This is a genomic window from Nocardia sp. 852002-51101_SCH5132738 (genome assembly GCF_001665695.1).
In the GTDB taxonomy this organism is placed as follows: domain Bacteria; phylum Actinomycetota; class Actinomycetes; order Mycobacteriales; family Mycobacteriaceae; genus Nocardia; species Nocardia nova.
The window spans coordinates 1-115,343 of record NZ_LZML01000018.1 but is presented as its reverse complement, the minus strand read 5'-3'; the positions used below and the strand labels follow the sequence as shown (position 1 = coordinate 115,343).

General features: G+C 69.6%; 98 protein-coding genes and 1 pseudogene (1 of these 99 running past the window's edge). 49 read left to right on the top strand and 50 right to left on the bottom strand.

Going from position 1 to position 115,343, the window contains the following annotated elements:
- Positions 1–391 carry the 5' portion of a hypothetical protein gene (locus A5789_RS02300; RefSeq protein WP_064905315.1) on the bottom strand. The gene continues 272 nt to the left of window position 1, outside the view, so 391 of the gene's 663 nt are visible here — the first part of the coding sequence; the start codon lies at positions 389–391; the stop codon falls past the left edge of the window.
- 208 nt (positions 392–599) lie between these two features.
- On the opposite strand from A5789_RS02300, the gene A5789_RS02295 reads away from it, so the two are divergent.
- Both A5789_RS02295 and A5789_RS02290 read left to right on the top strand, forming a co-directional pair.
- A complete protein-coding gene (locus A5789_RS02295) occupies positions 600–2,063 on the top strand; it encodes an AAA family ATPase (protein ID WP_064905317.1) in 1,464 nt (487 codons plus the stop codon).
- Positions 2,060–2,554, top strand: a complete 495-nt coding sequence (locus A5789_RS02290; protein WP_064905319.1) for a GNAT family N-acetyltransferase — start codon at positions 2,060–2,062, stop codon at positions 2,552–2,554. Before A5789_RS02295 ends, A5789_RS02290 begins: the two co-directional genes overlap by 4 nt.
- 31 nt (positions 2,555–2,585) lie before the next feature.
- Here the strand turns inward: A5789_RS02290 and A5789_RS02285 are convergent, their stop codons facing one another.
- A complete protein-coding gene (locus A5789_RS02285; protein ID WP_063018782.1) occupies positions 2,586–3,536 on the bottom strand; it encodes a 1-phosphofructokinase family hexose kinase in 951 nt (316 codons plus the stop codon).
- 192 nt (positions 3,537–3,728) lie between these two features.
- Between A5789_RS02285 and A5789_RS02280 the strand changes: the two genes are divergently transcribed.
- The gene (locus A5789_RS02280) at positions 3,729–6,527 is read left to right on the top strand and encodes a cation-transporting P-type ATPase (protein ID WP_064905321.1); all 2,799 of its coding nucleotides are present in this window, start codon (positions 3,729–3,731) and stop codon (positions 6,525–6,527) included.
- Positions 6,528–6,541: 14 nt separating this feature from the next.
- Here the strand turns inward: A5789_RS02280 and A5789_RS02275 are convergent, their stop codons facing one another.
- A complete protein-coding gene (locus tag A5789_RS02275; RefSeq protein ID WP_064905323.1) occupies positions 6,542–7,879 on the bottom strand; it encodes a wax ester/triacylglycerol synthase family O-acyltransferase in 1,338 nt (445 codons plus the stop codon).
- A 167-nt stretch (positions 7,880–8,046) separates the two neighbouring features.
- On the bottom strand, positions 8,047–8,970 hold the full coding sequence (locus A5789_RS02270; RefSeq protein WP_064905325.1) for a universal stress protein: 924 nt from the start codon (positions 8,968–8,970) through the stop codon (positions 8,047–8,049).
- A 220-nt stretch (positions 8,971–9,190) separates the two neighbouring features.
- Here A5789_RS02270 and A5789_RS02265 point away from each other — a divergent pair, with 220 nt between their 5' ends.
- On the top strand, positions 9,191–9,826 hold the full coding sequence (locus A5789_RS02265) for an HPP family protein (RefSeq protein ID WP_063910933.1): 636 nt from the start codon (positions 9,191–9,193) through the stop codon (positions 9,824–9,826).
- Between the two features lie 407 nt (positions 9,827–10,233).
- Here the strand turns inward: A5789_RS02265 and A5789_RS02255 are convergent, their stop codons facing one another.
- The 8 genes from A5789_RS02255 to A5789_RS02220 all read right to left on the bottom strand — a co-directional run bounded on the left by A5789_RS02255 (position 10,234) and on the right by A5789_RS02220 (position 19,210).
- A complete protein-coding gene (locus A5789_RS02255) occupies positions 10,234–11,145 on the bottom strand; it encodes a ribose-phosphate pyrophosphokinase (RefSeq protein WP_082940415.1) in 912 nt (303 codons plus the stop codon).
- The gene (locus A5789_RS02250) at positions 11,142–11,417 is read right to left on the bottom strand and encodes a hypothetical protein (protein WP_063018757.1); all 276 of its coding nucleotides are present in this window, start codon (positions 11,415–11,417) and stop codon (positions 11,142–11,144) included. The genes A5789_RS02255 and A5789_RS02250 overlap by 4 nt, the downstream gene beginning before the upstream one ends.
- 4 nt (positions 11,418–11,421) lie before the next feature.
- Positions 11,422–12,930 carry a 2-oxo acid dehydrogenase subunit E2 gene (locus A5789_RS02245; protein ID WP_064905327.1) on the bottom strand — a complete coding sequence of 503 codons (1,509 nt, stop codon included), beginning with the start codon at positions 12,928–12,930 and terminating at the stop codon, positions 11,422–11,424.
- Position 12,931: 1 nt separating this feature from the next.
- Positions 12,932–13,900: an alpha-ketoacid dehydrogenase subunit beta gene (locus tag A5789_RS02240; RefSeq protein ID WP_064905329.1), complete on the bottom strand. Its 969-nt coding sequence runs from the start codon at positions 13,898–13,900 to the stop codon at positions 12,932–12,934.
- Complete coding sequence (pdhA, locus tag A5789_RS02235) at positions 13,897–14,919, bottom strand: pyruvate dehydrogenase (acetyl-transferring) E1 component subunit alpha (protein ID WP_197516533.1); 1,023 nt, start codon at positions 14,917–14,919, stop codon at positions 13,897–13,899. The genes A5789_RS02240 and pdhA overlap by 4 nt, the downstream gene beginning before the upstream one ends.
- Positions 14,916–16,730: an acetate--CoA ligase gene (acsA, locus tag A5789_RS02230; protein ID WP_064905330.1), complete on the bottom strand. Its 1,815-nt coding sequence runs from the start codon at positions 16,728–16,730 to the stop codon at positions 14,916–14,918. The genes pdhA and acsA overlap by 4 nt, the downstream gene beginning before the upstream one ends.
- Before the next feature lie 129 nt (positions 16,731–16,859).
- Entirely contained in the window at positions 16,860–18,905 is a 2,046-nt protein-coding gene (locus tag A5789_RS02225) for an NAD(+) synthase (RefSeq protein WP_064905436.1), read from the bottom strand.
- 53 nt (positions 18,906–18,958) lie between these two features.
- Positions 18,959–19,210, bottom strand: a complete 252-nt coding sequence (locus A5789_RS02220; protein WP_064905332.1) for an SHOCT domain-containing protein — start codon at positions 19,208–19,210, stop codon at positions 18,959–18,961.
- Positions 19,211–19,704: 494 nt separating this feature from the next.
- On the opposite strand from A5789_RS02220, the gene A5789_RS02215 reads away from it, so the two are divergent.
- From A5789_RS02215 to A5789_RS02200, 4 genes are all read left to right on the top strand, one after another.
- Positions 19,705–20,913, top strand: a complete 1,209-nt coding sequence (locus A5789_RS02215; RefSeq protein ID WP_082940414.1) for a site-2 protease family protein — start codon at positions 19,705–19,707, stop codon at positions 20,911–20,913.
- On the top strand, positions 20,910–22,940 hold the full coding sequence (locus A5789_RS02210) for an erythromycin esterase family protein (protein ID WP_104405836.1): 2,031 nt from the start codon (positions 20,910–20,912) through the stop codon (positions 22,938–22,940). Before A5789_RS02215 ends, A5789_RS02210 begins: the two co-directional genes overlap by 4 nt.
- A gap of 103 nt (positions 22,941–23,043) precedes the next feature.
- Positions 23,044–25,374 (top strand): phosphoenolpyruvate synthase, encoded by a 2,331-nt coding sequence (gene ppsA, locus A5789_RS02205; protein WP_064905339.1) that lies wholly within the window; start codon positions 23,044–23,046, stop codon positions 25,372–25,374.
- A gap of 82 nt (positions 25,375–25,456) precedes the next feature.
- A complete protein-coding gene (locus A5789_RS02200) occupies positions 25,457–26,446 on the top strand; it encodes a hypothetical protein (RefSeq protein ID WP_064905340.1) in 990 nt (329 codons plus the stop codon).
- A 55-nt stretch (positions 26,447–26,501) separates the two neighbouring features.
- Here the strand turns inward: A5789_RS02200 and A5789_RS02195 are convergent.
- Positions 26,502–26,960: pseudogene (locus tag A5789_RS02195) on the bottom strand (APC family permease); the annotation flags it as partial.
- A gap of 226 nt (positions 26,961–27,186) precedes the next feature.
- Here A5789_RS02195 and A5789_RS02190 point away from each other — a divergent pair.
- Both A5789_RS02190 and A5789_RS02185 read left to right on the top strand, forming a co-directional pair.
- Positions 27,187–27,888: a GAF and ANTAR domain-containing protein gene (locus tag A5789_RS02190; protein ID WP_181063915.1), complete on the top strand. Its 702-nt coding sequence runs from the start codon at positions 27,187–27,189 to the stop codon at positions 27,886–27,888.
- Between the two features lie 44 nt (positions 27,889–27,932).
- Entirely contained in the window at positions 27,933–28,667 is a 735-nt protein-coding gene (locus A5789_RS02185; RefSeq protein WP_064905342.1) for a GAF domain-containing protein, read from the top strand.
- 42 nt (positions 28,668–28,709) lie between these two features.
- On the opposite strand, the gene A5789_RS02180 is transcribed toward A5789_RS02185, so the two are convergent.
- The 4 genes from A5789_RS02180 to A5789_RS02165 all read right to left on the bottom strand — a co-directional run bounded on the left by A5789_RS02180 (position 28,710) and on the right by A5789_RS02165 (position 31,923).
- Positions 28,710–29,114 (bottom strand): DUF302 domain-containing protein, encoded by a 405-nt coding sequence (locus A5789_RS02180; RefSeq protein ID WP_064905344.1) that lies wholly within the window; start codon positions 29,112–29,114, stop codon positions 28,710–28,712.
- A gap of 39 nt (positions 29,115–29,153) precedes the next feature.
- On the bottom strand, positions 29,154–29,396 hold the full coding sequence (locus A5789_RS02175; RefSeq protein ID WP_030516395.1) for a DUF2892 domain-containing protein: 243 nt from the start codon (positions 29,394–29,396) through the stop codon (positions 29,154–29,156).
- A gap of 36 nt (positions 29,397–29,432) precedes the next feature.
- Complete coding sequence (locus tag A5789_RS02170) at positions 29,433–29,702, bottom strand: metal-sensitive transcriptional regulator (protein ID WP_030516394.1); 270 nt, start codon at positions 29,700–29,702, stop codon at positions 29,433–29,435.
- 67 nt (positions 29,703–29,769) lie between these two features.
- Positions 29,770–31,923, bottom strand: a complete 2,154-nt coding sequence (locus tag A5789_RS02165; protein WP_064905346.1) for an MMPL family transporter — start codon at positions 31,921–31,923, stop codon at positions 29,770–29,772.
- A gap of 130 nt (positions 31,924–32,053) precedes the next feature.
- Between A5789_RS02165 and A5789_RS02160 the strand changes: the two genes are divergently transcribed.
- The 6 genes from A5789_RS02160 (at position 32,054) to A5789_RS02135 (ending at position 36,513) form a co-directional block, all read left to right on the top strand.
- Positions 32,054–32,671 carry a DsbA family protein gene (locus A5789_RS02160; RefSeq protein WP_064905441.1) on the top strand — a complete coding sequence of 206 codons (618 nt, stop codon included), beginning with the start codon at positions 32,054–32,056 and terminating at the stop codon, positions 32,669–32,671.
- 92 nt (positions 32,672–32,763) lie between these two features.
- Complete coding sequence (locus A5789_RS02155; RefSeq protein ID WP_082940411.1) at positions 32,764–33,585, top strand: sigma 54 modulation/S30EA ribosomal C-terminal domain-containing protein; 822 nt, start codon at positions 32,764–32,766, stop codon at positions 33,583–33,585.
- Positions 33,586–33,688: 103 nt separating this feature from the next.
- Positions 33,689–34,198, top strand: coding sequence for a pyridoxamine 5'-phosphate oxidase family protein (locus A5789_RS02150; RefSeq protein ID WP_064905349.1), 510 nt, complete (start codon positions 33,689–33,691; stop codon positions 34,196–34,198).
- Positions 34,182–34,643, top strand: a complete 462-nt coding sequence (locus tag A5789_RS02145; protein WP_064905351.1) for a DUF2267 domain-containing protein — start codon at positions 34,182–34,184, stop codon at positions 34,641–34,643. Before A5789_RS02150 ends, A5789_RS02145 begins: the two co-directional genes overlap by 17 nt.
- A gap of 134 nt (positions 34,644–34,777) precedes the next feature.
- Complete coding sequence (locus A5789_RS02140) at positions 34,778–35,422, top strand: response regulator transcription factor (RefSeq protein ID WP_030516389.1); 645 nt, start codon at positions 34,778–34,780, stop codon at positions 35,420–35,422.
- A gap of 86 nt (positions 35,423–35,508) precedes the next feature.
- Entirely contained in the window at positions 35,509–36,513 is a 1,005-nt protein-coding gene (locus tag A5789_RS02135; RefSeq protein WP_064905353.1) for a nitroreductase family protein, read from the top strand.
- Here A5789_RS02135 and A5789_RS02130 read toward each other — a convergent pair.
- On the bottom strand, positions 36,500–39,025 hold the full coding sequence (locus A5789_RS02130; protein ID WP_064905355.1) for a cation-transporting P-type ATPase: 2,526 nt from the start codon (positions 39,023–39,025) through the stop codon (positions 36,500–36,502). The genes A5789_RS02135 and A5789_RS02130 overlap by 14 nt on opposite strands.
- A gap of 231 nt (positions 39,026–39,256) precedes the next feature.
- Between A5789_RS02130 and A5789_RS02125 the strand changes: the two genes are divergently transcribed.
- Complete coding sequence (locus A5789_RS02125) at positions 39,257–40,978, top strand: GAF domain-containing sensor histidine kinase (protein ID WP_369817550.1); 1,722 nt, start codon at positions 39,257–39,259, stop codon at positions 40,976–40,978.
- A gap of 30 nt (positions 40,979–41,008) precedes the next feature.
- On the opposite strand, the gene A5789_RS02120 is transcribed toward A5789_RS02125, so the two are convergent.
- From A5789_RS02120 to A5789_RS02105, 4 genes are read right to left on the bottom strand one after another with little or no spacing between them, the layout of a single operon-like run.
- A complete protein-coding gene (locus A5789_RS02120; RefSeq protein ID WP_064905359.1) occupies positions 41,009–41,929 on the bottom strand; it encodes a universal stress protein in 921 nt (306 codons plus the stop codon).
- A gap of 40 nt (positions 41,930–41,969) precedes the next feature.
- On the bottom strand, positions 41,970–42,572 hold the full coding sequence (locus A5789_RS02115) for a hypothetical protein (protein ID WP_064905361.1): 603 nt from the start codon (positions 42,570–42,572) through the stop codon (positions 41,970–41,972).
- Positions 42,573–42,576: 4 nt separating this feature from the next.
- Positions 42,577–43,542, bottom strand: a complete 966-nt coding sequence (locus A5789_RS02110) for a nitroreductase family protein (protein ID WP_064905363.1) — start codon at positions 43,540–43,542, stop codon at positions 42,577–42,579.
- Positions 43,543–43,544: 2 nt separating this feature from the next.
- Positions 43,545–44,303 carry an SDR family NAD(P)-dependent oxidoreductase gene (locus tag A5789_RS02105; protein WP_064905365.1) on the bottom strand — a complete coding sequence of 253 codons (759 nt, stop codon included), beginning with the start codon at positions 44,301–44,303 and terminating at the stop codon, positions 43,545–43,547.
- Positions 44,304–44,559: 256 nt separating this feature from the next.
- Between A5789_RS02105 and A5789_RS02100 the strand changes: the two genes are divergently transcribed.
- The 4 genes from A5789_RS02100 to A5789_RS02085 are packed head-to-tail and all read left to right on the top strand — an operon-like array spanning position 44,560 to position 47,209.
- Positions 44,560–44,970, top strand: a complete 411-nt coding sequence (locus A5789_RS02100) for a hypothetical protein (protein ID WP_063018419.1) — start codon at positions 44,560–44,562, stop codon at positions 44,968–44,970.
- A gap of 46 nt (positions 44,971–45,016) precedes the next feature.
- Complete coding sequence (locus A5789_RS02095) at positions 45,017–45,967, top strand: universal stress protein (protein WP_030516380.1); 951 nt, start codon at positions 45,017–45,019, stop codon at positions 45,965–45,967.
- Positions 45,954–46,637, top strand: a complete 684-nt coding sequence (locus A5789_RS02090; RefSeq protein ID WP_064905367.1) for a hypothetical protein — start codon at positions 45,954–45,956, stop codon at positions 46,635–46,637. Before A5789_RS02095 ends, A5789_RS02090 begins: the two co-directional genes overlap by 14 nt.
- Entirely contained in the window at positions 46,634–47,209 is a 576-nt protein-coding gene (locus tag A5789_RS02085) for a hypothetical protein (RefSeq protein ID WP_197516532.1), read from the top strand. Before A5789_RS02090 ends, A5789_RS02085 begins: the two co-directional genes overlap by 4 nt.
- A gap of 83 nt (positions 47,210–47,292) precedes the next feature.
- Here the strand turns inward: A5789_RS02085 and otsB are convergent, their stop codons facing one another.
- On the bottom strand, positions 47,293–51,264 hold the full coding sequence (gene otsB / locus A5789_RS02080; RefSeq protein WP_227462648.1) for a trehalose-phosphatase: 3,972 nt from the start codon (positions 51,262–51,264) through the stop codon (positions 47,293–47,295).
- A gap of 165 nt (positions 51,265–51,429) precedes the next feature.
- Here otsB and mgtA point away from each other — a divergent pair, with 165 nt between their 5' ends.
- Positions 51,430–54,162, top strand: a complete 2,733-nt coding sequence (mgtA, locus tag A5789_RS02075) for a magnesium-translocating P-type ATPase (protein WP_082940410.1) — start codon at positions 51,430–51,432, stop codon at positions 54,160–54,162.
- Positions 54,163–54,194: 32 nt separating this feature from the next.
- Here mgtA and A5789_RS02070 read toward each other — a convergent pair whose 3' ends face one another.
- Positions 54,195–55,079, bottom strand: coding sequence for a universal stress protein (locus tag A5789_RS02070; protein ID WP_064905369.1), 885 nt, complete (start codon positions 55,077–55,079; stop codon positions 54,195–54,197).
- 210 nt (positions 55,080–55,289) lie between these two features.
- Here A5789_RS02070 and A5789_RS02065 point away from each other — a divergent pair, with 210 nt between their 5' ends.
- Positions 55,290–56,171 (top strand): GyrI-like domain-containing protein, encoded by an 882-nt coding sequence (locus A5789_RS02065; protein WP_064905371.1) that lies wholly within the window; start codon positions 55,290–55,292, stop codon positions 56,169–56,171.
- Positions 56,172–56,285: 114 nt separating this feature from the next.
- Here the strand turns inward: A5789_RS02065 and A5789_RS02060 are convergent, their stop codons facing one another.
- The 3 genes from A5789_RS02060 to A5789_RS02050 form a co-directional block, all read right to left on the bottom strand.
- A complete protein-coding gene (locus A5789_RS02060; RefSeq protein ID WP_063018409.1) occupies positions 56,286–57,392 on the bottom strand; it encodes a hypothetical protein in 1,107 nt (368 codons plus the stop codon).
- A gap of 169 nt (positions 57,393–57,561) precedes the next feature.
- Positions 57,562–58,944, bottom strand: a complete 1,383-nt coding sequence (locus tag A5789_RS02055; RefSeq protein WP_064905373.1) for a serine hydrolase — start codon at positions 58,942–58,944, stop codon at positions 57,562–57,564.
- Positions 58,945–58,989: 45 nt separating this feature from the next.
- Positions 58,990–60,303, bottom strand: coding sequence for an MFS transporter (locus A5789_RS02050; protein WP_369817552.1), 1,314 nt, complete (start codon positions 60,301–60,303; stop codon positions 58,990–58,992).
- Positions 60,304–60,410: 107 nt separating this feature from the next.
- On the opposite strand from A5789_RS02050, the gene A5789_RS02045 reads away from it, so the two are divergent.
- The 3 genes from A5789_RS02045 (at position 60,411) to bfr (ending at position 62,295) form a co-directional block, all read left to right on the top strand.
- Entirely contained in the window at positions 60,411–61,406 is a 996-nt protein-coding gene (locus A5789_RS02045; protein WP_064905375.1) for a GlxA family transcriptional regulator, read from the top strand.
- A 156-nt stretch (positions 61,407–61,562) separates the two neighbouring features.
- Positions 61,563–61,754, top strand: coding sequence for a bacterioferritin-associated ferredoxin (locus tag A5789_RS35225; protein WP_063011840.1), 192 nt, complete (start codon positions 61,563–61,565; stop codon positions 61,752–61,754).
- Positions 61,755–61,812: 58 nt separating this feature from the next.
- On the top strand, positions 61,813–62,295 hold the full coding sequence (gene bfr / locus A5789_RS02035; RefSeq protein WP_030516368.1) for a bacterioferritin: 483 nt from the start codon (positions 61,813–61,815) through the stop codon (positions 62,293–62,295).
- A gap of 60 nt (positions 62,296–62,355) precedes the next feature.
- Here the strand turns inward: bfr and A5789_RS02030 are convergent, their stop codons facing one another.
- From A5789_RS02030 to A5789_RS02000, 7 genes are all read right to left on the bottom strand, one after another.
- A complete protein-coding gene (locus A5789_RS02030) occupies positions 62,356–63,504 on the bottom strand; it encodes an acyl-CoA dehydrogenase family protein (protein WP_064905380.1) in 1,149 nt (382 codons plus the stop codon).
- Positions 63,505–63,517: 13 nt separating this feature from the next.
- On the bottom strand, positions 63,518–64,663 hold the full coding sequence (locus tag A5789_RS02025) for a thiolase family protein (RefSeq protein ID WP_064905382.1): 1,146 nt from the start codon (positions 64,661–64,663) through the stop codon (positions 63,518–63,520).
- Entirely contained in the window at positions 64,656–65,498 is an 843-nt protein-coding gene (locus A5789_RS02020) for an enoyl-CoA hydratase/isomerase family protein (protein ID WP_064910580.1), read from the bottom strand. The genes A5789_RS02025 and A5789_RS02020 overlap by 8 nt, the downstream gene beginning before the upstream one ends.
- A gap of 113 nt (positions 65,499–65,611) precedes the next feature.
- Positions 65,612–66,856, bottom strand: a complete 1,245-nt coding sequence (locus A5789_RS02015) for a CaiB/BaiF CoA-transferase family protein (protein ID WP_064905453.1) — start codon at positions 66,854–66,856, stop codon at positions 65,612–65,614.
- Positions 66,856–67,620 carry an SDR family NAD(P)-dependent oxidoreductase gene (locus A5789_RS02010; protein ID WP_064905384.1) on the bottom strand — a complete coding sequence of 255 codons (765 nt, stop codon included), beginning with the start codon at positions 67,618–67,620 and terminating at the stop codon, positions 66,856–66,858. The genes A5789_RS02015 and A5789_RS02010 overlap by 1 nt, the downstream gene beginning before the upstream one ends.
- Positions 67,620–68,798, bottom strand: a complete 1,179-nt coding sequence (locus tag A5789_RS02005; protein WP_064905386.1) for an acyl-CoA dehydrogenase family protein — start codon at positions 68,796–68,798, stop codon at positions 67,620–67,622. Before A5789_RS02005 ends, A5789_RS02010 begins: the two co-directional genes overlap by 1 nt.
- Positions 68,799–68,829: 31 nt before the next feature.
- On the bottom strand, positions 68,830–69,135 hold the full coding sequence (locus A5789_RS02000; protein WP_064905387.1) for a hypothetical protein: 306 nt from the start codon (positions 69,133–69,135) through the stop codon (positions 68,830–68,832).
- A gap of 294 nt (positions 69,136–69,429) precedes the next feature.
- On the opposite strand from A5789_RS02000, the gene A5789_RS01995 reads away from it, so the two are divergent.
- The 11 genes from A5789_RS01995 (at position 69,430) to A5789_RS01945 (ending at position 80,173) form a co-directional block, all read left to right on the top strand.
- On the top strand, positions 69,430–69,960 hold the full coding sequence (locus A5789_RS01995) for a carboxymuconolactone decarboxylase family protein (RefSeq protein WP_063011773.1): 531 nt from the start codon (positions 69,430–69,432) through the stop codon (positions 69,958–69,960).
- 4 nt (positions 69,961–69,964) lie between these two features.
- Positions 69,965–71,230, top strand: a complete 1,266-nt coding sequence (locus A5789_RS01990; protein ID WP_030516359.1) for an aromatic ring-hydroxylating dioxygenase subunit alpha — start codon at positions 69,965–69,967, stop codon at positions 71,228–71,230.
- On the top strand, positions 71,217–71,558 hold the full coding sequence (locus tag A5789_RS01985; protein ID WP_063011771.1) for a hypothetical protein: 342 nt from the start codon (positions 71,217–71,219) through the stop codon (positions 71,556–71,558). The genes A5789_RS01990 and A5789_RS01985 overlap by 14 nt, the downstream gene beginning before the upstream one ends.
- Before the next feature lie 4 nt (positions 71,559–71,562).
- Complete coding sequence (locus tag A5789_RS01980; RefSeq protein ID WP_064905389.1) at positions 71,563–72,774, top strand: amidohydrolase family protein; 1,212 nt, start codon at positions 71,563–71,565, stop codon at positions 72,772–72,774.
- Positions 72,761–73,177, top strand: a complete 417-nt coding sequence (locus tag A5789_RS01975; RefSeq protein WP_064905391.1) for a nuclear transport factor 2 family protein — start codon at positions 72,761–72,763, stop codon at positions 73,175–73,177. Before A5789_RS01980 ends, A5789_RS01975 begins: the two co-directional genes overlap by 14 nt.
- A 54-nt stretch (positions 73,178–73,231) precedes the next feature.
- A complete protein-coding gene (locus A5789_RS01970) occupies positions 73,232–74,329 on the top strand; it encodes an acyl-CoA dehydrogenase family protein (RefSeq protein WP_064905393.1) in 1,098 nt (365 codons plus the stop codon).
- A gap of 135 nt (positions 74,330–74,464) precedes the next feature.
- A complete protein-coding gene (locus tag A5789_RS01965; protein ID WP_227462646.1) occupies positions 74,465–75,442 on the top strand; it encodes an acyl-CoA dehydrogenase family protein in 978 nt (325 codons plus the stop codon).
- Between the two features lie 176 nt (positions 75,443–75,618).
- The gene (locus A5789_RS01960; protein WP_064905455.1) at positions 75,619–76,422 is read left to right on the top strand and encodes an inositol monophosphatase family protein; all 804 of its coding nucleotides are present in this window, start codon (positions 75,619–75,621) and stop codon (positions 76,420–76,422) included.
- Between the two features lie 82 nt (positions 76,423–76,504).
- Complete coding sequence (locus A5789_RS01955) at positions 76,505–77,206, top strand: response regulator transcription factor (protein WP_064905395.1); 702 nt, start codon at positions 76,505–76,507, stop codon at positions 77,204–77,206.
- Between the two features lie 56 nt (positions 77,207–77,262).
- The gene (locus A5789_RS01950; RefSeq protein ID WP_197516536.1) at positions 77,263–78,285 is read left to right on the top strand and encodes an ATP-binding protein; all 1,023 of its coding nucleotides are present in this window, start codon (positions 77,263–77,265) and stop codon (positions 78,283–78,285) included.
- 514 nt (positions 78,286–78,799) lie between these two features.
- Positions 78,800–80,173 carry a DUF4153 domain-containing protein gene (locus tag A5789_RS01945; protein ID WP_227462645.1) on the top strand — a complete coding sequence of 458 codons (1,374 nt, stop codon included), beginning with the start codon at positions 78,800–78,802 and terminating at the stop codon, positions 80,171–80,173.
- Positions 80,174–80,237: 64 nt separating this feature from the next.
- Here the strand turns inward: A5789_RS01945 and A5789_RS01940 are convergent, their stop codons facing one another.
- From A5789_RS01940 to A5789_RS01920, 5 genes are all read right to left on the bottom strand, one after another.
- Positions 80,238–80,957 (bottom strand): 3'(2'),5'-bisphosphate nucleotidase CysQ, encoded by a 720-nt coding sequence (locus tag A5789_RS01940; protein WP_064922676.1) that lies wholly within the window; start codon positions 80,955–80,957, stop codon positions 80,238–80,240.
- 187 nt (positions 80,958–81,144) lie between these two features.
- The gene (locus A5789_RS01935) at positions 81,145–81,663 is read right to left on the bottom strand and encodes a hypothetical protein (protein ID WP_064905399.1); all 519 of its coding nucleotides are present in this window, start codon (positions 81,661–81,663) and stop codon (positions 81,145–81,147) included.
- 11 nt (positions 81,664–81,674) lie between these two features.
- Positions 81,675–82,463 (bottom strand): enoyl-CoA hydratase, encoded by a 789-nt coding sequence (locus A5789_RS01930; protein WP_064905401.1) that lies wholly within the window; start codon positions 82,461–82,463, stop codon positions 81,675–81,677.
- Positions 82,464–82,472: 9 nt separating this feature from the next.
- Positions 82,473–83,651, bottom strand: coding sequence for an acyl-CoA dehydrogenase family protein (locus tag A5789_RS01925; RefSeq protein ID WP_063011761.1), 1,179 nt, complete (start codon positions 83,649–83,651; stop codon positions 82,473–82,475).
- Entirely contained in the window at positions 83,635–84,633 is a 999-nt protein-coding gene (locus tag A5789_RS01920) for an acyl-CoA dehydrogenase family protein (protein ID WP_063011823.1), read from the bottom strand. The genes A5789_RS01925 and A5789_RS01920 overlap by 17 nt, the downstream gene beginning before the upstream one ends.
- A 178-nt stretch (positions 84,634–84,811) precedes the next feature.
- On the opposite strand from A5789_RS01920, the gene A5789_RS01915 reads away from it, so the two are divergent.
- From A5789_RS01915 to A5789_RS01905, 3 genes are all read left to right on the top strand, one after another.
- Positions 84,812–85,465, top strand: coding sequence for a TetR/AcrR family transcriptional regulator (locus A5789_RS01915; RefSeq protein WP_064905403.1), 654 nt, complete (start codon positions 84,812–84,814; stop codon positions 85,463–85,465).
- Positions 85,466–85,509: 44 nt separating this feature from the next.
- Complete coding sequence (locus A5789_RS01910) at positions 85,510–86,322, top strand: acyl-CoA thioesterase II (RefSeq protein ID WP_064905405.1); 813 nt, start codon at positions 85,510–85,512, stop codon at positions 86,320–86,322.
- 172 nt (positions 86,323–86,494) lie between these two features.
- The gene (locus A5789_RS01905) at positions 86,495–87,313 is read left to right on the top strand and encodes an SDR family oxidoreductase (RefSeq protein ID WP_064905408.1); all 819 of its coding nucleotides are present in this window, start codon (positions 86,495–86,497) and stop codon (positions 87,311–87,313) included.
- Between the two features lie 17 nt (positions 87,314–87,330).
- On the opposite strand, the gene A5789_RS01900 is transcribed toward A5789_RS01905, so the two are convergent.
- The 3 genes from A5789_RS01900 to A5789_RS01890 are packed head-to-tail and all read right to left on the bottom strand — an operon-like array spanning position 87,331 to position 90,813.
- Positions 87,331–88,242, bottom strand: coding sequence for an ArgK/MeaB family GTPase (locus A5789_RS01900; RefSeq protein ID WP_064905410.1), 912 nt, complete (start codon positions 88,240–88,242; stop codon positions 87,331–87,333).
- Entirely contained in the window at positions 88,239–89,384 is a 1,146-nt protein-coding gene (locus A5789_RS01895) for a thiolase family protein (protein WP_064905412.1), read from the bottom strand. Before A5789_RS01895 ends, A5789_RS01900 begins: the two co-directional genes overlap by 4 nt.
- A complete protein-coding gene (locus tag A5789_RS01890) occupies positions 89,377–90,813 on the bottom strand; it encodes a class I adenylate-forming enzyme family protein (protein ID WP_064905415.1) in 1,437 nt (478 codons plus the stop codon). The genes A5789_RS01895 and A5789_RS01890 overlap by 8 nt, the downstream gene beginning before the upstream one ends.
- A gap of 53 nt (positions 90,814–90,866) precedes the next feature.
- On the opposite strand from A5789_RS01890, the gene A5789_RS01885 reads away from it, so the two are divergent.
- Complete coding sequence (locus A5789_RS01885) at positions 90,867–91,631, top strand: SDR family NAD(P)-dependent oxidoreductase (RefSeq protein ID WP_063011747.1); 765 nt, start codon at positions 90,867–90,869, stop codon at positions 91,629–91,631.
- Entirely contained in the window at positions 91,628–92,377 is a 750-nt protein-coding gene (locus tag A5789_RS01880; protein ID WP_064905417.1) for an SDR family NAD(P)-dependent oxidoreductase, read from the top strand. The genes A5789_RS01885 and A5789_RS01880 overlap by 4 nt, the downstream gene beginning before the upstream one ends.
- Positions 92,378–92,412: 35 nt before the next feature.
- On the opposite strand, the gene A5789_RS01875 is transcribed toward A5789_RS01880, so the two are convergent.
- The 5 genes from A5789_RS01875 to A5789_RS01855 all read right to left on the bottom strand — a co-directional run bounded on the left by A5789_RS01875 (position 92,413) and on the right by A5789_RS01855 (position 97,457).
- Positions 92,413–93,225: an LLM class flavin-dependent oxidoreductase gene (locus A5789_RS01875; protein WP_064922679.1), complete on the bottom strand. Its 813-nt coding sequence runs from the start codon at positions 93,223–93,225 to the stop codon at positions 92,413–92,415.
- Between the two features lie 89 nt (positions 93,226–93,314).
- Positions 93,315–94,094, bottom strand: coding sequence for an enoyl-CoA hydratase/isomerase family protein (locus tag A5789_RS01870; protein ID WP_063011743.1), 780 nt, complete (start codon positions 94,092–94,094; stop codon positions 93,315–93,317).
- Position 94,095: 1 nt separating this feature from the next.
- A complete protein-coding gene (locus A5789_RS01865; RefSeq protein WP_063011741.1) occupies positions 94,096–95,184 on the bottom strand; it encodes an acyl-CoA dehydrogenase family protein in 1,089 nt (362 codons plus the stop codon).
- Positions 95,171–96,076 carry an acyl-CoA dehydrogenase family protein gene (locus A5789_RS01860; RefSeq protein WP_064905419.1) on the bottom strand — a complete coding sequence of 302 codons (906 nt, stop codon included), beginning with the start codon at positions 96,074–96,076 and terminating at the stop codon, positions 95,171–95,173. Before A5789_RS01860 ends, A5789_RS01865 begins: the two co-directional genes overlap by 14 nt.
- The gene (locus A5789_RS01855; protein WP_064905420.1) at positions 96,054–97,457 is read right to left on the bottom strand and encodes a class I adenylate-forming enzyme family protein; all 1,404 of its coding nucleotides are present in this window, start codon (positions 97,455–97,457) and stop codon (positions 96,054–96,056) included. Before A5789_RS01855 ends, A5789_RS01860 begins: the two co-directional genes overlap by 23 nt.
- A 73-nt stretch (positions 97,458–97,530) precedes the next feature.
- Here A5789_RS01855 and A5789_RS01850 point away from each other — a divergent pair, with 73 nt between their 5' ends.
- Positions 97,531–98,577, top strand: coding sequence for a ferredoxin--NADP reductase (locus A5789_RS01850; protein WP_064905422.1), 1,047 nt, complete (start codon positions 97,531–97,533; stop codon positions 98,575–98,577).
- Between the two features lie 108 nt (positions 98,578–98,685).
- Here A5789_RS01850 and A5789_RS01845 read toward each other — a convergent pair whose 3' ends face one another.
- Entirely contained in the window at positions 98,686–99,807 is a 1,122-nt protein-coding gene (locus tag A5789_RS01845) for a CaiB/BaiF CoA-transferase family protein (protein WP_082940407.1), read from the bottom strand.
- A complete protein-coding gene (locus A5789_RS01840; protein ID WP_064905466.1) occupies positions 99,804–100,760 on the bottom strand; it encodes a TIGR03564 family F420-dependent LLM class oxidoreductase in 957 nt (318 codons plus the stop codon). Before A5789_RS01840 ends, A5789_RS01845 begins: the two co-directional genes overlap by 4 nt.
- Before the next feature lie 399 nt (positions 100,761–101,159).
- Between A5789_RS01840 and A5789_RS01835 the strand changes: the two genes are divergently transcribed.
- The 4 genes from A5789_RS01835 to A5789_RS01815 all read left to right on the top strand — a co-directional run bounded on the left by A5789_RS01835 (position 101,160) and on the right by A5789_RS01815 (position 110,134).
- Positions 101,160–104,432 carry an arabinosyltransferase domain-containing protein gene (locus A5789_RS01835; protein WP_064905424.1) on the top strand — a complete coding sequence of 1,091 codons (3,273 nt, stop codon included), beginning with the start codon at positions 101,160–101,162 and terminating at the stop codon, positions 104,430–104,432.
- Positions 104,433–104,511: 79 nt separating this feature from the next.
- The gene (locus tag A5789_RS01830; RefSeq protein WP_063011813.1) at positions 104,512–105,270 is read left to right on the top strand and encodes a Mut7-C RNAse domain-containing protein; all 759 of its coding nucleotides are present in this window, start codon (positions 104,512–104,514) and stop codon (positions 105,268–105,270) included.
- 476 nt (positions 105,271–105,746) lie between these two features.
- Positions 105,747–108,632 (top strand): BTAD domain-containing putative transcriptional regulator, encoded by a 2,886-nt coding sequence (locus tag A5789_RS01820; protein ID WP_227462644.1) that lies wholly within the window; start codon positions 105,747–105,749, stop codon positions 108,630–108,632.
- 62 nt (positions 108,633–108,694) lie between these two features.
- A complete protein-coding gene (locus A5789_RS01815) occupies positions 108,695–110,134 on the top strand; it encodes an FAD-binding oxidoreductase (RefSeq protein ID WP_064905470.1) in 1,440 nt (479 codons plus the stop codon).
- Between the two features lie 85 nt (positions 110,135–110,219).
- On the opposite strand, the gene A5789_RS01810 is transcribed toward A5789_RS01815, so the two are convergent.
- Positions 110,220–113,108 (bottom strand): crotonase/enoyl-CoA hydratase family protein, encoded by a 2,889-nt coding sequence (locus A5789_RS01810; protein WP_227462643.1) that lies wholly within the window; start codon positions 113,106–113,108, stop codon positions 110,220–110,222.
- 174 nt (positions 113,109–113,282) lie between these two features.
- Here A5789_RS01810 and A5789_RS01805 point away from each other — a divergent pair, with 174 nt between their 5' ends.
- Complete coding sequence (locus A5789_RS01805; protein ID WP_030516325.1) at positions 113,283–113,933, top strand: TetR/AcrR family transcriptional regulator; 651 nt, start codon at positions 113,283–113,285, stop codon at positions 113,931–113,933.
- A gap of 136 nt (positions 113,934–114,069) precedes the next feature.
- Positions 114,070–115,230 (top strand): acyl-CoA dehydrogenase family protein, encoded by a 1,161-nt coding sequence (locus tag A5789_RS01800; RefSeq protein WP_063011807.1) that lies wholly within the window; start codon positions 114,070–114,072, stop codon positions 115,228–115,230.
- Positions 115,231–115,343: the final 113 nt, after the last annotated feature.

Genomic DNA, 115,343 nt, shown 5'->3' with positions numbered 1-115,343 from the left:
CCACGACCAGGCCCGCGGCCACCACCGCCGGAATCTGCACCCACAGCGGCCACCCTGCGACCTGTTCACCGAAGAGCATCGGCATCATCCCCAGCGTCCACGCCACCACCGCGGCCGCCGCCGTGACCCCGATCCAGGGCGCCGTGCGCCAGTGCGGCAGCGCGGATCGCAGCACGGAGGACTGGAACGCGCCCAGGACCGCCCCCTCCACCGCACCGGCGGTCAGCATCGCGGCGGCCGTGACACCGGCACCGGCATGCGCGGTCGCCGCGGCGGCGGTCGCCGGGGCGAGAAAGCCGAGGAATTCCCCGACCGTCACGGCCGCCACCCACCGGCGCCACAGCGCCGCGGGTCGGGAGAGCGGGCGCAGTAGCGGTTGCTCGATCGTCATGGTGGCCGCCTCACTGGTCGAAGTCCGTGATTCGATCCTGTATGGCGGCCCCGGCCGCCCGGCAGATTCGAAAGGCCTTGATGGTCTCCGGTTTCCGGCATTTCCTGCCCCGGCACCCAGCGCATCGACGCACCACGGGCCGCATGGTCCACATTCCGGTGACTTTGGTCCATCACGAATTCCCGGGCCATCGGCGACGCTGGTACCGATGGAGACGAACGATCCCTTCGCCGCACTCGCCGAAACTCATTCGGCGGTGGTCGTGCTGTACGGAGACCGCGCCTACAAGGTCAAGAAGCCGGTGCGGACCGACTTTCTCGACTTCTCCACGCGGGCCGCGCGCGAAGCCGCCTGCATGCGCGAACTCGAACTCAACCGGCGATTCGCCCCCGATGTCTACCTCGGCATCGGGCACCTGTCGGATCCGACGACCGATGCGGACGAACCCGTGCTGGTGATGCGCCGGCTCCCCGACGCCACCCGGTTGTCGCGTCGCCTCGACGACCCGGCCGTCGCGCGCGACATCCTCTCGGTTCTGGTACACGACGTGGCCGCCTGGCACGACCGGGCGTCGACCGGACCGGCGATCGATCGCGCGGCGACGGTCACGGCGGTGCGCGAGCGCTGGATGTCGTTGCTGTCCGGAATGACCCATCCCCCGATCGAACCGGCCGCGGTACGAGAGCTGACCGAACTGGCGATGCGCTACCTCGACGGGCGGAAGGCGCTGTTCGACAAGCGCATCGCCACCGGGCGCATCGTCGACGGTCACGGGGATCTGCGCGCCGACGACATCTTCGTCACCGACGACGGCGTGCGGGTCATCGACTGCCTCGACTTCGACGACGAACTCCGCCACGTCGATCGGCTCGACGACATCTGCTTCCTGGCCATGGATCTGGAACGCCTCGGGTACCCGGAGCTCGGCCGGGCCGTCGTCGAGGAGTATCTCGAAACGACCGGCGACCCGGCGCCGGACTCGCTGTACCACCACTACATCGCCTACCGGGCGGCGGTACGCGCGAAGGTCGACTGCGTGCGATTGCGGCAGGGGGAGCACCACGCGGCGGCGAGTGCGGTCCGGCACGTCGAGGTCGCCCTGCGCCACCTCGCCGCCGGCGCGGTGCGCCTGGTCCTGGTCGGCGGCCTGCCGGGCACCGGCAAATCGACGATCGCCCGCCGCCTGGCCGCGGCGACCGGCGCGATCCTGTTGTCCAGCGACCACATTCGCGCCGTGGCGCGCGCCGAGGGTGTGCTGGAGGGTGCGGCCGGCGAGTACGACCACGGCGCCTACACGCCCGCCGCCCGCGATCACGTCTACACGGTCATGTGCGCCGAGGCGCAGACTCTGCTGGCCGCCGGCCGCTCGGTCGTTCTGGACGCCAGCTGGATCGACGAGGCGCAACGACGCCGAGCGTCTCGGCTCGCGACCGACACCGCGGCGGATCTCATCGAACTCTGTTGTAGTGCACCGGCTTCCGTCGCCGCCGCACGCATCGCGGCACGCAGCGGATCCGAATCCGACGCCACACCCGCCGTCGCGGCGGCCATGGCCGCGGATCGCGACCCGTGGCCCGGTGCGGTGGTCCTGGACACCACCGCCTCCGAGGACGAGACCGTCGCAGCCGCGCTGCGCAGCTATCGGCACAGGATCGGACGGGGGGACGCGTGACCGCGGAGCCGGCCGTCGACCTCACCGACGTCACCTACCGCCGTATCGCCCCCGGCGACTGCGATGCGGTCCGGCATCTGCACGCGACGCTCGATCAGCGCGACGGCTACTACCGGTTCTTCGGCGCACGGCCGAAACATCTCGAACAACTGGCGGCCGCCATATCGCTGAACGACCCGAGGCACTGTGCCTTCGGCGCCTTCTCGGGCGGTCGGCTCATCGGGGTGGCGAACTACGTCGTGCTGCCCGACACCGACTGCGCCGAGGTGGCCATGGTGGTCGCCCATGAGGACCAGCAGTCGGGTATCGGCACTGCCCTGCTCACGCGGCTGGGCGAGGACGCACGACGGCACGGCATCGCCCGGCTCGCGGGCGACATCCTGGCCACGAATTCGAAGATGATGCAGTTGCTGATGGACATCGATTTGCCGATGTCGGCCCATCGCGACGACGAGGTCGTCCACGTCGTTTTGCGGCTCGGCCCGTCGTAGCTCGGCACATCGCTGTCGGGCGCGCCTGCGATCAGCCCATTTCGGCTACCGGCGCCGCGGCCCGCGTCTGCTCCTCGTACAGCTGCTCGATCCGCGAGCGCAGCCCGGGAGCGGTGCCCGAGGTGGTCAGGGCGGCGGTCGCCGCGGCGATACCCAATCGGATCGCGTCGTCGAGCTCGTAACCGCGCGTCAAGCCGACGGTGATGCCGCCGACCATCGCGTCCCCCGCGCCGATCCCGCTGCGCACCGGCACCGGTATCGGCGCGAACCATTGCGATCGCTCGGCCGTGACCGCCAGTACCCCCTCGGCGCCGAGCGACACGACGACGACCTCGGCGACCGAGGCGTGCACGAGTTCGCGAGCCGCGGCAGCCTGTGCCTCGCGATCGGGCAGCGCGCGCCCGACCAGCTGCGCGAGCTCCCGCACGCTCGGCTTGATCAGGAAGACGCCGCGCCGGATCGCCCGCAGCGCGGCCCCGGAGGTGTCGAGAATCATCGGAACACCTTGTGCCGCAGCCACATCGGCGAGAATCTGATAGTAGTCGGACTCGACGCCGGGCGGCAGGCTGCCGCTGGCCACGACATAATCCGCTCCGGGCGCGCAGTGCTCCACCGCCGCCAGGCAGCGGTGCTGTTCGGCCGGTGTCAGCCGCGGCCCCGGGAAGACGAATCGGTACTGCTCCCCCGTGTCGTCGGCGAACACGGCCAGATTTTCCCGGCTCGGCTCGGCGGTGGCCACGGCGTGTGAGGGGATATTCGCCGCGCGCACCAATTGCTCGAGGAAGACACCGGTGTGCCCACCGGCGGGATAGATCGCGGTGACGGGCTCACCGAGGGCCGCGACCGTGCGAGCGACGTTGATGCCGCCGCCGCCCGGGTCGAATCGCGGTGCGCTACAGCGCATCTTGTCGGTCGGAAGGACCCGCTCGGTGCGGGCGGCACTATCGATCGCGGGATTCATCGTGAGCGTGACGATCGGCATACGGTCCATCTCACGGGATCGGCGGACCACCGAGTAGGGCATTCCGGTCGGCCGCGGTGGTGACCGAAGTCCCGTGTCCGGTGCGAGCGCTGCTTCTACAGTCGAGTAGGAGCAAACGTCACCGAACCCGGCCGAGTGCCGGAGGGAGGCATCATGGTCCGCAGCACCGCACGACGGCCGGGCTGATCGACCGTGCTCGGCTCCGTCTCTCCGGATACCGACCGCGCGGCCGAGGTGCCCGCTCAGGTCGAAGCCACCGAACCGCTGGACCTGCTGCTGCGGGATCTACGCAGTTCACGCGGCGGCCTGTCCACCCGCGAGGCGCAACGCCGGCTGATTCACGCCGGGCCCAATACGCTGCGTCGCCGAGGCACCCGGCAATGGCCACGACAGCTGCTGCGCCAGTTCACCCACCCGCTCGCGCTCCTGCTGTGGGCCGCGGCGGCACTGGCGTTCTCCGTCGGCATCGAAGCGGTCGCGATCGCGATCCTGTCGGTGATCGTGCTCAACGCCGTCTTCGCCTTCGTCCAGGAGCGCCACGCCGAACATGCCGTCGAGGCGCTGGCCGCGTTCATCCCTTTGCACGCCACCGTTGTTCGCGACGGGTCGCGCCGGAGCGTGGACACCGCCGACCTGGTGCCCGGCGATGTGCTGATCGTGTCCGAAGGGGACAAGATCTCGGCCGATGCCCGCCTGCTCGACGGCGCCGTCGAGGTGGATATGTCGGCGTTGACCGGGGAGTCGGTGCCGGTCCACCGCAGCGCCGGGCCGGTCGATTCCACCGTGCCGCTGTTGCAGGCCACCGACGTGATCTTCAGCGGCACCGCGTGCACCCAGGGTGAGGCGTCGGCCGTCGTCTTCGCCACCGGGATGCGCACCGAACTGGGCCGGATCGCCTCGCTGTCGGAGCGGGTGCGCACCGAGGAGAGTCCGCTCGAACACCAGGTGCGGCGGGTGGCGTGGCTGATCGCCGCGATCTCGGTACTGCTCGGCGCGGCGTTCATCCCGCTGGCGATCTTCGGGGCCGGGCTGCCGTTCCTCGACGCGGTGATCTTCGCCGTCGGGCTGCTGGTGGGCAACGTGCCCGAGGGGCTGCTGCCGGTGATCACCCTGGCCCTGGCCATCGGGGTGCGCCAGCTGGCGGCGCGCGGCGCGGTGGTCAAACGGCTCTCGGCGGTGGAGACGCTGGGTTCCACGGACGTGATCTGCACCGACAAGACCGGAACCCTCACCGAGAACCGGATGCGGGTGATCACCATCGCCACCGCCTCCGGTGAGATCGACCCCTTCGCCGCCACCGACGTCACGGAACCGGTGCGCCGGGCGGCGCGGGCGATGACGCTCTGCAACAACGCCCATCCGGCACCGACCGGGGAGCTCGCCGGCGACGCGACCGATATCGCCGTCCTCGCCGCGGCGACAGCTCTCGATCCGGCGGGCCCGGACGGACATCGATTGCGGCAGTTCGCCTTCGACTCCGTACGCAAACGCATGTCCACCCTCGACGACGCCCGCGGCGTGCACACCGTCCATGTGAAGGGCGCGCCCGAAACCGTCGTTCCGCTGTGCACGGCCGAACTCGCCCCGGACGGAACCACCCGCCCGCTGACCGAGCGACGGCGAGCCGAAGTTCTCGCCGCCGTCGACGCGCGGGCGCACGACGGATACCGGATGCTCGCCATCGCCGACCGGCCCCTGTCCGCGGGCCGCCCGGATCCGGCGACACCCGCCGCGGCCGAGACCGATCTCACCCTGCTGGCGGTCGTCAGCATCGTCGACCCCCCACGCCGGGAGGTACCGGGCGCCGTAACCCGTTGCCGCACCGCGGGAATCCGGATCATCGTCATCACCGGCGATCACGGGGCGACTGCCGCCGCCGTCGCCCGCCAGGTCGGCATCGTGCACGGCACCCCGGCCATCGTCACGGGCCCCGAACTCGACGCCATGAGCGAAGCCCAGCTCGACGATCTTCTCGCCGGCGCCGACGAGGTGATCTTCGCTCGGTCCTCACCCGAAGCCAAACTGCGCATCGCGGACGCCCTGCGCGCCACCGGGCACGTGGTGGCCATGACCGGCGACGGCGCCAACGACGCACCCGCGCTGCGGCGCGCGGATATCGGAATCGCCATGGGCCGCAGCGGAACCGACGTCGCCCGCGAGGCGTCGACGATGGTCCTCACCGACGACGACTTCGCCACCATCGCCGCGGCGGTCGAGTCCGGACGCCGGGTCTACGACAACATCCGCAAGTTCATCTTCTACATCTTCGCCCACGCCACACCCGAGGTGCTGCCGTTCCTGGTGTTCGCGCTGTCCGGTGGCGCGGTGCCCGTTCCGCTGACGGTGCCTTTGCTGCTGACCTTCGATGTGGGCACCGAAACGCTTCCCGCCCTCGCGCTGGGCCGCGAACGCGCGGAGCCGGGCATCATGCGACGGCCGCCGCGGCCCCGCGGCGAACCGGTGATCCGGCGCCGGATGTTGTTGCGCGCCTGGCTGTTCCTGGGACTGATCTGCGCCGTCCTGGCCCTCGCCGGTTTCTTCGCCGTCCTGATCTCGGCGGGCTGGCATCCCGGCGACCCCACCGGGCCCGGATCCGCACTGCACCACGCCTACCGGCAGGCCGTGACGATGTTGTTCGTCGGCATGGTCGCGGGCCAGATCGGCACCGCCTTCGCGGCCCGCACCGAACGCGCGTCGCTGCGGTCGATCGGGGTGTTCTCGAATCCGATGCTGTTGTGGGGCATAGGTTTCGAGTTGGTGCTGACCGCCGTGGTGGTGTACGTGCCGCCGCTGCAGGACGTCCTGGGCACCGCGGCCCTCGCACCGTGGATGATCGCCTTCGTCGTCCCGTTCCCGTTCATCGTCTGGGGATGCGACGAGGTGTATCGGTGGGTGTTGCGGCACCGGGTGCCGGAGCCGTCGGCACCCGAGCCGTCGCCGGCGCCCGAGTCGTCGCCGCCCGAGCCCTCGCCGGTGTCCGAGCCGTCCTAGCGTGTGGGGCCGGTTCAGGCGGTGGCGCGGGCGCAGGCCAGCAGCGTCTCGATCTCGTCGGTGACCGCCGCCGGGATCAGCTCGATATCGGGAGTGGTGTCGTAGTCGCCGGTGATCCCGAAGGTGAACTGGCCGGCGTAGCTCAGCATCGCGACCGTGGTGCGCAGCCGCATGGCCACCGGGATTCCGGGCCAGACCTGCTCGACCTCGGCGCCCGCCATGCTCAGCCGGTGGCGCGGTCCGGGGACGTTGGTCGCGAGCGCGCTGATGCCGCGTTGCGGGAAGCGGGTGGCCAGCCGGAACGCCCACGCCGCCACGCCGGCGGGCAGCCGGCCGGCCAGCGTCAGCAGTGACGCCTCCGCCTCCGCCTCGCCCCGCGCGCGATGGCGGACGATGCGTTCGTGCACCGTCTGCAGGCGGTGTACCGGATCGGCGACATCGACCGGCAAGGCGGCGATGACGACCGAGACCCGGTTACCCATCGCGTATTTCGCGTCGGCCGAGCGCATCGACACCGGTATCACGATCCGTACCGAATCCGCCTGCGGTTCTTCGCCGCGCGCGCACAGCAGGCGTCGATACGCTCCGGCGAGCGCGGACACCGCGACGTCGTTGACCGTCGCGTCGAACGCGGCGCCGACCTCGTGCAGCTGCGACAGCGAGGTCCGCGCCACCGCATACCGGCGCCGGCGACCCAGCGGGCCGTTGAGCGAGGATGTCGGGGTCGGGACCACGGTATCGCGCAGCAGCGGCACCAGCGTGCGGGCCGTGCGGACAGCGAAACGGGAAGCGGTGTAAGGCAATCGGATCACGGTCCCCGCCGTGTCCCGCAGGCTCACAGCGGTGTCCGGCGGCCGCACCGGCAGTTCGGACGGCGTCTCCGGCTCTTCGTCGCAGAGACTTTCGAACACCGTGATGCCGGCGATCCCGTCGACCATGCTGTGGTGTGCCTTGACGATCACCGCCCACCGGTTCTCGGCGAGATTGTCCACCACCACGACCTGCCACAGCGGATGTTCGCGATCGAGGCGGCGGGCGAGCTCCTCGCCCACCAACTCGCGTAACGCCTGCTCGTCCCGGGGGCCGGGCAGCGCCGTCCATCGGACGTGGCGGGACAATCGGAAATCCGGGTCGTCCTCCCAGCTGGGCGCCGTGATGTCCAGCGGTGTGCGCCGCATCCGCTGGCGCAGGCGCTCCTTGCGGCCCAGCGCCCGGGTCACGGTCTCGTCGAACCGCTCCCGGCTGGGCGCCGGCCCGGCGACGATCGCGATCGCGGCGATGGCGATATTGACGTGGCGGTCGCTGTCCTCCAGCTCCATGAAACCCGTGTCCAGCGGTCCGAATTCGTTCATGGTGGTGGCTCGTTCCGAAACATGCCGGCGATCTGCCGAGCTGGTGGGTTCAGTCTCGTGCGCTCCGTCGTGTCACCGGCAGATGCGAAGGTCGCCGCCGCGAGTGACGAAAGGCGGCCCGAGGCGGGCAGTGCTGCTCTGGCGGGGACACCGGTGGTGCGAGCGCGTCACGGCTGCGGATGCACCACCATGACCGGGCACCAGGCGTGCTGCACCAGCGAATGGGAGGTGGAGCCGAGCAGCGCGCCGAGCACCGCGCCCCGGCCGCGGCTCCCGACCACCAGCAGTTGCGCCGATTTCGACGACTCCAGCAGCACCGCACCGGGATCGGCCAGCGACACCCGGCGCGCCACGGCGACATCCGGATACTTCTCCTGCCAGCCCGCCAGCCGTTCGGCCAGCACGGCACGTTCCCGCACCTCGACCTCGCGAGCCGAATACAGGATGTGCGGATCGTCGGCGAACTGCCCGTAGTAGACGTCGTGGCATACGTGCACGGCGACGAGTTCGGCGCCGCGTTCGGCGGCTTCCTCGAAGGCCGCGCCGATGGCTGCCTCGCTGACCGGCCCGCCGTCGATGCCGACCACGACGGGGCCCTCGGTGTGCACGCGGTTCTCCTGCGGATCGGTCCGCACCACCAGCACCGGCCCGGTCGCATGGGCGGCCACCGCCGACACCGTGGCCCCGAAATGGCCGGCCAGCCGGTTCGTGCCGTGGGCCGCGAGCACCACCGCGTAGGCGGATGCGCTGGCGTTCACCAGCGCCCTGGCGGGGTCACCGTCGAGGACCGCGGTCGAAATCCGAAGCCCCGGCAGCACCGCCCGGACTCGCTGCGCCGACCGTTCGACCAACGAGGCGCCGCGCTCGCGAGCCGCGGTCAGCATGGCGGCCGCGGGTGAATCGAGCGAGCCGATGCCGAGCTGCAGCCGGTTCAGGTCCAGCGCGTGCACGATGCGCAATTCCCGCCCGCGCTGCGCGGCCATCCCCGCGGCCCAGTCCACCGCGAGATCGGCGTGCCCGGAACCGTCGACACCCACCACGACCGCGGCCGCGGCGGAATGGCGGATGTCGGAGCTGTGTTCGGGGGTCATGGCGCCCTTCCTTCCGTGCGACGGCCCGCGAGGTGCTCGGCCGTTGTTCTCACGGTAGAGACGACGGCCGATGCCGCGATGCGGCCGAAAGTCCTCATCTCGACCGCGCGGCCCGCATCTCGCACCGCGCCCGATGCGGGACCTTCGTCCAGGGATGGGAGCCGACGGTCCCTGGTGTGTGTTCCGGGCCGGAACCAGGATCGATGCAGGAGGTTCTGCCATGTACGCTCGCGACATTCTCAGCCGTCCCGTGGTCACCGTCCACGCCGAAACCCCACTGCCCCAGGCGATTTCCCAGCTCACCGAGCGCGGCTTCGCCGCCCTTCCGGTCGTCGACGAGGACGGGCACGTCGTCGGCATGCTGTCGGAATCGGACGCGCTCTCGGCGCCTGCCTCGGACGCGACGGTCGGGGCGGCGATGACCACCCCCGCCGAGGTGATCGAGCCCGGAACCGACCTCGCCACCGTCGCCGCGCGCATGCTCACCCGGCGGTTGCGTTCGATGCCGGTGGTCGAGGCGGGGATTCTGGTCGGCATCGTGGCACGCCGGGATCTGCTGCGCACCCTGATGCGCGACGACGCCGCCGTGGAGGCGAAGGTGCGCGCCCTGCTCGACGACTACGCCGGCAGCCGCCGCCAGTGGACGATCCGGGTCGACGGCGGTCACGCCGTGATCACCGGCGGATTCGCGGATGCGGCCGAGGAGCGGACGGTGACGGCGCTGGCGCTCACCGTCGACGAGATCACCCACGCCGAAACGGTTCCCGGCCCCGGCCCCGTCGCGGATGCCACGGGCGCTCCCACGGCACCGCTGTCGGAATGGCTGCATCGCAAGGCCGACGAGACCATCGGGTGACCCACCGGGCTCGCCCGGCGGTCCACCATGCCGAACAGCGCGAAACCCAGCCTCCATCAACGTGATTCGCGGCTCACCCTCGTCCGGGAGCCGCGAATCGGTCGTTGTCCGATACTGCCGATCACCCCCGAATGATCATCCCCGACGAATCACGCCACACCGTTGTGGCCGACTCCTGCCGATGCGGCGACCTCGTCGTCGCCGGTTCCTTCGACACTTCTATTGTGGTCTGCATCACAGCCGAGGAGCAGTATCGGAAGCCATCGCGGGAAGTGGCCAATCGGGTCGCTGTCCGGGACGTCCGGCCCGGTGCGGGCCTCACCTTTCGGTGACGAGAGTCCCCGCGCGTCCGGGACTTTCGCCCCTGTCCCGGCGTGGCGCGGAACGTGCGCGGCGGCTCTCGCCGGTCACCCGCGGCGGCGGTCCTCGTGCAATCCGATGATGGCGTCGGCGAGCAGCGGCGCGATCGAGCACACCTCGATCTTCCCTGCCTCCGCATCGTGAAAGACGCTGTCGGTCACGACGATGCGGCGGAGTCCGAGTTCGTGCAGACGCGCCGCCGCCCCGTCGCTCAGCGGGCCGTGGGTGGCCGCCACGAGCGTGTCGGCGGCCTGGTACCGCACCAGGTGGGCGGCCGCCTCGATCGTCGCCCCGGTGCAGATCATGTCGTCGACGAGGGCGACGGGGCATCCGCTGACCTCGCCGAGCAGATCGAGTGCGCGCACGCTCGTATCGCTCAGCCGGTGCTTACGCACCACCGCGACGGATGCGCGCAAGGCGGCGGCGAAGTGTTCGGCGCGCTCACCGGCGCCCAGGTCGGGGGCGACGACCACACCCCGGCCGATCATGGCCGGCTCCAGTTCGCTCGCCAGCAGCGGCACCGCGGTCAGGATTTCGACCGGCACCGGGCAGATCGCCTCCAGTGCGGGCGTGTGTGGGTCGACCACGACCAGCCGGTCGGCGCCCGCGTGGGCGATGGCTTCGGCCGCCACCCTGGCGCCGATCGCCTCCCCCGCCGTACCCCGGTCCTGACGGGCATAACCGAAGTACGGAACAACCGCGGTGATCCGGCCCGCGCCGGCGCGGCGGCAGGCGTCGAGCAGCAGCAGCAACTCGACCATATGCTCGCCGACCGGTGGCGACGTCGGCTGCACGATGTACACATCGTCGCCGGAGACGTCGGCGACGACCACACGCCGTTCGCCGCCGGCCGTCGGCTGCGAATCGCAGCACTCGTGCGAATCACCGCCGATTCGCGCGACCACGGCGTCGGCCAGCGGCGGGTTGGCGCTGCCGCGGATGATGCGCAACGTGCTCATCGCGCCCCGGCACCCGTCTCGGGACTCCCGGCGAGGAAGTCGACGCAGGTGCGGATCGTGGCCAGCCGTGGATAGTCGGCCTCGGCGATCGGCTCCTCGCGCAGATTCGACAACCGTTCGACGAAGGTGAGGAAATCCAGCGAATCCAGTTCCAGGGTGGTGCGCAGCGGCTCGTCCGGTCCGAGTGCGGTGAGTTCGGCGTCGGTGGCGAATCCGCGCAGTGCGGCACGCACCGCGCTGTCGGCCGATTGCCGGGAAACAGTGGTGGACATGGCTTCACAACTCCTCGGGTTGATGCAGCAGGTCGGCGACGGTGTGCAGGAATCGGGCGCCGGTCGCGCCGTCGCTGGCGCGATGATCGGCCGACAGGGTGACGGTCACCTGCGGCCGCACACCGAGCAAACCGTCGACAGCGCACGGCCGGTCGGTGACGGCGCCCAGTCCGACGATCGCGACCTGCGGCACGGCGATCACGCCGAACACCGACTCCACGCCGAGATCGCCCAGGTTGGTGACCGTGATGGTGGCCGCGGTCGCGTCCGAGGAGCGCAGGCGGCCGGATCGGGCGCGCTGCACCACCGATCGCATCGCGGCCATCATCTCCGCGGCGCCCAAGGTGTCGGCGTCGGGAATCGTCGGCACGATGATGCCCCCGCCGCGCAGCGACACCACGACGCCGAGATGCACCGCGGACGCCGGACGGAACTCGTCGTCGATCCAATATCCGTTGAGCTGCGGCACCCGGCGGGCAGCCCCGGCCACGGCGCGAAACAACAAGGCGGCCATCACGATTCGCTCGGCGAGCGGCGCGCCGGCATTTCGCTCCCGCAGCCGGTCGGCCGCCGCCGAGACATCGACGACATCGGACAGGTAGTAGTGCGGCACGGTTCGTTTGGACCGTGCCATCGTCGCGGCGATCGCCGAGCGCATCGCCGCCGCGTCGCGCGAGCCCGGGAGCGGGGTGGCGGTGTCCGCGCGAACCGTCTCGTCCTCCGATGGCTGTGCCGCGGCGGGTGCGGGGACACCCTCGGCCGGGAGGTCGCGGGCGCGCACGGCACCGGCGGGACCGGTTCCGGACAGCCCGGACAGGTCGAGTCCCCGCGCTTCGGCGAGTCGCCGCGCCAGACCGGAGGCGCGTGCGACGTCCGGCTGCGCCCCGGACCGCGCGACAGCGTCCACCGCCTCGGGTGCGGGCGCGGGCCCGGAGGCGGACACGGGCGCCGCCTCGCGCCCAGGTGCGGGTGCGGGCGCCGCCGCAGACGCGGGCGTGGAATTATGCTGCGCGACAGCGGCTTCGATATCACCGCGCAGGACCCGACCGCCCGGCCCGGAGCCGTGCACAGTCGCCGGATCCAGTCCCGCCTCCTCGGCCAGCCGGTGGATCAGGGGTGTCATCCGAGCGGGTTCCGCGACCACCGACGGTGTCGCGACCGATTCCGCCCGGTCGCGCGATTCCGGCGGTCCGGCCGATTCCGAGGTCGCGACGGACGGCACCGGTTCGCCACGCGCCTCCGGGACGGTTTCCACCTTCCCGTTCCCACTGCTCGAGGCGCCGGCGATGATCGTCGCCAGCACGGCGCCCACCGGAACGGTCCGTCCCTCGGGCACGCGGATCTCGTCCATGACACCGTCGTCGAAGCATTCGATTTCGATCGCGGCCTTGGTGGTGTCGACCTCCGCGACGATGTCGCCGCGTTTCACCGGGTCGCCGGGGTGCACGAACCAGTGCGTCACGGTGCCCTCGGTCATGTCGGCGCCCAGCGACGGCATCCGGAATTCGGTCATGTCATCCCACCGCCTTCCGAATCGCGGCCAGCACCCCGGACGGGTCCGGCAGTGCGGCGTCCTCCAGTTGACGTGCGTACGGGATCGGCACCTCGGCGCCGCATACCCGGCCGATCGGCGCATCGAGGTCGTAGTAGGCGTATTCTGCTGCGCGAGCGGCGATCTCGGCGGCGATGCTCACACTGCGCCAGGCTTCGTCCACGATCACGAGGCGATGGGTGCGGCGTACCGAATCCAGCACCGTCGCCTCGTCCAGCGGACGCAGCGAGCGCAGATCGACGACGTCGACCGCGATACCCTCGGTTGCCGCAAGGTCGGCGGCGGCCAGGGCCACCGGCACCGTCGCTCCGTAGGCGACCAGGGTGACGTCGGTGCCGCCGCGCCGGATCGCCGCCGCGTCGATATCGACGGCACCGGCGTCCTCGGGCAGCTCGGATCCGCTGTTGTACAACGAGATCGGCTCGAAGATCACCACCGGGTCCGGATCCTGCAGCGCGGTCCACAACATGCCTCGTGCGTCGGCGACGGTGGCGGGGCACACCACCCGCAGACCGGGAATGTGGGCGTAGAACGCCTCCAGGCTGTGCGAGTGCTGGGCGGCGAGCTGGCGGCCCGGACCGGTCGCCAACCGGATGACCAGCGGCACGCCGAGCTGTCCACCGGACATGTGCCGCAGCGTGGCGGCATTGTTCAGTATCTGGTCCAGCGCGAGCAGGCTGAAGTTGACGGTCATGATCTCGACGATGGGCCGCATGCCGGCCAGGGCCGCACCGATCCCCGCGCCGACGAACGCCGATTCGCTCAGCGGCGTATCGCGAATCCGTTCGGGCCCGAATTCGTCGAGCAGTCCGCGGCTCACGCCGAAGCAGCCGCCGTAGGCGCCGACATCCTCGCCCATGAGGAAGACCCGTTCGTCGCGAAGCAGCGCCTCGCGCAACGCATCCCGCATCGCCTCCCGATAGGTGGTCATGGCCGCTCCGCGTAGACGTGCCGGGTCAGTTCGGACACCGGCTCGGCCGGTGCGGCCTCGGCGGCGGCGATGGCGGCGTCGAGTTCCTCGTCGGCCTGTGCCTCGTAGCGCCGCACGTCCTCGTCGGTCAGTTCTCCGGCGTCGCGCAGCCGTTCGGTCAGCAGCCGGAGGGGATCGCGTTCGCGCCACCGCGCGATTTCGGCCTTGTCGCGATATCGATCGGCGTCGTAGAGCGAATGCGCCCGGAACCGATAGGTGCGCAGTTCCAGGAAGCAGGGGCCGCCTCCGGCCCGGATCGAGGTGACGGCGCGCCGGGTCGCGGCGGCGACAGCGGTGGCGTCCATACCGTCGACCGGCCAGGCCGCCATGCCGTAGCCCGTCGCGCGCAGCGCGAGGTCGGTCGCGGCGTGTTCGCGGGCCAGCGCGGTGCCCATGGCGTAGCGGTTGTTCTCGCAGGCGAAGAGCACGGGCAGCCGCCACAGCGCGGCCAGGTTCATGCATTCGTGGAATTCGCCCTCGGCCATCGCGCCGTCACCGAACAGGCATACCGTGACCCGATCGCGTCCGGTCATGGCGTCGGCCAGTGCCAGGCCCACCGCGATGGGCAGTCCACCGCCGACGATCGCGTTCCCGCCGTAGAAGCGCCGCCGCGCGTCGAACAGATGCATCGAGCCGCCCCGGCCGTGGCTACAGCCGGTGGTGCGGCCGAACATCTCGGCCATGAGGTCGGTCATGGGGATGCCGCGGGCCAGCGCGTGACCGTGCTCGCGGTAGGTCGAGACCACCGCGTCGTCGGCGCCGATCTCGCTCAGCAGTCCGGCGGCCACCGCCTCCTCGCCGACGTAGAGGTGCAGGAATCCGCGGATCCGCTCGGCGCTGTAGAGCTGCACACAGCGTTCCTCGAAGCGCCGGATCCGGATCATCTGCCGCAGCAGCGCCTTTCGATCCGTTCCGGCGGCGTCGCCGGGCGTCGCCACGGCCGGCGCCGGGGCGTGGCCGTCGGTCTCGATCGTGCTCATCGCACCGTCTCCAAGGTCGATACGTCACCTTCGGGCAATCCGAGTTCGTGTGCCTTCAACAGCCGGCGCATCACCTTCCCGGAGCGGGTGTGCGGCAGCGCGTCGACGAAGTCGATACGTTTGGGAGCCACCGCGCCCAGGGCGCGGCGGCCGAACGCGGTGAGTTCGTCGCGCAGGTCGTCACTCGGCTGAAAACCCTTGCGCACCACCACGAATGCCTTGACCAGCTCCCCGGCCACCGGATCGGGGGTTCCGATGACACCGGCCTCGGCGACCGCGGGATGTGACATGAGAACGCTTTCCACCTCGAACGGCCCGACCAGATGTCCGGCGGATTTGATGACGTCGTCGGCGCGCCCGACGAACCAGAAGTAACCGTCGCCGTCGCGCCGGGCCAGATCGCCGGTGAGGTACCAGCCGCCGGCGAACGCGTCCGCATAGCGAGCGGGGTCGTTCAGGTAGCCGCGGAACATCGACGGCCAGCCCGCCCGCAGTGCCAGCTCGCCCACTTCCCCGGTATCGGCGGCGGTCACGTCGCCGTCGGTGATCGCCGCGCGCCCGCTTGCGCCGCGGCGCAGGATCGTGGCCTCCACGCCGGGCAGTGGCCGCCCCATCGAACCGGGACGAACCTGTGCCGCAGCGATATTGGCGATCATGATGGCGCCGGTTTCGGTCTGCCACCAGTTGTCGTGCACCGGGTGCCCGAGCACCCGCTGCCCCCACACCACGACTTCGGGATTGAGCGGCTCGCCGACGCTGGCCACGAAGCGCAGGCACGACAGATCCGTGCTCGGCGGCAGCTCGTCGCCACGGCGCATCAGCATCCGCAGGGCGGTGGGCGCGGTGTACCAGACGGACACCCGCTCCGCGGTGAGGATGTCGTACCAGCGTTGCGGATCGAATTCCGCCTCGTCGCTGATCACCGTGGCGCCGAGGCACAACGGCGCGATCACGCCGTAGGACATGCCGGTCACCCAGCCCGGGTCGGCGGTGCACCAGAACACGTCGCCGCCGCGCAGGTCCAGCGCGGCACGCGCGGTGGCCCGGTGCGCCACGACGGCGCCGTGCACGTGCACCGCACCCTTGGGACGGCCGGTGGTTCCGCTGGTGAAGTGCAGGAGGGCGGGGTCTTCGAATTGGGTTCGCACGATGGGGAATTCACTGTCGGCGGCGGCCATGGCCGCGGGCAGCGATACCACGCCGGGCAGGTCGGTCTCGCCGTCGACGACGATGACGTGCCGGAGTGCGGGCAGTGTGTCGCGGATCGGCGCGACCTTGCGGCGATAGTGGGCCGCGGTGGTCACCAAGGTGCTCGCCTCGGCCAGGTCCAGCCGCTGACGCACCGGTTCGGGGCCGAACGCCGAGAACAGCGGGGAGACGACACATCCGGCCTTCCACGCGCCCAGGCACGCGAGATACAACTCCGGAGTGCGTCCCAGCAGCAGGCACACCCGCTCACCCCGATACACCCCGAGGTCGCGCAGCACGTGGGCGAACTTGTTGCTCAGCCGGACCAGGTCCGCGCAGTCGAGCTCGGTCACGCCACCGGTGACCGGCAACCAGCGCAACGACGGGGCCGGCCCGATCGGCGCCTCGAGGTGCCGGTCGACGGCCTCGACGGCGATGTTGACTCCGCCGCCGGGTAGCCCGGCGAGTTCGGAGCGGGCCGCGGACCAGGAGAAGTCACGCCGCGCCCGGCCGTAGTCGGGAAGGGTCGCGGCCGCGATCTCGGCCGCCGACTTCTCGATCGGCGCCCATCGCGACGGCGTCGCGGTTTCCGCGTCGTACGGGCTCGCGTCGTTCCGGCTCATCGCGCCTCCGTCTCCCGTGCCGTCTGTCTGCTCGACTTCCAGTCAACGGCGCGGCGCCCGGTCACGGGGAGGGCGGAAAGACCCTAGCGGCGATGACATCCGTCGCGGCGACGCCACCGGGGACAACGCTCAGTCGGGAACGTTGCGCGCGAGTTCGTCCAGCCACGCCGCGGCGGGAGCGTCGCTCGGCGCGCGCCAGTCCCCGCGCGGCGACAGCGATCCGCCGGACCCGACCTTGGGCGCATTCGGCAGGGTCGATCGTTTGAACTGGCTGGTCTGCACGAAGCGGCGCAGAAATTCGGCCAGCCAGTGCTTGATCGTGGCGAGGTCGTATTCGTGACGCTGATCCTCGGGGATCAGGTCCGGCCAGCCGCCGCGGGTGCGGTCACCCCAGGCGTGTTCGGCGAGGTAGGCGATGCGGCTGGGCCGGAATCCGAACCGCAGCAGGTGATAGAGGTGGAAGTCCTGCAACTCGTACGGGCCCACGGTGGCCTCGGAACTCTGCAGCGCCGCGCCGGGAACCAGCTCCGGTGAGATCTCGGTCTCCAGGACCGAGTGCAGCACCGCACTCGCCTCCGGGCCGAGCTCACCGCGGTCGGCGGTCCAGGCGATCAGATATTTGATCAGCGTTTTGGGCACCGAGGCGTTCACGCTGTAGTGCGACATATGGTCGCCGACGCCGAAAGTGCACCAGCCCAAGGCCAATTCGCTCAGGTCCCCGGTCCCGACGACCATGCCGTGATGCATGTTCGCCAGGCGGAACAGATGCGAGGTGCGCTCCCCCGCCTGCACGTTCTCGTAGGTGATGTCGTAGACGGGCGCGCCGTCAGCTGCCGGATGACCGAGATCGCGCAGCATCTGCGTCGCCGACGGCCGGATATCGATCTCGCCGGCGCTCGCCCCGACGGCGCGCATCAGCCGGCGCGCGTTCTCCAGCGTCCGCGTGCTCGTGGCGAAGCCGGGCATGGTGTAGGCGAGCACATTCGACCGCGGCAGGCCCAGCCGGTCCATAGTCTGCGCCGCGACGATGAGCGCGAGAGTGGAATCGAGGCCACCCGACACCCCGATCACGAGGTGCTGGGATCCGGTGGCGGCCAGCCGTGTGGCGAGCCCGGCGACCTGGATGTGATGGACCTCGGCACACCGCGCGTTGCGGCTGCCGGGATCGGCCGGGACGTAGGGAAAGCGCGGGACCTCCCGACGCAGCGGTGGTGCGCCGTCCGGGATCGGCGCCTCGAATTCGAGCCGCCGGAACCGGGTGACCCGCTCGAGGAAATCGTGACCGTTGTCGGTGAAACTGTTGAGCCGCAGCCGATCCGCGGCCAGCCGCTGCAGATCGATATCCGCGGTGACCAGTTGCGGTTCGGCGGCGAAGCGCTCACTTTCGGCCAGCAGGTTGCCGTTCTCGCAGATCAGCGCCTGACCGTCCCACGCCATATCCGTGGTGGACTCGCCCTGCCCGGCCGCGGTGTACAGATAGGCCGCGATATTGCGCGCCGAGGTCGACACACACAGTTCCCTGCGGTAGTCCGCCTTGCCGACGACGATATTGCTCGCCGACAGATTGGTCAGCACCGTGGCGCCGGCCAGTGCCGCGAAGATGTTGGGCGGCAACGGAACCCACGCGTCTTGGCAGATCTCGACCGCCAGCACCAATCCGGGCAGATTCACCGCCTCGAACAGCAGGTCGGCGCCGAAGGGCACCCGCTGCCCGGCCACGGTGGTGTGGTCGTCGACGGCGTCGCGGGCCGCGGAGAACTGCCGCTTCTCGTAGAACTCCTGGAAATTCGGCAGGTAGCTCTTCGGCACGACCCCCAGGACGCGGCCGCGGTCGATGATCAACGCGCAGTTGAACAGTCGCTCCCGCACCCGCAGCGGAGCCCCGACGATCAGCACGCTGTCGATGTCCGCGCTCTCGGCGACCACGCGGTCCACGGCCGCTCGCACCGCGTCGTCGAGCGCCTCCTGGTGGAACAGGTCCTCGGCGGAGTAGCCGGAGAGGCCGAGTTCCGGAAACAGCGTGAGCACCACGGAGTCGGCGGCGGCCCGCCGCGCCAGCAGCAGTGTCTGCTCGGCGTTGTATTCGGGATCGGCGACCCGCATCGAGGGCACGGCGACGCCCACGCGCACGAATCCGTGCCGGTACAGCGATCGGAACGGCAACTCACGCGCCACGGCGGCCTCCTGCAATCCACGGCCGCCGGGCCGGCGTCCGGCGCGGGGGCCGGCTAGGGACCGAGCGTCCGCATTCGACGGGTGTATTCCTCGTCGTCTATCTCACCACGGGCGAAGCGCTCGGCGAGGATCTGTTGCGGGGACGGACCCCGGCCGTCCCGGTCGAGGGCGGCGGTATCGGACCGGCCGGCGTAGCGGAGCAGGGCCACGATCGCCACGACCACCAGCACCCAGAAGATCACCATGCCCGCGAACATCAACCCGTAACCCCAACCGCCCAGGCCGGTGCCGTACCACATCATCATCGCCGTAATTCCTCACTGCATCGACGGATCTGCGTTCTCCTCGGACCCGACCGGATCACATCGGCATCGGCATCGGGCAGATCCCCATCTGGGCCAGCCACATCATCACGGCGTGCATTGCTTGCATCATCGGCGATTGCATATCCATCTCGATCATCTCCTCCGGGCGCGGGTTCACGTCCGCGTCCGCGATCCAGCCTGATCGACGCGACCGGCCGGTGGCAGGGGCGAAAGACCTCACCGACCGGCCGTCGGTCCCCACGCCGGAACGTCGGCGCCGGCCCGGATGTGCTCGGCGTCCTCGAGGGACATTGGTCCCGGGAGGCCGGGAATCTCGCCCCTCCCCCAGGGCCCGGCACCGGCACAGACTGGCGGTAGGCGCGCCGATCGCCGGTTCGACGCATCGACGCGCCTCGGCGTGTGGCCCGGGTGGTCGCGCGACGACCGAAATGTTCCGCGGGCCGGTGTGATGACACCGGGAGCGAGGTGGCCGGATGTTGCACGAGACAATCCCTTTGGGCCGGGTGGCGGGTATCCGCATCGGCGCGCACTGGTCGGTGCTGGTCACCGTGGCGCTGTTCGTCTGGCTGCTCGGCGTGCAGCTGCGCGGCAGCGGCAGCCCGGCCTTCACCTGGTCGGTTGCGGCGCTCGCCGCGGTGACCCTGTTCGCCTCCCTGACCGCGCACGAACTGGCCCATTCGATCGTCGCCCGGCGCGACGGGGTACGGGTCGAGCGCATCGTGCTGTGGCTGCTGGGCGGGGCGTCCGAACTCGGCGACGAACCGCCCGACGCGCGCAGCGATTTCCGGATCGCGATCGCCGGTCCGGCGACGAGTCTGGTGCTCGGCGGACTGTTCGCGGCCGTCGCGGTGGCCGTGGACAGCGGGCGGCCCGACAGCGCCGTCACCGCGGCGCTCGCCTGGTTGGCGGCCACGAATATCGTTCTGGGACTGTTCAATCTGCTGCCCGGCGCGCCGCTCGACGGCGGCCGGGTGGTGCGGGCCGTCGTCTGGTGGCGGACCGGCGACCGGCTGCGCGCCACCACCGTGGCCGCGCGCGGCGGCCGGTTGCTCGGCACCGTGCTCGTCGTGCTGGGCGCCGTCGACATCATCGTGTTCCGCCAGTTCGGCGGGCTGTGGCTGATGCTGCTGGGCTGGTTCCTGCAGACCGCCGCCAACAGCGAACTCGCGGCAGCGGGGCTGCGGCACCGGCTGGGCAACACCACCGTTCGCGAGGTCATGACCGCGAATCCGATGGCGGTGCCGGGCGACTGGACGATCACCCAGCTGCTGGCCTCCAGCGCACCGCAGACCGGGCACAGCATATTTCCGGTCGTCGACGCCGTCGGCCATCCGATCGGTGTCGTCGCCTGGTCGGATCTCACGACGACCGCCGTACCGGCTCGTGACACGACCTTTCTGCGCTCGGTCGCACGTCCGTTACGCACAGCCGCGATCGTCGGACAGGACGATCTGCTCGCCGATGTCGCCACCCGGGTCGTGCTGCGCCCCAAACTCGATGCCATCACGGTGGTCGACCCGGCCGGCCGGCTGACCGGCGTCGTCACCGCCACCGATCTGGCGACCGCCTGCGACCGCTCCGCGCTCGGCCTGCCCGCCGGCAGCGCCGCCACGAGACCGGGACCCGCGCCCGCCTCCCATCCGCCGGTCACTACTACTCACTCCCGGAGGCCACAGCCATGACGGCAGCACCTGTCCTGCGTGATTCCTCGCAGCCGATCTTCCGCGACCGCCGCGAGGCCGGTCGTGTGCTGGCCGGACTGCTCGAGCACTACCGCGACCACTCCGGTGTCGTCGTCCTCGGCCTCGCGCGCGGTGGGGTACCGGTGGCCTGGGAGGTCGCCGCCGCCCTGCACGCGCCACTGGACACGCTCGTCGTCCGCAAACTCGGGGCACCGGGACATCCGGAATTCGCCATCGGCGCCCTCGCACCCGACGGCCGGATCGTCGTCAACGACGATGCGATCCGCGGACTGCACGTGACCGCCGAACAGATCCGATCCGTCGCACGAGAAGAGGCGGCGGAGCTGGCCCGGCGGGAACGCGCCTATCGCGATGACCGGCCACCGGCGCCGATCGCCGGCCGCACGGTGATCCTCGTCGACGACGGTCTGGCGACCGGAGCCACCATGTTCGCGGCGGTGGAAGCGATTCGCGCGGGGGAGCCCGACCGCATCGTGGTCGCGGTGCCGGCCGCCCCCGAATCGACCTGCCGGGAGTTCGACGCGCTGGTGGACGAGATGGTCTGTGCCACCATGCCGTCGCCGTTCCTCGCGGTCGGCGAGTCGTTCTGGGATTTCGCCCAGGTCGGTGACGACGAGGTGCGGCAACTGCTGACGACGCCGACCGTCGACGCGGCGGCCACCGGCACCGATTCGGCCACCCTCACCGATCCCGCCGCCGTGATCGATGCCGCCGCGATCGAGGCTCCCGAAGGCGTGCCGCCGCACCACGTGCTGGACGAGCTCATCGGCGATGCCCGGTTCGTCCTGATCGGCGAGAGCTCGCACGGCACCCACGAGTTCTATGCCGCCCGCGCGGCCATCACGCGCTGGCTCATCTCGGAGAAGGGGTTCACCGCGGTCGCCGCCGAGGCCGACTGGCCCGACGCCCACCTCGTCGATCGCTTCGTCCGCGGCATCGACGACTCCTCCCCCACGCTCGCGCTGCGCGGGTTCGAACGCTTCCCCACCTGGATGTGGCGCAATACCGTGGTCCGCGATTTCGTGGGCTGGTTGCGGCTGCACAACGACTATCAGCGCCGGATCGGTGCGCCGCAGGCCGGGTTCTACGGGCTCGACCTGTACAGCATGCACCGTTCGATGCGGCACGTGATCGACTATCTGCGGCAGGTCGATCCCGCCGCGGCGCAGCGCGCCGAGCACCGCTACGCCTGTTTCGATCGCACCAGCGACCACGACGGGCAGGCCTACGGATTCGGCGCCGCATTCGGTGCGGGCCATTCGTGTCAGGCCGAGGTGGTGCGGCAGCTGGTCGACCTGCAACGCAACGCCGCGGCGCATCGACAGGCCGGCGACGGCGAGGCCTCGTTCGACGCGTTGCGCAACGCGTGGACGGTCCGCAACGCCGAGGCCTACTACCGGGCGATGTTCGGCGATCGGGTGTCGTCGTGGAATCTGCGCGACGAGCATATGGCCGACACCCTCGACGCGCTGGCCGGCCACCTCGGGCGCGACGGCACTCCCGCGCGAGTGGTGGTCTGGGCGCACAATTCCCATATCGGCGACGCCCGCGCGACGGAAATGGGCGCCGAGGGCCAGCTGTCACTGGGACAGCTCGTCCGCGAACGCCACGGAAACGATTGCCGCACCATCGGTTTCACCACCAGCCACGGCACCGTGACCGCGGCGAGTGAATGGGACGGCGACGCCGAGTGCAAGGACGTCCGCCCGGCCCTGCGCAGCAGCGTCGAGGAGCTGCTGCACGACACCGGACGCGACAGCTTCCTGATCCGCACCGATACGGCCGGCGCAGCCACCGAACTGCTGCGCGACCCGCGGCTCGAACGCGCCATCGGCGTGATCTATCAGCCGACCACCGAGCGGCACAGCCACTACTTCCACTCGCGGCCGGCCGACCGCTACGACGCGATCATCCACATCGACCGGACCACCGCCCTGCGGCCGCTGGAACCGTCACACCGATGGACCGCCGCGAGCACACCGGACACCTACCCCAGCGGTCTGTGATCCGGGGCGGTGGGCGGCCGGATCGAGGACCTTCGACCATGTTCCCGGCCGCCGCGACGCGCGAGTCTGGGCATCGAGACACTTTCAGCAGATCGGAGCCGTGATGGGCGACTACGTGGCAAGTCTGAACGATATTCGGCTCAGCGATGATGGCCAAGTGGGCGGGAAGGGGGCGAATCTCGGTGAGATGGTCGCCGCGAAACTCCCGGTGCCGCCGGGATTCGTGATCCTGCGATCGACCTACGAGACCGCCGTCGCCGACGGGCCGCACGGGTCCGAGCTCGACTCGCTGCATGCCGAGGCGCTGCGCAGCGCCGTCGCCACCGACGACGCGGGCCGCGGCGAGCTCGACCGACTGTGTTCGCGCATGCGCGACCTGGTGCACGAGACCCGGATCGACGGGGCTATCGAGGAGGCGATCGTCGGCGCCTACCACCGGCTCGGCGACCGGGTGCGCGTGGCGGTCCGGTCCTCGGCGGTGGGCGAGGACAGCGCCGATTCCTCCTTCGCCGGAATGAACCTCTCGCGCACCAATATTCGCGGCGACGCCGAACTGCTCGAGGCGGTCCGGCAATGCTGGGCCTCCCTGTTCACTCCGCGCGTTCTCACCTACCGCGCCCGCCGCGGCATGGACCGGCGGCCGGAGATGGCGGTGGTCGTGCAGCAGATGGTGACCGTCCGGTGCGCCGGCGTGGCGTTCACCGCCGACCCGACCACCGGCAGGCGCGACCGCGTCGTCATCGACGCCGCGCGCGGACAGGGCGAGGTGGTGGTATCCGGTGCGGTCGAGCCCGACACCTACGTGTTCGCGGCGGACGGCCCGACGCTGACGGAATCCCGCAGGGGTGCGCAAAGTTTCGCGATCTTCGCCGGCGAGGACGGTGACCGCCGCGTCGACATCCCGGACGACGAAGCGCATCGGCCGGTACTGACCACCGACGAGGCCACCGCGGTCGCGCGCCTGGCGCTCGAGGTCCAGCAGCACTACGGCAGTCCGCAGGATGTCGAGTGGGCCTTCGACGACCAGCGGCTGTGGCTGGTGCAGTCGCGGCCGATCACCACCCTGCCCGACGAATTACCCTCGGCGACAACGGAACCGACGCCCGCCGCCGTGCTGCTGCAGGGCCTGCCGGCGGCTCCCGGACGAGCTCGCGGCGCCGTGCGCATCCTGCACTCACCCGCCGAGGGATCGGCATTGCGCGACGGCGAGGTCCTGGTCGCGCCGATGACGAACCCAGACTGGCTGCCGACCATTTCGCGGGCGGCGGCCTTGGTCACCGACAGCGGCGGCATGACCTGTCACGCCGCGATCGTGGCCCGCGAACTGGGCATCCCCTGCATCGTCGGCGCGCGGACCGCCACCACATCCCTGCACGACGGTCAGCGCATCGTCGTGGACGCCAAGGCCGGCCGGATTCGGGCGGACAGCCCGGACGAGCAGACCGCCGCGACAGCGGCCGTCGCCGCGCCCGCCGCGGCCACCACCGCGCCGGCGGCGGTTTCGGTGACCGAAACCACCGGAACGAAGATCTATGTCAATCTCGCTCTGCCCGAAATCGCCGAGCGCGTCGCCGATTCCGATGTCGACGGCGTCGGCCTGCTACGCGCTGAAACCCTCTTGACGCGCGCGCTGGGCGGCCGCCATCCCCGCGCGGTGATCGCCGCCGGCGACGAGAACGAGTTCGTCTCCACCCTGGCCGAATCCCTGCGGCGCATCGCCGTGGCCTTCGCCCCGCGGCCGGTCGTCTACCGCGCGACGGACCTGCGCAGCAACGAATTTCGCACGCTCACCGGCGGCGAAGGTTTCGAGCCGAACGAACGCAACCCGATGATCGGCTACCGCGGCTGCTATCGCTACGTCCACGAACCGGACGTGTTCCGGCTCGAACTGGCGGCGCTGGCACGCGTGCGCGAATACACCCCGAATCTGCATCTGATGATCCCGTTCGTTCGCACCCGCTGGGAGCTGGCCGCGTGCCTGGAACTGGTGGACGCCTCGCCGCTGGGCCACGACCGGAGCATGCACCGGTGGATCATGGCCGAGGTGCCGTCGGTCGTGCACTGGCTGCCCGAATACGTGCGGCTCGGGATCGACGGGGTATCGATCGGGAGCAACGATCTCACCCAGCTGATCCTCGGTGTGGACCGCGATTCCGAGGAATGCGCCGAACTGTTCGACGAATCGGATCCGGCCGTCCTGCACGCCATCCGGCGCATCGTCACCTCCGCACGCGAACTGGGCATCACGTCGTCGCTGTGCGGGCAGGCCCCGTCCACCCGGCCCGAGTTCGCCGAACATCTCGTCGCGGCGGGGATCACCTCGATTTCGGTCACCCCGGACGCGGTCCGCAACGCCCGCCGCACGGTGGCCGCCGCCGAGCGCCGGCTGCTGCTCGAACGGTGCGTGCACGATGGCGAGGGCCGGCAGCCGTGAGGTCGCCGGCGCGGACCATGGTCGCGGTACCTCGGGACCAACGGCCCCTCCGCCACGCGCGGCGCGAACCTACCGTCGACATATGAACACAGTGCCCACACGCGACGTCGTCGAGACAGCGGTCCGGATGGCCGGCCGTGCGCCGTCGCTGCACAACAGCCAGCCGTGGCGGTGGACGTTCGACGGTGCGCAACTGCGGCTGTTCAGCGTGCACGAGCGCATGTTGCCGACCACCGACAGCACCGGCCGACAGCTCGTGATCAGCTGCGGCATCGTGCTCGACCACCTGCGCGCGGCGATGGCCGCCCAGGGGTGGCGCACGATCGTGGCGACCTTCCCGAACCCCAACGACCGCACCCACCTCGCCGATGTGCGCTTCGAGCCCTCGCCGTACATCACCGACGGTGACCGCGAACGCGTCGACGCCATGGCGCGCCGGTACACCGACCGGCTCCCGTTCGACGAACCGGAGGGCTGGGAGCCGTTCGAGACCGTCCTGCGCACGGTGTTCGACCCCGAGGACGCCATCGTCGACGTCCTGCCCGACGACAGTCGCGCCGAACTGGCCCGGGCCTCGGAGCTGACCGCTTCGGTGCGCCGCTACGACGCCGACTATCACGCCGAATTGCATTGGTGGACAGGACATGTGGTGGCAGATACCGGCGTCCCCCGCGACGCGCTGGTGAGCGAGGAGGAACGCGGGCGCGTCGACGTCGGGCGGAGGTTGCCCACGGTCACCGGCGAACCACGCCGCACCGAGGTGCGCGCCGACCGGTCGAAGATCCTCGTGCTGTCGACCTACGGCGACAGCCCCGCCGAATGGCTGGCCTGCGGGCGGGTGCTGTCCACCGTCCTGCTCGAATGCACCCTCGCCGGCTACGCCACCTGTCCGCTCACCCATCTCACGGAGGTTCCGCGCAGTCGCAGCGTCGTCACGCGGCTGATCGGCCGGAACGCCTTCCCGCAGGTACTGATTCGCGTCGGGCGGGCTCCGGAGAACCAACCGCACCCGGAGCCGACGCCGCGGCTGCCGCTGCACGAGATCCTGCGCGTCACCGACGGCGCGGGCTGACCGGCGCTACCGCGCGCGAGACCGGCGCGCGAGGTAGATCACCGCACCGATCGCCCAGCGCGACGACGATCCGGGTCAGCAGCGCCGACGTCTGCACGTCCCGATAGTTCACCGCCGTCAGCGCGACCACCGACGCGACGGCCACCGCGTGCGCATGATCGGGCCAGGCGTAGGCACCGACCGTGAGCGCCATCGCCGCGCACGAGGCGGTCTTACCGACGACGAAGCCCCAGCCGGCGAGGTAACCCCAGAACTCCCCCAGGCGTTCCCGGCCGTAGACGTAGGTTCCGCCGGAGGCGGGATAGCGCGCGGCCAGCCGCGCCGAGGAGGTGGCGTTGCAGTAAGCGACGACGGCCGCGATCGCCAGGCCGATCAGCAATCCCGATCCGGCCGCGGCGGCGGCCGGGCCGAGCGCGGCGAAGATACCCGCCCCGATCATCGAACCGAGCCCGATCACCACCGCGTCGCCGAGACCGAGCCGGCGGCGCAGGTCGGCCGGCGTCTCGAGATTCATGAGCTCGAAGATAACGGACGTCACCGCCGGAGGAGAGTCCTTGGTCCCGGGCGGCCGTCGTCGACAAGGAGCCTTGGGTCACCGAAAGGGAACCGGTGCCGGAGAACGGTCGGCACCGCGGCGCCGGGTGACTAGTCTCGGGTGCACAGGCACGGTCGGCGCACCCCGAGCCCGGAAACGTCGATTCGTCAGCGCGAACAGTATGGTGGGGAGCCAGGAAGTACCGGTGGACGAGCGATCTGGGGGCCGACTGGAGGCGGCGGTGGCCGCGATCGGCCGCCCGCGCCGCGCCGACGATTGGGGATATCAAGTCTGTGTGGCATGTCGCGACGTGCTGACGGGGGTCGATTCCGTCGCGGTCGCATTGCATTCCGCCGGTGCGGTCGTCGAGGTCATCGGCTACAGCGATTCGGTCGCCGAACAGATCGAGGACGTCGAGATGGTGCTCGGGGAAGGTCCCGGTTTCACGGCGTTCACCACCGGTGACACCGTGCGGGCGCGTGCCGGGACGAGAGATTTCGAGCGGTGGCCGATGTATGCGAACGAGGTGGCGCGGCTCGGGTTGTGCGCGGTCGTCGCGTTACCTCTGCGGGTCGGCGGTATCCGGATCGGCGCCCTGGACCTGTATCGATGCGAGCCCGGCGACGTGCCGGCTCGCGCCGAGATCGATGCGACACTGCTCGCCGATCTGATCAGTTACACCCTGCTGGAGGGTCTCGTCGCGCGCGCGCCGGGAGCCGTGCCGATCGCGACCACACATCGTGACGTGAATATGGCGACAGGAGTGGTCGCCGCTCGAATGGGCATTCCTCTGGACGAGGCATTTCTGCGCCTGCGTGCGTTCGCCTTCGCTACGAACAGTCCGCTGCTCGACGTGGCGCGAAGTGTCCTGGAACGACGCGTCGATCTCGACGGAGCGAGCGAATGACCGGTGACTCCCGACCCCCGCAACAGGATCGTAAGCTTACCCCTGTGACCGAGCAGAGCGCCGTGCGGCAACGGTTGGCCCGCCCGCTGGCGCGGATCACCGCCGACCTCGTTCGCGACGCCCGGTTCGCGGACACGCTTCCGATGGTCACCCGCCTGTGCTCCGACGTGTTGAACGCGGCCGCCACGGCTGTGGTCGTCCTCGACCCTCGCGGTGTCGTACGGGTGCTCACGGCGCCCGACGAGCACCGAGATCTGGTCCGGCTGCTGGAGAATCACGCCGACGACGGCCCGTGGAGCCGCAGTATGTCGTCCCTGCGGATGGTCGGCGTCGAGAACGTCGGCGACGACGACAGGTGGCCGGCCCTGTCACAGGATGCGCCGGCCGTCGGATACCGGGCGATCTGCGCGGCGCCCATGATTTTGGGAACCCGGCCGGTCGGCAGTCTGGCGCTGTTCTACCGCGAGCCGACCGAATTCGGCGAGGACCACCGTGCCGTGGTGCAGACGGTGGCCGATCTGACGACGCTGTCGCTGTGCCAGGACAGCGACGAGGCCCGGTCGGACATGCTGGCCGGGCGCGTCCTCGCCGCCTTCGACGAACGCGTCCGGTACGAGCACGCCGTCGGCATGGCGGCCGGACGGCTGGATACCGATACCGACCGGGCCGCCGCTCTGCTCCAGGCACACGCCCGCGAGCACGGGATGGCCCTGACGACGCTGTCGCGCAGCATCACGGACGGGACCTTCGATTGGTCCGCGCTGGACCGGTCGATCTGACGCTTCGGATCCGGCCGGTCCGCGGTCGCCGGGCAGAGGCCGTCAGGCCCGGGTGAGAGCGTCGATGGCGCCGCGGAGTTTCGCGGCGGCCTCGGTCGCGATCGGTTCCAGGTCCGAATCGCCGGTGACCTGCACCATGACCTCGGGATCCATCGCCTCGACGATGACGACGCCCGCATCGTCGGGGTCGCGCCGCACGATCACATTGCAGGGCAACAGCAATCCGATGCGGCGGTCGACGCCGACCGCGCGATGCGCCAGCGGCGGGTTGCACGCTCCGAGGATGCGGTAGTCCTCCATGTCTTCGCCGAGTTTGGCCTTGAGGGTCGCGGCCATATCGATCTCGGTCAGCACTCCGAAACCCTGCTCGGCCAGTGCGGCCCGCGTCCGTTCCACGGCCTCGTCGAACCGGTCGGTGTGCAGCGTGGTGGAAATCGCCAGATTCATGATCGCCCGCTTTCCTTTCGATGGGGGTGGTGAACCGGGTCAGGTCCGCGAAACGGCGCAACCGGCCGTGGCCGGCAGGCCCAGCCGCCGTAGCAGCAGGGTCGCCGGGCACCAGCCCGCAACGCCGTACAGCAGCAGATTCGCGCCGACGAACCCGGTGAGAACGAGCCACCAGCCCGACCATGCCGCAGCCGCGACCACACTGATCAGCACGATGGTGCCGGCCAGCAGCGGGACGACGCGGGCGATGGACCAGCCTTGGTGGCGAGGTAGGTTCGGCATGCGTTCACTTCCGGATAGGTTGGGCGCCTTCGCTTTTCAGGCGAGGGCGAGAAACAGTTTCTCGAGTTCGGCTTCGCTCATCGGTTCGGCGCCGTCGGCGCTCTCGCCGGTGAGGCATTCACGCAGGCCGGTCGCGACGATCTTGAATCCGGCCCGGTCCAGGGCCCGCGACACGGCCGCGAGCTGGGTGACGACGTCCTTGCAGTCGCGTCCCTGCTCGATCATGGCGATCACACCGCCCAGTTGCCCCTGGGCGCGGCGCAACCGGTTGAGTACCTGTGCGATCGTTTCCTCGTTGCCGACCATGGCTGTCCGTCCTCTCGTCGCCTACCCCTCCAGCATACCCCTGGGGGTATGCCGGAGGGTTGTGGCGTCAGTCATGCGCGAAGCTGATCGACGGGAGCATCCGGCGCAACCACCGCGGCGATGCCCAGGCACGATGCCCGGTCAGCCGCAGCAGGACCGGCAGCAGCACCAGTCGCACCGCGACGGCGTCCAGCAACACGGCCACGCCGAGGATGATGCCCATCTCCTTGGGCGGCAGCGGATCGGCGAGCGAGAAGGTGAAGAACACCGCCACCATGACCGCCGCGGCCGCGAAGATCACCCGGCCGGAATGGGCCAGTCCGTCCACCAGGGCGTGACTCGGATCGCCGGAGCGCTCGTAATGCTCCTTCGCCGTCGCCAGCAGGAAGACCGTGTAGTCCATCGCGATGGCGAAGATCATCGCGAAGAAGAACACCGGACCCCAGCCGTCGAGGAATCCCTGCGGGGTGAAACCGAGCAGGCCGGCCCCGTGCCCGTCCTGGAAGATCAGTTTCGCCACTCCGAACGCCGCGGCCGTCGACAGCAGACTCACCACCGTGCCCAGCGCCGCGATCAGCGGAGCCTGCAATGCCACCAGCAGCAGGGCGAAGCCCAGCACCAGGATGATTCCCACGATGATCGGGAAGTAGTGGTTCAGAGCGTGCTGCAGATCCAGATTCTCCGCGGGCGCACCGCCCACCAGCGCTCCGGCCGGCAGCCGGTCTCGCAGGTGATCGAGGATCGTTGTCATCCGCCCGTCGGAGGGGTCGACGTTCGGCAGTGCCTGCATCATGGCCAGTCCGCTTCCGTCGCGGGACAGTTGCGGCGGGGTGACCATCGCGATGCCGTCGACCGCCGAGGCGGCGTTCGCCACCGCACCGGATTCCGTTGCGGGCGCGATGATCTGCAACATTCCGGGAGCGCCTTCGCCCATCTGTGCCTGCACCAGTTCGTAGCCCTGACGAACCGGCGCGTCCGAGGGCACGACCTGGATCGACGGCATCGCGACCTTCAATCCGGTCACCGGGATCGCGAGCGCGATCAGGACCAGCAGTGCGGCGATCGCGAACGGCCACGGCCGGTCGTGCAGGATCCGGCCCCAGGCCGCGAACCGCGGTGAGCGGTGATGCTGGCGGCCGATGCGAGGCAGCGACCCGGCATTGATCCGGCCACCCAGCGCGCCCAGCGCGGCCGGCAACAGGGTCAGCGTCGCCAGCAGCACGAACGCCACCGCGAACATGATCCCGACGGCCATCGTCCGCACCGCCGGAGCCGGCACGATCAGCACCGCCGACAGGCTCACCAGCACCGTCAGCCCGGACAGCACCACGGCCTTACCCGCCGTGCTCATGGTCTCGGCCACCGCCGCGCGTGGATCGGAACTCGCCGCGAGCGCGCCGCGGAAGCGGGCGACGATGAACAGGGCGTAGTCGATGCCCAGCGCCAGGGCGAACATCATCGCGAAGTTCATGGCCCACACCGAAATCGGCGTCACGTGGTTGAGCAGCACCAGCCCACCGGCCGAGGCGATCAAGCCGGCCAGAGTGAGCAGCAACGGCAGTCCGGCCGCCACCAGCGAGCCGAAGGCGACCACCATGATGGCGAGGGTCACCGGCCAGGAGAACATCTCGGCCTTCAGCATCGCATCGTGATTGGCCTTGTTGAAGTCGCTCCACAACGCCGACGCGCCGGTGGGATAGACCTCGACTCCGTTGCCCGACAACGCCGTCAGCGCGTCCTTGTGCGCATCGACCGCCTTCACCATGTCATCGGTCGAGGCCGCGGCGCCGGCGATGAGGATTCCCGTATGCCCGTCGGGGCTGATCGACATCCCCGGCTGGGGCGCCACCACCTCGCCGAATCGGGAATCACCGGCGAAGATCGCGGTCATCCGGCCGAGCACCGACTGCACTTCCGGACTCTCGACGGTCCGGGTGTCGGAGTGCACCACGACCTGCACCGCGGCCGACGAATTGCCGCCGAAGTGCTGCTGCGCCAACTCGCGCACCCGCACCGAATCCGACCCGTTGGCCTGCCAGCCGGCGCCCGCGAGGGAATTGAACACGCTCGGCGCCGCGGCTCCGAGCGCGACCAGCACGAGCAGCCAGACCCCGAACACTATCCGGGTGTGGCCGGCCATGGCGGCCCCCAACCTGCCCAGCATCCCGCCGGAGCCACGCGTGGTGGCCGCCGGCGGTGACACGACCTGCGATTCGGTCATCACGCCTCCCTTCGATACCCCAGGGGGTATATTTCGTATAGCGGACAACATACCCCAGGGGGTATACAGGACGCAAAGGTGCGCTTGCCCACAGGCGGGTACACCGGCCATGGATGCGAAAGGAGACGACATGACGGATATCGCCCTGTACGTGGACCCGGTCTGCCCGTTCAGCTGGGTGACCGCCCGCTGGCTGCAAACGGCGGCCGCGGACGCCGGCGCTCGCGTCACCCTGCGGCAGATGAGTCTCGCCGTCCTCAACGAGGGGCACGAGGTGGACGCCGATCACCGCCCGATGCTCGAGCGATCCCGCCGGATCGGGCGGGTCTTCGCCGCCGCGACGCGACTGTACGGCGTCGAGGGATTCACCCGGCTGTATCACGAGTTCGGCACCGTGGCGCACACGCGCCGGGAACCGATCAGCGACGAGACGATGCGAACCATGCTCACCCGCGCCGGGATGGACCCCGCCCTGGCCGACGACGCGGAGGATATGACTCTGGACGAGTCCGTCGCCGACGCGCACCGACACAGCCAGCAGGCGCTCGGAGACCGGAGCGGGAGCCCCATCGTCGTGATCGACGGCCGTGGCTTCTCCGGTCCGGTACTGACGGAGATTCCGGGGCCCCGGGAGGGAAAACAGCTGTTCGACGCACTCGTCATCGTGGCCTCCACGCCCGGCTTCGCCGCGATGCAGAGCCCCTATTCCGGGCCGCCGGACACCACGGAACCCGCCGTCGACGCCTGATGCGTTGCAGCACAACGCCCGGCGGCCGGTGACCTTCGGCCCTGTCCGGCAGCACCGGGAATGCGGTGGTATCGACGCGAAGGAGCGTGACCATGAACTTCGCGAGCACCGCGCCGGGCGCTCGGCGCGGCACCGTCCGCCGCGCCGAATCCGACGTCCAGGGCCCCGGGTACCACCTGCCCACCGTCGACATCCGGCTCGGTGACCGAGTCCCCAGCATGTTCGGTGAGTATGCGCGACGGCGCATCGGCGACGCCGCGCGCTGTGCACCGTCGCCGGTGGCGTCGATCCGGGTCCGCCTGGCCGACCATCGCGAGTCGGCGCTGGCGAATCCGTTCGTGGCACAGGCGGACATCGTCGCGGAGCGAGCGCTGCGAGTGCAGGTGACGGGGGCAACGGCGCGCGACGCGGTGGATCTGCTGCAGACACGGACGCGCGCCCGGCTGCGCATGCCGATCGGCGGTGGCGCGACACAGCGACAGCGGTGTGAACCACCGGCCGCCACACTGCTCTATCTCCGCCCGGTCACGCAGCGGAAGATCGTGCGCACCAAGTGTTTTCATCTGCTCGACCGCACGGCGGCGGAGGCCGCGGCCGATATGGCGCTGATGGATTACGACTTCTGGTTGTTCGCCGAGTCCGGCGCGGAGACCGAAAGCGTGCTCGCGCGCACCACCGGCGGGCACTATCGGTTGATTCGGCTCGACGAGCGCGCGGCGACCGCCGATTCGGCGAATCTGCCGCTCACCGTCGCCGATGCCCCGGCCCCGGTTCTCGACCGGGCGGAGGCCCTGGCCCGGCTGCAGTTGAGCGGTTCGCCGTTCCTCTTCTACCGCGATCGCGAACTCGACCGCGGCTGCGTGTTTTATCACCGCTACGACGGTCACTACGGATTCATCACCTCGCGGCGATGATCCGCGAAGGCCTCTCAGTGGTGGACCTTCGCCCCTACCAGCACCGCACGCGCGGTGGTGGCATGGACAGACCGGACGCTCAGCCCTCGAGAGGTACCGCATCGTGATTCCGCCCGACCGCACCGACGACGGCGCACCCAACTCCACAGTCGCCCTCGACCGCGCCGAGGCGATGCGGCTGCTGGCCGGAATCGCTTACGGCCGAGTTGTTTTCACGCGCGACGCACTACCGGCCATTCGCCCGGTCAACCATTTCGTCGAAGACGACGGGCGCGTGGTCGTGCGCACCCGGCTCACGTCCCGGCTCACCTCGGCGATCCGGGCCGATCCCGGAGTGGTCGTCGCCTACGAGGCCGACGAGATCGACCCCGGCACCCGCACCGGCTGGTCGGTCGTGGTGACCGGCCTGGCGCGGCCGGTCGCCGATCCGTACCGCGTGGCGCGATACGAGCGGCTGCTGCGACCATGGATAGCGGCGACCATGGATGCGGTCGTCGAGATCGAACCCACCATCGTGACCGGTATCCGTCTCCTCGGCGCACCGGAACCATCCGGTACGCCGGCGCCACCGACCCTCTCGTCGAAAGCCGATACTCATGACCTACCACGATGATCCGTTCGCGCCGGCCCTGAACACCGCCCACACGTGGTTGCGAACCGTCGCCGACCGGCTGGCCACCGAGGACCGCACCTTCGCGCTGCGTGCGCTGCGCGCCTGGCTGCACACCGTGCGTGATCGCCTCGACGTTCCCGTCGCCGCGCATTTCAGCGCCCAGCTGCCCGAATTGCTCCGCGGCATCTTCTACGAGGGCTGGGTGCCCGCCCATGTGCCGGTGCACCACGACGTCACGACCTTCGTCGACGCGTTCGCCCAAGAGGCGGGCGTATCCCCCGACGAGGCGGTGGCGCTGATCGGTGCGGTGACGATCGCGCTGTCCGATGTGTTCTCCCCCGGGCATCTCGACCATGTACTCGCCGTGGTGCCCGAGCCGCTGCGCGCGGTGCTGCTCGGCAGCGAGCTCAACGGGACGGCCGCGACCGTGCCCGGCGAGGCGTAGGTCGACGCTCAGGTCTCGGCAACGGCCTCGCAACGGTCTCAGCAACCAGGAAAGGGACTTTCGTCCATGCTGAGGCACTGATCAGGCGATTATGGTGAGTACATTCATCGCTACTTCGATTGGACGCACTCACCATGATCAAGGTGTTCCTGGTCGACGACCACGAAATCGTCCGTCGCGGGCTGAGTGACCTGCTCGACGGCGACCCGGAGTTGTCGGTCGTCGGCGAGGCGGGATCGGTGTCCCAGGCCCTCGCCCGCATCCCCGCGCTGCGCCCCGATGTCGCGGTGCTCGATGTCCGCCTTCCCGACGGCAACGGCATCGAACTGTGCCGGGAGCTGCTGTCCAAGGTTGACGGGCTGCGCTGCCTGATCCTCACCTCCTTCACCGACGAGCACGCCATGCTCGACGCGATTCTGGCCGGTGCCAGCGGTTATGTGGTCAAGGACATCAAGGGCATGGAACTGGCCCGCGCGGTGAAGGACGTCGGCGCCGGTAAATCGCTGCTGGACAACCGCGCCGCCGCCGCACTGATGGAGCAGCTGCGCCACGGCACCGAGCCCGACGGCCCGCTGGCGACGCTGACCGAGCAGGAACGCAAACTGCTCGATCTGCTCGGCGAGGGCCTCACCAATCGCGAGATCGCCGACCGCATGTTCCTCGCCGAGAAGACCGTCAAGAACTACGTCTCGCGGCTGTTGGCCAAACTGGGTATGCAGCGCCGCACCCAGGCAGCGGTCTACGCCACCAAACTGCATTCGAGGACTCCGGCGGAGTAGCGCGGCGCGCGCCGGTGACCATCGGCCCCACTCGGCGGGATCAACGCCCGTAGTCGGGCCGCCTCACGATTGTGAGACTGGACACCATGACCACGGCAAAGCACTCGACAATCGTCGACAGGCCCGACGACCGGACGGTCGCGGCAGTGGTCGAGCTGGCGCAGCGAGCACCCTCGGTCCACAACACGCAACCCTGGCGCTGGATATTCGACCGCCATCGGCTGCTCCTGTACACCGATCCCGATCGCGTCCTGTCCGGCGCCGACCCGCACGGCCGCGAACAGGTGATCAGCTGCGGCACGGTGCTGCACCACGCTCGCACCGCGTTCGCCGCCCGCGACTGGCATACCGATATCGTGCGGATGCCCGATCCGCAGCGGCCCGGCCTGATGGCGGTCCTGGAATTCCGGCCCTGGGGTGACCCTCCGAACGGAATCCCGCATCGCGCGGCGGCCATCACCCACCGATACACCGACCGGCTGCCGATGGACGCGCCGAGGCACTGGGAGCAAGTGGCGCCCACGCTGTCTGCTCTCGTCACGCCGCACGGGCTCGATTTCGACGAACTCGCCGGCGACGTCCGCGCCCGGGTGGCCGCGATCTCGCGCGCCGCCTCCGCGGCTCGCCGGGACGACTGGATGTATCAGGACGAATTGCTGTGGTGGGCAGGTAATTTCGAGGAAACCGAGGGGATTCCGGGTAGCGGTCTGATCTCCGCCGCCGAACTCGCGCGCGTCGACGTCGCCCGGCCGTTCCCCGCCGCCCCGCATTCGGAGCGCCGGCCCGGTCGCCTCGATCACGCCCGGCTCGTCGCGATCAGCTCTCCGGAGGATTCGCGCGAGTACTGGCTCCGCACCGGCGAGGCGCTGTCCGCGGTACTGCTCGAATGCACCGCAGCGGGGCTGGGCACCTGCCCGGTCACCCACCTCACGGAGGTGCCGGCGGGTCGTCGCGCCTTGGCCGCGCTGCTCCCGCATCACGATTACCCGCAGGTCCTGGTCCGCATCGGCAGCCCGCCGCCGGACGAGCCGACTCCGCCGTCGACCCCGCGCCGCGATATCGACGAGGTGCTGACCTTCACCGGGCGGTGAGGCCACTCCGGCTCGAACCGGCGCCGGCTTCACGCTCCGATCCCGGATGCAGAAACCGATCCATCCGGACGGCGGCGTACCCGAATACCGAGAGGCCGCTCACCACCAGCAGGTCGGTGAAGCTCAGTGCCTCGGTTTCCAGCAGCCGCTGCAGCAGCGGCAGATACACCGCGGCGACTTGCAGCGCGAACGAGACCGCAATCGCCACCGGCAGCAGCGGATTGGCCGTCGACCACGGGCGCGTGCGCGACCCCAGCGCCACGCCGAGCTGAGTGACCCCCAGGGTGAAGAACGCCATCGTCTGCCAGGGCCGGTCGGTGTGGTGCGCCCACACCGCCACCGCGAGGGTGACCACCGTGAGCACGAACGCGATGCGCGGAATCCGCTGCCACAGGCCCGCGCCGAGGATGCTCTGCGCGGGCGGGCGCGGCGAGCGCCGCATGATCGCCGGATCGGCCGGTTCACCGCCCAGCGCGACTCCGGTGAGACCGTGGGTGAGCAGGTTGACCCACAGGATCTGGGCGGCCAGCAGCGGCAGCGCGAGTCCGAACAGCGGACCGAACAGCATGACCGCGATTTCCGTCGCCCCACCGGAAAGGCCGTAGATCAGGAAACGCCGGATGTTCGCGTAGACGCGGCGGCCCTCCTCGACGGCGACCACCAGGGTGTCGAGATTGTCGTCGGCCAGCACGAGGTCCGCGGCCTGCCGTGCCACCTCGGTGCCCCGCCGCCCCATCGCCACGCCGATATCGGCGCGCCGCAGCGCCGGCCCGTCGTTGACCCCGTCCCCGGTCATGGCGACGATCTGGCCGCCGGCCTGCAAGGTGTTGATGATGTCGAGTTTGCGGTCCGGTGTCGCCCGCGCGAAAACCGCGGCGCTTCCCAGTTCGGTGTCGCTCGCGCTCCGGACGTCGACGACGGCGTCGCCGCCGGCCAGAATGCCCAGGTCGGTGGCCACGGCGGCGGCGGTGCCGGGATGATCGCCGGTGATCAGGATGGGCCGGATCCCGGCGCGGCGACAGGCCGCCACCGTCGCGGCGGCCTCCTCCCGGGGAGGATCCAGAATCGCCACCAGTCCCAGCAGGCGCAGGCCGTCCTCCGGATCCTCGCCGGGGGCCTCCGGACGATCCGCCGCGGCGACCGCCAGCACCCGGTACCCCTGGCCGGCGAAGGCGGCCGCATGTTCCAGCGCCTCGGCGCGCAGCGACATGCCTGCATCGACCAGCCCCTCACGGACAACGGCCTCGGGCGCGCCTTTGCACACGGTGCGGTAGGTCCCGTCCGGTAGCCGGTGCACGGTCGTCATACGCTTGCGGTCGCTGTCGAACGGCAGTTCCGCCACGCGCGGCAGCCGGCTCCGCAACTCCCGTTCGTCGATGCCGGCATCCATTGCGGCACGGAGCAGTGCGGCTTCGGTGGGATCGCCCAGCACCGCCGTCTCGTCCGTCTCGGAGGTGGGTGCGACGAACTGCGCGTCGTTGCACAACACGGTGGCCGCCAGCAGTTCGACGACCGCCGGATCGTCCTCCGACGACCGCTGCGCCACCGTCCAGATATCTCCGACGACCATCCGGCCCTCGGTGAGCGTTCCGGTCTTGTCGGTCGCCAGTACGGTGACCGACCCCAGCGTCTCGACCGCGGGAAGCGTGCGGACCAGAGCACGGTGGGCCGCCATGCGGCGCGCGCCCAGCGCCAGCCCGAGGGTGACCACCGCCGGCAGCGATTCCGGAACCGCCGCCACGGCGAGGCTGATCGCGGTCACCAGCATCAGTTCCAGCGGTTGATGCCGGACCATTCCCAGCGCGAACACCACCACGCAGAGCACGACCGTGACCGCGGCCAGCAGGCGCCCGATGTCGACCAGACGTCGCTGCAGCGGTGTCGGACCGGTCCGGCGGTCCAGCAGTCCGGCGATGCGGCCGGTGGCGCTGGCAGCGCCGATCGCGGTGACCACCGCGGTGCCCCGGCCCTTGACGACCACGGTGCCGGCCGACAGTTCCGCGTCGCCGTCGACCGACTTGTCGACGGGCAGCGATTCACCGGTCAACGCCGACTCGTCCAGCATCAGCGCGGCCGCCTCGACGACCCTCGCATCCGCGGCGACGATATCGCCTTCCGCGAGGACCACGACATCGCCCACGACCACGTCGGCGGCCGGGATCTGCCGCTGCTCGCGATCGCGGATCACCCGCGCGGTGGGCGCGGTCAGTTCTTCCAGCGCCGAGATGGCCTGCTGCGCGCGAATCTCCTGGCCGACGCCGACGGCCGTGTTGACTACGATGACCAGCAGGATGACGGCCATATCGGTCCAGTCCCCGGTCGCCACCGTGAGGACCACGGCGACGAGCAGCACCAGGATCAACGGGTCGCGCAACTGGCGCAGCACTCGCCGCCACCACGGCGGCGGCGGCCGTCGCGGGACGGTGTTGGCGCCGTCGCGGGCCAGCCGTCGCGCCGCTTCGGCCGACGAAAGCCCCTCCGGCAGTGTCCGAGTGGCGCTGGAACGGGTCATCGCGCGACACCTTTCCGACGGGATGTGCCGTAACAGATCCTCATAATCCGACCGTCTACCTCGGGGTCTGTCGAAGCCAGGGCCTTTCGGCGGCCTTCGAAACGACCTTCGTCGCAGCGGCATCCACCGTCCGACTTGCCGTTATCTGTCGCGGCGCACAGGAGAGCGGTAGGCTTTTCGCAAGCGTAAACGCCGATGTTTCGCGTTACTCGGACAGTGGATTACAGGACGATGACAATGCCCGATGATCAGCGAGCCGGTAGCTACTCGGTGCGCGACACCCTTTCGCAGCTACGGCTGCGCGAGCTGCTCGCCGAAGTGCGCGACCGCGTCGACGAAATCATGGACTCCCGCGACCGGATGGACGGTCTGGTCGAGGCGATGCTGTCGGTGACCGCCGGACTCGACCTGGCCGAGACGTTGCGCACCATCGTCCACGCCGCGATCAACCTGGTCGATGCCCGATACGGGGCGCTGGGCGTCCGCGGCCACGACGAACACCTGCAGCAGTTCATCTACGAGGGCATCGACGAACCGACCCGCAAACTCATCGGCGATCTGCCCGAGGGCCACGGCGTGCTGGGCATGCTCTTCACCCAACCCAAGCCGATCCGGCTCGAGAACCTGGCACACCACCCGTCGTCGGTCGGATTCCCGGCCCACCACCCGCCGATGCGCACGTTCCTCGGGGTTCCGGTGCACATCCGCAACGAGATCTTCGGCAATCTGTATCTCACCGAGAAGGCCGGCGGGCAGCAGTTCACCGAGGACGACGAGCTGATCGTGCAGGCGCTCGCCGCCGCCGCGGGCATCGCCATCGAGAATGCCCGGCTGTACGAGGCCGCCCGCAACAGGCAGGCCTGGATCGAGGCCACCCGCGATCTGACCACGGAATTCCTCGCCGCCGACGAGCCCGGCCGGGTGCTGGCACATCTGGTCGATCACGTGCGGGTCCTCACCGGATCGGAGTGGGTGTTGCTCGCCACGGTGACCGACCCGGATGTGCCGGCCGAGGAGATCACCGAGCTGGTCGTCGACCAGGCCGCGGGTGAGGGGGCCGACGCCGGGCATTCCCTCGATGTCACCGGCACCATCGGGACCGCCTTCACGGACCGTAAGCCGCTGCGTTTCGACGATGTGGGCGACCTCGACTTCGCCGCGCTGTTCCCCACCGGCGGCCCGGTACTGCTGGTCCCGCTGCACACCCGCGACGCCCCGCAGGGGATCCTCATCGCGGTCCGCGCGAAGGACACCGCGCCCTACGACGACGAGATGCTGGAATTGACCGCCGCCTTCGCCGATCAGGCGGCGCTGGCCATGCAGCTGGCCGCCACGCAGCAGCGATTGCGCGAGCTCGACGTGCTCACCGACCGCGACCGGATCGCCCGGGATCTGCACGATCACGTCATCCAGCGGTTGTTCGCGATCGGGCTGTCGCTGCAGGGAGCGGTACCCCGCACCCGAGTTCCCGAGGTCAAGGCCCGGCTCACCGAAGCGATCGACGGTCTGCAGGATGTGGTCCAGGAGATCCGCACCTCCATCTTCGATCTGCACGGCGGCACCAGCACGCGCTTGCGTCAGCGCCTCGACGAGGCGATCCGCCAGCAGTGCGGCGACACCCCGATTCGCAACTCGCTGCGGGTGGCCGGACCGCTCTCGGTGGTGAGTTCGCAGCTGGCCGACCACGCGGAAGCCGTTGTGCGCGAAGCGGTCAGCAACACCGTCCGCTACGCCGGCGCCACGACGCTGGAGGTCGTGATCGGTGTCGGGGACGACCTGACGATCACCGTCACCGACGACGGTTGCGGTATCGGCGACAACATCACCCCCAGCGGGCTGACCAATCTCGCCGAGCGCGCGCGTTCACTGGGCGGCACGTTCCGCACCGTGCCCGGCCCGGCGGGCTCGCAGCGGCCGGGTACGCGGCTGGAGTGGTCGGCTCCGTTGAGCTGACCACCCCGCCGACTGCTACCGAACCTGCCGTTACGCGGTCTTTCCGGCCGGTTGGCGGACCACGGTGATGGGGCATTCCACCGATTGCGCCAATGCCGCGCTGGTGGAGCCGAGCAGCATTCCGGTGAATCCGCCGCGGCCGTGGCTGCCGACGACCACCAGCTGCGCGTTCTCCGACGCATCGAGCAGGGAGCGCACCGGCCGATCCAGCACCATTTCGCGACGCACCTTCACTTCCGGATACCGTTCGGAGTATCCGGCCAGCGTTTCGGCCAGCACCGCGTCCTCGGATTCCCGGATCGCGTCCCAGCCGACGATCGCCGGATCGAGGCCGCTGCTGCGGTCGCTCCACGCGTGCAGCACCACCAGCCCCACATTGCGCCGCGACGCCTCCTCGAAGGCGAGTTCGAGCGCCGGCACACTGTTCGCCGTGCCGTCGACGCCGACGAGAACCGGCTTCACCGCCGTGACGGCATCCGTCGCCGAGAGCGAATGCACCACGGTCACCGGGCAATTCGCGTGCCGGATGATCGCGGAGGACACCGACCCCAGCAGGCCGCGCCGGATGGCGCCGAGGCCACGGCTGCCCACCACGATCCCCCGTGCCTGATCGGACTGTGCGATCAGATGGCCGATGATCGCGTCGGTGGTGATCTCGGTGGTGATCACCGGCGTACGGTCCGGTGTCGCGGCGCGGGCGATGCGGGCGGCTTCGACGAGGATCCGTTCGGCGTCCACGCGCAGCCAGCTCATATCGTCCTCGGTGAGGATCGGTGCGGGACCCAGCCCGCCCGCGACCGAGATCGACGTGACCAGATGCAGGCGGCAGTCGCGCAGCGCGGCGTCGGCGGCGGCCCAGGCGGCCGCGTGGTAGCCGACGGCCGAGCCGTCGACCGCGGCGACGATCGGCGAATCGGTGTGCCGCTGCGGTACCGCGTGGTGCTCGGTCATGATGTTCTCCTCGTGGATCGGGTGGTTGTGGATCGGGTGTTCACGGAGTTCCGATGGGGCGGCTGATGTTTCGCCATTCCCGGGCCCAGCCGGCACGATGCCGGATACCGAAGGCCCAGGCCGTCAGCCATACCAGTGCCGCTGTAGCGAAGCAGATTTCGACGAATGTAGCCATTCCCAGCCCGACCCCGCGCATCGCGGCGGTGTCGGCGGGCAGCGGTGCTGCGGTCGGGCGGCCGTCGGGCGCCAGCCACATGGTCAGTTGCTGCCCGGGGTGCGCGGTCGCCGCCACGGGCGTCGTGGCTTCGGCGGAATGCCCGTCGCGGGTCCACCGAACCGTGGCCTCGTATCGATCGGCGGAGACGTCCATCGATGTCGCCGTCGTGCGAACCGGATCGGCGACGATCGTGGCGGCGACCGCCGTCTTCGCCGCGTTCTCGTCGCGAATCTGTACGGCGGCATCGGTGTAGCGGGCGGTGCCCATCGCCGCGCAGACCGGCACCGCGCCGAGAACCACCACCACAGCCAGGATCCGGATGACGGCCTCGATCCGGTCCGACGGCCGCATCAGCCGGTTCGCCGCCCACGGACCCGTGCGCCACGCGCGCAGTGCCAACGACGGATACCGCGTCATGTCGGTCATCTCCTCACAGCCGGGTCACGACGTCGTCGAGCGGTCGTCGTGGTGTCGGTGACAGCGGGGAACTGGTTGCGGCCCAGCCGGTTCGGATGATCATCTGCGGATATCCGCTGTCGTCGAGGAGGTCGGTGCGCAGTTCCGCGCGCACCTCCGGGATTTCGAGCGGTTCGCTCAGTGGGCAGGTTGCCAACCCGAATGTGGTCGCGGCCAGCAGGATTGCGCTGGTCGCCTCCCCCGCGCGCAGCCGGCTCACCGTGTCGTCGCCGGCGGTGTAGAGCATGAGCATGTGATCGGCGTCGGCGATATCGCGAACCACCGCCTCCGGCAGCCGGGGATCGGCGAACGGCCGGGCCGAGGCGTCGGTCGCGGCGACCGCACTGCGGGCCGGAACACCGTCGGGTGCCGCGTGATGTCCGCTCCAGCGCGCCAATTCGGCGCGGTAGGCGGCGTCGGCGTTGTGTGCGGCGGCGGCACGTTCGAAGGCGTGCAGCAGCCGCACCCGCTCGCCGTCGGCGACCACATCGCGGACCAGCACGCCGTTCGCCGCCGCGGCGGCCGTCAAGGAGCCGATGTGAATGTCGGGCACCTCCCAGGAGGTGTAGTGGCGGCGGTCGCTGTGGCGCAGCGGGATCGCGCGGGAAAGGCCGACCGCTTCGGCCGTCGCGGGGGCGGGCCGGAATTCCACGGCCGCCAGGTGCTCCGGCACCGCCGGGTTCGGCAATCGGTGCACCACCGTCGCCCAGCCCAGCGCCGCGGCCGCGACCCGCAGATGATGCAGTGCCGCACCGCAACTCACGATCAGATCGCGCTGGTCGGGGTCGGTCTGCCGCAGCTGCCGGCTGGTGTCGGCGTACAGCTGGACGGTGTCGTCCCCGATGCGCCACAGCCACGGCTGGCTGTTGTGCACCGACGGTGCGCGCACCGCCAGGTCCACCGCCGTCATCAGAGTGTCGTAGTCCGGATGTCTCGTCATGATCATCGGTCTCCTACCGCGGCGGGCAGATCCAGCACCTGGCCGGTCGTCGCGCCGCCGTCCACCACGAATTCCGATCCGGTGGAGAACGTCGCCTCGGTGACGATGAACCGGACCATGGCGGCGACTTCTTCGGGTTCCCCGAAACGGGCCAACGGTTGTGCGGCCGTGACGGATTCGTCCATACCGGCGGTCATCGCGGTGCGGATCGGGCCGGGATGCACCGAGCAGACCCGGATATTCGACGGTCCCCATTCGAGCGCCGCCGCCTTGGTCAGTCCGCGCAATCCCCATTTGCTGGCGACGTAGGCGCCGATGCCCGCGTACCCCATCAGGCCGGCGGTCGAGGAGATGTTGACCACCACTCCGCCGCCGGCCGCGCGCAGGCGCGGACCGGCCAGGTGCATGCCGAGCCACGAGCCGTACAGGTTCACATCCAGGACGTGGCGGAACATCGTGGGTGGCTCGGTGTCCACGCCGCCGAAATCGACGATGCCGGCGTTGTTCACCAGGACGGCCAGCGGGCCGAACGTGGCTTCGGCGTCGGCGATCACCCGCTGCCAGGCATCCTCGTCGGCGACGTCGAGGCGACGGAAGATCGCGCCGGCGCCCAAGGCCGTCGCTGTGGCGGTGCCGTCGCGTTCGAGGAGATCGGCGATCACCACGCCGAGCCCCTCCTTGGCGAGCTCGGCCGCCACGGCGGCACCGATGCCCCGTGCGCCCCCGGTGACGATCGCACTGCGACCACTGAACGTGCCCATTGTCTGTCGCCCCTTTCACTGGTGCGTTGTCGCACTCAGCATCGCGCCCCGGGCGGTGGGCGGGGCACGGCCGAAAGTCACCGGAACGCCGAGTCTTCGGACAGTCGTGACCGCCGGGCAGTCGTCGCGCCGATCGGATCCGGCGCCGTGAGCGGCGGGCGGTCGCCACATCGGCCGGCTCCGGTGGACCCTCGGGGCGGCAGTGCGGGACCAAAGGCCCTGGCGGCCCTTCCCCGGCGTCGGGAAAGGTCGGGGTATGGCAGGAATCACTCTCGGCGACGGCGTCGGACGCTGGCACATGTTGCTGGCCGCGTCCGCGGGTGCGGTCGCGGCGAGTGTCTTCGCGCTCGCGGTCGCGCTGGGCATCGGCCTGCATCCGAGCGCGCCGCTGGACAGCACTCCGGCCGGGCACGGCGTAGCCGCCGGCGCGGTGGCCTTCGCGCTCGTCGTCGGGATACCGATGGCGGTCACCGCGGGCGGCGCCCTCACCGGTGATCGGCGCGTCGCCACGGCCGCGGTGATCAGCGGCTTACTGCTGATCTGCTGGTTGCTCGCCGAGATGACCGCGCTCCGCACGCTGGACTGGGCGCAGCCGCTGTATCTCGTCCTCGGCATCGTCGTCGCCGGGCTGGGACTGCATATCAAAACCGAGGAGATCGAATCATGACCGGCATATGCGCGCGGCGGATCGATCAGGGTGAAAGGAAATACCGATGAGCTCTCAGTATGCGGACGACGCGCACCACCTCGTCTCCGCGCCGATCGTGGTCGGTGTCGACGGGTCGGCCGGTGCCCGCACCGCGCTGCTGTGGGCGGCCGAGGTCGCCCGCGACCGAGGACGTGACCTGCGCATCGCCTACGGACTCGACCTGCCGAGCGCGAGCCGGGTTTTCAACAACTACGACATTTCCGAGCCGGCGGTGCTGGAACGCCTGCGCGCCCACGGCGCAGCCCTGGTCGCCCGCGAGGCGCTCGCCGTCCGCGACACCCTGCCCGAGGTCCAGGTCAGCACGGAGGTCTCCTCCGAGCATCCGGCGCGAATGCTGTTGCGGCACAGCGCCACCGGTTATCTGGTAGCCCTGGGCGCACAGGGCGCCGGCGGTTTCGGCACCCACATCGGTTCGATTCTGCTGTCGGTCACCAGCCACGCCGAGGGCCCGGTCGTGGTGGTACGCACCGAGTCCGAGCAGCAGTCACGGCCACGCGAGACCGGCCCGGTGGTCGTCGGCGTCGACGGCAGCCCGCTCAGCGAGGGCGCGGTGGCGGCGGCGTTCGAGGAAGCCGCCGAGCGCGGCGCCGAACTGGTCGCCGTGCACGCGTGGAGCGATCTGACCTTCGGCTCGTTCGTCGGCGACCCGTACACCTGGTTCCCGATGTCGGATATCGAGGTCAACGAGGAAGCGATCCTCGCCGAACGACTGGCCGGCTGGCAGGAGAAGTATCCGGACGTCTCGGTGCGCCGGCACATCAGCATGGCCGAGCCCGCTGCCCATCTGCAGCGGTGGAGCGAATCCGCGCAGCTCATCGTGGTCGGCAGCCACGGCCGCGGCAGCTTCCGCGGGCTGCTGCTGGGTTCGGTGTCGAATTCTCTTGTCCAGCATGCGAAATGCCCCGTCATGGTCGTGCGTTCGCCCGAGGAGAAGCAGGCGCATGACAAGGACTGACCATTCGGCGGCCCGTCGCGGTGCCGCGGCCGCGGTCGGCGTCGCATCGTTTCTGGGCGGGCTGGCCACCGGCTACCGGCTCTTCGCCCGCCGGTGGTGTCTGAGCTGGGGCGCGACCGAGGAGGAGGTGCGCCGCCGCATGCCCGGCGACGACCTGCTCCTGCTTCCCGACATGCTCTCGACCCGGGCGATCACGATCGAGGCCGATCCGTCCGCGGTCTGGCCCTGGCTCGTGCAGTTCGGGCCGGGACGCGGCGGAATCTACAGCTACGACTGGATCGACCGGCTCCTGGGTGTCGACGTGCACAGCGCCCGGTCGATCCTGCCGCAGTTCCAGGACCTCGCCGTCGGTGACGTCGTCACGGCGAATTCCGACAACACCCCGTCCCGGGTGGCGGTGCTCGAGCCCGAGCGAACGCTCGTCTTCCGCACCGACGACGGGAACTGGATCTGGGAATTCGGGCTGTATCCGTGCCCGGAGGGCACCCGCCTGGTCAGCCGCAATCGGATCGCGACGCCCGGCGCCTCGACCGCGCTGCGACTGTTCGACACGTTCTTCCTCGAACCGGGCAGTCTGGTGATGGAGCAGAAGATGTTGCGCGGCATCAAGGAACGTGCCGAAGCGCACCCCGTCGCCGAACCCGCCCGCATCGGGAGCAAAACACCGTGACCACCACCGGCACACCGACGCCACTGCCGATCGCGCCGGCCTTCCTCGCGGTCGGCCGGTGCATGATCACGACCGTCGGGCTGCTGGCACGCCACCGCATCCACCGCCCGGCCCGCAACGTCGGGACGTGGCTGAGTTTCGGCGACGGAACGTCGGCCTACGTCTACCAGGAAACCGTGATCGATCGAATCCCCTCGCCCGAACCGTGTGTGCTGCTGGTGCGTTTCGAGCTGCGAGGCGTGCGCGGACGCGGGCATGCGTGGTTCCGTCGCGAGAGCATCCTCAATACCGTGCTCTTCGCCGGATTCCCGGGCATGATCAGCAAATTGTGGCTGGCGCACGATCAACGCGGCGTGTACCGGGGGCTCTACGAATGGGACGGGGCGGCGTCCGCCGACGCCTACGCCCGCGCGCTGTGGCGGGTGCTCGCCCTGGTCAGTGTCCCGGGCTCGATCGATTATCGAGTGCTGCCCGGCCTGCGTCGCCGCGATCTGCCGGTGGCGGCCACCGGTCACATCGCAGGCGGCGGGGAATGGTGGCGGGTCACCGAATTCCGTTCGACCGCAGCATAATTCGAAGCACGATGCGCCGAACCTCCACCCGGACGGTTCGGCGCTCCCATGCTGTCGGTGTTCGCGCTGCCGTGTTCGCGCTCTCAGTGTTCGTCGGTCGCCGGCAGCGTGACACTCTCCCCGGTCGCCAGCACGACGGTGCGGCCGCGGCATTCGACCGTGATCGAACGCGCCCCGTCCGTATCGGAGCTGATCTCGATCCGCCGGGCGTCGATGCGTACGGTCAGGCGATGGCCGTGGTAGATGATCGCGAAGGTCAGCGTGCCCAGTTCCGGCGGCCACGACGGGGCGAAGATCAGGCGGTCGTCACGGGTCTCCAGTCCGGTGAAGCAGCGCTGCACCAGATCGATACTGCCCGCCATGGCGCCCAGATGAATGCCCTCGGCCGTGGTGCCGCCCTGAATATCGGCGATATCGGATTCCAGGACGCTGGCGAAGAATTCCATCGCGCGGTCCCGGTTCGCCCGGGCCAGCACCCAGGCGTGGACGACGGCACTCAGCGTCGACCCGTGCGAGGTGCGGGCCAGGTAGTAGTCGACGGTGCGCGGGATGTCCGCACCGCCGAAATCGTAACCGAGCCCGGCGAACAACCGCCCCAGCTCGTCGGCGGAGAACAGATAGAACAGCATCAGGACGTCGGCCTGTTTCGCCACCCGATACCGGTCGACATCGTCACCTTCGGCCTCGAGGATGCGGTCGAGCCGGCTCGTATCGCCGTAGCGGCGCCGGTAGTCGTCCCAGTCCAGTTCCGCCAGCCGGTCGTAGCCGGCGAACTGGCTGATCACCCCGTCGTGGAACGGTACGAACATCCGATCGGCGACCTCGGCCCAGCGCTCCGATTCGACGGCCGGCACCGCGAGGCGGTCCAGCAGTTCCGACCGCACGCGCGGCGGCAGCAGTTCGACCGCGTCCAGCGCGCGCCGGATGACCCACACCGCCATGACATTGGTGTAGGCGTTGTCGTCGATCCCCTGATAGGGCCGCCCGGGATAGCCGGAATGAAATTCGTCGGGTCCGATGACGCCGCGGATGTGATACCGGTCGTCGGCGGGATCGTAGGTGGCGCGGTCGGACCAGAATCGGGCGATCTCCACCAGCAGTTCGGCGCCGAACTCGGCGAGGAACGCCCGGTCTCCGGTCGCCTGATAGTAGTGCCACACGTTGTAGGCCACCGCCGGACCGGCATGCTGCGCGCGAGCACTGGCATCCGTATTCCAATGTCCCGAACGAGGATTCAGGTGCAGGCGCTGACTCTCCTCCCGGCCGTCACTGCCGGATTGCCACGGAAAGAGGGCGCCGCGACAGCCCTGGGCGCGGGCCGCGGCACGCGCCTGCGGCAGCCGGCGATAGCGGTACCGCAACAGTTCTCGCGTCAGCGCCGGGTCGCGCAGGCTCACCACCGGCAGGACGAACAGCTCGTCCCAGAACACGTGACCGCGGTAGGCCTCGCCGTGCAGGCCCCGCGCCGGCACCCCGGCATCGAGGTCGGCGGTGTGGCGCGACAGCGTCTGCGCCACCTGCAGGACATGCAGTCGCAGCGCTCGCACCGATTCCTCACTGGCATCCAGATCGATGCGCAGGCGCCGCCACACATGCTCCCAGGCATCGGCGTGCGCGGTGCAGAGCGCGTCGTAGCCCGGCGCCTCGTCGAGCAGGCGCACGGCAGCCTCGTCGGGTGCGGAGATGGCGCGGTCGCGGCCGGTGAACACCGCTGCCGTCTTGTCGACGACGATGTCGCGACCGGATTCGGCGGGCACGACGAAATCGTGGCCGGCCGCGCCGTCGGCGAGTGCGGAGCCTGCCGTCTCCTGCGCCTCCGAGGTCACGGTGGTCCGGGTGGCCACCGCTACGGTGACCAGTGACTGTGTGGTCCGCATCAGCGCGCAGACGGTGTGGGCGTCCGGGGTGTCGATTCGCAGTTCGCTCAGATGCGTTCCGGACAGCTCGCGGTACCGGTCGACTCCGGTGTTGCGAACCGAGGTGTCGATCGACGAGCGGACCGTGAGCGGCCCGCTCCAGTTCTCCGGCGTCAGGGTGGTTCGCATCGCACACGTGTGCGGGGAGTCCATCGACGCGAAACGCTGCTGAACCACCGCGGTGATCCGGCCCGCGGTGTCGCGACAGCGCAGCCGGCGGGTGAGCAGCCCCTGGCGCATATCGAATTGCTGTGTGTAGTCCAGCAATTCGGCACCATCGACATCGAACCATTCCTCGTCGGCGACGCGCCAGGTCAACGGAAGCCAGTTCGGCAGATTTACCAGGCTCTCGTTCTCGACGTGCCGCCCGGCGATATCGTCGCCGAGCCGGTTGTAGATTCCCGCGACATAGGTGCCGGGATAGTGGTGGGCTCCGGCACGCGTCTCCGGTGCGGCCGCGCGGGTGACGAGGTAGCCGTTGCCCACCGCGCACAGCGCTTCGCGCAGCCGCTCGGCATCGGGCTCGTAGCCGTCGTAGGTGAGCAGCCACGACCGTCCCACCGCCCAGTCGCTCTCCCCGGTGAGCAATTCGGCGATCCGCTCCAGGAATTCGCCGGCGCGCGCGGGACTGTCGAGGGCGAACCGCGCCGCGGTGCGCCGGTCGCCGGTATCGTCGTGGCGGACCACGAGCGGCATGCCGGTGACCTGGATCGCGTCGAACGCGTCCTCGTCGGTCAGATCGTCACCGAGGTACACCGGCATCACCGGCCGGCCCACCAGATCCAGGACCCAGTGCAGGGCTCGGCCCTTGTCCCAGTCCACATCCGGACGCAGTTCGGTGACCTTGCGGCCCGCGGTCACGCGCAATCCCTGCCCGCGGGCGATGTCGTGCACGGTGGCCACCACCGTCGCCACGGCATCGGCGGCGACCTTGCGGTGATGGACGGCGACCGCGAATCGCTTCGGCTCGATCAGCACTCCGGGAATCCGGCTCAGGCGCTCGGCGAGTTCGGCCGCCGCCTGCACCAGCGCCCGCTCCGCCTTCGGGCCGCCTTCGTGCACGTGTTCGGTGCCGTCGGGCGCCACCAGTTCGAAGCCGTGGCTACCGGCGTACCAGATTCCCTCGACGCCCACGCGCGTGCGCAGATCCTCGAGTCCGCGACCGCTGATCACGGCGACGGGACACCGCGCGGCCAGTGCGGCCAAAGTGGCGCGCACCCCCTCGATCGGGATCGCCGCGTCGGGATCGGGCACGATCTCCGAGATCGTGCCGTCGAAATCCAGCAGCACCGCGACATGCTCGTCCTCGACGGCGTCGGCGATCGAGGGCCACCACGCCAGCGCGTCCGCGATCTCCGACAGGCGGCGGAAACCACTGCGCACCCGGATCTCGTCGGCGTCGGCGACCACCACATCGGCTCCGGTGCACAGCAGCCGGTCCGGATCCGCGCCGCGTTCGATGCCGATCACCAGTCCGAAGCCGCCGCGCCGCCCGGCGCTCACCCCGGCCTCGGCATCCTCGACGACGACCGTCCGCTCGGGTTCGGCGCCCAGCCGCTGCGTGGCCAGCACCATGGTGGCCGGGTCCGGTTTGCCCGGCAGCGCGAGTTCTTCGGCCACGACACCGTCCACCCGCACGGCGAACAGATCCCCCAGCCCCGCGGCGTCGAGCACCTGGGCCGCGTTGCGGCTGGCCGAGAACACCGCGGTCCGCACCCCGGCGGCGCGCAGGCGGCGCACCAGGGCCACCGTGGTGGCGAACACCGGTACGCCCGATTCGGCGATCCTGGCGAGGAACACCTCGTCCTTGCCGTTTCCGAGTCCGCAGATCGTGGCGTCGGCCGCCGTATCCGACGGCTCGCCTCGCGGCAGTGAGATCGCCCGGGAGGCAAGGAAATCCGCGACGCCGTCGTACCGCGGCTTGCCGTCGACGTAGTCCTGGTAGTCCGAGGCGGTGAACGGGGCGCAGTTCTCGCCGGGCCCGGGCTTGCGGGCGGCGAGGAATCCGTCGAACACCTGCGTCCACGCCGCGGCGTGGACGGAGGCCGTGTCGGTGACCACGCCGTCCATATCGAAGATCACCGCGTCGTAGCGACGCGCGTCGATCACCGGCCCGGCCACCGGTTTGTCAGGGTGCACTCCCCCAGCCTCCGCCCGTGCGCGGGCCCCGGCAAGGTACACAAGTCCTCATCCGCACGGCCACCGGTCCCCGGCCGCCGAGCGGCAGCGGCGGTGACCGCCGTAGCAATCCGGCAGAGTCTTTGGTCCCTGGCGAATCCCGGTGGCTCCGACAACCATCGAGGTATGAATCGTGCCGCCGTGCGAGCGGTCGTCTCGACGGCCACGTCCCCGACCGATGCCGCCCCGTCGATCGGCCCGCTGCCGGCGACATCGGCCGCCACCTCGACGCCGGCACAGGTGCTGGCCGCGGTGACCACTACCGACACCGGTCTGACGAGCACGGAAGCCGCGCGCCGACGTCACCTGCTCGGCCCCAACGCTGTTCGCACGCATCGTGCCCGGCTGCTCGCCGTGGTCGCGCGGCAGTTGCGTTCGCCGCTCCTGCTGCTGCTCGGGGTCGCGGCGGTGGTGTCGTTCTTCGTCGGTCAACGTTCCGACGCGGTCGTCATCGGGGTCATCCTGCTGGTGTCGGTCGGGCTGGGGGCGGTGAACGAGTTTCGCGCCGAACGCGCCGCCGACGCGCTGCACGAGCGGATCCGCCACGGCGCCACGGTGATTCGCGACGGCCGGCCCGCATCGGTCGACGTGGTCGATCTGGTCCCCGGCGATGTGGTGGAGATGCGGGCCGGGCAGCTGGTCCCGGCGGATGTGCGGCTGCTGTCGGCGACCGGGCTGCAGTGCGACGAATCGGTGCTCACCGGCGAATCGGACAGCGTCGAGAAATCGACCGGCCCGGTGCCACCGGAGTCGGGCGTCGCCGAGCTGTCGTGCTGCGCCCTGATGGGCACGGTCGTCGCCGCGGGCCACGGGCGCGGGGTCGTCGTCGCCACCGGAGGCGCGACGGAGTTCGGCCGGATCGCCCTCGGCCTGGGAAAACGACAGCCCGACACCGAATTCCAGATCGGGCTCCGTCAGTTCTCGATGCTACTGGTGTGGGTGGCCGCCGCCCTCACCGCCGGCATCTTCGCGATCAACCTGGCCCTGCACCGCCCGATCCTCGATGCCCTGCTGTTCTCGCTGGCGATCGCCGTCGGCATCTCACCCCAATTGCTGCCCGCCGTGGTATCCACCAGCCTCGCTGCCGGATCACGGCAGCTCGCGCGGTGCAAGGTACTGGTCAAGCGGATGGTCTGCATCGAGGACCTCGGCGATATCGAGGTCCTGTTCACCGACAAGACCGGCACCCTCACCGAAGGGCGCATCGAATATCTGCGCGCGCTGGCGGCCGACGGTTCTCCCGGCGACGAGGCGGTGGTCTACGGTCTGGCCTGCACCGACGCGACCGTCCACGACGGACGCCAGGCCGGCGCCGATGCGCTGGACACGGCACTGTGGAGCGCGTGCGCGGCCGAACACGCTGCCGCAGCGGGTTTCGTCCGCCGCGCGGTCCTGCCCTTCGACCACAACCGCCGCATGGTGTCGGTTCTCGTCGCCGGCCCGGACCGCACCGCCACGATCATCGCCAAGGGCGCCCCGGAGGCCGTGCTCGCGCGCTGCCGCGACGTCCCGCAGGCCGCTCGCACCGCCCTCGACGCCGAGTTCGCGGCCGGTCACCGCATCGTCGCCGTCGCGACTCGGACAGCGGTCCGCGCCGATCGCCTCACCACCGACGACGAGCGCGAGCTGACACTGCGCGGCTTCCTGGTCTTCCTCGATCCTCCGAAAGCGAGTGCGCGCGACGCGTTGCGGCGTCTGGCCGGCCTGGGCATCACCGTGAAGGTGGTCACCGGCGACAATCCCGCGGTCGCGGTCCGGGTGTGCGCCGACCTCGGCCTGGACCCCGGCCGGCCGCTGACCGGCACGGACCTCGATCGTCTCGACGACGACGCGTTGACCGAATTATTGCCCACCACAACAATATTCGCCCGCGTCGACCCCGAACAGAAGGCGCGGATCGTCCGCCTGCAACGACATGCCGGACGCGATGTCGCCTTCCTCGGCGACGGGGTCAACGATGCGCTCGCCCTGCATGTCGCCGACGTCGGCGTCTCCGTCGACTCGGCGACCGATATCGCCAAGGACGCCGCGGATATCGTGCTGCTGGAAAAGGATCTGCAGGTCCTCGCCGACGGCGTCATGGCGGGGCGCCGGATCTTCGCCAACACCATGAAATACGTGCTGATGGGCACGTCCAGCAATTTCGGCAATATGTTCAGCGCGGCCGGCGCCTCGGCGTTCCTGCCGTTCCTGCCGATGCTGCCGGGACAGATCCTGCTCAACAATCTGCTGTACGACACCAGCCAGCTCGCCATCCCGACCGATACGGTCGACCCGGAACAACTCGCCCGCCCGGCACGCTGGGATATCGGCCTGATCCGGCGTTTCATGCTCGTCTTCGGCCCGATCAGTTCGGTGTTCGACTTCGCGACCTTCGCGCTGATGCTCGGTGTGTTCCATGCCGGCGCGGAGCTGTTCCACACCGGCTGGTTCGTCGAATCGCTGTGCACGCAGACGCTGGTGTTGTTCGTGATTCGCACCCGCCGCAGTCCCAGCTACCGCAGCCGGCCGAGTATTCCGCTGCTTCTCGCCGTGCTCGCCGCGGTCGGTGTGGGTGTGGTGCTGCCGTACACGCCGGTGGCGCCCGATCTCGGCCTCACCCCGCTGCCCGCCGCGTTCTTCGCCGCGTTGGCCGCGACGGTGCTGGTCTATCTGGTTCTCGCCGAGGCCGCCAAGCGGTGGTTCTTCCGCACGCCGGCACCGACGCCGGCCCACCCGCCGCGGTCCGGTCGCCGGGTACAGCGGCGAGCGTCGCGCTTCAGCGTCCGGGGGGTGCGCTCGCCGATCGACGCGACGCCGCCTCGGACGCATCGCGCGAACCGGCGTCACCGGATCCGAATGTTGCTGTCGCCCAGCTGATTCGGTGTCGGTGCAGCGCAGCGGCCGAGGATCTACTCCGGCTCCACGTGCTCGGGCACCACGAGCGTCGGGCAGTGGGCGCGATGCAGGACCGCCGCGCGGGTGGACCGCATCGCGGTTCCGACCAGGCCGGTCCAGCGGTGCCGGCCCACCACCAGCAGTTGCGCGTCACGCGCTCGTTCCAGCAGGACCTGCGCGGGCCCGCCGAACATCACCTCGGTTTCCAGCGGGACGTCCGGATACTTGCGGTGCCATGGATCCAACTGCCGGTTCAGCGCCCGCGTCTCGTCCGCGCGGAACTGCTGAAGTTCTCCGTCCAGGACGAATCCCCCGACCTCGTCGTCGCAGCACCGGACGGCCTCCAGACCGACCCCACGCAGCGCCGCCTCCTCGAACGCGCAGCCGACCGCGGTCCCCTCCTCGTCGACGCCGACCACCACCGGTCGCGCGTCCTCGCCCACGGTGAACAGGCTTTCGCGGTGGACGACCGCGACCGGGCACCGAGCCTGTCGCGTCACCGCCGAACTGACCGAACCCAGCAGCGCGCGCCGGACCGCGCCGCGGCCGTGGCTGCCGACCACGATCATCGGCGTGCTCGCCGAGCGCTCCACGAGCGTGTCGATCACCGGATCCGCGGTCAGTTCGGTCGTGACGTCCACGCCGTCGGCCACATGCCGGGCCATCGCCGCGGCCTCCGACAGCACGCCTTCGCCGTTCCAGTACAACCACTCCCGGCCGCCGACGATCTCCATCGCGCTGAGTCCGGTCCGCGGCGCCGAGGCCGAGGAGAGCAGGATCCGCAAACCCCAGCGGCGCACGCCCGCTTCGGCCGCCGCCCACCGCACCGCCTGCAGCGCCGTACCGGATCCGTCGACCGCCGCGACGATCGTCCGCTCGGTCCCGTTGTCACTGCTCATCGCCGCCTCCTGCTGCCGGACCTGTTCCGATCGTCCGGCCGCGCCGACCGTCGATCTAGGGCCGAAAGTCGCCACCGCAGGCCGACTTCGTCCGCGGTCGTCCGCCTGGGCGAAATCGGCGCGGACGTCCCGCCAGGACAGGTCCTTGGTCCCTCGCGCACGCGCGTGGCCGCGGGCATTGTCGAGACAGACACCGAGAAAGAGGACGCCATGGACTACCGGGTGGACGTGTGCGAAGTGCCGCCACAAGCCCTGTTGCGACTACCTCGCGCGATCCGGGCCGATCGGCCCGGCGAGGACATCACCGCGGGTATGCGCGAATTGTTCGCGACCGTCGCACGATCCGGCCTCACCGCCAGCGGCCCGACCGCGATCACCTACACCGACACCGAACGATCGGCGATCGCGACGAGCGTCGACTTTCGCGTGCCGGTCGAGCCCGCCGCCGAATTGAGTCTGGCCTCGGGTGCGGAAGTGCTCGTCACACCCGGCACGACGGTGGCGCGCGCCTGCCACCACGGCGGCTACCGCGATCTCGGCGCCGCCTACCGCAGCCTGGCCGAATGGGTGGATCGCAACGCCTATCGGGTCACCGGCCCGCCGACCGAGGTCTATCTCGTCGGTCCCGACGAGGTGAGCGACCCGCGTCAACTCGTCACCGAGATCCGGTTGCCCGTGGCCCCCTCGCCGACGATCGTCACCCGGGTGCTCTCCGACTTCGACACCGCCCTGGATCGGACCCGGAACGCGTTGCGGTCCAACGGTTTCACCATCCTCGCCGAGGTGGACCTGAACACGGCGCGTTACGACGGCCGCACCAGGCGCCTGGCCCACCACACCATCCTGGAGATCTGCCGCCGCAATCTGCTCGCGGCCGAACTCGCCGGCGACGACCGGGCCGACATGATCGTGCCGCATCCGGTGGTCGTCCGGGAGCGCTGCGACACCGTCGTCGTCGAGGCCCTCGACCCGACGATCTGGGCCCGCGCACTCGGCGACGAGAACCTCCTGACCCTCGCCGCCGACAGCCGCCGCCACCTGATCACGGCCATCGACGCCCTCGCCGCGACGGCGACCGCGACCGACGGCTAGGCCCGCACACGAGCGGTGAGTGGACGGCCCGCCAACGGCGACGACGCCACCACCGCTACCCCTGGCAGCAAGCCGATGCTCATCACGAAAGATGTTGCCGGGCAGGTGATTCGGTCACATCGAGTAGCGGAGGATGGCGGCGGCCGACGCCTCGTCCGGAATATCGGCCTTGCGCACCGCCAGCACCCGTGCGCCCGAAAGCAGTGCGCGGCGGGCGATCTCGTCGAGGATCCCCGGTATCTCGGTCTCGGAGGGGGGACCGAATTCGATCGCGCCGGTATCCGGGGCGACCGTGCCGGGCACGGCGGTGTCGATATCGACCAGCAGCGTCTGCACGATGCCGAAGGTGGCCGCGCGGGCGATGTCGGCGAGGTCGGCGGTGGCCCGGGCCTCGCTCCGGCGCTTGTCGAACAGCTGACGCAGATCGGCGAGTTGCGCCGCGTAGTGGCCGTCGAGGATGTGGCGGGCCTTGTCGGCCAGGTCCTGATCCGACAGGCGTTCCGGGTTGCCGGGAATTCCGTCGTCGAGCAGTTCCGCGTAGGTGGCGACCGAGCGGTAGATCGCGTCGATCGGCTCCGCCGCCGCCAGGATGAGGGGGGTGTCGCGTCCGGAGAGAATGTCACGCAGCGCCCGGTCGACGGCACGCGCGTACTGCCGGGCCAGCACCTTCTTCCTCTCGCTGTCGGTCAACCGCCGCTTGGGCGCGCGATCGTCCATGGGCTCGCCCGCGAAATCGACGGCGCCGGTAGGCATTTCGGGAACCCGGACATCCTCGGCCGGTCGGTCCGGAGTCACCTCGACCAGCCGCGCCGACCCCTCGGCCAGCGCCAGGACGAATGCGGACTGCGGGAATGTGACAGCTCGTAGCAACGGCTTGAGCAGGAACCGGTCGGAGACGGTGACCGCCGCACCCAGACGGTTCGGGATCCGGAAGGTCCACATGCGCTGCGGGGATACGTGCACGACCAGGGTGTGCGACTGGAAGCGCCAGAAATCTACGTCCTCGGCCAGATCGTCGAGCTGTTCGGCGATAGCCGCGCGGCTGTCGACATCGGTGACGAGCTCGACCGCCTCCCGGACCTGATTGCCGAACGCGATCCGGTTCGCCTCCGGATTCGCGGTGGCGGCTTCGGTCGGCAGGTAGATCGACACCGACCAGGGGCCGGTCCATTCGGCGAGGGTTTCGATCTCGCGGCGGGTCGGGATGTCGGTGTGCAGCACTTCGATCCTCCTTCGTTGCCCGAACTGTGCGACGGGTGCACGGGCCGTGCCGGATACCGGCCGTATCGTTAGCCAATTCGTAACCACATCGACGCTACTGGACATCGGCACGGGCCGGTACGCATCCGAGTATCGGATGCCGAAACGTTGCTGCATTCGTTTCGACGACTCACCGGCCGGGTGCGGGCGTGGCGGTCGGCGACAGCGGGGCCGGCCTGCCCGGGGCCGTGGCGGCCGTCGTGGCGGTGGCCGGGGTCGTCGTGGCGGGTGCGGTGGTGGTCGTCGCGGCGCCCGTTCCGTAGAGGTGCTCGATGATGTGCTTGGCGATCTCGGTGGCGGCCGCGCTGCCGTCGGCCGTGGGTTCCAGGTTCGCCCACACCACCACGGTCACCTTGTGCGCCGGATCGGATCCGGCGAAGGTGTTGAAGCCGGGCAGCTCGCCCGTATGTCCGTACAGCGCTCCGAATTTCGCGATGGCGAGACCGTACTGCGGCGCCTCCGGCGGGTTGGCCGGATCGGTCGCCTGCAGGCTGCTCATGCGCCGGCCCTGCATGTCGGCGTCGAGGACCTTGCCGTCGGTGAGCGCCTCGGCCCAGGTCGCCAGGTCCCCGACTGTGGAGATCCCGGCACCCGCGGCCCAGCCCCAGGAGGGATTGTCCGCGGTCCGATCACCGGGCAGCAGCCGGCCCGCCTTGGCCTCGGCCTGCATCTCGGGCGGCAGCGCCGGTGGAGATCCCATGGTCAAGACGTTGGTGCCGTACATGTACCCCTGCGGATGCGGGTCGGGTATGGCCGCCGACGTGCGCGCCGGGAACGAGCTCTGGGTCAGCCCGAGCGGTCCGAACAGCCGATCCCGCATGATCTGTTCGAGCGGTTTGCCGTCCAGCTGCTCGGCGATCAGCCCCAGCAGGATCGTGTTGGTATTCGAGTAGTGATAGCCCTGTCCCGGCGGGAAATACGGCGGGTGCGCGAATGCCATGGCGAGCAGTTCGTCGGGTTGCCACACCCGGCCCGGATCGGCGTCCATGGCCTCGGCGAGTTCCCGGGTCTCGCTGTAGTTGTAGAGGCCGCTGCGCATGTCGAGCAGCTGGGCGATGGTGATGGCCGCGCCGCCGGGCACATCGGTGCGGTACTTCGAGACCGGATCGTCGAGGGCCAGCTTGTGTTCCTGCACCTGTTGCAGGATGACCGTGCCGGTCCAGGTCTTGGTGAGCGATCCGATGCGCACGTGGTCGGCCGCGGTGACCGCCGGGCCGCCGCCGAAGGTGCGGGTGCCGTAGGAGGTGCCGACGTCGCCGGCGGCGGTGCGGACGAACGCCACGACGCCCGGCACCGACGCCGGACGCGCCACCGACTCGACGATGCCGCGCAGCGTGGGCTCGTCGAGGGGATGGACGGCGGGGGCCGGCGAGGTGGTCGCCGCGGCGGACGAGGTGCTCGCGGGCGCCGGTTTCGACGACGATCCGCACCCGCAGGCGACGAACAGAACTGCGACGCCGGCCAACGCCCCGGCGATCAGCCGGGGCCGGAACGGCACGGAAACCACGGGCACTGCACGACCTCCCTCATCGGGAACGGTGAAGCCGGGATTGAAACTCTACTGCGCCAGCGCCTCTCGCGGACGCGGTTGGCGAATGCTCAGCGACATCGCCGCCGCCACCGCGCACAGACCTCCGGCGATGAACCAGGCCGGCTGGTAGCTGCCCTGCACGTCGCGGATGACGCCGGCCCCGGAAGCGGCGATCGCGGCGCCGATCTGATGTGAGGCGAACACCCAGCCGAAGGCGATCGGCCCGTCGGCGCCGAAGTGTTCGCGGCACAGCGCGACCGTCGGCGGCACCGTCGCGATCCAGTCCAGACCGTAGAAGATGACGAACACCCACATGCTCGGCCGCACATCGGGAGCGAACAGGATCGGCAGAATCAGCAACGACAGGCCGCGCAGCGCGTAATACATCGTCAGCAGGTACCGCGAGCCGATGCGGTCGGTGAGCCAGCCCGAGGCGATCGTTCCCGCGACGTCGAAGATGCCGACGGTGGCCAGCAGTCCGGCCGCGGTGGTGGGCGGCATGCCGTGATCGTGTGCGGCACTGACGAAATGGGTGCCGATCAATCCATTGGTGGAGGCGCCACAGATCGCGAAACCCCCTGCCAGCAGCCAGAATACGGGCCGGCGCACGATCGCGGCCAGGACGGTCAGCGCCCGCGCGGCCCCACCGGCCGCCGCGGTGCGCAGGCCCGCGTCGCTGCCGGGGCCGGCGCCGTAGGCGGTACGTCCGATATCGCCGGGGAAGTCACGGATGAACAGCACCACCAGCGGCACCACGGCCAGGGCGGTCGCGGCGACGACCAGCGCCGGGGCCCGCCAGCCGTGGTCGCGGGCCAGCATCGAGACGAGCGGCAGGAACACCAGCTGTCCGGTGGCGCCGGCCGCGGTGAGCACACCGGTGACCAGGCCGCGGTGCCGGACGAACCAGCGTCCGGTGATGGTGGCCACGAACGGCATCGACATCGATCCCACGCCGACGCCGACCAGCAGCCCCCACGTCGCCATCAACTGCCACGGCTGGGTCATGAAGACCGTGAGCCCGCTGCCCGCGGCGACGAGGAGCAACGCGCACGCCACCACCAGCCGAATGCCGAATCGGTCCATCAGCGCGGCCGCGAACGGCGAAATCACCCCGTACAGCAGCATATTCACCGAGACCGCGGCGCCGATGGTGCCGTGCGACCAGCCGAATTCCTCGTGCAGCGGATCCATCAGCACGCTGGGCACCGAGCGGAACGCGGCCGCGCCCAGCAGGGCGACGAAGCCGACGGCGGCGACAATCCACGCGGGATGCGGACGACGCGCGAATCGGGGCGTGGGCTGCTCTGGTGGCGGCGAAGGGATGTGGTCGGTGAGGCGAATTTCGGTCACCGAGCGAGCGTGCCGAATCGCGCGGTCGCCGACGAGTGGCCTGAATGCCATAATGCGTAAAGATTCAGCCATTCCTGCGCCGCGACGAGGAGACGACCGTGCCCGATCCACATCTGGTGGCAGTCCTGGCCCTGGCGCCCATCGTCGGCTTCGATATGACGATTCCGCCGACCGTGCTGGGCGCAGCGACCGACGACGACGGCTCCTCGCTCTACGACGTGCGGATCTGCGGGCTGGACCGGTCCCCGATCCCGTCCACCAACGGCTACGCCGTCACGCCGGCGTACGGCGCCGACCTGCTGGCCCACGCCGACACCGTGATCGTGCCGGGTACGACCATGCCGGGCCCGCGCCGCGACGGCGTCCTGCCGCCCGCGGTGACGGATGCGCTGGCATCGATCCGGTCCGATGCGCGCATCGTCTCGATCTGCACCGGCGCGTTCGTGCTGGGCGCGGCGGGCATCCTCGACGGCCGCCGTGCCACCACCCACTGGAAATACGCGGCGGACTTTCGCACCCTGTTTCCCGCCGTGCGGCTCGACGAGGATCTGCTGTTCGTCGAGGACGGAAATGTCTGCACCGCAGCGGGTCTGGCGGCCGGGGTGGATCTGTGCCTGCATCTGGTGCGCTCCGACCACGGCAGCGCGGCCGCGAACCGGGCCGCCCGCCACTGCGTGGTGCCGCCGTGGCGTGAAGGCGGGCAGTCTCAGTTCATCGAACAGCAGGTCCCCGATCCGGGCGCGGAAAGCACCGCCGCCACCCGGGAATGGGCGCTCGCGCGACTGAGCGACGATCTGGACCTCACCACCCTCGCCGCACACGCCCGGATGAGCGTGCGCACGTTCACCCGCCGCTTCAAGGCCGAGACCGGCACGGCACCCGGCGCCTGGATCCTGCACCAGCGGATGCGCCACGCGCGCCATCTCCTGGAGACCACGGCACTCACCGTCGACGAGGTCGCGCGGGCCGCCGGTATGGGCACCGCCGCCTCGCTGCGCCACCACCTGCGCACTCAGCTCGGCGTCGCGCCGATCGCCTATCGCAGGACCTTCCGGCAGCCGAGGGCGCAGCGAGAGCAGCCGGTCGCGCGGTAAGCACGTCCCCGGCCCGGAGCATGGCCGCGACGCGCGCGCCGACCCATTGACAACCCCCGCTACCCGGGTGCTACCTTAGGCAAGGGTTACCTGTTTAGGCGAGGCTTACCTCTCGAAAAGACCCTGCAATTGTCGTCAGAGCATCCGAGGCCGACCGTGTACATCTGCATCTGCAATGCCGTCTCCGAAGCGGACGTGCACACCTGCGTCGCCGCCGGCGCCTGTTCGACCAGACAAGTCAAGAAGGCCTGTGGCTGGAAGCCGGGTTGCGGCTCGTGCACCGCCCGATTGGCCGAGGCGATAGGCCGGGCGCGCACCGACGCACCGGCAGAGTCGACCGCTGCCTGACACCGACACGCACCCCGCTCATTCCCCTGATCTGTGATCTGTGCCACGATCACACATCATGGAAGGCGACAAGGAAATCATCGCGCTGCTCAACGAGCAGTTGACGGCCGAACTCACGGCGATCAATCAGTACTTCCTGCACGCCAAGATGCAGGAGAACTGGGGCTACCCCAAGCTGGCCAAGCACACGCGCCACGAATCGTTCGATGAGATGAAGCACGCCGAAGTCCTCACCGATCGGATCCTGTTCCTCGAAGGTCTGCCGAACTACCAGAAGCTCAACCCGCTGCGGATCGGCCAGACCGTCCCGGAACAGCTGCGCGCCGACCTCGAGATCGAGATGGAGGCCGTGACCCGGCTGCGCGGCGGTATCGAGCTGATGCGCTCGCGCGGTGACGTCACCTCCGCCCGCATCTTCGAGTCGATCCTCGAGGACGAGGAAAGTCACGTCGACTACCTCGAAACCGAACTCGAACTGCTGAGCACGCTGGGCGAACAGCTCTATCTGCAGCGCTACACCGATACCCCCGAAGGGGACTGACGCCGTCACAGCACCCGGCCGCCGACGCATCGCGGCCGGGTGTTCGTGCGCCGAAAGCGCCTACAACGCCAGTGATTTGGCGATGATCGTCTTCATCACCTCACTGGTTCCGGCGTAGATGCGGGCCACCCGGGCATCGGTGTAGAGCCGCGCGATCGGATATTCCATCATGTAGCCGTAGCCACCGAACAGCTGCAGGCAGCGATCGACCACCCGGGCCTGCATCTCGGTGCAGAACAGCTTCACGCGCGCGGCGTCGGCCCCGGACAGTTCCCCGTCGACCAGGTCGGCCACCGCCCGGTCCAGCATGGTCTGGGCCGCCTCGATCTCGGCGGACATGGCCGCCAGTTCGAACTTCGTATTCTGGAACGAGGCGACCGGCGTGCCGAATGCCTTGCGCTGCTTCACATAGTCGACGGTGGCGGTGAGCGCGGCGCGCGATTGCGCCACCGATCCGACCGCGACCGTCAGCCGCTCCTGAGGCAGATTGTGGCCGAGGTAGCCGAATGCCGCGCCCTCCGCACCGAGCCGGTTCGCCGCCGGCACCCGCACCTCGTCGAAGGAGAGCTCGACGGTGTCCTGCACCTTGCAGCCCATCTTCTCCAGCACCCGGCCACGCGAGAAGCCGGGCATGCCGTCCTCCACGACCAGCAGCGTCAGCCCGTGCCGGCGGTTGTCCGGATCGGTCGAGGTCCGGCACACCACGATCACCAGATCGGCCAGCAGCCCACCGGTGATGAACGTCTTGGCTCCGCTGAGAACGTAGTGGTCACCGTCGCGGACGGCGGTGGTCCGCACCCCGGCCAGATCGGATCCGGTGCCGGGTTCGGTCATGGCGATGGCGGTCAGCAGCCGGCCCGACGCCAGGCCGGGAAACCAGCGCTCGCGCTGGGCCGCGTCGGCGTAGTCGAGGAAGTACGGCAGGATCACGTCCAACTGGGTGCGCACGGTCGACAGCGTGACCAGCGCCCGCGCCGCCTCCTCCTGCAGCACCACGTTGTAGCGGTAGTCGCGCAGCCCCGCTCCCCCGTACTCCTCGGGAATCGCGATGCCGAGCAGGCCCGATTCGCCCAGCCGCGTGAAGATTTCACGCGGCATCCGGCCGGCGCGTTCCCAGTCCGGGTAGTTCTCGACCACATGCTTGTCGATGAATTCGCGGGCCAGTGCCCGAAACGATTCATGGTCGGCGGTGAACAGTTCTCGGCGCACGCCGGTCCTCCGATCAGTTCAGCAGTTCGACGACGGTGGCGTTGGCGGTGCCGCCGCCCTCGCACATGGTTTGCAGGCCGTAGCGAATACCGTTGTCGCGCATGTGATGAATCATGCGGGTCAGCAATACCGCGCCCGAGGCGCCGAGTGGATGGCCGAGCGCGATGGCCCCGCCCAGCGGATTCGTCCGGACGAGGTCGGCGCCGGTTTCGGCCAGCCAGGCCAGCGGCACCGGCGCGAACGCCTCGTTCACTTCGAACACGCCGATCTCGGCGAGCGACAGCCCGCACCGGCGCAACACCTTCTCCGTCGCCGGGATCGGGCCGGTGAGCATCAGCACCGGATCCGCGCCGGTCACCGCGCCGCCGCGATAGCGGACCAGCGGTGTCAGGCCCAGGTCTCGGGCCTTGTCCGGGGTGGTGATCAGCACCGCGGCCGCGCCGTCGGAGATCTGCGACGAGTTGCCGGCGTGGATCACCCCGTCCGCGCGAAAGGCCGGTTTCAGCCGGGCCAGCGTATCGGCGGAGGTGCCGCGGCGAATGCCCTCGTCGGCGCCGACCGTGGCCGAACCGGCGGGCACGTCGACGATCTGGTCGTCGAAGGCCCCGCGGTCGACGGCCGCGGCCGCCAGTTCGTGCGAGCGCGCGGCGTAGTCGTCGAGGCGGGTACGGGACAAGCCCCACTTCTCGGCGATGAGTTCGGCCGAGATCCCCTGGTCGAAGGAGAAATCGTGATAGCGCGCACGGGCTTTCGGCCCGTACGGCATCCCGGTGGCGCGGGCCGAGCCCAGCGGCACCCGGCTCATCACTTCCACACCGCCGGCGATCACCAGGTCCTGCTGTCCCGAGCCGACCACGGCGGCCGCGAAATCGACTGCCTGCTGGCTGGATCCGCATGCGCGGTTGATCGTGGTGCCGGGAACCGCTTCCGGCCAGCCCGCGGCCAGGACCGCATAGCGGCCGATATTCGACGACTGGTCGCCGACCTGCGAGACGCATCCCCAGATCACGTCGTCGACGAGCGCCGGATCCAGACCGGTGCGCTCGGCCAATGCGGTCAGCACCAGCGCGGACAGGTCCACGGGGTGGATATCGGCCAAGGCGCCGTTGCGTTTGCCGATCGGGGTGCGGACCGCCGCGGCGATGACTACCTCACGCATCTGTTCGACCTTCGTCGTCGGGCCGATCCGCACGGCGGATCGGCGGTCTGGTGACCGTCCAGCGGCCGGTGAACCGGGGCGGGCGTTTCTCGGCGAAGGCCGCGAACGCCTCCGGTGCGTCGGCGGTGGCGAAATTGATCCCCTGCGCCCGCGCCTCCCCGGCCAGCGCCTCCCGCAGACTGCGGTCGGCGCCCTCGTTGAGCAGGGCCTTGGTCTGGGCCAGCGCCACCGGCGGCCCCGCCGCCAGCCGTGCCGCCAGGTCGTCGACGAAACCGTCGAGTTCGGCGTCCTCGCACAGCCACGTCACGAGGTTCAGTTCGCGCGCCTGTTCGCCGTCGATCGTCTCGCCCAGCAGCGCAAGCCTTTTCGCCTGTTGCAGTCCGGCGATCTTGGGCAGCAGCCAGGTGCCGCCGAGATCCGGGGACAGCCCGCGCGGGGCGAAGATCTGGGAGAACCGGGCCCGCGGGGTCGCCACGACGAAGTCGCAGCCGAGGGCGAGATTCCACCCGGCACCGACGGCCACGCCGCGCACCTTCGCCACGGTCGGCATGGGTAGTTCGTGCAATGCGAGCGCCACCTCGGTCAGCGCCCGCATCCGATAGGTCGGATGGGTGTTGTCGGGCGTGGAAATATCGGCGCCGGAACAGAATTCACCACCCGTGCCGGTGAGAACCACCACGCGCACGTCCAGGTCTGTGGCGGTGGCGCGCAGCACGTCCTGCAGCGCCGCCCACAGTTCGGCGTCGATCGCGTTCTTGCGATGCGGCCGATTCAAGGTCAGCGTCCGCACACCCGCGTGATCGGCGCAGTGCAGGACCGGGTCATGCGAGACCATGACGGTGCTCCCGTTCCGGGCGGCGGCCACGCCCACCGCCACCGGCATGACGCGGGCACGACGATGTGCGCGGCGTCGAACGCGCGGACCCGGCGTTTCGGTCGGCGATCGTGTCAGCGCACATGAGCGGCAGCCACCCCCGCGTCGCGGGAGCCGATTACGCCGGCCGCCCGCCATCGAGCGATCTCGTCTGCGCTGCAGCCGATTTCGGCCAGCACCGCATCGGTGTGCTCCCCCAGACCGGGCACCGCGCCCATCGGCGGCTGGTAGCCCTCGATCACGGCCGGGGGCAGCAGGGACGGGATCGGCCCGTTCGGGGTGTCGATACCGCGCCAGCGGTCGCGTTCGGACAGTTGCGGGTGGGCCAGGACCTCGCTGGGCCGGTTGTAGCGCGCGTTGCCGATTCCGGCGGCGTCGGCGGACGCTTGGATGTCGGCCAGATCGTGTCGCGCACACCAGCTTCCGATCACCTCGTCGAGCTCGGCGCGATGGGCGACCCGGCCGGGATTGGTGCGGAAGCGGTCGTCGGCGGCGAGATCCGGGCGTTCGAGGATGTCGCGGGCCAGCCGCTGCCATTCCCGGTCGTTCGTCGTGCCCAGCACCACGGTCTGCCCGTCGGCCGTCGGGTAGGCGCCGTACGGCGCCACCGCCGGTGAACTCATGCCGAGCGGCTGCTGGTCGATTCCGCTGTGCCGGGCGTAGGTGAGGTGATAGCCCATCATCTCGGCCATGGTGTCGAACAGGCTCACCGATATCGCCGTGCCCGGGCCCGGCCCGCGCCGCAGCCGCCCGCACAGCGAGGCCACGATCGACAGGGCCGCGTACAGGCCCGTGGTCACATCCGCCACCGGCGGACCGGGTTTGGCGGGCGCGCCGGCCGTGCCGGTCACCGCACACACCCCGGCCTCGGCCTGGACCAGCAGGTCGTAGGCGCGCTTGTGCGACAGCGGCCCGCCCGCGCCGAATCCGTCGATGGTCAGCGAGATCAGATCCGGGTGCCGGCTCTCCACCTCCGCCGGGGACAATCCCAGCCGGTCCAGGGCTCCGGGTGCCAGATTGGCGACCAGCACGTCGGCGCGCTCCAGCAGGCGATGCAGGAGTTTCACGCCCGCAGGCGATTTCAGGTCGAGGGTCACCGATTCCTTGCCGCGGTTGACCCACACGAAATGCGCGGCCTGGCCCTCGACCACGTCGTCGTAGTAGCGGGCGAAGTCACCGCCGTCCGGGTTCTCCACCTTGATCACCCGCGCCCCGAAATCGGCGAGGGTGCGCGTGCACATCGGCGCGGACACCGCCTGTTCCAGCGCCACCACCGTGACCCCGGCGAGCGGGCCCGCCGCCTGCGGATCGATGATCATCACATCACCATGCCGCCGTCCACCGGCAGCACCTGCCCGGTGACGAAGGAGGCGGCGTCGGAGGCCAGGAAGACGAACGCTCCGGCCACCTCGTCCGGTTCGGCCCAGCGCCGCAACGGAATTCGGTTCAGCATCTGCGCGGCGAATTTCTCGTCGGTGCGGATGGTGGTCGTCATCGGCGTGGCCGCCAGCGGGGCCAGCGCGTTCACCAGGATGTTCTTGCGGGCCAGCTCGCGAGCCAGCGATTTGGTGATGCCCACGATCGCGGCCTTGGCGGCCGAATAGTTCACCTGCCCCAGGGTTCCGGTCAACCCGGCCGAGGAGGTGACATTGATGATGCGCCCGGTGCCGTCGGTGGGCAGATACGGCAGCGCCGCCTGCGCGCAGTTGAAGGTGCCCAGCGCGTGGATGTCGTAGAGGCGGCGCATCGAATCCACGGTGGTGGCGCCGAACATCGCGGGCGCCGTGACACCGGCGTTGTTGACCACGATGTGCAGTGTGCCGCCGGCCAGCGCCGCACCCTGCTCGGCCGCGGAATCGGCGGCGCCGCGGTCGGATACGTCCAGCGCGCAACTCGCCGCCCGCCCCCCGGCGCCGACGATCTTGTCGGCGACCGCCGCCGCGGCGGCGGCGTCGATATCGGTGACCAGTACCGCGGCGCCGGCGGTGGCCAGCGCCTGCGCCACCGCCGATCCGATGCCGCCCGCGGCGCCGGTGACCATGGCCGCGCGGCCGGTCAGATCGAAAAGTCCTCGTGCCGGCATCAGTAGCTCCTCGGCAATCCCAATGTGTGCGAACCCAGGTAGTTCAAGATCATTTCCTGGCTGACGGGGGCGATGCGCATGACGCGCGCCTCGCGGAAGTAGCGGGCCACGTGGTACTCCTCGGCATATCCCATCCCGCCGTGGGTCTGCATGGCACGGTCGGCGGCGGTGAAGCCGGCGTCGGCACACAGATATTTGGCCGTATTCGCCTCGCGGCCACAGGGTTTACCGTTGTCGTAGAGCCAGGTCGCCTTGCGCAGCACCAGTTCCGCGGCATCCAGATGGGCCAGCGAATCGGCGAGCGGGAACTGGATGCCCTGATTCATGCCGATCGGCCGGTCGAAGACCACGCGCTCGCCGGCGTATTTGACCGCCCGGTCCAGCGCGACGCGGCCGATGCCGAGCGCCTCGGCGGCGATGAGCATTCGCTCCGGATTCAGCCCGTCGAGCAGATACCGAAAACCTTCGCCCTCCTCGCCCACGCGATCCTCGACCGGAACCCGCAGATCGTCGATGAACACCTCGTTGGAGGAGACGGCGTTGCGACCCATCTTGGCGATCGGGCGGATATCGATGTGGGCGCGGTCGATATCGGTGAGGAACAGGGTCATCCCGTCGGTTTTGCGCCTCACCTCGTCGTAGGCGGTGGTCCGGGTCAGCAGCAGGATCTTCTCCGATTCCAGCGCCTTGGAGATCCACACCTTGCGGCCGTTGACGATGTAGTGGTCGCCGTCGCGGCGGGCGAAGGTCGTGATCCGGCTGGTGTCCAGGCCCGCCCCCGGCTCGGTGACTCCGAAGCAGACGTGCAGGTCTCCGGCCGCCACCCGGGGCAGCGTCCGCCGCTTGAGCTCCTCGGAGCCGTGGCGGACCACCGGCTGCATGCCGAAGATCGAGAGATGAATCGCGGTGGCGGCGTTCATTCCGCCGCCCGAGCGGGCGACCTCCTCGGCGAGAATGGTCGCCTCGGTCAGTCCCAGGCCGTGGCCGCCGTACTCCTCGGGGATGGTGATGCCGAGCCAGCCACCGGCGGCGATCGCCTGGTAGAACTCCGTGGGGAATTCGTGGTCCTGGTCCTTGCGCATCCAGTAGCGGTCGTCGAATTTTCGGCACAGTTCGGCTACCGCCGAGCGGATCAGCTGCTGATCCTCGGTCGGTTCGAATGTCATTCCGGCGGACATGCGCACTCCTGCTCTCCGGTCGCCGCACCCCTCAGTCCGAGGCCGGCAGGGCCTTGGCCGCCTTGATCGTCATCGGGGTTCCGTCGCAGCGCAGTTCACCGGAACCCGAACTGGTACACAGTAATTCGACCGAATCGGCCGCGTCGACGTAACGCTTGCCGATCAGTGTCACCGGTTCTCCCGCGGCGGGTGCGGCCGGTGGCGCGCTCGCGGCCGGAACCAGAGGGCTTCCGCCGCAGGTCAATACGGGACTGGCATCGACGGGCGCGCGCACCACCACCACCTTGGTGCCGCAGACGGTGCTGGCGAGCTGTTCACCGGGACGCAGGGCTGCCATGCTCTCGACTCCTCTTCCTGGACTGTGCGACTAGAAAACTATCTTCTCATATTTAGAGAATCAACCTTCTACTTCTGCGCCGGGATCGACTCCCGCTCGCAGCCCGCCGCTCTAACGAACAGGCCGCGCCGCCGACAGCAGCGACCGTCCGACGCTCCGCACACCTCGCGCGGACCACTTCTGAGCAGGGAGTTTCCCGCACTTCGTGCCGAACATTGACGAGTCGGCCCCTCACGTGAAAATCTATTGATCCGTTGAGGAGAATGTCATTCTCCTGAATGAGAGGAGGAGAGGATGCGCCTGCCGCCCCTGCCGGCCGACCAATGGGACGATCGGACCCGCGGTGCCCTGGCCGCTCTGCTGCCACGCGCTCGGCGCAACCCCGACGGCGCCGGACCCGCGATGTCGGCTCTTGCCAGACATCCGGACCTGGCCGAGGCGTATCTCGGCTTCGGCGTCTACCTGCTGTTCCGATCCACCTTGCCGCCACGCGTGCGCGAGATCGCGATCCTGCGCATCGCGCACCGCCGTCAGTGCGCCTACGAATGGGCCCACCATGTCGCGATGGCCGATTCCACCGGCCTGTCCGACGCCGACATCGACGGGATCCGCGACGGACGGCTCGCCGGCGAGTTCGATCGGCTGCTGCTCGCGGCGGTCGACGAACTCGACGAGAAGTCGCAGCTGTCGGACACCACCTGGGCCGCGTTGAGCGACTACCTCGACGAACGCCAGCGCATGGATCTGGTCTTCACCGTCGGCGGCTACGCCATGGTCGCGATGGCCTTCAACACCTTCGGCATCCAGCCCGATCACGAGAGGTAATCCCTTGCCGCACTTCAGCAAACCAGCCGCCGGAAGCTGGACCGAGAACTATCCCGAACTGGGGACCGGCACCGTCGACTACACCGATTCGATCGACCCGCAGTTCTACGAGGACGAGCGCAACGCCATCTTCCGCAAGAGCTGGCTGTGCGTCGGCCGCGATGTGCTGCTGCCGCGCAAGGGCAGCTACTTCACCAAGGAACTGGCCTGCATCGGCACCTCGCTGATCATCGTCCGCGGCACCGACGACGTGATCCGGGCCTTCCACAACATCTGCCGCCACCGCGGCAACAAACTCGTGTGGGACGACTTCCCGAACGAGGAGACCTCCGGCACCTGCCGGCAGTTCACCTGCAAGTACCACGCCTGGCGCTACAACCTCGACGGTACGTGCACCTTCGTTCAGCAGGAGAAGGAATTCTTCGGCATGGACAAGGCCGACTACGGCCTCGCCGACGTGCGCTGCGAGGTGTGGGAGGGGTTCATCTTCGTCAATGTCGACCCCGACGCCCCGCCGCTGCAGGATTACCTCGGCCCGATGGTGAAGGGGCTGGAGGGATTTCCCTTCCACGAATTCACCGAGGTCTACAGCTACAAGGCCGAGGTGGGCAGCAACTGGAAACTGTTCATCGACGCGTTCGCCGAGTTCTATCACGCGCCGATCCTGCATATGAAGCAGGCGGTGAAGGACGAGGCCGACAAATTGGCCGACGTCGGCTTCGAGGCCCTGCACTACCAGATCGACACCCCCCATTCCATGGTGTCCTCGTGGGGCGGCATGGCCCCGCCGAAAGACCTCGACATGGTCAAGCCGATCGAGCGGGTGCTCCGCTCGGGCCTGTTCGGACCGTGGGACCGGCCCGATATCGAGGGGCTGGATCCCATGCCCCCCGGGATCAATCCGTCCGGCCATCGCGCCTGGGGCGTGGACGAATTCGATGTGTTCCCCAATTTCGCGATCCTGGTGTGGGCGCCGGGCTGGTTCCTCACCTACAACTGGTGGCCGACCTCGGTGCGCACGCACATCTTCGAGGCGAACCTGTATTTCACACCCCCCAAGAACGCCCGCGAACGGCTGCGCCAGGAATTGACCGGCGTGACGTTCAAGGAATACGCGTTGCAGGACGCCAACACCTTGGAGGCCACCCAGACGATGCTGGAAACCAGTGTCGTCAAGGAATTCCCGCTCAACGACCAGGAAGTCCTGCTGCGGCATCTGCATCATGTCGCGCAGCGCAAAGTTCAGGAGTACCGCGATGCCAACGTCTGAGACGAAGAAACTGCCCGGAGAATTCGCCGAACTGGAGAAGTTCTCCGACTGGATCATCGACACCGAGCCCGAACGCTATCGCAAACGGCTCGCCTCCGATATGGCGCAGATGCAAGCGTTCTACGACGCCGCGTTCCCCCGGCTCGAGGAGGCGCTCGACTATCTGGACCAGTTCCCGCTCGACGAAATGCCCGACGACGCACGATATCTGACACATCTGATGCAGTCGCTGATCATGGTGTCGTTCCCGGTCGAGGTGTGGAAGCAGCCGCGGGTGCCCGATTCGGGTGCGGCCTATCTGAATCTCGTGCGCGAGACGGTGGTGTAAGCCGATGCTGACGCTGAAGGCCGCCGGTGTCCTCGACATCGATTCCGGTGAGATCATCCGCCCCGGCGTGGTCCGGGTGGCAGACGACCGCATCGTCGGCGTGGGCGGCGAACCCGAGGGCGAGGTCGCCGATCTCGGCGATCTGGTGCTCCTGCCCGGTCTGATGGATATGGAAGTCAACCTGCTCATGGGCGGGCGCGGGGAATCCGGGCTGGCCTCCAGCGTCACCGACGATCCGGCCACCCGGGTGCTGCGGGCGGTGGGTAACGCCCGCCGCACCCTGCGCGCGGGGTTCACCACGGTGCGCAACCTGGGCCTGTTCGTCAAAACCGGTGGCTATCTGCTGGATGTGGCGCTGGGTAGGGCGATCGACAAGGGGTGGGTGGACGGTCCGCGGATCGTGCCGGCCGGGCACGCCATCACCCCCACCGGCGGCCATCTGGATCCGACCATGTTCTCCGCGTTCATGCCCGACGTCCTGCACCTCACCATCGAGGAGGGCATCGCCAACGGCGTGGACGAGGTGCGCAGGGCCGTGCGCTACCAGATCAAGTACGGCGCCCAGCTGATCAAGATCTGCGTTTCCGGTGGCGTCATGTCGCTCACCGGAGCACCTGGCGCACAACACTATTCGGACGAGGAACTGCGCGCGATCGTGGACGAGGCGCATCGGCGCGGACTCAAGGTGGCCGCGCACACGCACGGCGCGGAGGCGGTCCGGCACGCCATCGCCGCCGGAATCGACTGCATCGAACACGGTTTCCTGATCGACGACGAAACCATCGCGCAGATAGTCGCCGCCCGCACCTGGCTGGTACCGACCACCCGCCTGGCCGACGCCATGGACGTCTCCAAGGCGGATCCTGCGCTGCAGGCCAAGGCCGCGGAGATGTTCCCGAAGGCGCGCCTCTCGGTCAAGGCCGCCTACGACGCCGGGGTGCGCATCGCGGTCGGCACCGACGCGCCCGCCATCCCGCACGGCCGCAACGCCGACGAGCTCGTGGCACTGGTCGAACGCGGACTGGCACCGATCGACGTGTTGCGCGCCGGCACGATCAACGCCGCCGAACTCATCGACGCCGACGACCGCGGCCGGATCGCGCCCGGCCTGCTGGCCGACATCATCGGTGTGCCGGGCAATCCCGTGGACGACATCACCGTGACCCAGGATGTGCGATTCGTGATGAAAGGCGGAAAAGTGTATGTCCAGAAATGACGATCTGCTCGATATCCAGCAGCTGCTGGCGCGCTACGCGGTCACCATCACGAAGGGCGATATCGAGGGGCTGTTGAGCGTTTTCGCCCCCGACGGCACCTACAGTGCCTTCGGCGACACCTATAACCTCGACGTGTTCCCGGAGCTCGTGGCGGCCGCGCCCAAGGGCCTGTTCCTGACCGGCACACCGGTGCTCGAACTCGACGGCGACGACGCCTCCGGCACGCAGACGTTGTGCTTCGTCGAGCACTCCACCCACGACATGCGGATCGGCTACTACAGCGACACCTATGTCCGCACCGTCGACGGCTGGCGGATCAAAACCCGCAGAATGACCTTCATCCGGCGCAGCGGCGACCACGATTCCGGTATCCCGCACGCATTCGACCGCCCTGCCGTGTGAGCGGCCCCGGCCCGAAAGTGACGTTCGCACACAGTGATCGAGGGAATCGCAGAGATGGGTACCACGGATATCGCGACGTTTCGGGACGATCTGCGGCGATGGCTGGCGGACCACGATCTCACGCCGGGCCCGGATCGCAGTCTCGACGGCCAGGTGGCCCAGCTGGCCCGGGTGCGGCGCGCCCTCTTCGACGCCGGCTGGATGCGCCACGGCTGGCCCGAACAGGTCGGCGGGCTCGGCGGGCCCGCGGTGCTGCGAGCGGTACTCGGTGAGGAAGTCGCCACCCGCGGCCTGGCCGAACCCGGCATCTACTCGATGGTGGAAGTGCTGGCGCCCACGATGATCTCCTACGCCCGGCCGGAACTGGCCGCCGCGATGGTGCCCGCGCTGCTGTCGGGGCGCGAACAGTGGTGCCAGGGGTTCTCCGAACCGGGTTCCGGTAGCGATTTGGCGTCCCTGAGCACCAAAGCCGTTGCCGACGGCGGCAAGTGGATCATCAGCGGCCAGAAGGTCTGGACCAGCTTGGCCCAGTACTCCGCCCGCTGCGTCCTGCTGACCCGCACCGCGCCGGGCCACGAGGGCATCACCGCGTTCTTCGTCGATATGGACTCCCCCGGGATCACCGTGCGCCCACTGCGGACCATGCACGGCGTCGACGAATTCGCCGAAGTGTATTTCGACGACATCGTCGTGCCCGGCGATCGCATGCTGGGCAAGCCCGGGGACGGCTGGCGGGTGGCGATGGATCTGCTGCCGCACGAGCGGTCCACCTGCTTCTGGCACCGGATCGCCTACCTGTTCACGCGATTGGACGCGCTGATCGCGGACACGGACCTGCGCGACGACGCCGCCCTGGGCGCTGCCTATCTCGCGCTGCACACCGTGCGCTGCCGCTCGTACGCCACGCAGCGGCGGCTGGCGGACGGACAGCGGCTCGGTCCGGAGACCTCGATCGACAAGGTGCTGCTGGCCACCGCAGAACAGCAGCTGTTCGACACCGCGCGCGACATGCTCCCGGGCGCAGTCGAATTCGACGACGAGGAATGGCGTACCGAATATCTGTATTCTCGGGCGGCCACGATCTACGGCGGGACCGCCGAGATCCAGCGCAATATCATCGCGCGCCGCCTGCTCGATTTGGGGCGGGAATGAGACGCGGGTGTTCATCTGCCGCGCGTTGTTGCCGCGTGCGGACCCAACTCGCTATAAGCCGCGAAGGCCTGTCCCGGTCCTGCCGCCACAGAACAGCGGCCCCGGGCGCACCGCACCGCAACGAGTTTCGAACGGATGACCATGGACGCCGATGAGATCGCACTGCTGACCGACAGCCTGCGCGCCACCATGACCGGCAGCACGGGTGATGCGCTGGATGACGCGCTCCTCGACTTCGGATGGCTCGACCTGCTGATCGAAACTCCGGAAGTGGCGATACCTCTGGTATTCCGGCTGCTCGGTGAGACCGGCGCCCATGCTCCCGTTCTCAACGACGTCATCGCGCACGCCGCCGGCCGCGACCTGCCTGCCCGGGTCGCGCTTCCCTTTACCGGTGGGCGCTGGATCATGTGGGAGCGAACCGGCGTAGCTCCATCCGCTCCGGCTGCGCCCAGCCGGACCGCGGTCGATCCCGGGGCCGATCCGATCGTCGGCGGCACGCCGGGCGGTTCCCGGCCCGATGCGATGGACCCGACAGGCCGGTCGGCCACGGGTGCCGACCGCGACTCCGGCGCCGTGAGCAGTGGTCCTGATTCGATTGCTGCACAACACTTTTCCGCACCGCCGATGCTCGACCCCGAGCTACCGCTGCGCCGAGTTTCCGCCGGCGAGACGCTTCCGCTGGCCGAGGGCCGCCGCGCGCTCTCCTGGTGGCTGGCGGGAACGAGCCGCGCGATGCTGAATCTCGCGCGCCGCCACGCCCTCGACCGGGTCCAGTTCGGCCGCCCACTGGCCGCCCACCAGGCCGTCCGGCACCGCCTGGCCGAAACCCTGGTAGCCATCGAGGGCGCCGAGGCCACCCTCGCCACCGCCGACACCGATCTCGGCGCGCTGCTGGCCAAGGCCGCCGCCGGCCATGCCGCGCGGATCGCCGCCCGCCACTGCCAGCAGGTCCTGGGCGGTATCGGGTTCACCGCCGAACACGACTTTCACCGGCACGTCCGCCGGGCGTTGGTCCTCGACGGATTACTCGGCAGCGCAGCGGAACTGACGCGCGAAGCGGGCGTCTGGGTGCGCACGCGCGGCACCGCTCCGCGGCTCGCGCAGCTGTGAGTGTCTTCGGCCGGCGCCGTTCGCCAGCGCTTGCGGTGCCCGGGGCCGAACAGATCGTGCAAACCTCGACGAATAATGCGGAAAACCGCGCAATGCCCCGAGGTTTGCACGCCTGGTTCGGCCTGAGCCGACCCGAGGCGGTGGCAGTGTTCATCGGCTGCGGATAGCTTGCAGTGGTGCACGACCACCTCGACGACGATCTCCGGTTCGCCCATGTTCTCGCCGATTCCGCCGACGCGGTGAATATGGACCGGTTCAAGGGCCTCGACCTCGCGGTCCGGGCGAGACCGGATATGGCCACGGTGAGCGACGCCGAGAACGCCGTGGAGAAGCTCGTCCGGGGCCAGCTGCGCCGATCCCGCCCGCGCGATGCGGTCCTGGGCGCGGGTGACGGACTGGAGGGCGGCGGTCCGCGCTGCTGGGTGGTCGACGCCATCACCGGACTCGAGAACTATGTGCGCGGTGTGCCGGTGTGGGCCACGCAGATCTCCCTACTGGAGGTTGCCGAAGGCGGATATCGCCCCATCGTCGGCGTCGTCTCCGCGCCCGCACTCGCCCGCCGCTGGTGGGCCGCGAAGGACCACGGCGCCTTCACCGGGCGCAGCTTGACCTCGGCGTCGCGGCTGCGAGTTTCCGGCGTTTCGAACCTGACCGACGCCTCGTTCGCCTACTCCACCGTCACCGTCTGGGCGGACGACGGCCGCCTGGACAGCTTCCTCACCCTGTCCCGCGACGCGTGGCGCACCCGGGCCTACGGCGAATTCTGGTCGTACATGATGCTCGCCGAGGGCGCGATCGACATCTGCGCCGATCCCCGCCTGTCGCCGGGCGATATGGCCGCCAACGCGATCATCGTCACCGAGGCCGGCGGCACCTTCACCGGCTTCGACGGCAACCCGAACCCGCTCAGCGGGAATGCGGCGGCCTCGAACGGATTGCTGCACAACGAGTTACTGACGTACGTAAGCCGGCGCGACTGACGCCCCTCGGCATCGCCGACCACACAGAATCTCCACAACTGATACCGGTTCTCTCCACACGAGCTCGCTAGGCTCCCCGAGCATGGAACAGAACCCACCGGTGGAGGCCACGACAGCGCGGCGGATCCTGGTCGTGGACGACGAGTCCACGATCGCGGACTCGGTGGCGGCTCGGCTGCGGGCCGAAGGGTTCACGGTCACCACGGCTCCGGACGGTCCCGCGGCGGTGGCGGCCGCCGAGACGTTCGAGCCGGACCTGGTCGTCCTCGACGTGATGTTGCCCGGCTACGACGGGCTGGAGGTGTGCCGGCGGATCCAGGCCGAGCGCTCGATACCGGTGCTGATGCTCACCGCGCGGACGGACGAAACCGACCAGCTGATCGGACTCGGGGTGGGCGCGGACGACTATCTGACCAAACCGTTCTCGCTGCGGGTGCTCACCGCGCGCGTGCATGCTCTGCTGCGGCGGGTCGAACGCGCCGGTGATCAGCGCGGGGCGGTCACCGTGGTCGGCGATCTGCGCATCGACAGCGATCAGCGCAGGGTCTGGCGCGGCGGGGTCGAAGCCCAGCTCACTCCGCTGGAATTCGATCTGCTGGCCCGTCTCGCCCGGCGTCCCCGCGCGGTGCTCGCCCGGGAGCGGCTCCTCGAAGAGGTCTGGGACTGGGCGGATGCGGCCGGTACCCGGGCCGTCGACAGTCACATCAAGGCGTTGCGACGCAAACTCGGCGCCGACCTGATCCGCACCGTCCACGGCGTCGGCTATGCCCTGGAGATCCGATGAGCGCGCGCGCCGACCTCGACGCCGGCGAGCGTGCCGATCTCCGGGCCGCGAGCCTGGTGACGCAGCTGTCGGATCGGCTACCGCGGCCGCTGGATCGAATCCGATCCATCAAACTCAAACTGGCCGTCCTGATGACCTTCTCGGGTGGGCTCGCCTTCGCCTGGTTCAGTCAACGGATCGGCTGGCTGCCGCCGATGACCACACTGACCGCGATGCTCATCGCCCTGGTGTCGTCCCAATTCCTGGCGCACGGCATCACCACGCCGCTCCGGGAGATGACCGCCGCCGCGCAACGCATGGCACACGGCGACTACACCAGCCGGGTGCGCGCGTCCTCCCGCGACGAGGTGGGACAACTGGCCGAAGCGTTCAATCGGATGGCGACCGACCTCGCCGCCGCCGACCGGCAGCGCCGCGAACTGATCGCCAATGTCTCGCACGAGTTGCGCACCCCGATCACCGCCTTGCACGCGGTCCTGGAGAACCTCGTGGACGGCGTATCCGAGCCCGATCCGAAAACACTGGAAACCGCACTGGCACAGACCGAACGGCTCGGGCGCCTCGTCTCCGAGCTCCTCGATCTGTCCAGCATCGAGGCCGGAGCGATCCCGCTCGACCGCGAACAATTCGATATCGCACCGACTTTCGCGACGGTGACCGCCGAGGCGGAGGTCATGACCGCGGCGCTGGGCCGCGGTATCCACTTCCGCAGCACGATCGATCCCGCCACCGCCACCGTGTACGCCGACCGCGCCCGCCTGCACCAGGTGTTGCTGAACCTGCTGGACAACGCCGCCCGGCACGGCCCCGCCGGCGGCGAAGTCCGCCTGCTCGCCCACATCGCGGGCGAGCACCTGGTCATCGATGTCGAGGACGACGGGCCCGGCATTCCTCCCGCGCAACGCGAGCGCATCTTCGACCGCTTCACCCGCGGCGGCAGCACCGACGGCGGCGGCACCGGACTCGGTCTCGCCATCGCCCGCTGGGTGGTCGACCTGCACCACGGCTCCATCGCGGTCGCCGAACCCGGCTCACGGATCCGCGTGATACTCCCGGCCACCGCGCCGCACCACCACTGACAGCCCGAAACTCACAGCCCGGCAGACCGATTCGGTCCCGGGCCGATACCCCACACCCTCAGGAGGACCGGCCGTGCCCGAAGAATCCACCCCCGACCGCACGCGATCACCGGAACCGGCGGACTCCGCCGGTCGCGATCGTCCGCTGTGCGCCGACGCCCATTCGGAACCGAATCGACCGGACATTCCACCGGACCGAGACGACACCACGGGGCCGGATCGTCAGCTGAAACCGGCACCGGCATCTCCTCCGGCCTCAGCCAAACCGGCTGCCCCGGAGACGGGTTCAGCCGCGGACGCTTCGGTCCCGAACGGCTCCGGCGAAACTCCGGGCGCCGCGTCGCACGATATCTCCACCGCCGGCGGCTCGGCACCAGCCGGGCACACCGAGGCGCCGGTGTGGTCGCGGAATGCCGGTACCGCCACAGCTGTGGTCGCCGACCCGCCTCGCTGGGGCTCCCCGTCCGCGCCTCCCGTCGCGCCCCGTGGGCGATGGGTCGCCTACCCAGCGGGCGTGCTCCCCGCCGCGGGAGTGGCAGGTCTGGTCGCGGCAGCCACCGTGCCGGTGGATCGGCCCGGAATCGGCTGGCTGCTAGCGGGTTTCGCCATCGCCGTCGCGATCGGTACCGTCCATCGTCGCGCCGCGGACCGCGCGGAAATACCCACCGAGCGCCGGCACCGCCCGAGCCGCTGGTGGGCGGCCGCCGCACTCGCACTGCTCGCGGTCGGCACCTTTCGGGCCGCGGGGTGGTTGTTCGTCCTCTGCCTGATCGCGGCGGCCGTCTGCGGATCGCTCGCCGTGGTCGGCCGGCCCTCGGCGCGGGGGGTGTTCCACGATGCGATCGCGGTCCCGCTGGCATCGGCCGGCGCCCTCGCCTGGGTGTACGCGGCGCAGGGAAGGTTGCGCGGCAGCACCGGAGCCCGGCACTGGCGACTCGGTGCGTCCGTGGCCGCGACGGTGGCGTTGCTGGCGGTGTTCGTGCCGCTGCTCGCCGGTGCCGACGCCACGTTCGCCGCCATCGTCACGGGGCTGGTGCCGCGCATGGACGCCCCCACCACCACTCGATGGATCGTGCTGTTCCTGCTCACCGGTACGACAACTCTCGGCGCGCTGTACGTGCTCGCCGGGCCCCCGGCTCCTGCCGACGCGGGGAGCACACGCGCGAAACACACGCTGGCACGACCGGAATGGGCGCTGCCGGTCGGGGCGCTGACCGTGTTGTTCGCATCGTTCCTCGGCGCGCAGCTGGTGGCCCTGTTCGGTGGCGACGACTATGTGCAGCGCACCGCCGGGCTGACCTACGCCGACTACGCGCGCAGTGGATTCTGGCAACTGGCCGCGGTCACCCTGCTCACACTCGCCGTCATCCTGCCCGTCCTGCACCGGGCCGCCAGGGATTCGGCGGCCGACCGCCTCTGGTTGCGCGGCCTGCTCTGCACGATCAGCGGGCTCACCCTGGTGATCATCGCCTCCGCGTTCGGTCGCATGTGGACCTATCAGCAGGCATACGGATTCACCGTGCTGCGTCTGCTGGTCGGAACCTGCGAACTCTGGCTCGGCGTCGTGTACCTGCTGGTGGTCGTCGCGGTCCTGCGCCTGGAAACGGCGTGGCTGCCGCGCACCACCCTCGCGACCGCGGTGGCCGCGCTGCTGATGCTCGCCGTCGCGAATCCCGAGGCGCTGGTCGCTTCGGAGAACATCGATCGCTGGCAGCGCGGTGCAGACCTCGACGCGGACTATCTGTCGGGGCTGTCGGCCGATATCGTCCCCGTCCTCGACCGCCTCCCGGGACCGATCCGCCTCGACCTGAGGCAGCGGCTCACGCACCGAGAAGACGACGAGACCTGGAACAGCTGGAACCTGGCCCGGATGCGCGCGGGTGAATGACCGCGAACATCACGCAGTGCCGGCGGCCCCGGCCGGACGGCATGTAGCGCCGGGCCGCCACCACTCAGATCCCGAAGTCCCGCAAGGCTTCCAGGACTTCGTCCGCCAGTTCCGGACGGCAGATGAGCAGATCCGGGAGGTAGGGATTGGGCTGGTTGTAGATGAGCGGCGAGCCGTCCAGGCGCGAGGTGTGCAGGCCCGCGGCGGCGGCCACCGCGACGGGGGCGCAGGAGTCCCATTCGTACTGCCCGCCGGAGTGGGCGTAGATGTCGGCTTCGCCGCGTACGACCGCCATGGCTTTGGCGCCGGCCGAACCCATCGGGATGGTCTCGGCGCCGAGCGCGGCGGTGAGATGGTGCACGCAGGCGGGTGGGCGACTGCGGGAGACGACGATGCGCGGCGGGCCGTCGTGGGCGGGCGGGAGTACCGGCGGCGCACCGGTTTCCAGCACCAGCCCGGGCACCGGAAGCGCGACGGCGCCGATCTCGGCGCGGCCGTCCACCGCCAGCGCCACGTGCACGGCCCAATCCGCTCGCGGGGGCTGCCCGTATTCGCGGGTGCCGTCGAGCGGGTCGACGATCCACACCCGGCTGCGGGACAGGCGAATCGGATCGTCGGTGCTCTCCTCCGACAGGACCGCGTCGTCGGGGCGCAGCTCCGCGAGCCGCTTCAGCAGCAGTTCGTCGGAACGCCGGTCCCCGACCGCACCACCCTGGTCACGAATCTCGAGCAGGAGCTCACCGGCTTCCCGGGCGAGCTCGGCGGCCACCGCGTGGTCGTCCATATTCGGTTCTCACTCTCCCGCCGGACGGCGAACCGACGCCGACCGGGCGCACCTGGCGCGCCGGCGTTCGGCCGGCGCTCGCATCGCCCCGCGGCGATCGGCGGGACCCTTGCAGTGTGCCAGCCGGTGCGGCCGCGGTGGCGTGCCCCCTGTCGCTGCGGGTCGATCAGGGGGCCGGAGCAGCCGCTCAGCAGGCGGGTGCGGTGCCGCCCTGCAACTTCAGCAGAGCGCAGAAGGTGGAGGCGGCGACCTTCCACTGCCCGTTCTCCTGCACGGCCTGCCCGGACTGATCCGGCAGCACCGGATTGCCGCCCATGAGCAGCGTGTAGGTGACATCGGCATGGCCGGCGTCGACCGTGACGACCTTCGAGACGGTGGCGGAGGTGCCCTGCGCCTGCGGGTTGTTCGCCTGGGCGGCCAGCACCGGCGCGAACACGTCGCCCTTCTCCACCGCGGCCGCGCGTTTGTCGGCGGGCTGTTTGGCGTCGAAGAACAGCACGTAGGAGTCGGTGACGGCCTTGGTGGTCGCCGGGTCGGCCGCCGACGATCCGGCGGCGGGCGCCGCCGCCGAGGTGGTCGCCGCCGCGGCCGTGGTGGTCGAGGCGCTGTTGTCGGACTTGTCGTCGCTACAGCCGGTGACGGTCGCCGCTGCGATCACCGCGATGCCGCACAGACTCGCCGCGCCGCGAATCATCTTGTTGCGCATGGATATACCCTTCACTCGATCTTCTGTTTCATCTCGTCCAGGTTGACCAGAATCGGATAACCGTTGACGCTCAGCGCATTACCGTGCCCGGTCTGGTGCACGTCGAACACCGACTGGATGGCCGCGTAGAAGCCCTGCACATCGAGGGTCTGGTTGACCGCGCGCTTGGCCTGGCGCAGACCGAACGGCGGCATCGCGGCGATGCGTTCGGCCAGTGCGCGGGTGCGGGCGTCGAGGTCGGCACGGGGCACGACACTGTTGACCATGCCGATCTGTTCGGCCTCCCGCGCGGTGACCGCCCGCCCGGTGAACAGGATCTCCTTGGCCTTGCGCGGGCCCAATTCCCACGTGTGCCCGTGGTATTCGACGCCGCCGATGCCCATCATCACCACCGGATCGGAGAACTGTGCGTCCTCGGCGGCGACGATCAGATCGCACGGCCAGCACAGCAGCAGCCCACCCGCGATGCAGCGGCCCTGCACCGCGGCGATGGACGGCTTCGGGATGTTGCGCCAGCGCAGCGAGAATTCGAGGTACTTTCTCGATTCGATGGCGTAGATGCGTTCGAGGGTGACCGTCGACGGGTCCGGCCACGAGCGGTCCTTGAGATCGTGTCCGGCGGAGAAGTGTTTCCCGTTGGCGCGCAACACGATCACCGCGACATCGTCGTCGGCGCCGGCCTTCTGCCAGGCGGCATCCAGTTCTTCCAGTAGTTCGCCGTTCTGGGCGTTGGCTGCCTCCGGGCGGTTGAGTGAGATGGTCGCGATCTTGTCGGCGACCTCGTATTCGATGTACGACATGGCGACTCCTCAGCCTCGGGGCAGACCGAGCACGCGCTCGGCGATGATGTTGCGCTGGATTTCGGATGTGCCGCCGGCGATCGTCCCGGCGAAACTGCGGGTATAGCGTTCGAACCAGCTGGCGCCGAAGGCATCCAGATTCAACGGGTTGAACGCCGAGGTCCGCGCCGGGTGGATCAGGCCATCGGCTCCCTGCGCGCGCAGCGCGTGTCCGGAGGCGGTCTGCACCGCCTCGGAACCGAAGACCTTCAGCACCGACAGCGCCGCCACATCCTGTTCGCCGCGCGCGGCCCGGGCCAGCGCCGCCGAACCCAGTAACCGCAGGGCGTAGCTGTCCATGATCAGGGTGGCGTAGTGATCGCGATCGAGCACCGTCTGCGGAGCGAAATCGGCGGCGAGTTCCTCGAGCCGGTCCGCGTAGGACAACCACAGCAGTGTGCGTTCGTGTCCGAGTGAACCGTTGGCGACGCCCCATCCGCCGTGCAGCGGGCCGACCAGATTCTCCGCCGGCACCCGCACGCCTTCGAAGAACACCTCGTTGAAATCCAGATCGTGCGGACCGCACACCGAGGCGAACGGCCGGCGCGTCACGCCGGGGGTATCGGTGGGGATCAGCAGCACGCTGATGCCCTTGTGTTTCGGCGCGTCCGGGTCGGTGCGCACGAAGGTCAGCAGCACGTCGGCGTCGTGGGCGCCGGAGGTCCACACCTTCTGCCCGTCGACGACGAATTCGTCACCGTCGCGCACCGCCCGGGTACGCAGACCGGCCAGATCCGATCCCGCGCCGGGTTCGCTCATGCCGAGTGCGGCGGTGATCTCCGCGCGCAAAATCCTTCTCGCCCAACGCGTTTTCTGCTCCTCGGTGCCGAACGACAGCAGCGAGGCCGCGACGATTCCGACGCCCTGCGGATTGAAGCTGTGATAGATGCGCCGATCCGACAGCTCCTGCAGATGCACGTACTGCTGCAGGATGGTGGCATTGCGCCCGCCGAATTCGGGCGGATTACCGGGCAGCAGCCAGCCGTGATCGAACTGCAGCCGCTGCCAGTCCCGCGCCCATTCGGGCACGTCGGCACTGGAATGCGACCGCCGCCGGCTCGCGGTGGCCGCATCGGGCAGATGGGCGTCGAGGAAGGCTGCGAATTCGGCCCGGAACTCCTCGACGTCGTCGTCAAATCTCAGTTGCACGGCACTCCTCGGCGATCAGCGCCCGGTGTTCGGCCGCACCGCCGAGCATCAGCTCGCCGGCCTGGGCACGTTTGAGCGCGAACTGCAGGTCGTTCTCCCAGGTGAATCCCATAGCTCCGAACAGCTGTAATCCGTTGCGGAACACCACGTTCTGGCACTCTCCCGCGGCGGCCTTCGCCATCGAGGCCGCCAGCGCCCGGCGCGGATCGTCCTCGGCGATGGTCAGCGCGGCGAAATAGGCCAGCGCCCGGGCCCGCTCGATCGCCACGTGCATATCGGCGGCCTTGTGTTTGACCGCCTGCAGCGAGCCGATCGGCACGCCGAACTGGTGGCGGGTGCGCACATGGTCGAGCACCAGATCCAGAATCCGCCGGCAGGCACCGACGACGGTCAGAGCCATTCCGGTGACGGCGAACTGACGCGCCCGCGCCACATCCACGGTGCTGCGCCGATCGTGTCCGGCACGCACGCCTTCGAAGCGCACCTCGGCGATATGCAGCACGGGATCGAAGACCGCACTGCGGCGCACCTGCACCTCGGCGGCCGGCACTACGAACACACCGGCCCTGGTCACCACCGCGAACTGTTCGGCGCGGTCACCGTCCAGGACGTGGTGCGCGGTGCCGCCGAGCACCCAGCCGTCGGCGTCGAGGACCGCGTTCACACCGTCGTACACGGCCGTGCCCGACCGTGCGGGATCCGCGAATTCCGGTGCCAGCGGCGCGAATTGGGTCATCGTGGCCAGATACGGCGTCGGATCGGTGGCCCGGCCCAGTTCCTCGAGGACGATCGCCAGCTCGACAGCGGCCGCGTCCCCGGTCAATTCGGTCCAGCCCAGCCCGATGTAGCTGCGCCACAAGGGCATCGGGTCACCGTCCTTGTCGGCGATCTCCCGGATCAGCGTCGCCGGGCATTGTCTGCCGACCGCCTCGCGCACGGTGTCGCGCCAGAGTCTTTGTTCGGAGTCGAACTCCAAAAGCATCCCGGACCGCCTCTCTGGCCACTAGACTGCCTACCGACGCGAGAATATCATTCTCCACAACAGAAAGTAACAGTCTCTCGTGCCGTTCCCGAACACGCGCCCTCGGTGCCCGGGAACATGACATTCTCCGGTACAGTGCATTCATGTTCTGCACACATAACCAAGGACCGAGCCGACCGTGAGCAGCCCCAGCGAAGAGCCCGCCTGGAAGCAACGCGCCGTCGAGCGCTCGATCCGGACCGCGAAATTGCGTGCCGAACAGCGAGTACAGCGCTTCCTCGACGCGGCGCAGGCCATCATCACCGAGAAGGGCACCACCGACTTCACCGTGCAGGAAGTGGTGGACCGCTCCAAACAATCGCTGCGCAGCTTCTACCTGCAGTTCGACGGTAAACACGAACTGCTGCTGGCCCTGTTCGAGGATGCGCTCAGCCGCACCGCGGACCAGCTGCGCGCTGCCGCCGACGGGCAGGACGATCCGATCGACCAGCTCCGGGTGACCATCGAGCTGCTGTTCGAACTGAGCCGCCCGGATCCGACCGCGCAGCGGCCGCTGTTCACCGATTTCGCGCCGCAGCTACTGGTTTCGCATCCCGCGCAGGTGAAGGTGGCGCACGCGCCGCTGCTGAGCCTGATCACAGAGTTGATGGAGAAGGCCCAGGCACAGGGCCGGTTGCGCACGGATCTCAACGCGCGCCGGACCGCGGCGATGGTCATGCAGACGGTGATGTTCACCGCGCAGTCCACCGGCGGCACCGACGAGGAGACCACCCACCCCATCACCGCCGAAGAGGTGTGGAACTTCTGCGCCCACGGCTTTGCGCAAGACTGAGAATTTCATTCTCGTAATCGAGAAGGTCGCTTACACTCGGATCCATGCCCGATCTGTGGAGCGACCTTCTCGCTTGTCTCGACCTGCGTTCGGTTCCGGCCGAGGACGACCGCGATACCGCGGTGTTCTCCGGCCCCAACCAGAGCCTGGGGTACTACCGGATCTTCGGCGGCCAGCTGCTGGCGCAATTCGTGCGCGCCGCCCAGCTGGCCTGTCCGGACAAGTCCGTCGAATCGCTGCATGCGCTGTTTCCCCGCGAGGGTAAACCGGACGAGGCGCTGCGGTACCGGGTGCAGGTCCAGCATCAGGGACGGACCTTCGCCTCGGCGACGATACTGGCCGAGCAGGCATCGGGAATCGTTGCCACCGCGGCCATTTCCCTGCACGCCGCCGACGACGGGCCCGAGCAACAGGTGACCGCACCGATCGGCCCGCTGCTGTCGGCCGAGCACAAGGCCGGATTCGACATCATCCCGTGGGAGACCCGCACGAACGTCGACCTCGACGACACCGGTTCGGCCGCACCGGAATTCGAGTTCTGGATGCGCACACCGGCCGCGGACGCCGCGCTCGCACCGGCCTTGACCGGCTACGCCACCGACCTCACCCTGATCGGCACGGCACTGCGCCCGATCGAGGGGGTGTGCCAGCGCGGCAACGGCACCGCGTTCCGCTCCGCGGTCACCAGCCACACCCTCTGGTTCCACCGGCCGTTCCGCACCGACGACTGGCTGTTGCTGCGCCAGGACAGCCCGGTGATGGCACAGGGCCGCTGCTTCGGCCGCGGGGACGTCTTCACCGAGAACGGTTCGCTGGTCGCGTCTTTCGCCCAGGAAGCCATGGTGCGGTTCCCCTAGCCGAGCCCTTTCCCGGTCGGCCCATCCGGCATCGGGCCGGTTCTCCGCGTCGCGTAAGCCGATGGCCGGCTGTTTCCCGGCCGCCGCGAAGTGATAGAACCTGTTCTAGAACCCTCTTTCCGCTCGATGGGTTTCGAGCGCGGTGCGCGGAGGGGCGGAAGGAGTTCGTCCGGTGCAGGTCGCTGGCAAGGTATTCGTCGTCACCGGCGCGGGTAACGGCATCGGGCGCTGCGTCGCCCTCGAATTGGTGCGACGAGGAGCGATCGTCGCCGGCGCCGACCTCGACGAGCAGGCACTGGCCGCGACCGCGGACCTGGTCACCGACCGATCCCGGTTCTCGGCCCACCGCCTCGACATCGGAGATCGCGAGGCGGTGCAGGCCTTCCCCGATGCGGTGATCGCCGCGCACGGCCATGTCGACGGCCTGTTCAACATCGCCGGAATCGCCCAGCAGATGCAGACCGTCGCCGAGGTCGACGACGACCGCATCGACACCTTGATGCGGGTGAACTTCTTCGGCTCCGTATGGATGTGCCGGGCATTCCTCCCGCATCTGTCGCAGCGCCCGGAAGCCACGATCATGAACACCTCGAGCCTCTCGGCGATCGTGCCCGTTCCGGGTTCGACGTTCTACGGGGCCTCCAAAGCCGCGCTCGCGATGTTCGGATACGGATTGTCCCAGGATCTGCGCGGGCGGCGCTCCGCCGTCACGGTGACCACGGCTCTCCCGGGGACGGTGTGGACCGATCTCGTGCGCGCGAGCGCGGCGCAACTGGGAGCACCCGAACCCGTGGCCAGAGCATTCGCGGCACGTCCGGAACGGGTCGCGAAACGAATGATCGACGCGACGATGCGCGGGCGAGGCCGGGTGGTCATCGGTAAGGACGCCCACGTCTACAACCTCACCCGCCGGCTCAGTTCTCGGCTGGCGGACCGGCTCGCGTATCTGCAGGTCGGCAAGATCTTCTACGCTCGCCGCGGCGGACACTGAGCCGGCCGGGAACTACCTCACCACCGGATGGCCGGTGCCGGGACCGCGGGCGAACGCGGCACCAGCCGCTCCGCGGCCGTGTAGGCATCCACGCTCCCGCGGGCGACTTCCTCGGCCAGCCGTGCCAGGTCGGGATGGGCTCGCACGCGGGTGTGCACCAGCGACAGGATCTGCACCCGGGCGCGGGCGGCGCGGCGTTCGGGGTTGTCGCTGCGCTGGTGCGCGTCGATGGCCTCGGCCAGTTCGGGCACACCGGTGCCGTTCTCCGCGACAAGGGTCAGGATGGGGGCCGAGGATTCGCCGCGCAGTTCCCGCACCGTCCGGTCGGCGCCGGGCCGGTCGGCCTTGTTCACCACGAGGATGTCGGCGACCTCCAGCAGCCCCGCCTTGGCGGCTTGAATCGCGTCTCCCGCACCGGGATTCAGGATGACCACGGTCGGATCGGCGACCGCCGCGACCTCGATCTCCGATTGCCCGACCCCGACCGTCTCGACCACGATCCGGTCGTAGCCGAGATCGGCGAGCAGCCGGATCGCGGCCGGCACCACCGCGGCCAGGCCGCCGATATGCCCGCGGGTGGCCACCGAGCGGATCAGCACACCGGGGTCGCCGACATGGGCCGACATGCGGATGCGGTCTCCGAGCAGAGCGCCGCCGCTGTAGGGCGAGGACGGATCGACCGCGAGGACGGCGACCCTCGCACCCTGCGCCCGATACGTGCCGACCAGCGCCGCGACCGTGGTCGATTTTCCGGCGCCCGGCGGGCCGGTGACGCCCAGCACCCGAGGCGTGGCGACCGAGCCGAGCAGCGCGAGAACCTCGTCGCGGCTGCCGTTTTCGACCATGCTCAGCAACCGCCCGGTGGCTCGCAGGGAACCCTCCCGGGCGGCGGCGAGCAGCCGTTTGGCCTCACGCCCGGCGGTGGTCACGGAGCGGGCACCTCGATCACGGTCGCCGATCCCATACCACCCCCGGCGCACAGCGCCGCGATACCGAATCCGCCGCCGCGACGGCGCAATTCGTGGACCAGGGTGACGATCATGCGGGCGCCGGTGGCTGCCACGGGATGCCCCAGCGAGCAGCCGCTGCCGCTGTAGTTCACCCGCTCGGGATCCAGGTCCAGCGCCTTGACCGCGGCCAGCGGCACCGAGGCGAACGCCTCGTTGATCTCGATCAGCTTCACCTCGGTCAGTGAGATACCCGCCCGCGCAACCGCTTTGGTGATCGCCTCGATCGGCGCCAGGCCGGTGTCGGCGGGGTCCACGCCCACCGAGGCCCACGAACGGATGACACCCAGCGCGGGCAGGCCCAGCCGATCCGAGGCGATGGCCAGCGCGGCCGCGCCGTCGTTGGATCCCGAGGCGTTACCCGCGGTGATCGAGAACCCCTCGATCTCCGGATGCAGCACCTTCAATCCGGCGAGCCGCTCCAGGCTGGTGTCGCGGCGCGGATGTTCGTCGACGGAGAATTCGCCGTGCGGCGTCTCGATCGCGACGATCTCCTCCTTGAACCGGCCCTCGTCGATGGCGGCGATCGCGTTGCGATGCGAACGCAGGGCCCAGGCGTCCATCTCCTCGCGCGAGATTCCCGCCTTGACCGCGGTATTCCAGCCGACGGTGATCGACATATCCAGATTGGGCGCGTCCGGGCGGTCCGGATGCGACGGCGAGACCCACGGGTCGATCCATTCGTCCGCTCCGACCCGGAACCGCACCCGGGGCCCGGTGGAATCGGAATTCACACCACCGGCGAGGACGAGTTCGTCCATCCCCGAACGGATTCCGGCCGCCGCGCTCTGCACCGCGGCCATTCCCGCCGCGCAGTGCCGGTTGGCGGCCAGTCCCGGTACTGTGGTGAGCCCGGCCGTCACCGCCGCGTGGCGGGCCAGCACCCCGCCGCCGTAGCGGCCCTCGCCGAGGATGACGTCGTCCACCCGGCTCGGGTCGATATCGCGGGCGACCGCCGCGACCACATGGTGGGCGAGGTCGAAGGCGTTGGTGTCGCGCAGCGTGCCCTTGCGCGCGGTTCCGATGGGGGTCCGCACGGCGGAGACGATGACGGCTTCAGGCATGGGAGCTCTCCAATTCGGCGACGAGGTTGCGGCGCAACAGTTTTCCGGTTTCGGTCTTGGGCAGTTCGGCGCGGAACACGATCGCGTCGGGGGTTTTCGAGGACCGCATCCGCTCCCGCACCCACCGCTTGATCTCTTCGGGATCACCGGCGCCCACCACGACCGCGACCAGGCGCTGCCCCCATTCCGGATCGGGCACCCCGATCACCGCGGCCTCGCTGATCCCGGGATGGGTGAGCAGCACATCCTCGATTTCGGCCGGTGCGATGTTCTCCCCGCCGCGGATGATGGTGTCGTCGGCGCGGCCCTCGATGAACAGATAGCCGTCCTCGTCCAGCCTGCCCAGGTCACGGGTGCCGAACCAGCCGTCGGCATCCAGCGCGGTGCGCGCACCGTACTCTCCCGAGATCTGCTCGCCCCGCACGTACACGAGTCCGGTCTGCCCGATCGGCAGCGATTCCCCCGCGGCACTGCGAATGTCGAATTCGACGCCCGGCAGCGCCCGGCCGACGGAGCTCAGCCGCTCGCGGATCGCGGGATCGGTCGCGGCCTGTGCGGCGCGATGATCCTCCGGTCCGAGCACCGCCACCGAGGAGGCGGTTTCGGTGAGGCCGTAGGCATTGACGAACCCGGTCTCGGGGAACATCGCCAGCGCCCGTTCCAGCACCGGCCGCGGCATCCGTGAACCGCCGTAGGCCAGGCTCGCGAGCGTCGGCGTGGCCGCGTCGGCGCCGTCGACCGCGGTGACGATGCGGGCCAGCATGGTCGGCACCAGCATGGCGTGCGTGATCCGCTCGGCCCGAACGGTTTCCAGCCATCGCTGCGGTTCGAACGCCGGCAGGTACACCACACGGCGGCCGGTGTAGAGATTGGAGAGCAGATTGGTGAGTCCCGCGATGTGGTACGGCGGGACCGATACCAGCGATGCGTCGGATTCCGCGGCCGTGCCGAACTCCATCGTGTTCAGCAGGTAGGCCATCAGATGCCGGTGTCGCAGCAGCGCCGCCTTGGGTTCGGAGGTGGTGCCGCTGGTATAGATGATCGCGGCCACCGCCTCGCCGTCCCACGGGGCCGGCTGCGGTTCCGGATCGGGCTGTGCCGCATCGGTTTCCACCAGGGCGTCGAGATCCCCGGGGCGCAGCACCCGCGCACCCGGATGCCGCGCCAGCAGTGCCGAGAGCTGCTGTTTGCCGAGCCGATAGTTCAGCGGCACGAACGGCACCGCGGCCAGCACGGCGCCGAACAGCGCCACCGGATACGCCAGGTGGTTCGTGCCCAGATACAGCACGGCCGAACTGTCGGCGAACTCCGCGGCCGCGCGGCGCGCCAGTCGCAGCAATTGCGACGCCGTGAGCGAACGGCCGTCGACGGTGATCACCGGCCGGTTTCCGGCCGAGGCCGCCATCTCGAGGATCATGCTAATGTTCATGAGAACATTATTCTCTCAGTAAGAGAGTGTTGATTTCAAGAGAGGGCAGCGTCATGGAGATCAGCGGTAGCGCCGCGATCGTGGTGGGCGGCACCGGGGGGCTGGGCGAAGCGACGGTGCGGCGGCTGCACGCCGCGGGAGCCAAGGTGGTAGTGGCCGATGTCGCCGACGACAAGGGCAAGGAGCTGGCCGCCGAGCTCGGCATCCGCTATGTGCACACCGACGCCACCAGCGAGGAGTCGGTGCAGGCGGCGATCGCCGAGGCGCAATCGCTGGGCCCGCTGCGCATCTCGGTGGACGCGCACGGCGGGCCGGCCAGCGGTGGCCGCTTGGTCGGCAAGGACGGCAGCCCGCTCGCGCTCGACGGGTTCCGCACCACGATCGAGTTCTATCTCACCGCCGTATTCAATGTGCTGCGACTCTCGGCCGCGGCGATCGCCCAGTCCGAGCCGGGCGAGGAGGGCCGGCGCGGTGTCATCGTGAACACGGCGTCGATCGCCGCCTACGAGGGCCAGATCGGGCAGTTGCCGTACTCGGCGGCCAAGGGCGGGGTGGTCGGCATGACGCTGGTCGCCGCACGTGACCTGTCACCGCTGGGCATCCGCGTGGTCACCATCGCACCCGGCACGTTCAACACCCCCGCCTACGGTAAGGCCGCCGATCAGCTGGAAGCCTATTGGGGCAAACAGGTTCCGCATCCCAAGCGGATGGGCCGCTCCACGGAATACGCGCAACTGGTGCAGTCCATCGTGGAGAACGACTACCTCAACGGTGAGGTGATCCGCCTCGACGGCGCCCTGCGCTTCCCGCCCAAATGAACTCTCTGACAGGCAAAGTCGCGTTCGTAGCGGGTGCCAGCCGCGGTATCGGCGCCGCGATCGCGCACGGCCTGGCGGCGGCGGGGGCCGAGGTCGCCGTCGCCGCCCGCTCGCGGGAACCGGGGCGGTTGCCCGGAACCATCCACTCGGTGGCACAGCGGATCACCGAATCCGGCGGCCGGGCCCTGCCGGTGGCCTGCGATGTCACCAGCGCGGAATCCGTCGAGACAGCCTTGGTGGCAACGGTTTCCGAATTCGGCGGGGTCGACATCGTGGTGGCGAATGCCGGGGTACTGGCACTGAGCCCGATCGAATCGACCCCGGACGCCCGCTGGCAGCGCTGTCTGGACGTCAACCTCACCGGCGTCTTCCACGTCACCCGGGCGGCGATTCCGCTGCTGCGTGCTCGCGGCGGCGGTTCGATGATCGCCATCACGACCACCGGCGTCGGCATGCTCGACCGCGGCGCCAACGCCTATTGGATCACCAAGGCCGCCGTGGAGCGCATGTATCTGGGACTGGCGGCCGATCTGCGCGCGGACAATATCGCCGTCAACTGTCTGTGCCCGTCGCGGGTGGTTCTCACCGAGGGCTGGCGGGCCGGTGGCGGCGGACAGCGGATTCCGGCGGAGATGGTCGAACCGCCGGAAACCATGGCGGAGGCCGCGGTACTGCTCGCGCGGCAGGACGCGACCGGCATCACGGGATCGGTCCAACAGTCGGAAGTGCTGCTGGCGCAACGCTAGCCGTCGTCGGCACAGCGCGGCGGCTCCGGCGGTCGTTACGACCGGGCGCGGCGCATGCCACCGATGACCGCGTCACCGAATTCGGCGAGAGTCTCCGGGTGCGCGAAATCGGTGAACCAGATGTAGAACCGTTCGACACCCTGCTCCGCGGCAGCGGCGAAGTGCGCGATCAGCTCCTCGGCATTTCCACACACCAAACCGCCTGCCAGATAACCGAATCGGCGCCGGCTCACCTCGCGCACCCGGTCGGGATCGGCGCGGCGTCCCACGAAACCCACCAGCTGCTGGGTCGACACGCGCGCCCGCCCGGCGCTCGACCGCAACCGTGGCAGCCGGTCGAGCTGGTTGGCCGGCAGGTTCCACCAGTCCGCGTAACGACGCACCAGCGCCATCGTCGCGGGACCGGACCCGCCGATCACGATCGGAATCCGCGACGTCGGTGCGGGTGCCAGGCCGAGGTCCCCCTCACCCGACCAATACCGCGGCAGCAGTGCCAGCGTGCGTTCCAACCGGGCCCGGCGGGCCGGGCCGTTCTCGTGGCCGATGTCGAAGTCGGCCAGTTCCTTCGGCACCGACCCCGACCCGAGCCCCAGCTCGAACCGGCCACCGCTGGCCTCCTGCAACGCCACCGCTTGTTTCGCCAGCATCGCCGGATGGCGCAGCGCGTCGCAGAGCACCAGGTGGCCGATGCGCAACCGTTCGGTGCGCGCGGCCACCCAGGCGGCGACCGTCATCGCCTCCCACAGCGGCTGCTGTTCGGCGCCGGGCGCCCGCAGATGATCGATGAAGGCGATCCCGTCGAATCCGCCGGCCTCCGCCGCCCGGGCCCGCGCCACGATCTCGGCCATATCGAACCGGATCTGCGGCAGGAACAGATACCACTGCGCCCCGCCTGCCACTGCCCGGCCTGCCTCCACCCCACCTACCGCTGCCACGGCTACTTCTTCGCGCCGTTCTTCGGCGCCGACAACCGGGCCAGATTGGCGCGCAGATCCTCCGATTGGAAGGTCAGGTCCTCGGCGGTGAGCGCGAAGTCGAGAGTGGCCAGCACCGCGCGCTCGAGCTGCAGGTTCAGGATCCGCTTGGTGGATTCGACTGCCTGCCTGGGCAACCGGATGATCCGTTCGGCGCAGGCGCGTGCCTCGGCGACCGGATCGGCGACCACGTGATTGACCAAACCCATCTCCCGCGCCCGCTCGGCCGGGATCCGGTCACCGGTCAGCGCGTACTCCTTGGCCAGCAGCAGGCTGGTGTGCAGCGGCCAGGTCAGCGGGCCGCCGTCGGCGGCCACCAGTCCCACCTGCACGTGCGGATCGGCGAGATAGGCCTGTTCGGCGATGTAGACGATATCGCTGAGGGCGACCAGGCTGCAGCCCAAGCCGACCGCGGGCCCGTTCACGGCGGCCACGATCGGCACCCGGCAACGCGCCATCCCGAGCACGATATCGCGGCCGTGCGCAATGGTTTTCGCGCGCAACTCGGCATCGCGGCTCAATTCGCCGAGGTATGCGAAGTCGCCGCCGGCGGAGAAGGCGCGCCCGGCGCCGGTGAGTACCGCGACGCGGGCCTCCCGATCCTCGCCGAGTCGCGGCCACAGCCGGGCCAGCCCGGTGTGCAGCGCGTCGTCGACGGCGTTGAGCGCGTCGGGGCGGTTCAAGGTGATGATGCGAATCGGGCCCTCGGCCCGGACGTCGACTTCGGCGGGCAGGTCGTACATGTCAGGCTCCCAATCCGAGTATGCGGGCGGCGATGATGTTCTTCTGAATCTGCGAGGTGCCGCCCATGACGCTCTGCGCGCGGCTGTAGAGGTAGGTGCCGAACATATCGGCGTCGTCGGTGCCGGCGACGGTCAGCGCGGCATGGCCGACGGCCTGGTCCACCCACGTCATGAGCAGTTTGTCGAGTGAGCCGTCGGGGCCGTGCGAGACGCCGTCCAGTTGTTCGGACAGCCGTCGCCGCACGTGCAGCCGCAACATCTCCGATTGCACCGCCGCCCAGGTCAATTCGTCGGGCAGCGGCCCGTCGACGCGGTCGGCCAGCGCGCGCACCGTCTTGGCGTAGCGGGCAGAGTAGCCGAGAGTCGACGGCTCCCGCTCGTGACCGACGACGGTCATCGCCAGCTTCCAGCCCTCACCGGGCGCGCCCACCATCCGATCGGCCGGCACGGTGGCGCCGTCGAAACTCACCTGCCCGAATTCGGTGGTGATACCGCTGATCATGCGCAGCGGCCGCTGTTGCACACCCGGCTGCTTCATCGACACGATGAACGCCGAAATCCCCTTGTGCCGAGGCGCTTGCGGATCGGTGCGGGCCAGCAGCAGGCACCAGTCCGCGACATCGGAGTAGCTGGTCCAGATCTTGTGGCCGTGGATCACATAGTGGTCGCCTTCGAGGGTGGCGGTGGTGGTCAGGGCGGCGAGATCCGAACCGGCTCCCGGTTCGCTGAAGCCCTGGCACCAGCGTTCGGTGCCGTCGATCATGCCGGGCAGGAATCGCTGTTGCAGTTCCCTGCTGCCGTGGCGGCCCAGGCCCTGGATCAGATAGCCCAGACTCGGCCGCGGCGGGGCGCCCGCGCGGGCCAGTTCCTCGTCGACGATCACGTCGTAGACCGGCGCCAGATCGTGTCCGCCGAACTCCTTCGGCCACGACGATCCGAAGAAACCGGCCCGGTACAGGGCGCGATGCCACTCGCCCTGACGGGCCCAGTATTCGTCACCCGAGGTCGGGAAGTCGCCGGCGACCTCGGACAGCCAGCGCCGCAACCGATCCCGGAATTCGGCCTCGGCCGGTGAGTCACGAAAGTCCACGGGCGATCTCCTCCAGACGGACGGGAAACAGTTCGGTCGAGACCAGGGCGCGGCGAAGGTAGATGTGCGCCAGGCATTCCCAGGTGTTGCCGATGCCGCCGTGCACCTGGATGGCGGTTTCGCAGACGGTGCGCGCGGCGCGGGCACAGTAGATCTTGGCGATGCGGGCGGCGCGCACCGCCTCGTCGGGCGACAGTTCGTCCACTCCCCAGGCGGCGTAGCGCAGCACGCTGACCGATCCCTCGATCAAGGCCTGCGATTCGGCGAGCAGATGCGCCACGGCTTGGTAGGAGCCGATCGTCTTGCCGTACTGGGCACGGACTTTCGCGTAGTCGACGGCCAGCCGCTGCGCGCCCCGGGCGGCGCCCAGGAGGTCCGCGGTGGTGCCGACCAGGGCGAGGGCGAGCCATTGCGACGCCTGATCCGGCGACAGTTCCCCGATGTGCTCGAGCCGCCCGTCGAGCTCGGCGGCCGCCCTGGTCGGATCCGCCGACGGCGCGGCGGGACCCAGCCGGCCGGCCAGCACCTGACCGTCGGCGAGCACCACCGCCCGATCACATCCGGCCGCGTCGACGGCCCGTCCACGCACCCCCAGTGTCCAGCGACCCTCGTCCCCGGCGGGATGGCCGCGCAGATCGTCGGCCAGCACCGGACCCAGAAACGCCACGTCGACCAGTCCGCGCGCGAATTCCTCGGCCACCAGCGCCACTTCCACGCCCGACGCGCCGTCGGAGCGCAGGGCTCGCCATCCGGTCAGCTCGACGGTCTTGTCCAGCCGCGTGATCCGCTCCCGGTCGGCCAGTTCCGCTACCGAGCCGGGCCCCAGATCGTCGGCCAACTTGGCTGCGGCATCACGCAATTGGCGCTGTTCACTGGTCAGACGGACGTCCATAGCGCTCCTCGAGGACTCGGCGCAGCACCTTGCCGGACGGCAGGCGCGGAATGTCGGGGACGAACACCACCCGGCGCAGCCGCTTGTATCCGGCCAGGCGATCGGCGACCAGAGCGGACAACTCCTCCGCGGTCACCGGCGCGGCGGCCGACACCGCGGCGACGATCGCCTCGCCGTCGGCGCCGTCGGCCACACCGAAGACCGCGCAATCGGCGACGGCGGGATGCCCGTGCAGGACGGACTCGATCTCGGCGGGCGCGACCTGGAAGCCGCGGACCTTGATCATCTCCTTCACCCGATCGGTGATGCGGACCCAGCCGTCGGCGTCGATCCAGCCGACATCGCCGGTGCGGTACCAGCCGTCCACGACGGCCCCCGCGTCCGCGCCATCGGGCAGATAACCCGCCATCAGCGACGGCGACCGCGCCTGGATCTCCCCGATCTTCCCGGGCGGCAACGGTTTTCCGTCCTCGAGCGACGCCGTTCGCAGGCATACCCCGGGCGCGGCGCGTCCCACCGTGTCCAGCCGGGCGCCTTCGATCGGATTACAGGCCAGCACCGGCAGTTCGGTGGCGCCGTAGGCGGGCAGCCAGCGCACGCCCGTACGGCGGGTCACGGTTTCGGCCACGCTCACCGTCACCGGCGTCGCGCCCCACATGATGTAGCGCAGCGAGGACAGGTCGAACGATTCCAGTTCCGGATGCGAGGCGATGGCCAGCGCGATCGGCGCCACCGCCATCTCCACGGTGATGCGGTCGCGTTCGATGCTGCGCAGCATCGACTCCAGGTCGAAGCGGCGATGTAGCCGCATCCAGGCGCCCACCCGCAGCGCGGTGACGATGTTGAGCAGGCCGAGGATATGGGACGGCGGGGTCAGGATCTGGATCCGGTCGTCGCTGCCCAGCTCCAGCACCTGCTGCCAGTCCCGCACCGCGGCCGCGAACGAGGCGTGCGTGTGGCGCACCGCCTTGGGCAGGCCGGTGGTGCCGGAGCTGAACACCAGCACCGCATCCGATTCCGGATCCGGCGGGTCGAATTCCGCGCGGCTGGGCGTGATCGGGTCGTCGAGATCGAGCATGGGCATCAGTTCCGCCAGCACCGGATGGTCGCCGGCCGCGAATCCGGGTGTGGTGATCGCGAGCGCGTGCTCGACCTCGGCTCGCCGCCACGCCGGGCTCAGCAGGACCACCGCCGCGCCGAGCTTCCACGCCGCCAGCACCGCGAGCACGAATTCCGGGCGATTCGACGACATCACGGCGATCCGGCTGCGCGCGCGAACGCCGCGCGCGTGCAGGGTCTCGGCCAGTCCGCCGGCCAGCTCGTCGAGCTGCGACACGCTGTAGTGCCGATCGTCGGACACGATCGCCGTCGGCTCGGTCATGAGAAAATCCCATCTCGTTCAGGAGAACGCTATTCTCTTTGTATAAGAATCTTAATACCAGGAGAGGCGTTCCATGGCGAGTCCCCCGATGTTCCGGCCCGCGACCGTGACCCGGATCGTGAAGGAGTGCGCCGATGCGCGGACTTTCGTGCTGGCCCCGCACGACGGCCCGCTCACCTATCGCGCCGGACAGTTCTGCACCTTCCGGGTCCGGGTCGACGGCACCGATCTGTATCGGTCCTATTCGATGTCCAGCGCACCGGAAACCGACTCCGAACTGATGACCACGGTCAAGCGGGTGCCGGGAGGCAAGGTCTCGAACTGGTTGCTGGACAACGTGTCCGAGGGTGACGTGATCGATATGGGCCGGCCCGCCGGCCGATTCTGCCTGCGCGACACCGAGGTTCCGCTCCTGGGCTTCAGCGGCGGCAGCGGGATCACGCCGGTGCTCTCGCTGGCAAAGAGCGCCCTGGCGACCACCGAGCGCCGCGTGCGGCTGTTGTGCGCGGACCGCGACGCGGAATCGGTGATCTTCGGCGCGGCACTGCCCGAGCTGGCGGAGCGCTATCCGGGCCGGCTCCAGGTGATCCGGCATCTGGACAGTGCCGCCGGGCTGCTCGACCCGAGGGCGGTGCGCGACTTCGTCGGCGCGGACGGTCACGGCGACAGTTATGTGTGCGGACCGGAGAAATTCATGGAGATGGTGGAGGCGGCCCTGCCCGGCCCGGGGGTGATCTTCAGCGAACGGTTCGGCGCACCGGTCCCCGAACTCGCCGATTCGGCGACCGAGCCGGCACCCGCAACCACCTCCGATACCGCCACGCCCGCAACCGAATCCGGCGCTGGCGGTGGCACGATCACGATCTTCCTCAATCGCAAGAAGGCCACGGTGCCGCGCCACGCCGGCGAGACCCTGCTGGAAAGCGCCCGCCGCGCGGGCCTGACCCCGCCGTTCTCCTGCGAATCCGGCAACTGCGCCACCTGTATGGCCCGGCTCAGCGAGGGCAGCGCCACGATGCGGGTGAACGACGCCCTCGCCGACGACGAGGTCGAGGACGGCTACGTCCTCACCTGCCAAGCGGTGCCGGACACCGAGTCGGTGACGGTGCATTACGAATGAGCGGAGTCCGCGGGCGGTCGTCCCCGGTCGGCCGCCTCGGTTCCCGCAGGGATGTGGCCGTATCGGTGTGAGCAGCGCCGAGGCCGACGCTGGTCGGCGCCTATCGACTCAACGCACCGGCTCCTGGTTGTCGTGTTCACCCAGCCGGGGCGGCGGGCCGTATTCCGGTGTGTAGCCGTCGATTCGGATGGGAGATGCCACCAAACGGTACGTCCCCGCGACGGCCACGGCGTCGGGCGTGGCGTCGAGCGCTTCGGGCAATGTGCGGACCGCGGCGGCGGGAATGCCCAGGGGGCGCAGGCGCGCCTCCCAGCCCCGGGCGTCGTCGCGGGCCAGTGCGGCGGTCACCGCGGCGAGCACCTCGGCTCGCCGGCCCGCGCGTTCGGCCATGGTGCCGAAGCCCGTGACCCCGGCCTCGGCGGCGAAGGCCTTCCAGAAGCGGTCGTGCGTGACGAACAACGCCAGGTAACCGTTCGCGGTCGGAAACAGCTGCGCCGGAACGTAATACGAATGCGCGCCGAACGGGCGCCGCTGCGGATGTTTGCCCTCGTTGAGATACGCCGCCGCGTGATAGTTCAATTGCGACAACATCACATCGCGCAGCGAGACGTCCACCTGACCACCGCGGCCGGACACGATCTGCGCGAGCAGACCCAGCGCCGCGGTCAGGCCGGTGGAGTTGTCGGCGGAGGAATAGCCGGGCAGGGTCGGCGGTCCGGCCGGATCGCCGGTGAGGGCGGCAACCCCCGTGGCGGCCTGCACGATGTAGTCGAAGGCCGGATCGTCGCCGCCGTAGAGACCGAATCCGGTGATCGCGACGCAGACGATCGCCGGGTTGAATTCCCGCAGCGAGGCGTACGTCAGGCCGAGCCGGTGAATCGCCGAGGGTTTCAAATTCACCAGCAGCGCATGCGAATGCGCGACAAGCTCACCCAGGCGTGCCCGGCCGGCCGCACTGCCTGGGTCGAGGCGGATGCTGCGCTTGCCGCGGTTCAGGCTCGCGAAATAGCTGTCGCCGACCTGCCGGGAGATGTCGCCGCCGGCCGGTTCCAGCTTGGTGACCTCGGCCCCCAGATCCGCCAGCATCATCGTCGCGTACGGACCGGCGAGCATGGTGCCGACCTCGAGAATGCGAATCCCCGCCAGCGGACCGGCACTGGTGCGCTCCGCCAACGCTCCGGTTCGCCGGTCCGGACCCGTACCGGACGCCGCAGAGGCGTCGGTGCTCATCGTAATTCCCGCGCGATATCGGCGATCATCTCGCGGGTGCGGCGCTTGGAGGCGATCAGTTCGCCGCGAGTGTCACCGATCGGCAGCAGCCGGATCGAGACATCGGTCGCACCCGCCTCGGCGAAACGGCGCAACCCGGCCGCGATGGCGGCCTCGTCACCGGCCACGCAGATGTCGCCGACATCGCGAGCATCACCCTGTTCGAGCAGGCGCTGATAATTGGGCGAGATTTCCGCCTCGCCGAGAATGCGATTGGCACGCGCCTTCGCCTCCTCCACCTCCGAATCCCGGCACAGGCAGACCGGAAGTCCCGCCACGATGCGCGGCGGTGTCCGGCCCGCGTCGGCGGCGGCCTTGGTGATCTTGGGCGTCACATGATCGGCGATCGCGCGCTCGTCGGCCATCCACAGAATGGTCCCGTCAGCCCGCTCCCCCGCGATGCGCAACATCACCGGCCCGAGCGCGGCCACCAGCACCGGCACCGGGGCGACCGGACCCAGATCGAGCGGATTGTGCACGGAGAACGTGTCGTTTTCGACGTCGACGGTCCCTGGGCCGGTCAGTCCCGCCGCCAGCACATCCAGGTAGTCACGGGTGTAGGCCGCCGGGCGCTCGTACGGCAAGCCGAGCATGTCGCGCACGATCCAGTGATGCGAGGGGCCCACCCCCAGCGCCAATCGCCCACTCGCGGCGGCCTGCGCCGAGAGCGCCTGGCGTGCCAGGGCGATCGGATGCTGCGCCTGCAACGGCACCACGGCGGTCCCCAATTCGATGCGGCGAGTCCGCAATCCCATCGCCGCGACCGTGATCAGCGCGTCGAAATCGCTCGGAATCTGCGGAATCCACGCGGTGTCGAGCCCGGCCTCCTCGGCCCAGGCGATGTCGTCGAGCATCCGGCTCAGCTTGCGCGCGGAATCCCCCTTCTCCGGTCCGATCATCACTCCGACACGCACGAAGACCTCCAACCCGCCGCTACGCCGGGCGACCGCGTCACCCACTGATGAATACGGTACTTGCGAAAAAAGAGAATGCCAATACCGCTAGCGCGGTCATACGTTATCGAACCGGTGGCGCAGCGTCGAGCGGCGCCTTCGCAACCGCTGCGCAAACCCTCCCGCCTCCGCGCGCACGACCGGGCGGCCATCCGACTCGGGATGCGCTGAAAGCCGTTGCCACGAACGGGGATCGAATGTCCGATTCGCGAACGGTGACCTACCCACCGGCAACTCACCGGCCGGGGTCGTCGGCGACCTCGGGACGCGACCTCGCCTCGCCCGCCGATTCCTGAGTGCAGACTGAGAACAAGAGACGAAATCGCGGATAACAGAAGCGTCACGCTAGCATCGGCGACCGTGGTCGACACGATGGTGAGGGCGGACGGTGCGCCTACTGCAGGCGCGACACCCAGGACCTCGGGTAGACAGCGCGGCGACTGGGCCGGACCGATCGCCTTCCTCGCCGGGCTGCTGGGCGCGCTGTGCGCCCTCGCGGTGCCGTTGCTGCCGGTGAAGGTGGACCACACCACCCTGTCGTGGCCGCAGGCCGATTCGGCCCGCAGTGTCGACGCCCCATTGGTCACCTACGCACCGCTGACCTTCGATGCCACGATCCCCGGCCGGTCGATAGCGCAACTGAGCGCACACGGCGGCGTGCTGGCATCGACGCTGCCCGCCGGTGCGCCGCAACTGGAGAAATACGGGTTCGTCGCGCGGGTGCGACCGGTGCAGGACGGAAAGCCCGCGCAACTCGAGGTCGTGTTGCGCAATCAATCGCTGCTGAACGTGCCGATCGATGCGGTCGCCGACGGCACCTTGACCGTGCACGCCGATATGTCGTCGACCAAGGTCGGTGTCACCGGAACCGATATCGAAGGCGCCACCTTGCCGCCGGGTGACTGGCGGCCACAGGTGGTCGGCATCTTCAGCGATCTCCCCACGGCGGACGGCGCCAAGGTCGTCGTGCAGGTCGACAGCCGGTTCTCGGTGACGCCGACCTTTCTCAAGCGCGCGGCCGAAGTACTGGCTGTCGTCTTCACACTGGTAGCGCTGCTCGCGCTGTACCGGCTGGACCGCACCGACGGCCGGCGTGTGCGGCGGCTGTTACCACAGCGGTGGTGGAGGTTCACCGGCGTGGACGTCGTCGTCTTCGCCACGCTGCTGCTGTGGCATTTCATCGGGGCCACCACCTCCGACGACGGCTACCAGTTCGGGATGGCACGCACCTCGCTGGCGTCCGGTTACATGGCCAACTACTTCCGGTTCTTCGGCGTCCCGGAGAATCCGGTCGGCACGCCGCCGTACGACATCATCGCGCACATGTCGGAGATCAGCGTCGCGAGCCCGTGGATGCGACTGCCGACGCTGCTGGCCGCCGTGGTCACCTGGCTGGCGCTGAGCCGTGAGGTGATCCCGCGGCTCGGTGTGGCGGTGCGCCACGACAAGGTGGCGGTGTGGACGGGCGCGCTGGCCTTCCTGGCCGTGTGGCTGCCCTACAACAACGGGCTGCGGCCCGAGCCGGTGGTCGCCGTCTGCGTGCTGCTCACCTGGTGCCTGGTGGAGCGCGCCATCGCGACGCACCGGCTACTGCCGTATGCCCTCGCGATCCTGGTCGCCGCGTTCAGTTTCACCGCCGCGCCCTCGGGCATCATCTGCCTGGCGCCGCTGCTCGCGGGCCTGCGTTCGGCCGTGGGATTCGGTGTCCCGAGAGCACGCGAACTCGCCGGTGCGCAGGACGGAAACACGGTGCCGACCGGCGCGTGGATCCGGGCGTACGGGGCGCTGCTGGCACCGCTGGCCGCGGCCGGAATGCTGGTGCTGGCCTTCGCCTTCGCCGTCGAACCGCTCTCGGCGATGTTCGAGATGCAGCGCGTGCACAACATCGTCGGCCCCTCGGACCCCTGGTACAACGACTACCTGAACTATCAGTGGCTGTTCATGCCGTCGGCCGACGGCTCCATCGCCCGTCGCTTCGGCATGGTCGCGATGTGGCTGAGCCTGCTGGTCTGCGTCTTCGTCCTGCTGCGCAAGGGCGGGCGCATTCCGTTCACCGCCCCGGGGCCGGCGCGGCGGCTGCTCGGCGTGACATTCGGGGCCATGGTGCTGATGGCGACCTGCCCGACGAAATTCACCCACCACAACGGTGTCTACGCCGGCCTGGCCGGAGCGGTCGCGGTACTGACCGCGGTCGCGGTGGGGCCCCGCGTGATGCGCTCGCCGCGCAATCGCGCCCTGTTCGCGGCGGTGGTGGCGCTGGCGATGGCGCAGATCTTCACCAGTGTCAACCAGTGGTGGTGGGTCTCGAGTTTCGGTGTCCCGTGGTGGAACGAGCCACCTGCGGTGCTCGGCGTCGGGTTCAGCCGGATATTCCTGATCATCGCCGCGCTGTGCCTGCTGCTGGCGATCTGGTGGCATGTGCGGGCGCCGAAACCCGGCACACCGCATCGGGTTTCCCCGCGCGCCTGGCGCCTGGCGAAGTTCCCGCCGTTGATGGCGGCCGCGGCGATCCTGGTGGTGTTCGAGGTGTTCTCGTTCACCGCGGGCGCGGTGACGCAATATCCGGGATTCTCGCTGGCTTCCTCGAATATCCATGCGGTAGTGGGCAATCCGTGCGGGCTGGCGAACAAGGTCCTGGTCGAAACCGACCCCAACGCCTCGCTGATGCAGCCGCTCGTCGGCGACCAGTTCTCCACCTTCTCCAACGGCGCTCGCGGATTCGTGCCGAACGGCGTCGGTGACGTGATGTCACCCGACGAGAAGGAGGAGACCAGCAGTATCGCCAAATCGTTCGGCGACAAACCCGGCACCGGCGAGTCGGCCACCCAGACCGGCGGTGCTCCACTGCCTTACGGTCTCGACGCGGCGACCACACCGGAACTCGGCACCTACGGCGAGGAGGAGCCCGCCGATCTCGTCACCGGCTGGTACCGCCTGCCCGCGCAGCACGATCGCAGCGATATCGTCTCGATCGCGGCGGCGGGGCGCATCCAGGCGGTGGGTCCGAACAACGGATACGTCGGCGGTGAACCGGTGGAGATCGAATACGGCAGCACCGACTCCGCGACGAGCGCACACGCACTCGGACGGGTGACCCCGATCGACATCGGCCCGGCGCCGTCGTGGCGGAACCTGCGGGTTCCCCTGGATCGAATTCCCGCCGCGGCCAACGTGATCCGCATCGTGGCCAAGGATCACAACCTCGATCCGCAGCGCTGGGTGGCGCTGACTCCCCCGCGCATCCCGAAGACGCACACCCTGAACGATCTGGTCGGCTCGAAGCAGCCGGTTCTGCTGGACTGGGCCGTGGGCCTGCAGTTCCCCTGCCAGCGCCCCTTCGACCACAAGGACGGCATCGCCCAGGTACCGAACTGGCGCATCCTGCCCAACCGCCTGGGCGCCGCCGACACCACGATGTGGGAAAGCCACGCCGGCGGCGGACCCTTGGGCTGGAGTCAGCAACTGCTGCGCTCGCAAACCCTGGCCACCTACCTCGCCTACGACTGGGACCAGGATTGGGGCGAACTGCAACGCCTCAGCAAGATCGACCCCTCGGCCGTCCCGGCGACCCCGGCGGTCGCCCAGGAGACCCACGGCGGTATGTGGTCACCCGGGCATATCTACACCTGGTGACCGATTCCGCGGAGCCCGCCCGCGATCGGACTTCGCGCGTATCGCACAGCGCGCCCGCAGCCGGACGACAATGGTCTCCATGACCGCGAGTGTCGAACTGCGGGTGTACGCCGAGCTGAACGACTTCGTGCCCCCGGCCGCACGGTACGCGGCGCAGCCGCGGCCGATCCGTCCGCATCAGACCGTGAAAGATATCGTCGAGGCCGCGGGCATCCCGCATACCGAGGTCGACCTCATGCTGGTGAACGGCGAATCCGTCGACTTCGGTCATCATCCGCGGCCGGGCGATCGACTCGCCGCCTACCCGGTCTTCGAGACCCTCGACATCGGGCCGGCGACACGGGTCCGTCCCCGCCCGCTGCGCGATCCCCGCTTCATCGTGGACGTCAATCTCGGTGGGCTCGCCCGGCTCATGCGGTTGATGGGCCTCGACGCCCGGAGCCCGTCGGACACCGACGATGCCGCCCTGGCAACGGCCGCCGCGGAACAACACCGGATCATCCTCACCCGCGACCGCGGGCTCCTGAAGCGACGCAACGTGACCCACGGAGTATTCGTGCGTTCGAACCGGCCCGTCGATCAGCTCGTCGAGGTAATCCGCCGGCTCGATCTGACCGATCGGCTGAGGCCGTTCAGCCGCTGCCTGCCCTGCGGGGGCCTGCTGACCGACGTGGCCGAACAGGATGTCGCCGACCGGCTCGAGCCACTCACCCGCAAGTATTACGACACCTTCAGACAATGCCGGGAATGCCGCCGGATCTATTGGGAGGGTTCGCACCAGCGGCGGCTCGACGACCTCGTCACCAGAATTCGAGCCGCGGTCGGACCGGATCGATAGGGGCAACCACACCGCCCCGGCGTAGACACGACGCAATTCCTCCACCGGGACGGAAGCAGGCTTCTACAGCACCGGTGCCGCCGGTGCCGGGCACACTCTCACGCTAGATGCAGAAGCTGACGCTCGCCGATCCGACCGGAAGGTTGAGGCAAACGGAGAGCCACTGAATCTGCGTCGCCTGGGCTGTGTCGCTGGTCCCCGGCGTACCGGCCGCCGGGGCGGCGGCCGAAGCGATCGCGGGGGCGGCGACCCCCAGGGTCAACGTAGTGACAGCCGTCGCGACGGCAAGACCAATCCTTCGAGACATCACAGTTCTTTCGCAGGAGTCGGGACTATCACCCGCCTATTCTCCGCCCGGCGCCGCATCGATCACAAGTGACCGTCGGTACTCGACATGCCGAGGAATGCTCCCTGCCGGGCCGTCATCGGGCGGGGCCGGGTTAGATTGCCGGGCGAGAGCTGTAGTGAGGTGACTCGTGGGTGATCCCCCGGATACGGATGATTCGAGCGGTGCGCGGTTGCGGCTGCGGGTACTGGGCGGGTTGGCGGCCACCGTCGGCGGCCGGCCGGTCGATCTCGGGGGCTTGCGGCAGCGGACACTGCTGGCGGCGTTGATCGCCGCGTTCCCGCACGAGGTGTCCGCCGACCGACTGCTCGAGCAGGTGTGGCACGACGCCAGGGACCCCTCGGTGAACTCGCTGCATTTCGGCATCTCGACGCTGCGTAACCGGCTCGAGCCCGACCGCCGCCGCGGCGGCGGGAGCGTGATCGCCCGCTGCGGCACCCGCTACCTGCTGGATCTGCCCGCGGACCGGATCGACGCGCATCGATTCGCACAGCACGTCACCGACGCCGAATCCGCTTGTGCCACAGGTGATATCGATGCCGGTCTCAGGTCGTACGAGGCGGCGCTGGCGGATTGGCGGGGTGCGCCCTACGCGGACGTGGCCGATGCGGAATTCGTGCGCCCCGAGATCGTCAGACTGACCACGCTGGAACTGCGCGCCCGCAAGGCACTCGTGCAGTTGCGACTCGACACCGGTCGCGCCGATGCCGCGCTGGCCGACGCCGAGGACCTGGTGTCGGCGCACCCCCTCGACGAGCGGGTATGGGAGTTGCTGGCGCTGGCCCGTTACCGGGCCGGGCGGCAGTCCGAGGCCCTTGCCGCCCTGCGGGACATCCGCCGCCTGCTCGACAGCGAGCTCGGCATCGAGCCCGGTGTGCGGCTGCGGGAACTGGAGACTGCGATCCTGCGTCACGACGAGGATCTGCTCTCCGGCTCCGCGAGACGCACGACGGCCGCCCAAGGCTCGGTCGCGTCGGCTCCACAGATGCCGGTACCGCGCACCCAATTGATCGGCCGCAGCGGCGAACTCGACGACATCGGACGAGCCGTGCGCACCCACCGGCTGGTGACGCTCGTCGGCACCGGCGACGTGGGCAAGACCCGGCTGGCCCTCGAAACCTGCCGGCGACTGCCCGCGGGCGACGGGCCGTGGTGGGTCGACCTGGCACCGGTCGAATCCGACGAACTGGTCGCCGCCACCGTGGCCGCGGCTGTCCAGGTTCGCGGTGCGGCAACGCCGGATCGGCTCGCGAACGTCCTCGCCGACCGGGAATGCACGCTGTTGCTGGACAATTGCGAACATCTGCTCGACGGGGTCGCCGCCGTCGTGAGTGTCCTGTTGAGCCGATGCCCGCGCATCCGAATCCTGGCCACCAGCCGGGAGGCGCTGGCCGTCGACGGCGAACGCGTCGTCGAGGTCCTGCCGCTGGACGAGGCCGACGCCGTCGAACTGTTCGCCACGCGGGCGGCGGGTGTGGTCGACGGCTGGACACTCGACGAGCGGGTGCGCGAACCGGTGCGGCAGATCTGCGCCGATCTCGACGGCATTCCGCTCGCGGTGGAACTGGCCGCCGCGCAACTGCGGGTCTTGTCCGAACAACAGATCGCCGACGGACTGGCCGACCGGTTCACCCTGCTGGCGGGCGGCGCGCGCACCGCGCCGGCCCGCCAGCGCCGGCTGGCCGACACCATCGACTGGAGCTATCGCATGCTCGGCCCGGCAGAAGCCCGGCTGCTGCGTGAGATCGCCGTCTTCGCCGGCAGTTTCGACATCGACGCCGCAGCCGCCGTGCACGGCGCGCCCTCGCCGCTGGCGGTTCTCGAAACGCTGACGGGTCTGGCCCGTCGATCGCTGCTGCGAGTGCAGCCGGCGTCCTCGCCGCGCCGGTACCGAATGTTGCAGTCCATCCGCGAATTCGCTCTCGCCCGTTGCGAAGCCGACGAGCTGGTTCGGGTGCGGGCGGCGCATCGACGCTGCGTCCTGGAGCGATCGCAGCTGGCGGCCACCCACCTGCGCGACGCGCGGTCGGCACAGATGCTGGAGGCCCTCGCCGCCGATGTCGCCGAGCACCGCAGCGCGATCGCCTCGGCATTTGCGGACGGCGACCCGGGCCACGTCTTGCGGCTGGCGGCAACGCTCTACTGGTTCTGGTACCGGCGCGGCTTCATCGAGGAGGGCATCGAGGCGATCACGGGCGCGCTCTCCGCGTGTGAGCGTTGCGGGCACGAGGCCGACGGGGCGACACTGGCGGCCGCTCTGGCAGGTCTCGGCGGACTGTACTACCTGTCGGGCGATCCGGTCCGGGGCGCGGAATCGACCGAGCGAGCCGCCCGGGTGGCGACGGATGCGGGCGACCAGGCCACCGCCGCGTGGATGCGGACGTGGACCACCTACATGCACGCCGTGGTCACGGCGACGCCCGCGACGGCGGCCGCCGCCCGTGCCGCCGTCGCCGAGGTGAGTGCGGCCGGCCACCCGTGGCAGCTGGCCGAGGCGCTCATGATCGAGGGCATGATCCTGCGATTCGTGAACCGCCTCGACGCGGCACGGGACGCGCTGCGGGAGGCGGTATCGGTCGCGGAGCGATGCGGCCACCGCTGGCCGGTCGCCTCCGCGTCGTGGACGCTGGCTCGATGCGCGATGGACACCGGCGATCCGACCGATGCTCGCACGGCGTTGCGCACCATGCAGACGGCGCTGGAATCGGACGGCGACGTCACCTCGTGGCTGGTGATGGTCCATCTGGCCGCCGCGATCGCCGCGCGCAGCGGCCGTGCCGACGACGGTGCCCGCCTGCTGGGCGCCGTGCGCGCACTCGGCGGTCGGATCGGATTCCTTCCGGAGGCGATGGATCCGATGGATGCGCCGCGCGAGGCCGCCGCGGTGCGGGCGTCGCTGTCCGAGCGGGATTTCGACGCGGGTCTGGCGGCCGGCGCGGCCATGACACGCGCCGAGGTGAACGCGCTGGTGAGCGCGGTGGGCGCCGAGCCGACGAGGACGCTGAGCGGGAGCTAAGTTCGCGCTAAGCGGTGCGCGGTGTGCTGAAGACGTTCACCATCAGCGACTTCAGGAGTCACATGTCCAGCGTCTTCGATCCGCCCGCGCCGACCGGAACCGGGCGGCAACCACTGACCGGTGTCGCCCTCGCCGAGCGCCTGCGCGCGGCGGTCGCCGGTCGGGTCCACACCCCCGGCGAGGACGGATATCGCCTGTCGGCAACCGGGTTCAACGTCGCGACCGAGCACCGGGCGGCGGCCGTCGTCGTGGCCGCCGGCGCCGCCGATGTCGCGGCCGCCGTGAGCGTCGCGAACGCCGCCGGCTACACGGTCGCGGTGCAGGCCACCGGGCACGGGGCGAGCCCCACGCCGCCGCACAGCATCCTGATCGACACCGCGCTCCTGGACGCGATAGCGATCGATCCGGACGGGCGCACCGCGACGGTCGGCGCGGGCGTGCGCTGGCAGGAGGTATTGGATGCGGCCGCCCCGTTCGGACTGGCCGCGCTGGCGGGGTCATCGACCAGTGTGGGTGTGGTCGGCTATACCCTCGGCGGCGGTCTGGGCCCGATCGCGCGCACCTACGGGTTCGCCGCCGATCATGTGACCGCCATGGAGGTGGTGACCGCCGATGCGACGCTGCGCCGGGTCACGCCCGAGGCCGAGCCCGATCTGTTCCGGGCGCTGCTCGGTGGCGGCGCGGCCTTCGGAATCGTCACGCAGATGACCTTCCGGCTGTTCCCGATTCGCAGCCTGTACGCCGGCGGTCTCACCTATCGGATGGACGATGCGGCGACGGTGCTGCGAGCCTGGCGGAATTGGGTGGCGACCGTGCCGGAGGCCGTGACCAGCTCGGTGGCTGTCCTGAATCTTCCTCCGCTGCCCGAGATTCCGGAGCCGCTGCGCGGTGCGACGGTGCTGCACCTGCGCTACGCCCATGTCGGCGACGCTGCCGAGGGTGCCGCGCTGCTGCAGCCGCTGCGGTCGGTGGCATCACCGATGCTGGACACGATCGCCGAGATGCCGTATGCGGCACTCGCGTCCATCCACAACGACCCGGTCGACCCCATGCCCGCTGCCGATCGGTCCACCCTGCTGCGCGAACTGCCCGACGCGGCCATCGACGCGCTGCTGGAGGCCGCCGGTCCCGCACGCGGACTGCCGATCACCATGACCGAGATCCGGGCTCTCGGTGGCGCGCTCGCGCGAGAGTCGCTGTCGCCCACCATGGTTGCGGGCAGGCAGGCCGCTTTCAATGTCCTCGCGGTCGGCGTGCTGGCACCGCCGATCGCGGCGGCGGTCCCCGCGGCACTGGACACCGTGATCGATGCCTTCTCCGCGTGGAGTCTCGGCGCGGCCACACCGAACTTCACCCGCGATCCGCACGGCCGCAGCGCCGCCGAAACCATGGCGGCCTGGACCGCCGGTCAGCGCGAGCGCCTGGTCGAGGCGCGCCGCCGCTACGACCCGGCCGGCATGTTCGACCCGGCCGCCCGCTGGACCATGCCCGCCGCCCACTGACGGCCGGCGGGGACGCGGCATCCGGAAAGACCTGCCACTGGTCGAAAGACCCCGAGGGGTGCGGCAGGTCGATCCGGGTTTCCTATCAGCGGCCGTTCCAGACCGGGGCGCGCTTCTCGGTGAAGGCGCGCACACCTTCGGCAGCGTCTTCGGAAAACAATGCGGTGGACGCGATGTCGTATTGCTTGTCGAAGGCGTCGGCCGTGGTCCAGTCGGATGTCTCGTCGACGATGCGTTTGCTGCCCTCCAGGCTGAGCGGTGCGTTGGCGGCGATGCGCTCGGCCAGTTCCAGAGCCGCTGTGAGTGCTCGGCCCGGTTCGGCGAGGATATTGATCAGGCCGAGTTCGGCCAGCCGGGTCGCCTGCATGGGGTCGCCGGTGAGCGCCAGCTGCATCGCGATATTGCGCGGCAGGCGCTCCCGCAGACGCATGACGCCGCCGGCGGCGGCGATCAGGCCGCGTTTGGGCTCCGGTATGCCGAATTGCGAATCGCTCGCGGCGACAATCAGATCCGCGGCCAAAGCCAGTTCACAGCCGCCCGCGAGGGCCGGGCCTTCGACGGCGGCGATCAACGGTTTGCGCGGCGGCTTACCGGCCAGACCCAGAGCACCGCGATTCTCGGTCAGCGGGGCTTCTCCCCGCGCCATCGCTTTCAGATCCATACCGGAACTGAAGTAGCCGCCCGCGCCGGTGAGGACGGCGACGCGGACGTTCGGATCGGCTTCGAACGCGTCACAGGCCTTTTCGAGCCCGAGGGCCATGGCGTGATCGACCGCGTTGCGGACCTCGGGGCGGTTCATCGTGATGATCATGACGGGGCCGCGGCGCTCCACCAGCACGGGCGGCGGTGGGGGCGCGGGCAACTCGTGGCGTTGCGTGCCCTCGAAGGTGATATCGCCGTCACCGATCGTGGCGGACCGGCCCAGCGCATCACCGTCGCGCAGTTCGGCGACGAGATCGGATCTGTTGCTGCGCACCAGCACTCGCGTGCCGTCGGGGGCGATCAGGCTGATGATCGCCGCCTCCGGCTCGCCGTCACGTCCGTAGGGCAGTGTGTAGGCCTCGACCACCGCCGGTCCCTCGTACTCGGTCCGGACCGGACGGGCGGGCGGATTGTCGACGACCGGCCGCAGATGGGCGTAGGGCCGCTGCGGCGGTGTGGCGGAATAGATGCCCAGCGCATGCTTGGTGACGTACCAGCCGAGTGAGGTGCTCAACCCGAAGGTATCAGGGTCGGCGCGCAACTGCGCGACCATGGTGGCGATCGCGTGGGTGCCGTAATTGTTGCCCGGCCCGCCGCCGAAGGTCAGTCCGCCGGTCACCGAGAGCGAGCGTTCGGGATCGTCTGTGGCGAGCCCGAGTTCACGCGCCGCGATCTGCACCGCGACCGGGAAGCAGGAGTACAGGTCCACGGGACCGATCCGGTCGATGGTCAGGCCGGCATGCTCGAGCGCAGCCGCGCCGACGGCCCGGATCGCCGGGGAGGCAGCCAGTTCCGCGCGTTCGGAGACGAACCATTCGTCGTGCGCGCTGGCGCCGGCGTGGACGAACACCCATTTGTCCTGCGGGATTCCGGCCGCCTCGGCAGCGGCGGCGCTGCACAGCACCAGTCCGGCGGCCATATCCACCTGCAAATTGGCGCACAGCAGTTTGGTGTACGGGGCCGATACCGTCCGGTTGTCCGCGGTCGGTGTGGTCAATTCCGGCGCGCTGAACCGTTGCGGCAGCCAGGCATTCGGATTGTCCGCGCCCACCGCCGACAACCGCGACCACAGCTCGCCGATCGCCTCGAGATGCTGCTTCGGATCGCGGCCGAGCCGATGCCGGTTGGCCGACTCCATGAGCGCGTACATGTAGATGGGCGCACCCAGCCCGACGGCGATTTCGGCGGCGTTGTTGGCCTCCTTGTCGATCCCGGCGATACGGGTCGGCTCCACCTCGGGGCCCTGTTCCGGCCACGTCACCTCGGTGCCCGCGCGCTGCGCGGCGGCCATGGTGGCGCCCGCTTCCGCGCCGGTCACCAGCACGATCTCGTAGGTGCCGTCGGCGATCGCCTGTGCCGCTTCATTGACCAGCAGCTGGCCACCGTCGCCACCGTAGGTCGAGGACTGCACGGTATCGGCTCCGTCAGCGCCGACCGAACGCACCACCAGGGCGCCGAGATCTCGATACTTCCAGGAGGCGCTGGCGACCGCGAACACCGCGTCGGCGGCCGAGAGCAGCGACTGCCCCACCCCGGCATCCCGCGCGGCCAGCCGCAGTGCTCGCACCGCCAGCGCCGCCGGGTCCTCGGCGGTGTTCGGCTGATGCTGCACCAGCTGTCCGGCACCGACCAGAACCGGCGTATTCGGTGCGATCGTGCGACCGGACGCCTTGTGCAGCACGGGTTTGCGCACCGATTTCGCGCCGGTGAAGGGCCCCGCCGCGGCGATACGGTCCGGCACACGGTCCAGTGATTCCCGCAGGGCCTCCGACAGGCTTCGCACCAGCGAGGCACCCAGCGGGCCGTCGACGGGTTGTCCCGACAGCCCGGCGTCGAAGTAGGCGGTCGCCCCGTTCCCCTCGGCACGCACGGTCAGCCAGAAGCCGAGGGTCAACCCCATCGGCCCGGCGCCGCGCAGTACCAGCGCGGTCTCGTCCACCGCGACCACGGTCCAGGCGACTTCGGCCGGGATGCCCATGAACTTCACCTGCTGAGCGAACTCCGATCCGGGGTACACACCGCTCGGCGCCTCGCCGCGGAAGGCCGCGTGCATGGTCAGCCATTCGGCGAACCGGCCCGGATCGGTCAGATAGGCCGCGACCTCGGCCACCGGACGGTCGAGATGCTTGCTCGCGTGGGCCCGTTTGCCGAAGTCCGCGAGCCCGTCCGGTGGGGTGTACGCCTCGGAGACGGCCGGGCCGGTGGGAGGCGTGGCGGGCCTGCCCAGCACTCCCCCGACGATGTCGCGCAGAATCGCCGGATCGCTCGTCACGGCGTCGGCTAGTGCGCGTACCGCACGTACTCGAGCGCGCGCCTGGCGCATCACCTGGGGAAGTCGACCCACGTCAGCCACTACCTAGCCCTTTCCATCGGCGGAACTATTATTTGCGAAATAGTTCCGTGGAACTATTAGACGGATAGTGGTTCCACGTGTCAAGATGACCTCGTGACCAGACCCGGTGCGCCGCTGTCCAGCCTGCTCAGCCGCGCGATGACCCTGCTTCCGCAGTCGGCGCCCAGCGACGACGCGACGGACGCGCGGGTCCTCGACGCCGCGTTGCGAGTCCTGGCGCGCCGCGGCACCCGCGAGGCGACCATGGACGACATCGCGGCCGAGGCCGGGGTCGGCCGCACGACGCTGTTCCGCCGCTACACCGGCAAGGACCAGCTGTTCGAACGGGCGCTGGCTCGCGATATCGGCCGCATCCTCGCCGACCTCGCCGACCGCTTCACCGAAGTCACCGATCCCACCGAACAGGTGGTGCTCGGCTTCCTCACCGGGCTCGGACTGGGCGACCACATCCTGTTCCGCGATGCCGACCCACTGCGCCGAGCCGAACTCATCCAGGCTCTCGGCCAGGGCGATCCTTCACCGATCACCTTGGCCTTCAACGCCATTCGCGCGAATATCGGCAAAGCCCAAGCGGACGGCAAGATCCCGGTCCGTGACCCCGACGCCCAGGCCGACGCCCTGGTGCACCTGATCATCGGCTACCTGGCCACACCGAGCCATGCCATCGATCTGACCGATCCCGCGGCGGCCGAACGCGTCGCCCGCGCCGCCGTCGCGCCGATCCTCACCGGAACCATCGACTGATCCACACCCGTCCGGGGACGTCCCGCGACGACATCCGAATACACCGTCCCACCGCCTGTCCGCGGTGGCGCCGGTCGCTGCCCAGCGCCCGAAAGCCTCACGCGCGCATCCGATCCCGCACATCTCAGGAGTGATCATGACTGTCACCTACACCGACCCCTACCGCACGCCGGAACGTCTCGCGCTACGCGAGGCGGTGGGCGATTTCGTTCGCCGCGAGGTCGCGCCGCATCTCGACCGGTGGGAACGCGAGGGGGCTCTGCCCCGCGAATTGCACCGGGCCGCGGCGAAATCCGGGTTGTACGGCATCGGCACGCCCGAGGCGTACGGCGGTGACGGCGGGGATCTCGTCGACATGACCGTCGCCACCGAGGCGTTCATCGAGGCCGGCGGCTCGTCGGGCTGCCACTCCGCGCTGTTCACCCACGGGATCGCGCTGCCGCACATCGTCGCCGCCGGCGACGCCACCCTGATCGACCGGTACGTGCGCCCGACCCTCTCCGGGGACCTGATCGGTTCGCTCGGGGTGACCGAGCCGGAGGCGGGCTCCGACGTCGGATCCGTGCGCACCACCGCGGTCCGCGACGGCGACCACTACGTCGTCAACGGCGCGAAGCTGTTCATCACCTCCGGCACACGCGCGGATTTCGTCACCACCGCGGTGCGCACCGGCGGACCGGGCGCGAGCGGCATCAGCTTGCTCGTGATCGACACCGGCACTCCAGGTTTCAGCGTGTCGCGGAAGCTGGAGAAGATGGGCTGGTTGTGCTCGGACACCGCCGAGCTGACCTTCACCGATTGCCGGGTACCCGCCGCCAATCTGGTCGGCGCCGAGAACGGTGGATTCGCGCTGCTCGGTGCGGCTTTCGTCACCGAGCGGGTCAATATCGCGGTGCACGCGTACGCGATCGCGCAGCGCTGCCTCGATCTGACCCTCGACCACGTCCGGCGTCGGGAGAGCTTCGGCAAGCCGCTGATCGCCCGGCAGGTGGTGCGGCACAAGCTGGTCGAGATGCGCCGCCGGATCGAGCTGGCCCGCACCTTCACCCGCCAGGTCGCCGTGCGCGCCACGGCCGGCGAATTCGTCGTCGGCGAAGCCTGCCTGGCGAAGAATTCCGCCGTCGCGGCCGTCAAACACGTCGTCGACGAGGCCGTCCAGTTGCACGGCGGCATGGGGTACATGCGGGAATCGGAGGTGGAGCGCCATTACCGTGACGCGCGCATCCTCGGCATCGGCGGGGGCGCCAGCGAAGTGATGACGGATCTGGCGGCGAAGCTCTTCGGCTACGACAGCTGAGAAACGTCAGTCCATCTCCTCCAGCACTCGGCGCAGGACCTTGCCGGTGGCATTGCGCGGCAGTTCGTCCAGGACGACCACATCGCGGGGAACCTTGTAGCGCGCCAGGTTCG

Coding starts and splice junctions, on each gene's coding strand:
- A5789_RS02070 (WP_064905369.1), bottom strand. CDS start 55,079: ATGAGCAGTGACAACGGGACCGAGCGGACGATCGTCGCGGCGGTCGAC.
- A5789_RS02015 (WP_064905453.1), bottom strand. CDS start 66,856: ATGATCATCGATCCGCAGGCGGCGGGCCCGCTCGCCGGGGTCACGGTG.
- A5789_RS01995 (WP_063011773.1), top strand. CDS start 69,430: ATGCGCCTGCCGCCCCTGCCGGCCGACCAATGGGACGATCGGACCCGC.
- A5789_RS01975 (WP_064905391.1), top strand. CDS start 72,761: ATGTCCAGAAATGACGATCTGCTCGATATCCAGCAGCTGCTGGCGCGC.
- A5789_RS01875 (WP_064922679.1), bottom strand. CDS start 93,225: ATGGCCGAGATCGTGGCGCGGGCCCGGGCGGCGGAGGCCGGCGGATTC.
- A5789_RS02000 (WP_064905387.1), bottom strand. CDS start 69,135: ATGGCAGCCCTGCGTCCCGGTGAACAGCTCGCCAGCACCGTCTGCGGC.
- A5789_RS02250 (WP_063018757.1), bottom strand. CDS start 11,417: ATGTCCACCACTGTTTCCCGGCAATCGGCCGACAGCGCGGTGCGTGCC.
- A5789_RS02265 (WP_063910933.1), top strand. CDS start 9,191: ATGTACGCTCGCGACATTCTCAGCCGTCCCGTGGTCACCGTCCACGCC.
- A5789_RS02090 (WP_064905367.1), top strand. CDS start 45,954: ATGACAAGGACTGACCATTCGGCGGCCCGTCGCGGTGCCGCGGCCGCG.
- A5789_RS02105 (WP_064905365.1), bottom strand. CDS start 44,303: ATGGGCACGTTCAGTGGTCGCAGTGCGATCGTCACCGGGGGCGCACGG.
- A5789_RS02275 (WP_064905323.1), bottom strand. CDS start 7,879: ATGAACGAATTCGGACCGCTGGACACGGGTTTCATGGAGCTGGAGGAC.
- A5789_RS02155 (WP_082940411.1), top strand. CDS start 32,764: ATGAACTTCGCGAGCACCGCGCCGGGCGCTCGGCGCGGCACCGTCCGC.
- A5789_RS01885 (WP_063011747.1), top strand. CDS start 90,867: ATGGAGATCAGCGGTAGCGCCGCGATCGTGGTGGGCGGCACCGGGGGG.
- A5789_RS01845 (WP_082940407.1), bottom strand. CDS start 99,807: ATGAGCACCGACGCCTCTGCGGCGTCCGGTACGGGTCCGGACCGGCGA.
- A5789_RS02120 (WP_064905359.1), bottom strand. CDS start 41,929: ATGACCGAGCACCACGCGGTACCGCAGCGGCACACCGATTCGCCGATC.
- A5789_RS02175 (WP_030516395.1), bottom strand. CDS start 29,396: ATGCCGAACCTACCTCGCCACCAAGGCTGGTCCATCGCCCGCGTCGTC.
- pdhA (WP_197516533.1), bottom strand. CDS start 14,919: ATGAGCACGATCGAGACCGACGGCCACGCCCCGGCGCCGGCCGTGGCG.
- A5789_RS02160 (WP_064905441.1), top strand. CDS start 32,054: ATGACGGATATCGCCCTGTACGTGGACCCGGTCTGCCCGTTCAGCTGG.
- A5789_RS02215 (WP_082940414.1), top strand. CDS start 19,705: ATGTTGCACGAGACAATCCCTTTGGGCCGGGTGGCGGGTATCCGCATC.
- A5789_RS02245 (WP_064905327.1), bottom strand. CDS start 12,930: ATGACCGAATTCCGGATGCCGTCGCTGGGCGCCGACATGACCGAGGGC.
- A5789_RS02115 (WP_064905361.1), bottom strand. CDS start 42,572: ATGACCGACATGACGCGGTATCCGTCGTTGGCACTGCGCGCGTGGCGC.
- A5789_RS02295 (WP_064905317.1), top strand. CDS start 600: ATGGAGACGAACGATCCCTTCGCCGCACTCGCCGAAACTCATTCGGCG.
- bfr (WP_030516368.1), top strand. CDS start 61,813: ATGGAAGGCGACAAGGAAATCATCGCGCTGCTCAACGAGCAGTTGACG.
- A5789_RS02065 (WP_064905371.1), top strand. CDS start 55,290: ATGGACTACCGGGTGGACGTGTGCGAAGTGCCGCCACAAGCCCTGTTG.
- ppsA (WP_064905339.1), top strand. CDS start 23,044: ATGGGCGACTACGTGGCAAGTCTGAACGATATTCGGCTCAGCGATGAT.
- A5789_RS02125 (WP_369817550.1), top strand. CDS start 39,257: ATGACAATGCCCGATGATCAGCGAGCCGGTAGCTACTCGGTGCGCGAC.
- A5789_RS01980 (WP_064905389.1), top strand. CDS start 71,563: ATGCTGACGCTGAAGGCCGCCGGTGTCCTCGACATCGATTCCGGTGAG.
- A5789_RS02020 (WP_064910580.1), bottom strand. CDS start 65,498: ATGGTCTCGCATGACCCGGTCCTGCACTGCGCCGATCACGCGGGTGTG.
- A5789_RS01880 (WP_064905417.1), top strand. CDS start 91,628: ATGAACTCTCTGACAGGCAAAGTCGCGTTCGTAGCGGGTGCCAGCCGC.
- A5789_RS02170 (WP_030516394.1), bottom strand. CDS start 29,702: ATGGTCGGCAACGAGGAAACGATCGCACAGGTACTCAACCGGTTGCGC.
- A5789_RS02220 (WP_064905332.1), bottom strand. CDS start 19,210: ATGATGATGTGGTACGGCACCGGCCTGGGCGGTTGGGGTTACGGGTTG.
- A5789_RS02210 (WP_104405836.1), top strand. CDS start 20,910: ATGACGGCAGCACCTGTCCTGCGTGATTCCTCGCAGCCGATCTTCCGC.
- A5789_RS01955 (WP_064905395.1), top strand. CDS start 76,505: ATGGAACAGAACCCACCGGTGGAGGCCACGACAGCGCGGCGGATCCTG.
- A5789_RS01830 (WP_063011813.1), top strand. CDS start 104,512: ATGACCGCGAGTGTCGAACTGCGGGTGTACGCCGAGCTGAACGACTTC.
- A5789_RS01970 (WP_064905393.1), top strand. CDS start 73,232: ATGGGTACCACGGATATCGCGACGTTTCGGGACGATCTGCGGCGATGG.
- mgtA (WP_082940410.1), top strand. CDS start 51,430: ATGAATCGTGCCGCCGTGCGAGCGGTCGTCTCGACGGCCACGTCCCCG.
- A5789_RS01895 (WP_064905412.1), bottom strand. CDS start 89,384: ATGCCTGAAGCCGTCATCGTCTCCGCCGTGCGGACCCCCATCGGAACC.
- A5789_RS01890 (WP_064905415.1), bottom strand. CDS start 90,813: ATGAACATTAGCATGATCCTCGAGATGGCGGCCTCGGCCGGAAACCGG.
- acsA (WP_064905330.1), bottom strand. CDS start 16,730: ATGAGCCGGAACGACGCGAGCCCGTACGACGCGGAAACCGCGACGCCG.
- A5789_RS02285 (WP_063018782.1), bottom strand. CDS start 3,536: ATGCCGATCGTCACGCTCACGATGAATCCCGCGATCGATAGTGCCGCC.
- A5789_RS01965 (WP_227462646.1), top strand. CDS start 74,465: ATGACCATGGACGCCGATGAGATCGCACTGCTGACCGACAGCCTGCGC.
- A5789_RS01800 (WP_063011807.1), top strand. CDS start 114,070: ATGACTGTCACCTACACCGACCCCTACCGCACGCCGGAACGTCTCGCG.
- A5789_RS02145 (WP_064905351.1), top strand. CDS start 34,182: ATGACCTACCACGATGATCCGTTCGCGCCGGCCCTGAACACCGCCCAC.
- A5789_RS02135 (WP_064905353.1), top strand. CDS start 35,509: ATGACCACGGCAAAGCACTCGACAATCGTCGACAGGCCCGACGACCGG.
- A5789_RS02025 (WP_064905382.1), bottom strand. CDS start 64,663: ATGCGTGAGGTAGTCATCGCCGCGGCGGTCCGCACCCCGATCGGCAAA.
- A5789_RS02200 (WP_064905340.1), top strand. CDS start 25,457: ATGAACACAGTGCCCACACGCGACGTCGTCGAGACAGCGGTCCGGATG.
- A5789_RS01930 (WP_064905401.1), bottom strand. CDS start 82,463: ATGTCGTACATCGAATACGAGGTCGCCGACAAGATCGCGACCATCTCA.
- A5789_RS01850 (WP_064905422.1), top strand. CDS start 97,531: ATGGCGAGTCCCCCGATGTTCCGGCCCGCGACCGTGACCCGGATCGTG.
- A5789_RS01815 (WP_064905470.1), top strand. CDS start 108,695: ATGTCCAGCGTCTTCGATCCGCCCGCGCCGACCGGAACCGGGCGGCAA.
- A5789_RS02100 (WP_063018419.1), top strand. CDS start 44,560: ATGGCAGGAATCACTCTCGGCGACGGCGTCGGACGCTGGCACATGTTG.
- A5789_RS02010 (WP_064905384.1), bottom strand. CDS start 67,620: ATGCCGGCACGAGGACTTTTCGATCTGACCGGCCGCGCGGCCATGGTC.
- A5789_RS01910 (WP_064905405.1), top strand. CDS start 85,510: ATGCCCGATCTGTGGAGCGACCTTCTCGCTTGTCTCGACCTGCGTTCG.
- A5789_RS01935 (WP_064905399.1), bottom strand. CDS start 81,663: ATGCGCAACAAGATGATTCGCGGCGCGGCGAGTCTGTGCGGCATCGCG.
- A5789_RS02165 (WP_064905346.1), bottom strand. CDS start 31,923: ATGACCGAATCGCAGGTCGTGTCACCGCCGGCGGCCACCACGCGTGGC.
- A5789_RS02240 (WP_064905329.1), bottom strand. CDS start 13,900: ATGACCACCTATCGGGAGGCGATGCGGGATGCGTTGCGCGAGGCGCTG.
- A5789_RS02095 (WP_030516380.1), top strand. CDS start 45,017: ATGAGCTCTCAGTATGCGGACGACGCGCACCACCTCGTCTCCGCGCCG.
- A5789_RS01855 (WP_064905420.1), bottom strand. CDS start 97,457: ATGACCGAGCCGACGGCGATCGTGTCCGACGATCGGCACTACAGCGTG.
- A5789_RS02180 (WP_064905344.1), bottom strand. CDS start 29,114: ATGAATCTGGCGATTTCCACCACGCTGCACACCGACCGGTTCGACGAG.
- A5789_RS02130 (WP_064905355.1), bottom strand. CDS start 39,025: ATGACCCGTTCCAGCGCCACTCGGACACTGCCGGAGGGGCTTTCGTCG.
- A5789_RS01860 (WP_064905419.1), bottom strand. CDS start 96,076: ATGGACGTCCGTCTGACCAGTGAACAGCGCCAATTGCGTGATGCCGCA.
- A5789_RS02270 (WP_064905325.1), bottom strand. CDS start 8,970: ATGACCCCCGAACACAGCTCCGACATCCGCCATTCCGCCGCGGCCGCG.
- A5789_RS02255 (WP_082940415.1), bottom strand. CDS start 11,145: ATGAGCACGTTGCGCATCATCCGCGGCAGCGCCAACCCGCCGCTGGCC.
- A5789_RS02110 (WP_064905363.1), bottom strand. CDS start 43,542: ATGACGAGACATCCGGACTACGACACTCTGATGACGGCGGTGGACCTG.
- A5789_RS01940 (WP_064922676.1), bottom strand. CDS start 80,957: ATGGACGACCACGCGGTGGCCGCCGAGCTCGCCCGGGAAGCCGGTGAG.
- A5789_RS01870 (WP_063011743.1), bottom strand. CDS start 94,094: ATGTACGACCTGCCCGCCGAAGTCGACGTCCGGGCCGAGGGCCCGATT.
- A5789_RS01985 (WP_063011771.1), top strand. CDS start 71,217: ATGCCAACGTCTGAGACGAAGAAACTGCCCGGAGAATTCGCCGAACTG.
- A5789_RS01920 (WP_063011823.1), bottom strand. CDS start 84,633: ATGCTTTTGGAGTTCGACTCCGAACAAAGACTCTGGCGCGACACCGTG.
- A5789_RS02005 (WP_064905386.1), bottom strand. CDS start 68,798: ATGTCCGCCGGAATGACATTCGAACCGACCGAGGATCAGCAGCTGATC.
- A5789_RS02140 (WP_030516389.1), top strand. CDS start 34,778: ATGATCAAGGTGTTCCTGGTCGACGACCACGAAATCGTCCGTCGCGGG.